We start from the raw sequence: 115343 nt of genomic DNA on the forward strand, positions 1-115343 counted from the left end.
AGTTTAGTAAATCCCAAGTTCACTACCAATGTTAGTTCTTCACGAGTTATCGCTGGGGTGCCAGGCTTGCTGCGCGAGCGGCCGGGCGTACGTTTAGCTGATGTGGTGGGATTGCAACGTGCTAAAGCCGAGTTACAACGGGTTTTAGGTTGGCTAAAACAACCCGAGTTGTTACAACGACGCCAGTTAGCTATGCCAGCAGGCATTGTGTTAACCGGCCCTCCAGGTACCGGAAAAACCATGTTAGCCAAGGCGGTAGCTGGCGAAACGGAATTACCATTTTTGAATATTAATACTCACGATTTAGTGAGTTCAGTACAACATGGTACCGCCACTAAAATTCAGCAGATTTTTGCTGCTGCGCGTGATATTGCGCCCTGCATTATCTTTATCGATGAGATAGATATGATTGCTGGCCGTCGTGACCGTGCTGGCGCAGACACCTCGGCGGTGAATACGTTACTGACCAATTTAGATGGCCTACAAGCTGCAGCAGAGCCGGTTTTTGTGATTGCTGCCACTAATTATCCCGAGCGTCTAGATCCAGCACTCCTGCGAGCTGGCAGATTAGATGAGCCAGTGCACTGTGATTTGCCAGATAGAGCTGCTCGGCAGGCTTTTTTTGAAATGTTTGCTCATCGTTATGGGGTGCAATTGAGCAGCGAGCAATTGGCCGATTTTGCTGAAATGACACAAGGTATGAGTGGAGCGCAGCTAGAAAAAGCAATGCGCTTATGTATGCTCACCGAACAGGTAGAACAACATGGCGCTGCTGGTCTTACTATTGCTCAACTGCGTAAGGCTGTAACTGCTGCACATTATGGGGCGCCGCTTACAAGCCTAGGTCAATCACCGCAAGAGAAAAAATTAGTCGCCTATCATGAGGCTGGTCATTTACTCGTATCCCGTCTATTGATGCCGCATTATGACGTGCCTTTTGCCACCATTGAACCGCGTAACAATGCGCTTGGTTTTGTTGTTACCCATAAAGATGCAACTTTAGCGGCAACTACCATGGCAGAGATCAAAGCGAAAATAGCCATGAGTATGGCTGGACGAGAAGCGGAAGCTTACGCTGATTTAGGTGGTGAAGCTAACACTGGAGCAGCGAGTGATATCAGTTATGCTACCCAATTAGCCGAAGCGGCAGTATGTCAATACGGTTTAGATGAGGTATTCGGACCGGTGACACCTGCGGCTTTGCAACAAGTGAAATTAACCGGAGCACAGGCTGACTTGGTAGCCGAACGGATTAAGTTTTGGGTGACCGAAGGGCAACAGCAAGCGGCTGCCCTATTAGCACAACAGCAAGAGTTGTTACATAAAATAGCCGCTGCGTTATATCGCAATGAGTCACTTTATGGCGATGAAATAGATGAGCTATTTGCTGATGCCTAGGTATAATAACCAACTACCCTTCATGGTATTTCAGCCCAGCATAGAGAGAACAGCATGAGCACAACTGAAGATAACATTGAGCAAAGTCCGTTAACGCAAACTTACTCAGCTAATGAGCAGACAGTTACTATTGATATTTATAAAGGTGAGAGTGGTTGGATTCTTGAAATTGTTGATGCCGGCAATAATTCAACCCTGTGGGAAGATGAATTTGCAACAGATCAAGAAGCCCTTGATGAAGCCTTAGCCGCTTTGTCTGAAGAAGGTATCGACTGTTTTATTGGCCCAGCGTAAGCAGGCTTAAGTGCAGTAGCGCAAGAGGATGTTGACATGACATTAGCTTGCGCATACGGCACAATACCCCCCTTGTTTTTGTTTCGCAGCGGAATATGCCACCAGATATGACAGCACCTAGCTTTATTCATTTACGAGTTCACAGTGATTTTTCAATGATTGATGGGTTGGCTAAGGTCAAACCTATCTGTGAAGCTACCGTGGCTAAAGGAATGCCAGCTTTGGCATTAACCGATCAAATGAATATGTGTGGGCTAGTTCGCTTTTATCGTGCAGCCCACGATAAGGGATTAAAACCTATCGTTGGTTGCGATTTGTGGGTATTGCCAGCCGGTTGGACTCCAGACAGCAAAGAACAGCCGTTCAGATTAACCGCTTTAGCAATGACGAATGAAGGGTATCAGCAACTGACTGTCTTAATTAGTCGTGGCTATTTGGCTGGGCATCGCTGCGGCAAGCCTTGTATCAATAAAGAATGGTTGGCTGATCATCAGCAGGGAATTTTGTTACTCTCGGGCGGCCGAGATGGCGATATTGGCCGAGCCTTGCTAGCCAACAAGCCGGCAGAGGCTGTCCAGCTGCTGGAGTTTTATTCGCAGCATTTTGCCGATCGTTTTTATCTAGAACTGGTACGAACTGGGCGTGCTGGCGAGAATGACTACATTCATGCCGCGGTTAATCTCGCAGCGCAGCACCAAGTGCCGGTGGTAGCCACCAACGAAGTCGTGTTTTTGCGAGCAGAAGATTTTAACGCACATGAAATCAGAGTTGCGGTATCTGACGGCTATGTACTGAACGATAAGCGTCGACCACGTAATTACAGTGCTGAGCAATACCTCAAGAGCCCAGCAGAAATGGCCGAACTATTTGCCGACATACCGGAAGCGTTAGCTAATACGGTGGAAATTGCAAAACGCTGTAATGTGACGGTAAAGCTTGATGAATATGTATTGCCTGAGTTTCCAACGGGTGGTATGACCCCAGAAGATTTTTTAGTAAAAAAATCGCAGGAAGGTTTAGAACAACGTCTTATCGATTTGTTTCCGGATGAGCAAGAACGTGCAGTTAAACGCGTGGAATATGACCAGCGCTTAGAAACTGAACTTAAAGTTATCAATGATATGGGCTTTCCTGGTTACTTCTTAATCGTGATGGAGTTTATCCAGTGGTCTAAAGACAACAATATTCCGGTTGGCCCCGGCCGAGGTTCAGGCGCAGGCTCGTTAGTTGCCTATGCCTTAAAAATCACTGATTTAGACCCACTTGAATTAGATTTGCTGTTCGAACGATTTTTGAATCCAGAACGGGTATCCATGCCCGATTTTGATATTGACTTCTGTATGGATCGGCGTGATGAAGTTATTGATCATGTTGCTGATCTTTACGGACGTGAAGCCGTTTCTCAGATCATTACTTTTGGCACTATGGCCGCTAAGGCATCGATTCGAGACGTCGGTCGGGTGTTAGGTCATCCCTATGGTTTTGTTGATAAAATCACCAAGTTAGTACCTGGCGACCCGGGGATGACCCTAGCTAAAGCATTTGAAATTGAGCCGCGTTTAGCTGAAATGTATCAGCAAGATAATGATGTTCGCGACATCATTGATATGGCTAGGATTTTAGAAGGGGTCACCCGTAATGCCGGTAAGCATGCTGGTGGGGTAGTGATAGCGCCCAATAAAATCACCGATTTTGCACCATTATATTGCGATGAAGAGGGTAAACAGCCGGTTACTCAGTTTGATAAGAATGACGTAGAAGCAGCAGGTCTGGTTAAGTTCGACTTTTTGGGCTTGCGCACGCTAACCATTATTCAATGGGCATTGGATATGGTGAATGCCAATCGTGCTAAAGCTGATCTTGAACCTATTGATATTGCTAAAATTCCGTTGGAAGATCCTGCTTGCTTCGCCTTGCTCAAGAAAGCCCAAACCACAGCGGTGTTTCAATTAGAATCAGCTGGCATGAAGCAACTGATCAAGAAGTTGTTGCCCGATAGCTTTGAAGACATTATTGCTTTGGTTGCGCTATTTCGGCCAGGCCCGTTACAGTCAGGCATGGTGGACAACTTTATTGACCGTAAGCATGGCCGAGAAGAACTGTCTTATCCTGACAAAGACTATCAGCACGAATCTCTGATTCCGATCTTGGAACCTACGTACGGGGTTATCCTTTATCAAGAGCAAGTGATGCAGATAGCGCAGGTGTTAGCCGGTTATTCACTAGGTGGTGCGGATTTACTACGCCGTGCTATGGGTAAGAAAAAACCAGAAGAAATGGCCAAACAACGTGCGGTGTTTGAAGAAGGCGCACGTAAAAATGGTATTGATGGTGAGCTAGCGATTAAGATCTTTGACTTGGTAGAAAAATTTGCCGGTTACGGTTTTAACAAATCGCACTCGGCCGCTTACGCCTTGGTTTCTTACCAAACGCTATGGATGAAAACCCATTATCCAGCAGAATTTATGGCCGCAGTGATGTCGGCCGATATGGATAATACCGACAAAATAGTAACGCTAGTAGATGAATGTGAAAATATGGGGCTCACTATTTTACCGCCCGATGTTAATGCTGGTCAGTACAAGTTTACGGTCGATCACGAGCAGCGTATTGTGTACGGCATTGGTGCCATAAAAGGGGTGGGTGAGGCTCCTATTGAAGCCATTTTGCAGGCGCGCAATGAAGGGGGCGCCTTTACAGATCTGTTTGATTTTTGCTGCCGGGTTGATTTAAAAAAGCTGAATCGCCGAGTGCTCGAAAAACTTATTAAAGCTGGTGCAATGGATTCGCTTGGGCCTCATCGTGCAGCGCTGATGGCAACCTTAGAAAAAGCGATGCGTCAGGCTGAACAACATGCGCGTGCCGAAGCCCAGGGGCAGGCCGATTTATTTGGGGTGCTAACCTCAGCTGTTGATGATGTGACCATTGAGCACGAGTTCGTGCAAGTACCGCCATGGCGTGAAGTGATTTGGTTGGAGGGCGAACGTGAGACTCTTGGACTATACTTAACTGGCCACCCGATTAATCGTTATCGGCGTGAGTTGCGTCATTACGTGCCCTGCGCATTGGCTGATGTGAAGCCAACTGGGCGAGATCAAACCACCACAGTAGCCGGGTTAGTGGTAGATGTGCGTACCATGTTAAATCGTCAGCAACAGCGTTGGGCTATTGTTACCTTACATGATAAAACCGCACGCTTTGATTTTCGGGTGTATGCGAAAGATTACGAAATTTATCAACACTTGCTCGAAAAAGATCAAATATTGGTGGTAAAAGGAGAGGTCAGCTTTGATGATTACTCGTCTGCCAATACAATGACAGCACGTGAAATTATGACCTTGGTAGGCATGCGCGAGCAGTATGCTAAGGCTTTGAAGCTAACGGTTCGGCAAGAACAGTTAGCTGGCGCTGGTTTGCAACGTCTAGTGGAATTGATTGAGCCTTATAAACAAGGTAGTTGCCCGCTATTGTTGCAATATCAGCAGCCTCAAGTGCAGGCGCAGTTTCATGCTGCCACTGAGTGGTATGTAACGCCCACGGACGAATTATTATACGAGTTGCAGCAGCAGCTTGGTAAGGATCATGTTGAACTCGAGTTTTAATGGCAAATAGGAGCCATAATGAGTCTTAAATTTTTAGATTTTGAACAGCCTATCGCTGAGCTACAAGCACAAATTGAAGAGCTGAAGGCGGTTGGCGCCAAGGGCGATTTTGATATTTCTATTGAAGAAGAAATTGCTAAATTACAAGAAAAGCGTGAACAGCTGGTAGCTAAAATCTTTGGCGATTTAGGCGCTTGGCAAGTAGCTCAATTAGCTCGGCATCCGTTGCGGCCCTACACGTTGGATTATATTCAGCATATTTTTGAAGACTTTGATGAGCTTGCTGGCGATCGTACTTTTGCTAACGATGAGGCCATTGTTGGTGGTACAGCGCGTCTTAATGGTCAACCAGTGATGGTTATTGGTCATCAAAAAGGTCGTGAAACCAAAGAAAAAATCCGCCGCAATTTTGGTATGCCTAAGCCTGAAGGTTATCGTAAAGCATTGCGCTTAATGGAGATGGCTGAACGCTTTAAGATGCCCATCATTACCTTCATTGATACCCCAGGTGCTTATCCTGGCATCGGTGCTGAAGAGCGTGGGCAGTCTGAAGCGATCGCTCGTAATCTAAAAGTCATGGCCAGATTAAATACTCCAATCATTTGTACCGTTATTGGTGAAGGTGGTTCTGGTGGCGCGTTAGCCATTGGTGTGGGTGATAAAGTAAATATGCTGCAATACTCTACTTATTCAGTGATTTCGCCAGAGGGGTGTGCTTCTATTTTGTGGAAGAGTGCAGAGAAAGCTCCACTAGCCGCTGAAGCTATGGGTGTCACAGCCCAACGGTCAAAAGAGTTAGGCTTAATCGACACTATTATTGAAGAACCTATCGGTGGCGCTCATCGTGACCATGTGCAAATGGCAGAGCGTTTAAAGCAACGCTTAGCAGACGATCTGCAAGCATTGCTAAATCTTGATAGTGCCGAGCGGTTAGAACAGCGTTATCAGAAGTTAATGTCATTTGGATACTGTTAAGCATAACCTATCGGATAGCTGGGCAGAGCAACTCTTCCAGCAGTTTAGCCACCAGTTAGTTGAATTGGCTTTAGAGCCAGGACAACAGCTGGTGGTTTGCCTTGGTGGCGGAGCTGATTCGCAAACCTTATTAGACCTCACCGATCGTTTTCGGCAAACGCATCCGGAATACACCTACCTAGCTATTCATTTAGATCATAGTTTTCATGAAAAATCAGCCGCTTGGGCCGCTGGTTTGGTGGCAGACTGCCAACAGCGGCAATTTCCGTTTATTTGCGAACCGCTTCAGGTTGATCTGGGGGCGCGTATTAGCAAAGAGGCAGCCGGCCGCAATGCACGTTATCAACGTCTGGTTGAATTAACTCAACCTGACGCAGTGCTGTTGTTGGGACAGCATCGCAACGACCAAATTGAAACCTTGTTCTTGCAGCTAAAGCGAGGTGCCGGACCGAAAGGGCTAGCGGCCATGGCTAAATTCATGCAACGGCATCAACGCTATTGGTGGCGGCCACTGTTGGACATCAGTAAAGCCGAAATCTACCAGTATGCGCACGCTCGGCAATTGTTCTGGATTGAAGATGATACCAACTACGATGTGAGTATTGAGCGCAATTTTTTACGTCATCAAGTAGTGCCATTATTAGAACAGCGTTGGCCCCATTTTGGCGATGCTGTGCTCCGCAGCACTCTACTTTGTGCAGAAAACCAGCAACTGTTAGAACTATTACTAGCAGATCGGGTGGCACCTCATATAGATGCTCAAGGACGTTTAGCTAGTCGTTGGATGGTAGGGCAGAGCGCTGAGTTACAACGTGGTATTCTGCGCTTTTGGTTGCAACAACAACAAGCACCACTACCTTCTTTTGCACAGCTAGAACAGTTGCGTGAACAGATGCTTAACACAGATAATAATGCACGCCCTAAGGTGGGTTGGGCCGATTGTTTGGTGAGTCGTCACACTGCCGATACCAAAGATCGTTTATTAACTCTTACGCGGGTTAGCAAAAAACGCTAAGCAATCCCCGCAGCACAAGGATAGAGATGAACCAGCGCAAGGCTATTTATCTTGCTTTGATGGCCGTACTGTTATGGTCAACTGTGGCGACTGCGTTTAAATTAGCACTACGGGACTTGTCGCCGTTGCAGCTACTGACCATAGCCAGTATCACTAGTGTGGTTACCTTTGCGGCTATTTTAAGCATGCAAGGGCGTTGGCGAGAAACCTTGCGTTTAGGCCGACAACGTTGGTTATTCTATTTGGGCCTAGGGCTGATAAACCCAACAGCCTATTACTGGGTGTTATTTGCTGCCTACGACCAACTTCCTGCACAACAAGCACAAGCAATTAATTATACTTGGGCTATTACCATGAGCCTGCTTGCGGTGCCTTTCTTGCAACAACGTCTCACTCGCAAAGAACTGATTGCCATGCTATTGGCTTACGCTGGAGTCTTTCTAATTGCCACGGGTGGCCATTGGGATTTGCGTCAAACCAACTGGCTTGGCATCGGTTTAGCGTTAGCCAGCACCTTGTTGTGGGCTAGTTACTGGTTAATTAATACCAAAAATACCGATAAACCAGTACCAGCTTTATTTTGGTGTTTTGTGTTCGGTAGTCTATGGTTAGCCTTATTACATGTGGGCCAATGGTGGTGGCAACCGGCTACCAATAGTGTTGTTTGGCCTTGGTTTAGCACGGGCTTTTGGGCCGGAATATATGTCGGCTTATTTGAAATGGGAATAACCTTCTTCTTGTGGTTAACGGCCATGCGGTTAGCTACAAAAACCGCACAAATCTCAACTTTAATTTTTCTCAGCCCATTTGTTTCGTTAATATTAATTTACTTTGTGTTACACGAGACCATTCAATTGACCACGCTTATCGGCTTGTCGTTAATTTGTGTGGGACTTTATCGCTTACGGGAGAGCTAATGAATAGCGCGTTCACTGATGTACTCTTGTTACTCGCCATTGCGGTTGTACTAGTGTGGGCATTTCGGCGGATAAAATTGCCGGCTATCTTAGCTTACTTAGTGGCAGGGATTATAGCGGGACCAGACATCACAGGCTGGATCCATGATCCTGATGAATACCATTTTATTGCAGAGCTTGGAGTGGTGTTATTACTGTTCTCGTTAGGGCTTGAATTCTCGCTTCCCAAAATGATTGCTATGCGCAAGTTAGTGTTTGGCTTGGGCGCAGGGCAAGTAGTTCTGTGTACGGCCTTGTTTGCCATCGCTGCTTATTTATGGTTAGGGGATTGGGCTGCAGGTTTCGTGATTGGGGGAACCTTAGCTTTGTCTAGTACGGCAGTGGTTATTAAACAATTAGGTGAATCAGCCCAGTTAACCAGCCGCAAAGGCCAAATGACCGTCGCAGTATTATTGTTTCAAGATATTGCTGTGGTACCAATGCTTATTATTATTCCATTGCTGGCAGCAAATTCTGATGTGGCTATTTGGCAAAGTCTGGCGATTGCGCTGCTCAAAGGAGCCCTGGTTGTGGCAGTGCTGATGGCAATCGGTAAATGGTTACTGCCGCATGTATTTCGTGAAATTGCTAAGTTAAGAACAGATGAATTATTTGTTTTGGCTACGCTATTGGTGGCGCTAGTTGCTGGTGGAATGACTCAATTGTTTGGGCTGTCGATGGCACTGGGTGCCTTCTTAGCAGGTATGATGCTGGGTGAGAGTAAGTACAAACACCAGTTAGAGGCCGATATTCGACCGTTTCGCGATATTTTAATGGGGTTGTTTTTTACTACGGTAGGGATGCAACTCGATCTCCAAGTATTTGTGAATAACCTCCATTGGATTGCCCTAGGGGTTGTTGCCATTGGTTTAGTTAAACTACTGATTGTGCGTGGTATAGCTGGAGTAATGGGGGAACGAGCAGAAGATGCTTGGGGCTCTGGATTAATGCTGTTTCAGATGGGTGAGTTTGGCTTTGTGCTGGTATCGTTGGCGCTGACGTACCAACTTCTGCCTGCTGAATTAGCTTCGATGATTGTCGGGGTCGGGGTGTTTGGTATGGCACTAACACCACTGGCGATTCAACGTTGCAACTCGATTATTGCGCCATTGCTACCTAAGGCTTCAGCAGCTAATGAGACGTTACCGCTACAACCTAACGGCGATAGTAGCCGGGTGTTGGTGCTTGGATTTGGACGGGTAGGACAAACAGTCGCTCGGTTTCTAGCTACTGAAGGTATTGATTACTTAGCTATTGATCACGACGCTAAGCGAGTTCAAGAAGCTATTGCTGGCGGGGCTAAAGTCTTTTTTGGCAGTGCTAGCCGCCGCGATATCCTAAAAGCAGTTCATGCCGATGAAGCAGAATTAATTATTATCACTTTTGCTGAAGATGAGCGTGCCTTGGAAGTATTAAAGGCTCTTCGTGGCATGAATGAGCACGCAGAAATTATTGTAAGAAGTAGAGACGACGTTCGTCTACAAGCCATGATGGAAGCTGGTGCAACTCAAGTAGTGCCGGATACGTTGGAAGCAAGCTTGATGTTGGTATCACAAATATTGAGCCGCTCCGGCGTTCCTATCCGTAGAATTTTAACCAGGTTAGATCATGCTCGACGCAGCCATTACGGCGATATGCATGGCTTTTATCCTGGCGAAACTACGGATATGGATCCGGAAAAACTAGATCGTTTACAGTTTCTTCATGCAGTGGCTTTACCCGAACATTCGTATGCATGTGGCCAGCAATTAGCACAATTGCAGCTAGATGATTTAAACATCAAAGTAAAATCCGTACGCCGGGCTGAACAAGAGTTTACCGAGGTACATGGCGACTTCACCTTGCAGCAGGATGATGTGGTACTGCTGGCTGGTAGCCCAAGAGCGATTGAAGCAGGAGAAAGTTATTTATTAAATGGGTAAGTGTTAACAACTGCTAACACATTGTTACTAACAGCTTAATAAATGATGCTTCATACTATATAGGTCGATAATTTTTTAATACGGAAGCAACATTCCATGGCATTTAAAAAACGAGCGCTGTTACCCCCGCTGATTATCATCATCGCTATTTTGTTGTTAGTGGCTTTAAGTATGCTGCGCCCGCAGCCGCCGCAACGCTCTATGGAGCGTCCTGCGATATTGGTGGAGGTACTTGAAGCAAAACCTGAAACCATTAACTTTCAAGTGGCTGGGCAGGGCAATGTGATGCCCAAGCATATGACTAATATTGTCAGCCAAGTAAGTGGCCAAGTGGTTGAGGTTTCACCTAAGTTTGTCAATGGCGGCTTTTTTACCGCTGGCGAAGTGTTGATCAAGATAGACCCTGCCGATTACCAAGTAGCCTTACAAACAGCCCAAGCTAATTTAGCTCAAGCAAAAGCAGCTTTGGCAGAAGAAAGTGCACGTGCAAAAGTGGCTAAAGAAGAATGGGAATCGCTGCAAATGGGTGAAATTCCGGCACTAGGTATTCGTGAGCCGCAAGTAGCCAGTGCAGTAGCTGCCGTGCAATCAGCTGAAGCTGCGGTGGCAAAAGCCAAACGCGATTTAGAGCGGACCCAGATTAAAGCGCCTTTTGCAGGTATTATGCAAAATAAAGGGGTGGATATGGGGCAGTTCGTTAGCATGAACAGTCAAGTAGCTACGCTTTATGGTTCTGAAGTTGCTGAAATACGTGTTCCTCTGAGCGATCGCGATCTTGCTTACTTAGATTTACCTGAAGCTAACCATAGTGGCGCTTATCCCGAAGTTTTACTTACTAGTAATGTAGCTGGTGAAGAATTCAATTGGCGCGGTTCCTTGGTGCGAAGCGAAGGTATCTTAGATAGCAACAGCCGAGTGATTTATGGTGTGGTAGAAGTGCCAGATCCATACAATCAAAGTGGCAATAGTCATGCAACGCCTTTACGTTTTGGCCGTTTCGTACAGTTGAAAATTCAAGGTTTGTCGGCTGAACAGGTATTTGTGATACCGCGCCATGCCATGACTGTGAATGGCAAGATTTGGGTGGTTGATGACGAGCGACGGTTACAGTCGCGAACCGTTAACGTGCTTCGTAGTGAAGAAAACTCGCTGATTATCAATGAAGGTTTAGAAACCGGCGACCGAGTCATGCTCACGCAGGTACCTAATGCTTTGCCAAGTATGAAAGTACGCTTAGCGGGTGACCCGTTACCGGCACAGCAAGAAGCCCCGGTGGCTGAAACTGCTCAGGTAAAGGAGTAACACCATGAGTAGTCATTATGATGTAGACCCCAAGAAGGGCTTTATTGCTTGGTGGGCGAATAATAGTGTCGCCGCCAACTTATTGATGGCGCTGATTATCATCACCGGCTTATTTATGGTGGGGCAAGTGCGCAAGCAAATGTTCCCCGAAATTGAACTCAATATAATTAGTGTACAAGTACCCTTTCCTGGTGCGGCTCCGCAAGAAGTAGAGCAAGGCGTATTGGTGCGTATTGAAGATGCCATCGAAGATGTTAACGGCATTGAGCGTGTCACCTCTACGGCCCGTGAAGGTAGTGGCTCGGTGTCGATTGAAGTTGAAAGTGGCTACGATGTGCAGGTGGTTATGGATGAGGTAAAAATGCTCATCGATGCCATTCCAAGCTTTCCTCAACAGATTGAAAAACCAAATATTTATCGTATTCGTCCGCAACGCCAAGTGATCTGGATGAGTATCTATGGTGCTATGGATGAATATTCTCAGAAAGAGTTAGCCAAATCGATTCGTGACGAGCTCAAAGATATTGGTGGTATCACCAAGGTTGAGGTAGTGGGTGCACGCGATTATGAAATATCGATTGAAATTTCTGAGGCTGATTTACAACGTTATAACTTAACCTTCCAGGATGTTGTACAGGCGGTTAGAGGCACCTCGATTGATGTGGCTGGGGGCTCAATTCGTACTCCCAATGGCGATATTCTATTACGTGCTAATAACCAAGCCTACGTCGGAGATGAGTTTGAACGAATTACCTTAATTAATCGCCCTGATGGAACTCGCTTAACGCTTGGCGACATAGCTACCGTAAACGATGCTTTTATTGAAAGCAGACGTTTTACTCAATTCGATGGTGGCCCCGCAACCTTTATCCGGGTCGATTCAGTAGGTAATCAAAACGATTTAAAAATAGCTGAGGTGGTGCGCAACTACGCCGAACGTAAACAGAAAGAGTTACCACCCGATGTCAATATTGCACATTGGGGAGATGCCTCTTATTACCTACAGGATCGTTTAGATCTGATGATTGGTAATATGATTTCTGGCGGCTTTTTGGTGTTCATTATGCTGTCACTGTTTTTGCAACTGCGTCTCGCTTTTTGGGTGATGATTGGCATTCCCTTGTGTTTCTTAGGTACCATCGCACTAATGCCGTTACCCATGTTCGATATTTCTATCAACATGATTTCGTTGTTCGGTTTTATCTTAGTGCTGGGGATAGTGGTGGATGACGCCATTGTCATAGGCGAAAGTGCCTATTCGGAAATAGAAGCCAATGGGAAATCGATTGATAACGTGGTGGTAGGAGCCAAGAAAGTAGCTATGCCTGCAACCTTCGGGGTGCTCACCACTATGGTCGCTTTTATTCCGATGTTGATGGTAGAAGGCGGGATGGGGGCTATTTGGGAATCCATCGCTTGGGTCGTTATTCTGTGTCTAGCGTTTTCGTTAGTCGAATCTAAGCTCATTTTGCCAGCTCACATTGCCCATATGAAGTTTTCTAAAACGGCGACAGACAAGCAAAATGGTTTTCAGCGGGTACGAAATAAGATCTCAAACGGCTTAAAAGTGTTTGTAGATAAATACTATCGCCCGTTTTTAGCCAAGTGCCTTCATTATCGCTACACCACCTTAGCTAGTTTTATTGCTATGTTTATTTTGGCGATTGGCCTGATCTCAGGTGGCGTGGTGCGCTGGGTATTCTTCCCGAATATTCCGGGCGATTTCATTCAAGCACAAGTGCAGATGCAACCTGGCTCGTCTGAAGAAGCTACCATCAGCGCTTTACAACAAGTTGAGCAGGCGCTGCGCGCAGTTGATGCTCGTGCCGAGGATGAAGGTGGCATGGCTCTTGTTAAACACGTCAATACTTGGATGTCGGGAACCACTGGTGGTACCGTCATGACCGAGTTGGTGAAGGGCGATGACATTAACATTGATGGCTTTAAGTTCATTAATGACTGGCGCCAACAGGTACCAGAAATTGCTGGAGTTAAATCACTCAACTTTCAAGGTAGCGTTGGCGGTGGCGGTGGTTTTGATGTGGAATTTCAGCTAACTGGCGAAAATCTACAAGACTTATCGGCGGCGGCAACCCTACTTAAGCAAGAGTTGGGGCAGTTTGACGGGGTGTTCGATATTGAAGACACCTTTGGTGAGGGCAACGACGAAATCATTCTCGAGTTAAAGCCACTTGCGACAGCTATGGGTATCAGTCTGCAAGAACTAGCAGGACAGGTGCGTTATGCTTTCTATGGTGCTGAAGCGCAACGGATTCAGCGTGGTGATGAAGAAGTTCGAGTCATGGTTCGTTATCCGTTAGATGAACGTCAGTCAGTGGGTAATTTAGAGGATATGAAACTGCGCACCGCTGATGGGTCGTTAATTCCGTTCACTGAATTAGCCAACGTACGTTTTGCTAAAGGCTACAACACTATTACACGTATCAACCGTGAGCGGTCTGTAAACGTTCGAGCTCGTGTCGATAAAGACCGTGTAGAGCCGTTTCAGATTGTACGCCAAGTGATGGCCGAAAAACTGCCTCCGATTTTAGATCAATACCCAAGTGTGGGGTATAAGCTAGAGGGGGCATCGCAAGATGAAGCCGAAGCAACTAATTCATTAGCAATTGGCTTTGCTCTAGCTCTATTTGCTATTTATGCCTTGATGGCAATTCCGTTGCGCTCATACAGTCAGCCGATGATCATCATGTCGGTGATTCCGTTTGGTATGGTCGGTGCGGTGGTGGGCCACTGGGTTATTGGCATGCCTATTTCGATTTTGAGCCTATTCGGTATCATTGCCTTGGCTGGGGTTGTGGTGAATGACTCCTTGGTTATGGTTGATTATGTGAACCGCGCGCGTGCGGATGGCGTGGCGTTGCGTAAGGCGGTTGCGGAAGCTGGCGCAGCGCGCTTCAGAGCGATTATCCTAACCTCGTTAACCACCTTCTTTGGTCTGTTACCTATTGTGTTAGAAACCAGTATGCAAGCTAAGCTGGTAATTCCAATGGCGATTTCATTGGCATTCGGTATTTTGTTCGCTACCGTGATCACGCTTTTGTTAATTCCATGCTTGTACCTGATTCTTGATGATACCAAGCGCAACATGAGGACTATGTTGAGCTGGTATGGCTTGGCCAAACCACCGGCCCCAAAATCAGCACAACACAATAGTGTCACATAATGTTAAACTATTGGCCGTAAACTGATTCTTGTGCTGGCAACCGTTGTTGCCAGCACTTCAGCACAGGAAAGCCGGTCATGAACCTAGCGATTATTGATCTCGTCGCATTGTTGTTTTTTGTGTCGGTATGGGTAGGCTACACCCAGTTTGCCCGTATTCGCGCACGCAGTACCTATAGTCTTTCGCATATTCTGCGTCAACTCCGAGTTGACTGGATGCGCACCTTAACCCGTAAAGAACACCAAATCGCTGATGCGGCGCTGTTAGGTAATGTGGAGCGTACGGTGACTTTCTTTGCGTCCTCGACCGTACTGGTGTTGGCCGGTGTGCTGACTTTATTAGCATCCGCGGACAAGGTGGTTGAGGTGATGCAATCCATTCCCTTTACGGCGCCAACTGCGCCTGACAAAGTTCAGTTTAAGCTGGCAACGCTGTCGTTAATTTTTGTCTGGGCATTTTTTAAGTTCACTTGGTCGATTAGACAATTTGGCTTTGTCTCAGTACTGCTTGGTGCCGCGCCACAATATCGCAGCACTGAGTTTACTGACGAGCAACGTGAAACCTTTGCCCGCCAGGCCGCTAAGGTTTTAGATCAAGCCGGACATGAATACAATAATGGGCTGCGTGCTTATTATTTTTCGTTAGCCTTTCTGTGTTGGTTTTTGCATCCCTACTTATTCATTGGGGCCACCACCGTGGTGATTTTTGTCTTGTACCGTCGCGAATATCGTTCACGCGTATTGCGGGCGTTATTAGCAACCAAAGGTTTAGAGCCAGGCCCCATTACGACAGATGGAGAATCATCGTGAGTTTTGACGTATTACGTTGGAGTGTGAGCGCCGCCTTAGCGGAGCGCCCAGATGCCCCGTTAGCGGCACTATTTCAGGGGCCTGCGCAGACAGATCCCATTCAGACCACACAAACCCTAAGCAATGGCACTGAAGTAGCCTTTTGGGATTATGGCGTGATTGCCGTGACCCCTCCAGCATCGGTAGCAGCAACTAAAGATGTGGTGATTTCTTGTGCGGTACATGGTGATGAAACTGCACCCATAGAAATGGTGCGGGATATGCTGCAGGATATCTTGTCTGAGCGTTTAGTGCCTAGCCAACGTGTCCTTTTTTTAATCGCCAACCCAGCGGCTATTTTGAATAATTCACGCTTTGTGGACGTTAATATGAACCGCTTATTCAGTGGTGCTCATAACCAAGGTGATACAGCCGAGCATCAACGTGCCAGCGATATTGAGCGTTACGTGAGTCAGTTTTTTAAACTAAAGCAACGTTATCACTACGATTTGCATACGGCTATCCGTGATTCAAAACATGAACAATTTGCGGTGTATCCCTTTACCCATGGTGGGCCCTATAGCAAACAGCAACTGACCTTCTTGGCAGAGTGTGGCGTGGATACCATTTTGCTTAATCGGGCACCAACCACTACTTTTAGTTACTACAGTGTGCAGGCCCACAAGGCCCATGCGTTTACCGTAGAGTTAGGTAAGGTGCGTCCGTTTGGGCAGAACGATATGAGTAGATTTGCACAAGCTGATAGCGGCTTGCGTAAACTAATAAGTACAGCGGCGTTAGAACTCCGTGAATTTAGCCCGAGCCGACATCATGTTTATGACGTATGTAGAACCATTAATCGGCAAGCAGAACAGTTTGCTTTAAATTTTCCAGATAACGTAGCTAACTTTACTGAGTTTGCGCAGGGTCACCTGTTGGCTACCGATGGCGAGATAGAATACCGAGTGGAGCAGCCTGGCGAACGGATTATTTTTCCAAATGCGAACGTGGCGATTGGGCAACGGGCCTTACTTACCGTCGTTCCTATCGCTTTAGAGCAATTGAAACTGGTCTGATTTTGCAGTTTTCTGACGTCTCTTGTTTGCATGTCAGTTAACGTAAAGGTAAAGTGAGCGCAATTTTTCTTACAACGAGAAAGTTATGGCTAAAGATAACCAACATCAGTTAGATATTGTCACCCAACCGAATTTTATTGACGGTTCGGCGTTAACAATTCCAATGCTACAGATCTTGAAAGAAGATGGTAGCGTGCAAGCTGGGGCCGACGTGCCAGACATGAGCCAGGAACTAGCACTGAAGATTTTTGACACCATGCAGTTTATCCGCATTCTGGATGAGCGCATGATTGCAGCGCAACGCCAAGGACGTATCAGCTTCTATTTGTCGTCGCTAGGCGAAGAAGCTGCCAGTATTGGCTCGGCTGCGGCGCTGAGCGATAGCGACATGATCATGGGGCAATACCGTGAGCAGGGCGCGCTAGCGTTTCGTGGCTTTACTGTAGAGCAGTTTATGAATCAGCTGTTCTCGAACGAGCGAGACCTAGGCAAAGGGCGTCAGATGCCAGTGCATTATGGTACTGCAGCATTAAACTTTATGACCATTGCGTCCCCATTAGCCACTCAAATTCCACAGGCAACGGGTTATGCCTATGGCCAGAAAATGGATAAGAGCGGTAACTGCACCATTTGTTACTTTGGTGAAGGTGCTGCCTCAGAAGGTGATTTTCACGCTGCATTAAACATGGCTGCCGTGTATAAAGTACCGGTTATCTTCTTCTGTCGTAACAATGGTTATGCGATTTCTACTCCGTCACAGGGCGAACAATATGCTGGCGATGGTATTGCACCGCGTGGTGTGGCCTATGGCATGAAGACCATCCGTGTGGATGGCAACGATTTGTTTGCGGTCTACCAAGCGACTAAGTTAGCGCGTGAGCTAGCAGTTGAACACAACGAACCTGTGTTAATTGAGGGGATGAGCTATCGTATGGCCGGCCACTCAACGTCAGATGACCCAACCGGCTATCGTACTCGCGAAGAAGAGAACGCTTGGCGGGCGAAAGACCCGGTCGTGCGTTTCCAAAAATGGTTAGAGCAGCAGGGTTGGATCACCACCGAGCAGGCGCAGTCGAACTACGACGAGAAAAAAGCCGCGGTGTTGGCTGCATTGAAGGCTGCTGAAACTGTGCCAGTGCCGCATATCGATGAAATCATCGAAGATGTCTACGACACTCCTCCGAAACATTTGCAAGAGCAGCTAGAAGCGTTAAAAGCGCACATTCGCAAATACCCAGAGGCCTACCCAAAAACCGCATCGCGTATGGATGGAGGAGATAAGTAATGGCAAAAATGAACTTATTACAGGCCATTAATAATGCGCTTGATATTGCGATGGCTAGCAGCGATAAGGTTTACAGTTTTGGTGAAGATACCGGGGCCTTTGGTGGGGTATTCCGAGCTACTTCTGGCTTGACCGAGAAGTATGGCCGTCATCGCAACTTTAATACGCCGCTGGTGGAGCAAGGTATTATTGGTTTTGCCAACGGTCTTGCCTCGCAAGGCAGCTATGCCGTTGCTGAAATTCAGTTTGGTGATTATATTTTTCCAGCCTTTGATCAAATTGTGAACGAAGCAGCTAAGTTCCGCTATCGTTCAGGTAACGAGTTTAACGTGGGCGGTTTAACCATTCGTACGCCATACGGCGGCGGTATTGCCGGTGGTCATTACCATTCACAGTCTCCAGAAGCTTACTTTGCGCATACGCCGGGCCTGAAAATTGTCATGCCGCGTAATCCATACATGGCCAAAGGCTTATTACTGAGCGCTATTTTTGATCCTAATCCCGTCTTGTTCATGGAACCCAAACGGGTTTATCGTGCCTCTGTTGGCGAGGTGCCAGAAGAAGATTACCGGCTAGAATTAGGTAAAGCGGACGTTGTCAAAGAGGGTAAAGACATCACCCTGTTAGCTTGGGGTGCGCAAGTTGAAATGGCCGAGAAAGCTGCGGAAATGGCAGCTCAAGACGGTATTGATTGCGAAGTTATCGATTTGGTTAGCTTATTACCATGGGATGTTGACACAGTGGCAGCATCAGTGCGCAAAACCGGCCGGTTAGTGATCACCCAAGAGGCGCCTTTGACGGGTGGTTTTGCGAGTGAGGTAGCGGCCACGATTCAAGATCAGTGCTTCTTGTATTTGGAATCACCTATTGCGCGTGTATGTGGATTGGATACTCCTTATCCACTAAGCCATGAAAAAGAATACTTTGTCGATCACCTAAAAGTTTACGAAGCGATCAAAGCTTCGATGACCTATTAAGAGGCCCATGCTATGAGTAAAGATTTTATCTTACCAGACATCGGCGAAGGGATTGTCGAGTGCGAAATCGTTGAATGGTTGGTACAAGAAGGCGACAGCATCAAAGAAGATCAGCCGGTGGTTGATGTGATGACCGATAAAGCCTTGGTACAAATTCCCGCCAAAGAAGATGGCGTGGTGGCTAAGTTGTATTACGCCAAAGGTGATATTGCTAAGGTTCATGAACCATTGTTTGCCATTGCAGGCCATGCTGATAGCGAGTCAGCTAGTGCCGCTGAACCAGCGGTAGCAACAGAAGCACCAGAAGCAGCAGCATCTGCGACAGATAGCAGCAGCGTGACGGACTTTATTTTACCGGATATTGGTGAAGGTATTGTTGAGTGCGAAATCGTTGAATGGCAAGTGCAAGAGGGCGATGTCATTGAAGAAGATCAACCTGTGGTTGATGTGATGACAGATAAAGCTTTGGTACAAATCCCAGCGAAAGAATCAGGAGTGGTTGAGAAGCTTTATTATCAACAAGGTGATATTGCTAAGGTACATCAGCCCTTGTTTGCTATTCGAGTAGCGGGCGGTGCAGCCGCACCATTAAGCGCAAAGGCAGTAACTGCAGCGACCGCTGAGCTTGGTACTTCAGAGCAAAGCACTTCAGAACGCAGCACGACTGACAATAACGCGCCGGCACAACGTCCAGGCAAGGCTATCGCCAGCCCTGCTGTGCGACGTCGGGCCCGTGAGTTAGATATTGATATTAGCCAAGTGAAGGGCTCTGGCGCTAAAGGCCGAGTACTTAAGCAAGATGTAGAGGCCTTTGCCCAAGGTACTGAAAATGCTGCTGCCAGTGCTACAGTAAATGCAACCGCACAGCCAACAGCAACCTCGAGTCAGGCTGTAGGTGGTAAGCGAGTAGAAGCTATTCGAGGCGTTAAAGCCGCAATGGCTAAACAAATGATGCGTTCAGTGAGTACTATTCCGCACTTTACTTATGCGGATGAGTTTGACCTAACTGCTGTCATGGCGCTGCAAAAACAGTTAAAAGAGCGCTACGCTGATCAGGGTGTTCGCATCACCATGATGCCGTTCTTCATTAAAGCTTTATCGCTGGCGTTAAAAGAGTTTCCGGTGATGAATGCCCAGGTCAACGATGACTGTACCGAAATCACTTATTTTGACGACCATAATATTGGTATGGCAGTAGATACTAAAATCGGTTTGCTAGTGCCTAATATTAAACAAGTGCAGAATAAGAGCATCATTGATATTGCTAACGAAGTAACTCGATTAACCCAAGCCGCTCGTGAGGGCCGCGTCGCCCAAGAAGATATGAAAGGTGGAACTATCTCTATCTCTAATATCGGGGTGATTGGGGGCACAGTTGCAACGCCTATTATCAACAAGCCAGAAGCAGCAATTGTGGCCTTAGGTAAGGTGCAAGAATTGCCACGCTTTGATGCGCAAGGGCAAGTGGTTGCACGTAAAATCATGACGGCAAGTTGGTCAGGTGATCACCGTATTATCGATGGTGGAACTATTGCACGCTTTAATAAGCGTTGGCAGGAGTTTTTGGAAGATCCAACCAGCATGTTAGTGCATATGATCTAGCTGGTAGCGCCAGCTTACTCTGAAGACCTTTCCTAAAGGATAAGAGCCGGCCTAAAAGCCGGCTTTTTTTTGGATGAAAATTAAACTAGTGTTAGCCAGGAAAGCTTGTGATAACTTATATTGGTTGTCAGCAATTAAAGATTTTGTCATCGTTGCCGATAACTCGCTATTAGATAATTAACCTTGTAACGGAATTCAAAAAAGGCGGACTATGGAATTTCCTCAGTCGATAAAGCAACAAACCTGCCGGGATTGTTTAAGTGGTCAAGCGCTTGGTTTTGACATCAAAATGGCTTTTCAGCCGATTGTAGACTGGCACAAGCAGGGTATTGTAGCTTATGAAGCTTTAGTGCGAGGTCCTGAAGGGCAAGGTGCTGGCTGGGTGTTTGAACGCGTTAACGATGATAACCGCTATTACTTTGACCAAGCCTGTCGGGTTAAAGCTATTGAAACAGCTGCACGCTTAGGGTGCCAAGCCTATCTTAATATTAATTTCTTACCTAATGCCGTTTATAGTCCCGAGACCTGTATTAAAGCGACGATAGAAGCCGCCGACTTGTATGGTTTTGATTTAACTAAGCTGGTGTTTGAAGTCACCGAAAGCGAACAGATCATCGATAAAAATCATTTGCAGCGAATTTTTAATAGCTATTCTAAACGAGGCTTTAAAACGGCCATAGATGATTACGGTTCAGGCTATGCACGGATGGACTGGCTAGTGGATTTGCGGCCTGATATTCTAAAACTGGATATGCAGCTTATACGCGATATTGAGCAGCATCCGGACAAACAAAAGATGGTCAAACAAGTGGTGCAACAATGCCTGCTACAAGGGACACAAGTGTTGGCGGAAGGTATTGAAACACGAGCGGAACTCGATTGTATTTTAGCTTTAGGGATTCATTTGGTGCAGGGGTATTATTTTGCGAAACCAGAGCTGGAACATTTAGCTAGCGTGCCTTTTTCTAGTCTTTAACTTGTCGAGTTATTCTTCATGAATCCAGTTCAGTTTTCTGGTTGGCGCCTAGGTATAAAGCTACTTAGCTTTGGCGTACTTGGCTTAGTTGCTATGGCCGGCGCGCATGCCGTCTCGCTCAGTTCTACATCAACCTCACCATCGACACCATCAGCAGCGTTATTAGAACAGCCCCTAACAGCTAGCGCCATTGCCGAAAAGGCACTGGGGCAGTATGCGGTGCGTACGTGGAACACCCGTAATGGGCTCCCCCATAACTCAGTCAATAAAATAGCCCAAGCTAAAGATGGCAGTATCTGGCTTGCCACGTGGGAAGGCCCGGTACGCTATAACGGCCAGACTTTTCAAATCTATGCTGACACCGCAGAAACTAAGATGCCCGAAGCAGGCGCTCTTGATGTATCTATGTCACCTAACCAGCAGCTGATTCAAGTAGCGGGAACTCGCGGTGCGGTCGTGCGATTTGATGGGCAACGTTGGGATTACGTCAAAGTTGGTGATGGTTATATTTTTGAAACCTTGATCGATCAGCAACAACACTTTTGGGCAGCCTCGACCGCAGGTGTTTATCAGGTAGATAGTAGTGGCCAAGGGCAACATAAATTGTATACCCAAACCGAAGGGCTACCAGCTGACTTTACCTTTCGTATTCACCAAGCCTCTCGTAGTTATCGCGAAAACGCCGGCGTATGGGCCGGAACGCGCTTAGGCCTCGCCTATTATCATGCTGCTACTGACAGCTTTGTCCAAGAGCCAAGTGTACCGGCTACTCAGGTGCGAGCCATGCTAACTTTGGCCAATGGGACGTTAGTGGTGGCAACCGATGAGGGCGTCTTTTTTCAACGTGCCTTAGGTGAGTCGTTTCAACCTTGGCCCGTGCCGATTAAAGATCGCGTCACCAGTTTAGTTGAAGGACCCAATGGTTGCCTTTGGGTAGGTACCTTTACGCAGGGTTTAGGCAGGTTTTGTCTTAATTCTGAGCAGTGGTTATCGGTAGAAGATGGCTTACCGAACTCACACATCAACGATCTTTTTAAAGATCGAGATAATAATCTATGGATTGCTAGCCATGGTGGCTTGGTGCAGTTGCGCAATACTTTGTTCAGCAGCTATACCCAAACTGATGGTATCAAGGGTAATAATGTTCGCGCTATTGCCGAAGATGCGCAGGGGGCGATTTGGATTGGTACCAATGACGGTATCAGTCGGCAGCAGGGCGACCGCTTTGTCGCTGTTGCGGGGCAATCAGATACCAACAAAGTTTCAGTGTTAAGCCTGGCGCGTGGTTCGGAACAGTTGATGTATGTTGGTTCTTATACCAGCGGTTTGTTGCAATTAAGCCAGCAAGGATTGAGTGCCAGCTTAACGGCAGCAAATGGGCTTGATAGCAACGAAGTTAGAATCGTTAAGGTGTTACCTAGTGGACATCTGTTGTTGGGCACCCCAGAAGGACTCAAGTTAGTTGCCGCAGAGTTCGGCAAGTTAACTGTCTTGGATAGTTTAAATTCGGCGAACGGTTTGCCAGGTGATTTTATCTCATCTATTACCATCGACCCTAACGGTGGAATTTGGCTGGGTTCAACGCTCACACTCATGTATTTACGCCCACAGGTGGCCGATCCACTGGCCCAGCTAACGACTACGCCATCGTTTAATTTGTGGCAGCCCGAGGCAGTAGACCTACCAGCCTTCACGGGTGCGCGTAACGTCTTTGCTGGCGTGGTCCACCAACAACGTTTATGGTTCGCGACAGATCATGGTTTAATCACGCGCCCCTTAGCGAGTGACGACTGGCGCTGGTTGTCGCGTCGTGATGGGCTGCCCTTTGATAAGGCTTTTTCGATTAACTTTGATAGTAACCATCATCTTTGGTTAGGGAGTTCTCAGGGGATCGCACGCTTAAGCCGCCAGACCCTTGATGGTTGGTTGAATAGACGTATCACCAACATAAGTTACCAGCGCTTTTCAGAAGCTGATGGCATGGTTACGCGGCAACTGACTACCGGTGGGCCTGCCTCTTTAGTGAGTGACAGCAATCAGTTGTGGTTTGCCTCTGCACTTGGTGTGATTGCTGTAAATCCAGCCCAGGCGCAAGCGAATGATGCTGAGGATAATAAGCCTGAGCCTGTATTGCTAGAAGCTATTAACGCAGATAAGCAACTGCTGCTAGCGCCGCAATACGATGCAGCGCAGTCTGTGGACGACCTACAATTAACCCCAACCACGAAGCGTATTACCTTTTCTTACGTCAGCATGACCTATGCTATGCCGGAGCAGTTAGAATATCAAACGCGCTTGGTTGGTTTTGATGATGACTGGATAAATCGTGGCAGCGCTACCGCAGTGGAATACACCTCGTTACCTCCGGGTAATTATCGCTTTGAGGTTCGTGCACGCTATCTAGGTGGGCAATGGAATGAACCCACGGGTATCAAGTTTAGCCAACAAGGGCGATTCTTTGATCAACGTAATGTGTGGTACGCATTGGTGGTACTGGCATTACTACTTGGTGGGTTATTAGGCTGGCGCTTGACCAGCAAGCGCTGAAGCTTGCTGGTTCATCAAGCTACTTATCGATTGGCAACCATACGACGCACTAGCCCGGGAGCAAAGCGTTGTAACCATGGCGCCAGTTTGGATACGCCTGAGCCCACCACCACCTCAGCTTGTTGCTTAGCGATGGCCGCTAACGAGCGTTTGGCACATTCTGCTGCTGAAATGCCCCCAGCATTATCAGGGTCAGCATGACCCAACGCTGAGCCGTCACCAGTAAGGGAATTGTGCGCCACTTGGGTGTTGATAAAACCAGGTAAAATAGAAGTGACCACCAAACCATGGCTGGTCATTTCAGCCCTTAACGAGTCCATAAAGCCAATCACCCCAAACTTAGCACCATTATAACCACTGCGGAGTTTGGTTCCGACTTTGCCGGCAACGCTAGATACCGTAACTATGTGTCCAGCGCGCCGTTCCACCATCCGCGGTAACACCAATTTGGTTAGCGCAATCACGGCAAAATAGTCAATTTCCATTAATTGCCGATAGACTTTTAAGTCGGTGTCTAGAATCAACGAACGTTGCGAAACACCGGCATTATTGATGAGGATATCGATAACTTGATCACCCAAGGCCGCCTGTGCTTGTGCCGCCGCATGCTCCGGCTGATTCAAATCAAGAGCCAAGATTTGGTGGCGCTCTGGATGAGCAAGTTGTTGCCGTACTTGCTCTAATACCTCAGCGCGACGCGAGGTAAGAATTAAATGAGCCCCGGCGCTGGCTAGCTGTTCAGCCATGGCTAAGCCGATGCCTGAGGAGGCACCGGTTAGCCACACGGTTTTACCTTGATAGTAACTCATACCTGTTAGCCTGCAGGGTAAATGTAGTTAGCTTGAATACCTAGTGGAAAACCAATCATCCAGTAAATGATTAAGAAGGCGGACCACAGGATCAACAAAGTAAAGGTAAAGGGTAGCATCATAGCTACTAACGAACCGATACCAGTACCCTTCACATAGCGCTGACAATACAACACCACTAACGGGAAGTAAGGCAATAACGGGGTAATAATATTACTAACCGAGTCACCTACACGATAGGCAGCCTGAGTTAAATCAGGTGAGTAACCTAATTGCATCAGCATAGGTACAAAAATCGGCGACAGCAGCGCCCACTTCGCAGATGATGAGCCCAAGAATAGATTGATAAATGCTACCAGCATGATCAAGCCAACCATGGTGACCCCGCCAGATAACTGCAGTGAACTTAAGAACTGAGCACCTTTGATGGAGAGTAGAGTTCCTAGGTTAGAATCGCCAAAGGCTTTAATGAATAACGCACAGAAGAATGCCATGACCATGTAGTAGGCCATGTCTTCCATCGATTTACTCATGGCTTTAATGACATCTTGTGAGTTTTTAAAGTTACCAGAGATATAGCCGTGCACTATGCCTGGTACGATAAAGAGCAAGAAAATCAACGGGACTATCATTTGCATCAGCGGTGCCGCAAAAGATTTTAACTCGCCAGTTGGATCTGCTAATGGAGTATTTTCTGCCGTGGCGGCAAAGAACAGGGCAACTAAACCCAAAACCATGGTCAAGGTAGCAGCATAAAAAGCTTTACGGTCACGAGGCGTAACATCGTCTAGCACTGGCATATCTTCTTGATCACCATCAATTGTGGCGGTCTTCTTTAACCGTGGTTCAATCACTTTATCGGTTAAAAACCAACCCACAGCAACCACCACCAGCGATGATGCAGCGGTAAAGAAGTAGTTATTGAGCGGATTTAACTGAATAGAAGGGTCGTAAATTTGCGCAGCCGCTAAGGTATATCCCTGCAAGAGCGGATCGATAGCGGAAGGTACAAAGTTTGCGCTAAAGCCACCGGAGACCCCGGCAAAAGCTGCTGCAATACCAGCAAGAGGATGGCGTCCTGCAGCGTAGAAAATCACCCCGCCTAACGGAATAACCAACACATAACCGGCATCTACGGCGGTATGGCTGACAATTGCAATAAGAATGAGGACCGGCGTGAGCAGCATTTTTGGCGTGACATTAAGCATCAGTTTAATGGCTACGTTAATAAAACCACTGCGCTCAGCTACACCCACCCCAAGCATCGCAACCAAAACGACGCCTAAGGGCGCAAAACCCATAAAGGTATTGACCATGTTGGCGAGGAAGTCAGCCATTTTGTCGCCCGCCAGCAAGTTTGTGATTTCCACATTATTGCCCGTAAGCGGGTGGATAGCATTAAAGTTAATGCCAGCGAGCAGGTAACTGAGTACCCACACAATCACCAATAAGCCAAAAAACATGACGGCAGGATCAGGTAGTTTATTACCTACCCGTTCAACTTTGTCGAGAATGCGATTAAGCAAGGTAGACGATTCTTGCGAACCAGACATGAGAAAACCCCTTGTTGTATTGTTATTATGATTAAGACGAAAGTATCATACCCCATGTTCCTTCAACAACAAGATGAAAGTTATGATTTGTGGTACTGATGAGGCAGGGCGCGGCCCTATTGCCGGGCCTGTGGTGGCAGCAGCGGTTATTTTAGACCCTGCCAAGCCGATTGTGGGCATTAATGATTCGAAAAAGCTCTCGGAGAAAAAACGTGCAGCTTTGAGTCTCGAGATCAAAGAAAAAGCTTTGTATTGGGCGATAGCGCAATGTAGTGCTAGTGAAATTGATGACCTTAACATTTTGCAGGCTTCGCTGTTGGCGATGCAACGAGCCGTGGCAGGGCTGCCAGTTGCGCCAAGTATGGTGTTAGTGGATGGCAACCATGTACCGCAGTTACAGGTGCCAGCCCAGGCAGTGATTGGTGGGGATGGCTTACATGAATGTATTGGCGCTGCTTCGATTTTGGCCAAAGTAGAGCGCGACCGACAAATGTTGGAGTGGCACCAGCAGTTTCCTCACTATGATTTTGCCAAACATAAGGGCTACCCAACCCCTGCACATCTGGCAATCTTGCGTGAACAGGGGGCCTGCGTCATCCACCGTCGCAGCTTTGCGCCAGTAAAGCGCGTTTTGGGTAGTGTTAGTTAGACAAAATCTTACATTAAAAGAAATGCTTATAAAAAATCTATCGGCTTTTATTTACACAATACTAACACTTGACTATGTTTAATTTAGCTTTAGTAGACCTAGCGGTAGTAGCAGCACCAGACGGGCAAGTTTGTACGATTGATCCTGAACAAGTGACTTTTGCCGGAGAGGACATCACCGATTTAGCCTTAACCTGTGAAGACGAGGTGGTGGCTCCAACCTTTGCCATGCAATGTACAGTTGCTGGTAATAGTCGTGAACTAACGCTCAACTACAGCATTAATGGAGAAGCCTACAGTCAAGCGCTTACTACCGGAGATGTGCAGTTAGAGCAGCCGGTCAGCCCAGGTGATCAGGTGCAATTAAGTGTGGATGAATTAGTTGGCCATACCTGTAGCGTTACGCCAGCTGAATTTACTGTAGGTGAAACAGCGCCTTCCATAGAGGTAACTTGTTCGACCTTTGGCTCTGTCTCCGTGTTGGTCACTGACTATCAAACAGCCATGCCAATTGCTGATGCCTCGGTAGAAGCTTATGTATTCAGCGGCGAGGCTGATGCTGGAATTGAGGACGATAGCTCTTATTCATTACTCGACAATGTGCAAACGAACAGCGAAGGGCGAGTAACTATAAGTGGTGTCGGCTACCAAGAGCGCCTCGTGTTACGCGCTATTGCTGATGGTTTTGCTAGCCGTTCAGATGTAGCGCGCACCAGTACTGAAAACCCTATTACCAGTACCTCGGTAGCGATGATAGCTGTGGATGCTCAAGTTAATTTTGACGCCGCCGCAGCTACCATGGTAACGGTTACTGATTCACCGATGGCGGTTGATTTGCCAGCTAATGCGTTTGTTAATGCTGCCGGTGAAGTGGTGACCGGCGAGGTGACGGCGAAGTTGACTAATATCGATGCATCATCGGATCCAGACATTATGCCCGGCGAGTATGAAGCCTATGATCCAGAGCAAGATGTGGTGCAACTGATTGAGTCGTTTGGTGCTATTGACGCTAGTTTTTCTGATAGCAGTGGCGGGGCCATTAACCTTGCTGAAGGTACCCAAGCAACTATCCGCATCCCACTAGCGCAACGGGCGACATCACCGCCGGCAACGATTCCGCTTATTCACTTCAATGAAGTGACTGGTATCTGGGAAGTTGAAGGCGAAGCAACCTTGCAAACGGATAGCAGCAGCGGCGCTCAGTATTATGAAGGTGTGGTTGGACATTTCTCCACCTGGAATGCAGATGTGCTGTTTGATTCGATTCGAGTGAATGGTTGTGTTTTTGAAGAAGATGGTGTGACACCGCGTCGCAACGTTCGGATCCGTGCGGAAGGGGTGAATTATATCGGTCGCTCTTCGGCTTATACCAATGGCGAAGGAGATTATTCGATTCGGGTACGGCCCAATAGTCAGATCCTTATCTCAGTGGATGACGCCAGTGGCATCAGTACCACCTTTCCGTTAGTTACTGGTAGTGAAGATATGACCTTGCCAGAGTGCGTGGTCGCAGTGCCAGGAGCCATGCGTGTTACTTTAACTTGGGGCGAAAATCCACGCGATTTAGACACCCATTTTATGGGACCTACCGTGCCGAATGGCGAGGCCAGCACTGAACGTTTCCGAATCTACTACAGCAATAGCAATCAAACCGTCAATGGTGTCACCATAGATTTAGATGTTGATGATACTTCGAGTTACGGGCCTGAAGTTACTACGGTACCAGCTTTCCCGTATCCTGGTATTTATCGCTATGCCGTGCATCATTACAGCGGCAGTGGCACTGTGTTCCAATCGCCTACGCGGGTAGAACTACAGGTGAACGGTGAGAACTACGTTTTCGCACCCAGCCAAGATGAAGATACCGATGGTACTAATGATACCTGGATCGCGTTTGATCTAGAGGTTGCTGAGGATGGCAGCGTTAGCGTGATTCGAGTGGATCAGTATGTACCTCGTGCTAACTCAGATATTGGCAATGATGGTGCTAATAGCATGATGTTGTTTCCTGAAAAGTCAGTAGACTAAGCGCTATTCTTTAGCACACAGAAAAGCCCGCATGCAGCCATAGTGGTGTATGCGGGCTTTGTTAATTGTGAGAACGGCTCTATAAACAGATGCGTTGAATTAACTCGCGCAATTGATTTTGTGCCGGAGCAATTTCATCAATGCGAATGTATTCATCAGGCTGATGGGCTTGGGCAATGCTGCCGGGGCCCATAATAATGGTCTGACAGCCTAACTCTTGCACAAATGGTGCCTCAGTGCAGTAATTAGCTGGCTCCGCTTGGTTGCCAGTAAGTTGTTGTGCGAGTTGCACAATCGTTGAATCAGGCTCACAGCGATAGCCAGGAATCGGCTCATGCATGTGTTCTAAACAAATAGCGCCAGGATACTTAGCTTTTACTTCGGCTAAACGTTGATCGATGATGCCGTATAAATCGCTGATATTCATGCCTGGTAGCGGGCGCATGTCGAGGTGTAATTCGCAACAAGCACAAATACGGTTAGCCGCATCACCGCCATGAATAGCGCCAAAATTTAGGGTCGGATAGGGCACCACAAAAGTACTATCATGATAGCGTTCGCGAAATTCATGCTGTACGACACGTAATTCCGTGATCACATCGTGCATCACTTCAATGGCATTGATGCCCGCGGCAGGATTGGAACTATGTCCGGATTTACCGGTAACCCTGATGGCCTCGGTTAGATGGCCTTTGTGGGCGGTGACCGGCACCATATTGGTCGGTTCACCAATCACCGCATAAGCGGGTTTTAAGTGGCCAAATGCATCGAGCTCACGAGCCCCAGCCATGGTGGTCTCTTCATCTGCCGTGGCGATAATATAGAGGGGCTGACGTAGCTTGGTTAAATCGATACCTCGTAGTGCTTCTAATACAAAAGCGAAAAAACCTTTCATATCAGCACTACCAAGCCCATATAAACGGCCGTCGGCTTCACGAAGTTTAAAAGGATCTTGAGTCCACCGACCTTCGTCCCAGGGCACTGTATCAGTATGACCAGCGAGCAGTAAGCCGCCGCTGTCGCAGCCGTCGGGTACGTAATGAGCCAACAAGTTAAATTTACCGGCCTGATGGTCGAGTTCATGCACATCGATTTGAAAACCAAGAGCTTCAAACCAACGGGCTAATTTTTCGATAACGGGCTTATTGCTGGTGTCCCAGCTGGTATCAAGACAGGAAACAGAAGGGATCGCAATAAGATCGCGATACATTTCTAAAAAACTAGGAAGCTGTGCCATAAATTGCTCCGTACGTCAGCATCATTCATGCACAGAGCATACCTCATATTCTTAAAAAGGGTAGGGGCTAGGCTTAGAAGTGGTAGCTTGCTCGCAAGCGTAAGCCATCACCAAATTCATCATCCTGATAGCCGACACCAACCGACAGATTATTTTGGAGATAATAGTTCACCCCAACTTGATACTGATTGTCGGTACCAGCATCGCTGTAATCTACCCAACCCGCGCCAGCATACACTTCAAATTGGTCAATACGTTGACGCAGAATGCCTTCAACGCCCCAAAAACTGCTATCAACAGGGCCCCAGTCTACGTTACCAGCACGTACTCCAAGATCAGCTGTTAAGCCTTGGCTTAACCAAAAATAACGGGCTAATTTGATGCCGAAGGCATCGTTGCTTCCGGCAGTATCGCTATCAAAATTACGGTAGTAACCACTCACGTAATAAGGACTGCTAAATTCATAACTACCTTGGGCAATGATGCTATCACCACCATCATGATTGGTGATACCAATGCTGCCATAGTTGTATGCCGAATAACGAGGACTCGTTTGGGCATCATTACTGCTCTGAGCAAAGCTAGCTGAGCTGGCCATAACAGCCCCCGTTGCGACCACAGAAAGCATGATTTTATTTAGCAATTTCATCGTGATTCTCCTCACTTTTTTACTGCATTTTTGCTACACTACGAGCCTAACATTAGCAAGCGTAAGGCAACTTACCTAGTGGGTTTACTGAACCTTTACCCAGCCAGCCCCTTGGTTTTAAGTACTTTATTCGTTTAAATCTTGATGACACACCGCTTTGGATAAACAACCGATGAATTCAATACCGCACATTGATATGAGCCTGTATGGGCAAGATTTTGATGCATTTGCACAGCATGTTGGCGCTGGCTACGAGCAACATGGTTTTGTGGCTTTAACTAAACATGGTATCGAGCAACAGTTGATTGATGATGCACTCGATATTTGCCGTGATTTATTCGCGTTACCTGAAGCGGTGAAAAAACAGTACCATATTCCTGGCGGTGGCGGCGCACGTGGTTACACGCCATTTGGAACTGAGATTGCAAAAGATGCTAAACATGTAGATTTAAAAGAGTTCTGGCATGTTGGCCGGGAAATCGAAGGGGTTGCACCGTACAAGCAATTAACGCCGAACGTATGGCCACAAGAGCTTCCTGCTTTTAAAACCAAGATTTTAAAGCTTTATGAAGCACTCGATGCGTTGGGTTTACAGGTACTTGAAGCTTTAGCCGTGTATCTAAAACAGCCTCGAGATTTCTTTCACGATAAAGTAAATTTCGGTAACTCCATTTTACGTCCGTTGCACTACCCACCCATCATCGATGAGGGCACACCGTCAGTGCGTGCAGGTGCCCATGAAGACATTAACGTGTTAACGCTACTGGTTGGCTCACGTGAACCTGGGTTAGAAGTCTTAGCCAAAGACGGTAGTTGGATTCCGGTGACCATCATCGAAGGCGCTATTATCTGTAACGTGGGTGATATGTTACAGCGTTTAACCAACGGGGTGTTGCCATCAACTACCCATCGCGTGGTGAATCCACCGGCACCATTCAGTGCAAAATCGCGTTACTCCATTCCATTCTTCTTGCACTTTAATCCGGATGTGATGATCACTCCGTTAGCAAGTTGTATTAGCGATGAAAACCCACAGCGATTTGAACCTATCAGCGCCGATGATTATTTGCTTGAGCGGCTGCGTGAAATTGGTTTAATTAAGTAAGCTAAATCTTAACGCTTGGGCATGAGTTGTGGTGTGAGTTTAATCTTAAATGGGAGTGGTAAGTTGATGTTGAAACGTATTGGAATAGGCTTAGTTGGGTTGCTCTTAGCAAGTTGTGCGCAGGTACAACAACCGCAGCCGTTTCAGTTGGCCGTAGCCCATATTAACGACCACCACTCGCACCTGGTGCCAAGACAGCGAACGGCTATCAGTTACAAAGGCGAAGATCACCGCTTGCAAAGTGGTGGTTTTGCCGCTGTGGCAGCTGCTATTGAAGACATTCGGAATAAACATCAGCATGTGTTAACCCTGCATGCGGGAGATGCTATTACCGGCACTTTGTTTTATACCCTGTTTAATGGTGAAGCAGATGCGGCACTCATGAACCATGTGTGCTTTGATGCTTTTGCCTTGGGTAACCACGAGTTTGATAGTGGTGACAAAGGCTTGAAAACCTTCTTGGATTTTTTAGCGATGAGCGACTGTAGCACGGTGGTGCTAGGTGCTAATGTTGAGCCAGAAGTAGGAGTCTCACCGCTTACGCCAAAAACGCGCTGGGACAGCTTTCAGCCCTATACGATTTTCAATGTTGGCGGCGAGAAAGTAGGCCTGATCGGGCTCGATATTGCTGTTAAAACGAAAAACTCATCGCAACCCGATGCAACCACTACGTTTGCTGATGAATACACTACAGCCGCTTACTATGTTGCTGAATTGCAGCGGCTGGGGGTTGAAAAGATTGGCTTGCTAACTCACATTCAATATCGCAACGATTTGACTTTAGCTGAGAAGTTACCTGCTATTGATTTTATTGTCGGTGGTGATTCACACACCTTGCTTGGCGATTACGCACGGTTTGGTTTACCTAGTGTTGGCCCCTACCCGATGCAAACAGTGAATCTTGATGGTGATCCTGTGTGTGTCGTTCATGCGTGGGAATATAGCCAAGTGGTGGGTGAGTTAGTGATAGACTTTAACGGTGATCAAGTAGCGAGCTGTGGCGGTCAATCACACCTTTTATTGAGCCCAGAGGCGCCCCATGCATTAGCCCAATTACCGCAATTTTGGGCAAAAGCGGGAGATAGCGACGTAACTGAGCTGCTAAGCGGCTATCAGGTTCAGTTAGAAGAATTAACCATGCAGGTTATCGCTGACGTACCTGAACGTTTGTGTCTTAAGCGGATGGGACCAGTACCAGCGCAATGCGGGCCAGGAACTTATTCAGATGCTCACCGCGTTGTCGCTGAAGCTTTTTTAGCAAGTGCGCCGCAAGCTGATTTCGCTCTACAAAATGGCGGTGGCGTGCGTAACGAAATTAAATCAGGCCGTTTTACCGTTGCCGATGCCTATGGTCTTTTACCCTTCTCCAACACCTTGGTAGAAGTGCAGATTAGCGGGGCAGAACTGCATCAGGTACTCGAGCAAGCATTAGCTTATGCCGTCTCCGCTGGCGGCTCTGATGGTGCTTATCCGCATGGTGCGGGGGTAAGATTTGCGGTTGATATGAAGCAACCCGAAGGGCAGCGTGTTAGTCAGCTCGCTGTGCAAAATCGCCGCAGCAAGGCTTGGCAGCCAGTACAGCCAGAGCAAACTTATATCATGATCACCAACAGCTTTTTAGCCGGTGGTAATGATGGTTGGAGTTTGCTGGCTGATTTGCAAGCGCAAGGCCGCGTTAACGATACTTACGTTAATTATGCGCAGTCGTTTGTAGACTGGGCGCGAGCACAACAAACCATTAAACGACCTAGCGAGCATAGTACTCTTAGCTATCAGCCGGTGCAGTAACATGCCGGTAACCGTATCTAATACAGCACGCTTTGATATTGTGGTGGTGGTGCTGGCGCTACTCACTGCTTTTGGTCCACTCTCTATTGATATGTATTTACCAGCTTTCGGTGCTATCGCCGAAAGCTACAATACACCTACGAATCGTGTTGAGTTATCGCTAACGTCATTTTTTCTCGGCCTCTTTATTGGCCAGTTACTGTACGGAACAGCATCGGATCGGTTTGGTCGAAAGCCGCCTCTTTATTTTGGCTTGGCGTTGTATATTGTTACCTCCCTTGCTTGTGCTTATGCGCCCAATCTTGAAAGCCTCATCGTGTTGCGATTTTTACAGGCGATAGGCTCTTGTGCAGGCATGGTTATTGCGCGAGCTATGGTGCGAGATTTGTATACGCCACAAGCTTCAGCCCAGGTGTTTTCGTTTTTGATTTTGGTGATGGGGATAGCACCGATCTTAGCGCCCTTGATGGGCGCTTATGTTACTGCTGCGTTTGGTTGGCAAGCTATTTTTATTATTGTGGCCGCGCTAGCGGTAGCGTGTTTGGCGATAGTTCATATTCGCTTGCCAGAAACACGTTTACCCAACCAAGCCGTACGAATTAGATCAAGTTTGCCCATTTATTGGGGCGTTCTGCGCGACCGCAGCTTTTTGCGTTATTCGTTAAGTGGTGGCATAGCCCAATCAGGCATGTTTGCCTACATCACCGCATCCCCCTTGGTGTTTATTGAACACTTTGGTTTGTCGCCCACCCATTACAGTTGGCTCTTTGGCTTAAATGCTGTAGGCATTATTGGGCTATCGCAATTGAATGCGTGGTTATTACGACGTCATGATTCTCGCAAAATTCTGAATAAATCACTGCCAGTATTGGGTTTGATTGCCTTAGTACTGTTTATCGCTGGGCATTATAACTGGGGCTTTTGGGGCGTTATTATCCCACTCTTTATGTACATCAGTACGCTCGGCATGGTGTTTCCAAATGCCATGGCAGGAGCGTTAGCAGAGCAGCAAGAGCGAGCCGGTTCGGCTTCTGCAGTAACCGGAAGTCTGCAATTCTTGATTGCTGGCATTATTTCTGCGTTGGTGAATGTGCTCGGACACTACGACCCGTTAGCTATGCTTTATATGATGGGAGCCTGCGGTCTTACTGCGGTGGTCATGTATCGAGTCTTACGCCGTCCAGCCTAAGGCTCTAGATAGGGATTGAAGCTATAGTTATCCAACAAAAAAGCCGCTCGAAAGTTCGCGCGGCTTTTTTATGGGTGGGTTGGTATTTTCCCGACAACTTAAGGTGTGTAATAAGTAGGTGTTCCCCACCAGCCCACCGGTAGCTCTAAGCCAAATACCCAGATAAAGAAGAAACTTGCCCAACCTAATAAGAAAACAATCGTGTAAGGCAGCATCATCGCAATCATGGTCCCAATCCCGGTATCCTTTTTGTAGCGTACCGCGACCGCTAAAATAAGTCCGAAATAGCTCATCATAGGGGTGATGATGTTGGTGACCGAGTCACCAATTCGATAAGCTGCTTGAATGACCTCTGGAGCGTAGCCAATCAACATCAGCATAGGGACAAAAATCGGTGCTGTAATGGCCCATTGCGCCGATGCCGAGCCTAGCATCAGGTTGACGAACGCACACATCAGAATAAACAGAATAAACACCGCTGGGCCGGTTAATCCCACATCCTGCAAGAAGGTGGCGCCTTTAATGGCAAGAATGCTACCAAAGTTAGTCCAGCCGAAGAAGGCTACAAACTGCGCCGCAAAAAACACCAGCACAATGTACATGCCCATGGTACTCATGCTATCAGACATCGCATCAATTACATCGCGGTCTGTGCGCATGACGTTGGTGATACGGCCGTAAACAAAGCCTGGAATAGCAAAAGTGATAAAAATAAAGGTCACTATGCCCTTTAAGAAAGGTGAGCCAGCTACTTCGCCCGTTTCAGGGTGACGTAAAATGCCCCACTCAGGCACTATGGTTAAGGCCAACAAGCCACCCAGTGCTAAAAAGCTTAAGCCGGCGCCTATCAAACCACGTTTTTCTAGCTTAGAGAGTGGCTCAATCGTTTGTTCTTTTAAGTTGATAGTCGCTTCTTTTGGATCGTATTTGCCTAGTTTAGGTTCGACGATTTTCTCAGTAACCAGCGTACCCATAATGGCAATTAAGAAGGTAGAAGCGAACATAAACATCCAGTTAGCTTCAGGGCCTACATAATAGTCAGGATCAATCAGGTTGGCAGCTTTGGTGGTGATACCAGCTAAGAGCGGGTCGACAGTACCAATCAGCAAGTTAGCGCTATAACCGGCAGATACGCCCGAGAAAGCTGCAGCCATACCAGCTAATGGATGGCGCCCGAGGGAATGGAAAATCATCGCGGCAAGCGGTACCAAGACCACGTAACCTAGCTCGGCTGCGGTATTAGAAATAACCCCAGAAAAGACCACAGCGACGGTAACGACGCGCGGATGAGCGTTCATGACGAGCCCTCGCATTGCTGCTGATAACAAGCCTGAACGTTCAGCAATACCTACCCCAAGTAATGCCACTAATACCGTACCTAATGGGGTAAAACCGGTAAAGTTGGTCACCAAACCAGTAACAATGCGTTGAATACCTTCGGCATTGAGTAAGCTCACCACCTCAATCTCGGCACCACCTGGACGGGGATCAAGAGCACTTAAGCCAAAATAACTGGCAATGCCGCTCAACAGCACAATACCAATGGCAAATAATGCAAAAAGGGTAATGGGGTGGGGCAGTAGGTTGCCCAAATATTCTACTGTATCGAGAAAACGCGTAAAGGCGCCTCTTTTAGTTGCTGTCGAGGATGCTTGCGGCATGCAATAAAAGCTCCTGTTGTTTGTACTTATAGTAGGTTTCGAATCGTTTCAAGCGCTGAATTGTACACATAAAAAAGGCCAATCGCGAGGATTGGCCTTTGATTGGTGCTATTTAAAGCACTCTGACCCTAATCAAGATTAGGCAGCGTCAGCGGCTTTATTCGCTTGAGCTAGGGCATAGTCACGTGCTGCTTTGCCGGCTAGTAGGTCTTCGTGAGCAAAATCGTCCACGTTGATCACTCGTAAGCGACCTGCTTCAGCACGTTGTAGCAAGGCTACTTCATCGTCGTTTAATACGCCAAGCTGCTTACCTTGTTCAGCCACTTTATCCAAGAACATGAATGGCAGGCGGCGGTTATCCGCAGCTTTACGTACTCGATCAAACAACTCTTCAGCAGCGATGATGTCACGCAAGGTTTGCTCTAAATAGCCAAACTGACCCTCTGGTGATAAGAATTGACCTGCGCCAAGACGTTCACGGCTTTCGTTTGGCTTCAGCAAGATTTTCGCCACTTTGCTATCCAGCTTATCCGATGGACGTTTCACCATGCGACCAAATGGATACATGACAGCTTTCATGACCGCACCAACACCACCAAAATTATCTAATAGCGCTAATTGGCTTTCTTGAAGCTTGTACAAGGTATCTTGCAGTGCCCAATGTAACAAAGGTAAATCAGCTTGCTGACGGCCTTCGTCTTCAAAACGCTTGAGTGTGGCAGACGCAATAAACAAGTAGCTCAACATATCGCCTAAGCGTGCAGAAATGCGTTGCTTACGCTTCAATGAACCACCTAAGACACCCATAGCTACGTCAGAAAGCAGCGCTAAGTTGGCACTGAAACGGTTCATTTGCTTGTAGTATTGAGCAGTACTGTCACCGTATGGTGCGTTACTGAAGCGCCAGAAACCTAAACCAAGTACCAAAGAACGAACAAAGTTACTCATGCCAAAGCCAATGTGACCCCAGATAGCTTTATCAAAGCGTTCTAGGCCAGCTTTGCCGGTCTCAGCTGAAGCTAGCATTTCTTCTAGTACATATGGATGGCAGCGAATTGCACCTTGACCATAAATCATCAGGTTACGGGTAAGGATGTTCGCACCTTCTACCGTAATAGCTACCGGTACGCCTTGGTAACCGCGGCCTAAGTAGTTATTCGGGCCCAAACAGATGCCTTTACCACCATGGATATCCATGGCATCGTCCATACAGGCACGCAGTTTTTCTGTCATGTGATATTTAGCGATGGCTGAGATCACCGACGGCTTCTCGCCTAAATCAATACCTTTGGTAGAAAAACTGGTGACTGCATCCATCAAGTAGGCGTTACCAGCTAAACGAGCTAGGGCTTCTTGTACACCTTCCATTTTACCAACAGGTAAGCGGAATTGACGGCGAATGTAAGAATAAGCACCGGTTGCTAACGCGATAGATTTAATCCCACCAGCACTATTAGAAGGTAGAGTAATAGCACGGCCGACCGAGAGACACTCAACCAACATGCGCCAGCCTTTACCGGCCATTTTTGGACCACCGATAATGTAATCTAAGGGTACGAACACGTCTTCACCACGAATCGGACCATTCATGAATGGTACGTTGAGTGGGAAGTGACGGCGACCGATATCAACGCCAGCGGTATCACGCGGAATCAGAGCGGCAGTGATACCTAGCTCTTCTTTATCACCTAATAAATGCTCAGGGTCATACAGTTTGAACGCTAAGCCTAACACGGTAGCTACAGGGGCTAACGTAATGTAACGCTTATTAAAGTTAAGCTTAATACCAACGATTTCTTCACCGTTCCACTGGCCTTTACAGATAACTCCAGTGTCTGGAATAGATCCAGCATCTGAACCAGCCTCTGGGCTTGTTAGCGCAAAACATGGAATTTCTTGGCCATTCGCCAAGCGCGGTAAGTAATGGTCTTTTTGCTCCTTGGTGCCGTAATGTTGCAACAACTCACCTGGGCCTAACGAGTTAGGAACACCTACGGTTGAAGCCAAGATAGTACTTACCCCAGCCAGCTTTTGTAACACTCGAGATTGCGCATAAGCTGAAAACTCTAAACCACCGTATTCTTTCTTGATGATCATCGCGAAGAATTTGTGATCTTTAAGATATTGCCACACATCTTCAGGCATGTCGGCTAGCTCATGAGTGGCTTCCCAGTCATTCAGCATTTTGCAAACTTCTTCACAAGGACCGTCAAGAAAAGCTTGTTCTTCTGCTGACAGTTCGGCTTTTTGAATGCTGTGCAGGTTCTTCCACTTTGGAGCACCACGGAATAATTCACCTTCCCACCAAGTAGTACCAGCATCGATAGCATCTTTCTCGGTTTCGGAGATTTCCGGCATGACTTTGCGGTACGCACCTAATAAGGCTTTTGACAAGACGCCACGACGAAACGCCGTAAAGTTAAGCGGAATTAAGATAATAGCTAGTAGCGTCCATAGCACTGGGCCGACAATGTCGAACCAACTACCAATGGCAAACATACCCACCAAGCCTAAGCTGGTGGCTAGCAATGAACTACGAAAATATAAAAAACCACCTAGTACCACTAGGGTGGCTATAACCCATAAGGCGACACTCATGTTTCGACTCCGTTATAATGTTAGAGGTCTGACCAGTAATGATACGACGAGGGTAGTCAATTTGATCACTATTTTCAAGTGAAATTAATGCCTGGCAGCGAACAAGCAGTTAAACTATTTAGTCAAGTATGGGTCTGATTGAGTGTTAACAGCAGCCACTAGTTAAGCTACAGTGGGTAAACTGCTAGCAAGCAACGATGGGGAACACAACGATGGCGATTTTGCGCAAGCTGGGCTTACCGATTCACAGCAGCACTTTGAGCTACCTCTCTGCAGTTACTGGTATCGCTCTGTTGTTGTCGCTCTCGATGAGCGAGGCAGTGGCGGCAGAGCCAGACCTGTTGCAGCCTTACGAGGCTAGGTACGAGGTACATCGTGGCGGTAGTCAATATGGTGAAGCAGTGCGCGAACTCAGTTACGATGCTACTAACAACACCTACAGTCTCTACACGGAAACTGAAATCAGTTTATTGTTTTTATCTGATCGGCGCCGGTTTTGGAGCAAATTTGTGCTGCACGAAGGCAAAGTGCAATCGCAATCCATGGAATACAAACGCACAGGTACCGGGCGCGATAAAGGCTTTGCTGGAACCTTTGATTGGTCGCAACAACAGATTATCGATCAGGCTACACAGCAGCCTCTCAGTCTGCCTTGGTTGGCGCAACGGATTGACGAAGCCTCACATATTGAACAATTACGGTTAGATGTGGCCGGGGCTGATAATGGGGCTGAATTAACTTACCACGTATTGGATGAAAAAGGCCAAGCAGATGAGCTTATCTATGCAGTGCAGGCGCGTGAAACCTTGCGTTTACCCTACGGTGATATCGAGGCCATAAAAGTGGTGCGCGTGCGCGAGAATTCGCGGCGCGAAACTGACTATTGGTTAGCGCCTGAGTTGGATTATATGCTAGTGAAGATGACACAGCGCAAAGATGGTGACGAAGTTGCCTCGCTATTACTGAGGCAACTACTGAGGCATTAAGAGAGACAGTAAGAAAGACAGTAAGAAAGACAGTAAGAGAGCCAATCAGCGCAGTAAGCCATAAGCAACAGGGCAGATTAGTCTTCGGCGTAACCAGCCGGGCCTAATAACTGCCCATCCAGCACCGCACCCGCAGCGCTCAGATGCAACCTGCCGCTACAAAACCAATGCACCACTAACGGATAAATCGCATGCTCTTGCGTATGCACACGAGCTTGCAAATCAGCGGCGGTATCATCAGCAAAAATAGGCACTTTTGCCTGCAAGATCACGGGGCCGCCATCTAACTCTTCAGTAACAAAGTGCACACTCACACCGTGTTCTTCATCACCAGCATCGAGCGCCCGTTGATGGGTGTTTACGCCCTTGTATTTAGGCAACAAAGAGGGGTGAATATTAAGCATACGACCATGGTAATGACGGGTAAAGTCAGCGGTAAGAATTCGCATAAAGCCAGCTAAAACCACTAAATCAGGCTGATAGCTATCTACCAACTGCTGTAACTGGGCATCGTAGAGTTCGCGCGTCGCAAACTCTCGATGAGATAGCACCGCCGTTGCAATGCCAGCAGCAGCGGCTTTTTCTAAGCCTGCCACTTCTGCTTTGTTGCTGATCACAGCGACCACTTGGCCAGCCACTTTGCCGGCCTGACAGGCCTCAACCAAGGCCTGCATGTTGGTGCCAGAACCACTGATTAAAACAACAATGCGCTTCATGAATTAATTTCTACTTGCGCTTCGTTGCCAACGCGAGCTGCAACTTCACCAATCTGCCAGGCATCTTCGCCATGCTCACGTAAGAGTTGAATCGCTAACTCTGCTTTATCAGCCGCCACAGCAATGATTAATCCCACGCCGCAGTTAAAGGTACGATACATTTCTTTGGTGGTCACGTTACCTTGCTCTTGTAACCAGTTAAATACCAACGGCCACTGCCAGCTGCTACCATCGATGACCGCCTTCGCAGCATCTGGTAAGACGCGTGGGATATTCTCCCAGAAACCACCGCCCGTAATATGCGAAATAGCGTGAGCGTCAACCTGCTCCAACATGGCTAGTACAGATTTGACGTAGATTTTGGTAGGGGCTAATAAATGCTCCGCTAATGGCTTGCCATCAAGCATGGTGGTGCTTGGATCAGTCTCGCTTACAGCTAGAATTTTACGTACTAACGAGTAGCCATTCGAGTGGGCGCCAGAAGAAGCCAAGGCGATTAATGCATCACCTGGTGCGACTTTAGTGCCGTCAATAATACGGTCTTTTTCGACAACACCTACACAAAAGCCTGCAATGTCATAATCCCCATGCTCGTACATGCCAGGCATTTCCGCGGTTTCACCGCCAATCAAGGCACAACCAGCTTGCACACAGCCTTCACCAATACCAGTCACCACATCGGCTGCTACGTCTACATCGAGTTTACCGGTGGCATAATAGTCGAGGAAGAAGAGGGGCTCAGCACCTTGCACAATCAAATCGTTTACACACATAGCGACCAAATCGATACCTACGGTGTCATGCTTTTTAAGGTCGATAGCTAACCGTAATTTAGTGCCTACGCCATCGGTACCAGAAACTAAAACCGGCTGTTTGTATTTGATGGGTAATTCGCACAAAGCCCCAAAACCACCAATGTTACCCATCACTTCTGGGCGCTTGGTACGTTTGGTGACGCCTTTAATGCGCTCAACTAAAGCATTACCTGCATCAATATCAACACCAGCATCTTTGTAACTTAAAGAAGGTTTTGTAGTACTCACGGGCGGTCCTCAGCGTAGCAGAATGAGCAACGGCTTGTTACTAGGCTCTGAGCATAGCGCTCTCGAGCAGCAACAAGCGTTGCTAAAAATTTGCGCGTTAGTTTATCACTTTCGCCCGGAGGGTGCGACAGGATTATTGCGCGGTGATGGGCACCAAACGCTGTTTTTCGGCTGGGGTTAGGTCTTCCATAAAACCAATTTTAACCACCTGACCCTTGTTGTTATTACTGGCATCAAGAGGTACATGAACATGTTCAGGCAGATTGAACATAGCCCCAGTAAGTGGATCAACAATCAACATGCCTGGTAAACCACCAAACAATAAATTACCAAAATACCAACCATCTAAACTTGCAGTGAACGTATAATCGCGACTGCTATAGCCTTGCATACTGACACTTAAGGTGTATTTTTCGCCTTGAAAATAACCGGCTGATGAAGGCAGAGTTACAGTTGCTGGCGTAACACCTGAGTCGACGCGGACACCCTTGCTGTTAGTTAACACATAGGCAGCGCCACTTGGGGTTGAGTCGAAACTAACGGGGTAATCTGATTTACTGACAATACTTGAACAACCGGAAGCCATTACAGCCGCCAACATTGCCACCATCCACTTACTTTGATTCATTGCAAATATCCTTATTTTACTTATTTTTTTTGTTTGTTTATTGAGTGATTGTATTAGCGCTAACTTAAAGCGGATAATAGCGTTAACCAGACACTTAGTCGTGCTTCATTAAAAGCGCCGAGAATTTATCAGGTCGGCGTGTTTAATACAATAAGCCATATGAGCTAAATTGATGAAAAATATACAGAAATACAGTGTCGTTTTACGCCAAGCGACACGCGCCGATGTCGCACAGCTGAGTCAGATAGAAACGTTGAGTTATACTACCGACCGAATCAGTGCGCGCAGTTTTAAGCGTTTTATCGACCAAGGTGTGGGCGATTTTCAGGTGCTTTGTGTCGATGACCAAGTGGTGGGTTATTTCATTGTGTTGTATCGCCAAGCTACCGAGCTTGCTCGCTTGTATTCCTTAGCGGTGCATCCAGAATTCCGCCGTCGTGGCTACGGTAGGCTGCTGTTGCAGGCAGCAGAAGATGCTGCCGATGAGCGCTTCTGCTTGTTTATGCGTCTGGAAGTAAAAGTAGACAACATGGCGGTTTTGCAGATGTATCACGCAGCCGGCTACTACGATATGGAAATCCGTGCTGAATATTACGAAGATGATAGCGATGCGGTGGTGCTACAAAAATTGTTACCGCAATTTAAGCGAAGTGATTTAGATCAAGATCAGGCCCGCTTAGTCCCTTATCGCACCCAAACCACCGATTTTACCTGTGGCCCTGCTAGTCTTTTGATGGCTATGGCTTACTTTGATATCGCGTGTGCAGATGCTCATCATGAAGAGTTAGAAATCTGGCGCGAAGCAACGACCATTTTTATGACATCTGGGCATGGCGGTTGCGGTCCACATGGGCTGGCGCGGGCAGCGTTAAAGCGCGGTTTACAAGTAGAACTGCATGTTAGCGAAGCTGGCCCTTTGCTGTTAGATTCGGTGCGTAGTAGCGATAAAAAGCAAATCATGGCACGTATTCAAGAAGCCGATATCGCTGCTTTAGAACGAGAGCAAGTACCTATTGTTATTGGTGAATACCCAGTCGCACAACTCATGGCAGATTTACAGCAGGGTAAGTTAGTCATTGCTCTGATAAGTACTTATGTGTTCGATGAAAGCAAGGCCCCACACTGGGTGCTTATATGTGCCGCCGACGAGCATTATGTTTACATTAATGACCCAGACCAAGATACCTTTGCTTGGCAATCGCCCGCAGAACGGCAATACATTCCCATTCCTATCGCTACCTTTAAACGAGCCTTTGGTTTTGGTAAGCGGAAGCAGCGCGCAGCCGTGGTGCTGAGCCGCGCGCCGGGTTAATTGGGAGAGTAGTGATAAAGCTTAAGATTTGCTGCTAGCTTTGGGCTTTTTAACCGTCGCGTTTTTCATGGTTAAACTGTCATCAAGTGGCAGCGATATTAAGCCAGCGCCAGAGCGCAAGGTGACACGGTCGCTATGGCGCTCAAGTACCTTACCGTTAACTTCAAGCTTAAACCGAGGTGATAAAAACGTTGACGAAATCACCACATGGTCAGACTCGATATAGTTACCCATGCGATCGTTAAGGTAGAGTGCTAGGATCTCTTCAAAGCTCTGTTCTAGCGCGCCATGAACGGTGGTATGTTCGGTGTCGTTCATACCATCGGCGATGTCGGCAAGAGGCAGGTGTAACGAGGTTTGATGAGTATAACGACCGCCCCAAACGCTGCCATCAGCTTGCGCAACCTCAACAATTAACGCCGTACCCATACGAAGCATTTCATCCTCATCGCGAACAACCAGAACAAAGGGATGAAAGCGAACCTCTGAGTTTGCATTGTGTTGCATGGCTTGCTTGGTCGCGGCTTGACTAAACATATCCGCCACTGGCAAGGGCAATTTGCCATAGAGCTGCTCAAGGTCAGCGTCGGTTTCAGCTTGGATCATGCCAATGTTAGCTAGCACACCCAGTGGCCCGAAGGCGACGCCAACCGCCACGCCGCCACCGCCAAAGCTCTGCACGTAGGCAATGTCTTTAGCTTCGTCGAGATGAACCTGCATATGGCTTGCAGTTTTTATGCTCTCATTGGTAAACAGCTGATAACTGATTTCTTGATTTGCATTGAGAGCAGGTGCCGGTGCTTGAAAGTAAGGAGCTGCAGTACAGCCAGCTAAAAATAACAGGCTGCTAAGCAATAAAAAGTGACGCACAAAGTTATCCTTTATTGTTGTTATTATCGACGGCGGCTAGAATACGAGGAAACAAATATCTAACGCAATATGGTGCCGATTTTTATTTACGTTGCTAGCACTTGAAATTACTGACAGCAGCACCATATCAATGATAGACTTTGACAAGTTAACCTTAGGGGCTGATCTGGATTCGACGGGATACACGAAACCCAAGGTGCATGCCGAGGTGAGGCTGGCCTCGTAAAAAGCCTCAACATAATAGTTGCAAACGACGACAACTACGCTTTAGCGGCTTAATAACCCGCTGAGTCCGACCCCTAGCGCTTTGTCTGTGAGACTAGGATCAGTCGGTTCACCCCAAAGCAGACTCGCGTGGAGGCTTCGCCCGTAGCCAAAGCGTTAAAACCAATCGGGATCGTCACCTTAAGTAGCCTGTTTGTCGGCGACTTGGTGATTAACTAAATGACAAACTAAGCATGTAGGACCGAGGATGTAGGTATTGCGGACGCGGGTTCAACTCCCGCCAGCTCCACCAATTCCAATAAAAAGCCGCTCATTCGAGCGGCTTTTTTATTTTCGAGCGGCGGCAGCGTTCTGAGCAATAGATAACTTCTTCCCAGCAGCGTTCCCATTTTTTGCGCCAATTAAATGGGCGTTGGCAAACGGGGCAGACTTTGCTGGGTAAATGTTGCTTCTTAGTCACGAGCCAGCTCTATCAGGTAATCGGCGATGGCGCCCATACCCGTAGCGCTAACGCCGGCGCGCTGTTCAGCGGCTTGGTTATAATTGGTGTTGGTGTTTACGTCGTAGACAAACAACTCACCGGTAGCATTTTCTATGAACTCAATACCAGCCACGTCTATTTGATTCGCTTCTAAGAAGCCTTCAAGCTTGGCAATAATGTCGTGGTTGTTGAAGCGCTCGGTAATCGAAAACTTATGGGCTTGCTCGCCGGTTGGGCAAAACTGATCTTCAATAGAGCAGTTATCCGCCGGGCAGAGTTCAAAGCCATCTTCGGTATTGACTTGAACTGTGTATAAAAACTTGCGGCCAATAAATTCGGCGCGGGTAATAAAGGGCTGTTGGGGCTGAATGTATTCTTGCAACAGCCAAATACCGTCAAGGGGTTCATCAAGATCGGTACGGGCCAAATAGTTTTTCAGCGTTTCAACAGACTCAAACCGCTGTACGCCCAAGCCTTTACCACCGCGGTTCGGTTTGATAATAAGCGGCCATTGGTTGAATGCTTGTGCTGCGGCAACAAGGTGCTGTTTGCCAACCACAGCATGTGTGCGTGGCACCTTGAGACCGGCGCGTTGCAAGGCGGCATACTGTGATAATTTGCACACTTCAAACGCTAATACTTGGCTATTGTTAACAACAGTGCGGCCAAAGCTTTCCAGTCGTGTCAGTACCGCACGCGTTAACTCAGGGGAAAAGCGGTGGCCACGGGTGTGTGAGGATGCACTCATACGATTGTAATAAACCGCATCAGCAGGGGCTTCATCAAAAGCGACCGTGCCGGTATCTAAAAACCATTCCATGGCCGTGACTTCGCGCTTGGCAAATTCAGCTCGCAGCGGTACTAACCACTCGTCGTTTTCGTGCAGTATAACTATGTTGCGCATTTGGCTCCCGGTTACTCAATCTGGTGATATTTTGATGTGCTTATTACAGCTTATCCTCAGGTAAACGATCAATTCGAAAAAGCTATAAGCCAGACCAAAGAGTTCTAGGTAAGCCAAGTTGCGCAATATAGCTGCAACAACTGGCCTGTTAGTAGGCTCTAGGCACAACAAGTCGCAGCATTATTCGGTCATAGCTTTCGTAGCGTTCCAATTCACGGCGCGCCATTGGCCGTGTTGCTTTTGCAAGACGCCGGTATTGTAGAATCGCTGGGTGGGTTCGGTGCTATTTACGGGAGTAAGAACCAAGGTGAAATTCACCAAGATGGCGTCGCCAAAGCGTTTAAATTCAAAGTTTTCACCGGTGTACCAAGCGGTGACCTCGCTTTCTGCAAGCGGCGGTGCTTCGCTGAAGCCTTGCGCGAGTTCAGGCCAGCCAAAACGTGTGCCGCTTGAGCTGGTGTAGGTTAATTGTTCTGACCAAAAGGCACGGTGCGCAGCGCTATCATTCACACTGGCGCCATACAAAAAGGTTTCAATGGCTTCTTGCACTTCCTGTTGCACTTGCTCAGTTGCATTCGCTTGCGCTGTTGTTTGAGCAACCAGGGGCTGACTATAAAAACAACCAAATACTAGGCTAATTATGAGCAGTTTTTTCATGATCTTGGTCCGATGATAGTGAATAAGGGTGGTTTTACTCTAATAGTTTTACGGAAGTAACACTATCTTTTGCTCTCGATTTCCTTTCTGCGCTTTCTTTTGATGCACAAGAAGCGCTATGATCAGGCTACTCTTATCTGCCTAATTAAAAGAAGTAAAATTATGAGTCTACCCAATTGCCCAAAATGTAATTCAAGTTATGTTTACGAAGACCAAGCATTGTTGATTTGCCCTGAGTGTGCCTATGAGTGGAACCCGAATGAAGTCGCTGAAGAGACTACCGTTCAAGTGAAAGACGCCAATGGCACGCCGTTGGCCGAAGGCGACAAAGTGACGTTAATTAAAGACTTAAAAGTTAAAGGTTCGTCGTTGGTGTTGAAAGTGGGTACCAAGGCGACAATTAAGCGCTTTGCCGATGGCGATCATGACATTGATTGCAAGGTAGATGGCGCCGGCGACATGATGTTGAAATCGCAGTTTGTAAAACGCCAAAGCAGCTAGTAATCAATGAAGAGAGAACCATGAAAGTAGGCGTGTTTGACAGTGGGGTTGGCGGTTTAACCGTGGCTAAGTCGTTGCAGCAAAGTGGCTTGTTCAGCGAAATCACTTATTTTGGTGATACCGCTCGTGTGCCCTATGGCAACAAAGATAAGGCGACTGTCACGCGCTACGCACTTGAGGCTGTTGAGTTTTTTAACGGGGCCGATGTGGATTGCGTGGTAGTGGCCTGTAATACTGTCAGTGTAACAGCGCTAGAAGCTATGCAGCAGTTTTCTAATAAGCCTGTGTATGGGGTGCTAGAACCTGGTGTGATGGCATTGCAGCAATTAGCGACGGTGACCAAGCAGACCCGGGTATTAATTATTGCGACTCGTTCAACCATAGCCTCGGGTGCCTATCAACATCGTATTCAGGCGCTTGGGGTGGAGCAGATGGATGCTATTGCGACCCCGTTGTTTGTGCCGATGGTAGAAGAAGCTTTATTTGATGGACCAATTTTACAGGAGACCATGCGTCATTACTTCAGCTCTTTGACGAAGCCTGATGTGGTGTTATTGGGTTGCACGCATTTTCCGTTAATTGCTGAGCAAATTGCTCAGTACTTTGGTGGCGTGACCACCATTCACTCGGGTGAAGCTATGGTGGCTTGGTTACAACAACACCTTGAATTGCCCAAACAGTACGCACAAACACCCATCCGCATTTTAGCGTCAGAAAACGTTGAAGCAGTGAAGCGTACGGCCAAACATTGGGGCTTAATACTCTAGCTGGAAGCTGACCATTGAAAAGGGCTGTTAACCAAAGCGATAAAGTCATGCTCGGCGAGGGGGCGAGCAATCACGTAGCCCTGGGCTTTTTCACAGCCTAGCTGTTTTAACAAAGTAATGGCAGCGAAATCCTCAACTCCTTCTGCGGTCACCTTTAGCCCTAACGCATGCGCTAAGTCGATACTAGATTTAACAATTTTTAAGTTGCGGTCGTTGTTATTGATATCGAACACATAGCTACGATCGAGTTTGAGTTCGGCCACCGGAAATTTACTTAAATAGGAAATGGAAGAGTTGCCGGTACCAAAATCATCCACCGCACATTTGATTCCCAACTCGCTTAGTTGTGTGAGTACCTCTAGGGCCCGTTCAGAGTCGTCAATCAAGCCGGTTTCAGTGATTTCAAATTGCAAGCAATGGGCATCAATACCTTGCACTGCCTGTTTTACAAAACTAACAAAGCCCGCTTCAGTTAAATCGCGGGTGGATACATTGACACTCACATGCAGGCCACGCTGACAAAGTTGATGACGTTGCATACTGGCCACCGTTTGTCGAATCACCCAGCGGGTCACTTGTTTAATTAATCCAGATTCTTCAAACAGCGGAATAAACTTGGTGGGCGCAATGAGGCCAAGGGTTGGATGATTCCAACGTAGTAAAACTTCAACCCCAGTGATTTGCTCACTACTTAAATCAAGTTTGGGTTGATAAACCAGATAAAAATCGCGCATGCCATGCTCATGAAATTCTTTGAGTAGGCGCAAATCATCGGCATTGGGCTCAATCTCTGGCTGATATTCTAGCCAAGTATGGCCGGCTTTTCGGGCGATCGAAACCGCAGTTAGCGCTTGTCGTAACAGTTCATCGGCAGTTGGCGGTTTGACTAACATTTGTGCGGCGAGGCTTTGGGTGAAGTTGCTTGGATAGCGCGTAATACCAAATGCTAAAACCGGCTCAAAATCTAATGATTTGAATTGTAGCGGTTGCATGGCTAATTCAACGAGCCGTTCGTTGGTCAGCTCAGCCTCTGCTACAGCCGCAAATAAGCCAACGCCAAAATGAGCCGCAAAAATAAATCCTTGTTTACGTAACCGTTCAGAAAACTCAATCAGGAGATCATTGGCTACGGGGTAACTAAACACGGTGGTGATAGATTCTAGATTTGCAATTTTTATGACTACCACAGCAAAGGCAGCCGGTGATTCTTGGTGCAACCGCTGCTGCACTTTTTTACTAAAAGCTAGGCGGTTATATAAGCCGGTTACGATATCGTGTTCTGCATGATATTGTAATTTTAGATTGAGTTTGCGCCTAGCGTTAAGCTCTTTCTGGATGCGTAAGGTTTTAAAGCGAACTTGGCTTTTCAGTGAATAGCTCCATGCCCAACCAGCCCCAGCCAGCAGCAGTAATGCTCCGAGCAACCAAGCGACAGCTTTCAAATTATCTGTAAAAGTGCGGGGTTGCCATTCTAGTTGCGGTTGCCAGCGCTGGTAAATCTCGCGGTAGCGCCCGTCAATTTGTAATACCCCTAGTTGCTGATTGATAAAAGTCAGCATCTGTTGGTTGCCTTTTTTCACCCCAAAACTATAGGCGAGTGGCCAGAAGGGCGGGCTAGTTTGCTGCACGGGGAGCTGGTGATTGGCAATCAAATGTTTTGAGGTGGTAGTGACTTCAACGCAGGCATCGGCGCGCTGTTTAACCACTAATTGCAAGCAGTGAAGCTCATCTTCAGCGCGCACAAGGGTGAATGAATAATTAGTATCACGCAATTGTTGTTCGGCATAGGCACCTGCGGCAACCGCGACTCGTTTTCCTTCAAGTTGGGCAAAGCTACCGTAGCTGGCTGTTTCAGCGCCTGTACTAGCGCCTGAAAAAATGGCGTGAGCGACGTAATAAAAAGGCTCAGAAAAATCAAAGGTACTAGCACGAGCTGCTGATGGAATGAGGGCAACCACGTCGGCATCGCCTTGTTGCACTGCCGCTAGAGCATCTTCCCATTGCATTAAGTGTTGCTCGGCAAGGATTCCTGTGTTTGCTACTAAGGCTTGCTCTAAATCAACAATAAAGCCTTGCGCCCCTTGTTCGGGGTGTTGCCATTGCAGCGGTGGGTAGTTTTCTGAGCCTACGAAGCGGATGGTATGTAAGGGCTGCTCAGCAGCTGCTTGGACATAACTTGCGTGGATACCCAGCAAGCTTAAGCAGAAGCAGTAAAAGCAACCTTTGTGCATCGCTGTAGCCCATGGCCGCCTGCGGCCGAAAGTTAAGTAAGTGTTTCATTTAGAATGGCAGAATTTTGATATTTTGCAATATCTTGTCAGGATGATTGCGGAATGAATGCGATGAGAGTTAAATTTGCTGGTCATGACAATCGCAAGGTGCTTGGCTAGTACTTGAAAGAAAGGTCTAACAGGGTTAAAACATGATCTATATCTTATGTATTAAACGTACTTTTGTTAATATGTGTACATACCGAGTATGTGTACTTCCGAGTATGTGCAATGAACAACATAGGCACCCAACAAAATATCCTGTATAAACGTTAAGCCGATAGCATTCGAAGTTGTAAAGCTATTCCTCTGTTTAGCTAAGGACCATGCATGCCACTTGATGACGATAAAGCCGCCCATATCTATGATTTGATAGCTGCCAAAGCAGCCCTGCCAGATATTTTGGAGGCTATCAGTGGCTATGTAGAGCAGCGCTTAGATCAGGCGATTGTGTCGATCATGCAATATGATGAAAGTGACGACAGTTTAAGTTTAATTGCAGGGGCGCAACTCACCACAGATTATTGGCAGGCGTTGCAGCATGTGAAAATTGGGCCTGAAGTTGGCACCTGTGGTAGTGCTGCATACTTACGTCGGCCGATAGTGACTGCAAATATCGCCGAAGATAAGCGTTGGATAGCTTTTGCTGGTTATGCGGCTGCTGAAGGGTTGCAGGCCTGCTGGTCGATTCCAGTGCTGAGTAATAGTGGTACTTTATTTGGTACTTTAGCAACCTATTATCGACAGCCGTGTGAACCTCAGCAAGCAGAGCTCGAGCTGATGCAGCGTGCCGCAGCCTTGGTGAGTTTGGCCTTTGAGCACCATTATCAAACACTGCAACACGAGTTAACCGATAAACGTTTCCGGTCGTTATTCACGCAGCATCCGGGAGCGGTATTTGAAATAGATACGGACGGTTTTATTCTGGCTGCAAATCATCCGGTCGGGGGCATTAATCAGCAATCGTCACAACAAGCTATTGGTAAGAATTTTTTAGATTTAATTGATGTGAGCCAGCATGAAGCCGCAAAGCAGTCGTTTGCGCAAACCTTGCAAGGCAAAGCCAATAGTTATGAGCTGATGAATCCAAGCGAAGGTCAGCCGCAGTGGTTTGATATCACCAATTTGCCCATCACTATTGCGGGTGCAGTGACTGGGGTGTTTTCGATTGTGCAAGATATCAGCCAACGTAAACACCAAGAGCAGCAGTTAAATGTGTTGCAACGAGGTATTGCAAGCAGCCCCAATGGAGTGGTGTTAGCAGACGCACAAGCGCCTGGTATGCCACTGATTTATGTTAATCCAGCGTTTTGTAAATTAACGGGTTACACCGAAGCTGAGGTGTTAGGGCGTAATTGCCGTTTTTTACAAGGTAAGGATACCGACCCAGACAGCGTTAGCGCTATTCGCGATGCGATCCAACAGCATCGGGAGATTCAGGTGACGTTGCGTAATTATCGTAAAGACGGCACTGCATTTTGGAACCAACTATTGATTGGTCCGGTGTTTGATGTGAATGATCAATGCACTCATTACATAGGTATTCAGCAAGATATTACCCTCATTCGCGAGCAAGAAGACCTCATAGCTAGTCAGCGCACCCATGACTTCTTAACCGGTAGCGCCAATCGACAAACCTTTGAGGGTCGTTTAATTCAGGCTTGTAGGCTTAGTCAGAACGGGCGGTTACCGTTAGTTGTGATGTCTGTAGATCTTGACGGGTTCAGGCCTATTAATGATGCGTTAGGGCATGTTGTGGGGGATCAATTGTTATGTGCCGTGGCTGATAGAATACGGGGGTTATTAACCAAGGAAGACGTGTTAGCCCGCTTAGCCAGTGACGAGTTTGCCATCTTACTCACCGATGACGGTGCGCTAGAACGTGGTATTGAGCTGGCCGAAAAGTTACTTGAATTGTTATCTCAGCCGTTTGAGTTAGGCCCTCACAATGTGCACGTGAGCGCCAGTATTGGTATCGCTGATAATCAGGGGGTGACTGGCAAAGCGATAGAAATGATGCATCATGCTGATATGGCGATGTACGAGGCTAAGCGCCAAGGGCGTAACACCTGGCATTGGTATGATGGTAGCGATGCGCAACATGGTGCTGATTATGCACAATTGCGCCATGATCTGATGGAAGCTATTACTCAACACCAGTTTGTTCTGCATTACCAACCGATTTTGGCAGCGCAAAGTCAGACCGTAAGCTCTTACGAAGCCTTAATCAGGTGGCAGCATCCACGCCGTGGTATGCTTTCTCCGGGTGATTTTATTCCGCTCGCTGAACAAACCGGACAAATTGTTGCGATTGGACAGTGGGTGTTAGAGCAGGCAGCCAAAGATATTGCCGCTTTTAATCAGCAGTCGGTAGCGCAGCAGCCGGTAACAGTGGCGGTGAATATTTCGCCATTGCAGTTCCGCCGTCAGGGGTTCTATGAAGAACTCAAACGGGTACTTCGAGTATCTGGGCTGGCTCCAGAGTTGCTCGAATTAGAAGTGACAGAAAGTGTGTTAATGATGGGGGCTGACCGAACACGCGGTATTTTGAATGAAATATGCGAGCTTGGAGTACAGGTGTCTATTGATGATTTTGGTACGGGTTATTCAAGTTTCAGTTATTTACGTGATTTACCGGTGCACACGTTGAAGATTGATCGCAGCTTTATTCGTGATATTCCAGCTAATCAGCGCGATAGCGCTTTGGTGCAAGGGATGATTCAGATGGCTCATCAACTCAGCTTAAAGGTGGTGGTAGAGGGTATTGAAACGCTTGAACAATATGAATTTATGCGCCAACATGGCGCCGATTATTTACAAGGGTTTTATTTTGCGCGGCCGGCCCCGTTAACTTGGTAGCCTTGAGTTGGTCGTGATGGCTAGGGATTAACGTGCAGCTCAATGACTTTTATCAGGTGCTACAAGAGTACCGTGAATTTTGGCAATTTAAACCTTTCGCCTATCAACAATGGCCCTGGCAACACACTGATTTGACCGCTAGTTTAGCCCAGCTGCAGTTGCCAGAGATCGAGCTGATTGACAGTGACAAAGAGCGGCAACGGCAGTTTTTCAGTCCTTATTTTCCAGCAGTCTTCAGTTTACCTGAGCTCAGTCAAATACCTGCTCCGGTGGAAACGCCACCGTTACCATTTTGGTTAACCAACGGCATTGGTGGGCGCAAATTAGCGCAAATTGAAGCCTTTATCAGCCATTTGCCGCAATCTCAGTTACCTTTGCTAGAGTGGTGTGCAGGCAAGGGCCATTTGGGACGACTGGCTAGTTTTGTACAACAACGCCAAGTTGTCAGTGCCGAGTGGCAACAGAATCTGTGTGAGCAGGGGCAGAAGTTAGCGCAGCAATGGCAGTTACCCCAGCAATTTGTGCCAATTGATGTGCTGTCGGCCGCAGCGGCAAAACTCTTGCAGCCGAAGCAACATGCGGTGGCACTGCATGCCTGCGGGCAACTCCATCTCAGCCTATTGCAACAGGCTGTTACTCGCGAAACCGAGTTCATTAGCCTAGCACCTTGTTGTTACCATCTTATTCATGATTCACACTATCAGCCGCTCTCGACGCAAGCCCAGCAGCAAAACCTGCACCTAGCTAAGTTTGATCTGCAACTCGCAGTGCAAGGGCAGGTTACCGCTGGGCGACGTATTACGCAGCTACGGCATACCGAAATGCAGTGGCGGATGGCTTACCATGCGCTCTACCAGGATCTGCAGCAGCAAGTTAACTATCGTCCGCTGGCCTCGGTGGGTAAGCATTGGTTTAGCGGCGAGTTTGCTGATTTTGCGCAGTGGGCTGCGGCTCAGCATCAGTGGCAGCTACCAGCTAAGGTGGATTGGCCATTCTATTTAGATCGTGGTCGGCAGTTAGCTTTACATGTAGCCCGGTTAGATTTAGTGCGGCACGTATTTCGACGTCCGTTAGAGTTATGGCTGTTGCTAGATAGACTGGAATTCTTGCGTGAGCATGGCTATCAGGCTGAATTAAGTGCCTTTTGTGACTATCAGACAACGCCGCGTAACGGTTTAATCACGGCGCAAAAAATAGCTGCGAGTTAACTCGGAAAAATACTTGATGTAGATCAATATTTACTCTGCCAATTACTTCTATCATGACCTTAATAAAACCCCACAAGGAGTATGGTCATGAACCTTCTAAAAGAATTTTTTACTGATCCCGTTATCTTTTTCAGCTTTACTGGCTTAGCGATTGTGATTGGTATGTGTATATTTTATGCCATCTTCTTTATTACCAAAGCTGCAGAAGCCGAGGCTGAGCAAAACAAAAATCTTAAGCCAAAAGTTTAAGGCCCCAAAGATTGTCTTGTTGCTTGAGCCAGTGGTAGCCGTGCGCTAACGGATACCGCTGGCTTTTTTTATCTAAATGACGTTGTTACTTGCATCGCTGCGACTCGTACTGTATAAATAAACAGTATTCTATATAACGAGGAATTTCTTCAATGGCTGTAGTCACTCAATTTGTGGTTGTACGCGATGGGGCTGAGAAAATGACGTTTACTTCAAAAGCTGAAGCCGATGCTTATGACAAAATGCTAGATATGGTGGATCGCCTGATGCCGTTATTGGCAGCAAGCGGTGTTGTTACCGAAGAACAGCAACAAGAAGATTTAGCACTTTATATTGCGCAGCAGCGCGAACACATGCTGGTGGCCTTAGGTGCTAAGAAACCGACCAAGCCTAAAGCTGTGAAAAAGTCCGAAGCAGCGTGATCTCCTGCTAGTCAAGTTACGTAGTGAGGTCTATAGTGCTCTTCTCATGCAATGTTAAAAGGCCGTTCTATGTTAACTCGAGTTTCTTTCATTGCTGCAGCTGTTGCTGCGGCTTTTGCTACCCTATCAGTGGGCGCCATAGCAGCCGATCAACCAGCTCAAGCTAATCCTTATGCAGCACCGCAAAGCGCCTCTGCCACAGACTTTATTGAAGTTTTTGCAAAACTAAATGGCAAAACACCAGGTTATCGCAAAGGACATGCGCGCGGAGTCTGTGCTGCTGGTGAGTTTGTCCCAAGTGCGGCGGCCCAACAACGTTTTGCTACCCCTCTATTTGCAGTGGATAAAGCACCACTCATCATGCGTTTTTCGATGGGCGGCGGTAATCCCAATGCTGATGAGCGTCGTGGCGCACGTGGATTAGGTATTCAATTTCAATTAGATGATAATCAATTTCATCACATCGCGGGATTAACGGTGCCACTCTTTGCGGGTAAGAACCCTCAGCAATTTTTAGGGCTATTGCAATGGAGTGCCAAGATTCAAGCGGGTGAAGCAACCCCAGCTGATCTTCAAAAATACTTTGCAGCCAATCCAGAAATGCAAGCACAACGCGAGTGGTCGCAAGGTCGCCAGGCTTCTGCTGAGTATACCTCGTCCAATTATTATGGCATTCATGCCTTTTTCGCCGATCAACCCAATGCCGCTGCGCAAGCGTTTCGCTGGCAACTAGAGCCGGTTGCGGGTGAGCAGCAATTAACGGCAGCAGAAGTTGAATCGCTCCCACCAAGCTTTCTTGATGAACGCTTAACCGAACGGCTGAATAAAGATGGCAAGGTAGTATTTAATTGGGTTTGGACCTTAGCCGAACCGGGTGATGCGACCAATAACCCAGCGCAGCTTTGGCCGGCCGATAGAGAGCAGGTCACGATAGGTACCATCACTGTAACTAGTAGTGGTTCTGATCAATGTGAACCGGTTAATTTTGATCCTATGCGGGTTGCTCTTGGCATCAGTCCTAGCGACGATCCTGTGCTACCGATCCGTTCAGTTGCTTACGCTATCTCGCAAGGGATGCGTTTAAATAATCAGTAACTTGGATTAGTCTTGGTTGCTTGAAGGTTGTTGCAAATCTTCAAGCAACTGCTTAAATACAGGATCATAGCGCAGTAATTCACTCCCGACATGAATCAGTGTATCAGCTTGTTCTTTGTTGAGTGATAAGCTGGTTGGGATTTGATTAATAAAGCCCCGCCGTTGCTCCTGTTGCACGCCATCAAAACTAATTTCGATAAAGTAAGGTTTAACCTGTTGGCCAGAGCTGGATAACTCATGACCCCAGCGATCTATCGTGCGGCGCATTAAACTGATAGTAGCAGCGTTGTAGCGGTGCAATTGGGTGTCGGTTACAGCACCTATGGTAGGCTCAATATCGGGAATCTTGTTGGATTGTTCAATGTCATATTGCGGCTTAGTGGATGCATTCACTGAGATCACGACCAGATGCTTGGAAGGCTGGGCACCAAGGCGAGTTAAGAACTTCTCGATACCACCACCAATTTCAACCATTTCATAGAATGCCATGAGCCCTAAATTATCAGTGATACCACCATCAACAAGATGAATATACTGACGTTCATCTTTGGCGGCATAACTGCGCATAGCTGTGATGGTGTCGTGCAGGTGGGGCGATAGTTTGGCCTCTGCAATATCTTCTTCATTAAGTTCGCGCAGGTAGTTCTGGATAGGGTTGAGGCAACCTTTGTGATTTTTCAAAACAACAGGGTTTAGCATCACAGGTACTGCAGATGAAGCAGTAACTGCTCGAGCAATAGGATAGTCAGCGATGTTAGAGCACAGCAGATCAAAATATTCTTGAATAAAAGAAAAGCGAATACCAGCGCCTAAATCACTCGCATTGATAACGATAAAAGGTGCATCTTGACGCTGTTGCAAATCAGCAAAGGTGGCACCGCGGAACAACCGTTGTTCATAGATGCCCGTGGCAATATCAGTGCGTCCTCTATTGGAAAACCATAGCAATGGGCTAAGCACGCCATACACCCACTCGGTGACATAATCGCGGCGCAGAAAATCGTCTTCAAAATCGCTAAAGATTCGTTCGCCATGCAAGCCATAATAGGCTGCGGTAAAGCTGCCGCCGGAGACGGAACTGATCATGTCGACTTCACTCAACAACGAATGCTGTTGACCTTCGAGTTCTAATGGGGTGTCGCGAAGGGCTTGTAACACCCCATAGGACAAAGCCGCGGCACGGCTACCACCGCCAGAGAAAGACATAATGACTGTGACATCATCACGGCCTTTGTGACCACTGTTGTAGTCCAACATCGAATAGTTCTGTTGTCCATCACTGCTGGTTTGTGAGCTATTGTCGATGATGCCGTACGTCGCACAGCCGGAAGTCACCAAGCTTATCCCTAAAGCTAAGGTGATTTTAAAGCGAGAAACAAACCTCAATCTGTGCACGTGATGTCCTTTGGCTAGATCCAATAATAAACAACTGTAAACTTAAGTTATAGCTAAATGTGAACAATATCTGTTCTATCTGGCAGCGACTGGTTATAATGCCACCTAAGACAAAGCTTGGTAAAGCACCCAAAGCCAAACTAACGGCATAAATAAGAACAAAGAGGCAGCTGTGTTAAGTACCCGTTTTCAGCGAGGAACCTTTATGGTAGCAGTGAGTTGTTCACTGTTATTAGCTTTCTTTGCGATTGAGCACTTTCATAGCTTGCATTATCAACAACTCCGCCAACAGCAATTAAGTCAGGCGCAAACTCAATTAGTGAAGTTCCGAGCTAATTTAGAGGCTGAACTTAATGCCGCCTTGTATGCGAGTTGGGGCTTAGTTAATTACCTTACCTTAAATCCGCACACTAGTCCGCAGCAATGGCAGCTGTTAGCCCAAGGTATAATAGAAAACCATCAGAATATCCGTAACCTAGCCATCGCTCCAGATAATATGGTCAACTTTGTCTATCCTCTAGCAGGCAACGAAGCTGTGCTTGGCGTTGATTACAGTAAAATTCCTGAGCAATTTGCGATGATTGACGCAGCTCGACAACAACGGCAAATGTTAATTGCGGGTCCCGTTGACTTGGTGCAAGGAGGACGTGGCGTTATTGCTCGAATTCCTGTTTTTTATCGCGCTGAGGATGGTACTGGCGAGCAATATTGGGGTAGTGTAGCCGTGGTTCTTGATTTAGATCAGTTGTTGCAGCGGCAGCAGCTGACGGAGTTAACCGCGCAGTATAAAATAGCTATGCGGGGTACCGATGGTAAAGGCGCTAGTGGCGATATTTTTATGGGTAGTGAAGCCATCTATGCGCAGGCAGACTTTTATGATGCGGTGCAATTTTTAAATGGCTCTTGGTCGATTGCTATCCAGCTTGACTCGCAGCAATTGGGTTCGGTGTGGCAACAGCAGCGGGTTCGCCTAATCGGCTATCCGTATGTAACAGCTTTGTTTTTAATGCTGATTGCATTATTTAGATGGTACCGGCGCACCTACCAAGAGGCTATGTTAGATCCACTCACCGGGGTCGCTAATCGTCGCGCTTTAGATGAGCGTATGCAGGTACTCATGCAAGTGTATGAGCGGCACCAAATTAAGTTTGCCGTGATTGTGGTTGATCTTAATGGCTTTAAGTACGTAAACGATAGCTTCGGCCATCATGCTGGTGATTTGGTGTTACAGCACACCGCACAACGCTTGTTAGTCAATACCCGTGCCACAGATACGGTAGCGCGATTAGGTGGTGATGAGTTTGTACTGGTGTTGATGGGGATTGATAACGAACGTGTTGTTAGTCGGCAAGTCGATAAATTACGTGCAGCATTGAATCAACCCGTGGTGGTTAAAGAACAACAGATTGCGGTTTCTGCTAGTTTGGGATGTGCGTTGTTTCCTATGCACGGACAAACAGTAGAGGCCTTGCTGCAACATGCTGATATTCAGATGTATAAAAATAAGCGGAAAGAATGACCTTAAGAACCCCATTGCGTACCGATAAAACCTTAGCCGAGCTTATTGAAGTTATCCCTGATGCGGCATTGATAGTCAATACCAAAGGGCACATAGTGCTGGTTAACAGAATGCTGGTGAACATGTTTGGTTACCAGCGTCGTAAGGATATGGTAGGGCAGTCAATGAATATTCTGCTGCCTGACCAAGTGCGCCAACATCATGATCAACACATGCGCTATTTTTTCGAACAGGGAAAAAATAGACCCATGGGGAAAGGCTTTAAATTTGCAGGCATCAAGGCAAATGGCGACACCATTTATGTTGATATTATGCTCAGCCATGTCGAGTTTGATGGTAAAAATTTTGCGATAGCTTTTATTCGCGATACCACCAGCAATAAAATCGTTGAAGATAGAATTAGACGAGAGCTTGAGCGCGAACGAAAGCTGGCTATGACTGACCATCTCACAGGGTTGGAAAATCGGCGCGCTTTTGTTGAAGAGCTCGAAGGCAACATTCAAAGCTTAGCAGAGCATGGTTGGCAATTTGCAGTCTGTTTTATTGACCTTGATGACTTTAAGTTGGTGAACGATAACTTAGGCCATCAGATTGGCGATGACGTTTTGCAAAAAGTTGCACATATTCTGAAAGCCAATTGTCGTGGCTCCGATTTAGTAGCACGCATTGGCGGTGATGAATTTGCCACGATTCATGCCGGTGCTAGTTTGCAAGATGCTATGCACGTGTTAGAGCGGGTTCGCAGTAGCATAGTGCAGGAGTTATCAGCCGATAAAATACCTGTAACCTTGTCTATGGGGCTTTGCCATTGCTATGAGCAACAGCGCCATTACAGTGTGTCTGGTATTCTTAGCGCGGCCGATCAAGCTATGTACGAAGCCAAACAACAAGGCAAGAATCAAATCAAGATTGCATGCGTTGACGCTGATTTAGATTCTCAATAAAAGTGACTAAGTTTTTTACTGGCATAGGTCGCGCATACAAATAGCCTTGAAACTCTTCGCAGCCCTCACGTTTTAAGTAAGTAGCCTGTGCATGAGTTTCAACCCCCTCTGCTACAACACGCAGATGCAGCGCTTTGGCCATAGCTAGAATGGTGCGTACCAGCTTGGCATCTTGGCTATTGTTGGTAATATCTTGCACAAAGCTTTGATCAATTTTTACTTCTTTAATCGGTAGTAAACGCAACGTATTCAGTGATGAGTAGCCGGTACCAAAGTCATCTAGGGATACTTGTACGCCTTTGTCATGCAACACTTCAATCACCCGTTTAACCCCTTCTAAATTTATCAGAGCTGCGCTTTCGGTCAGTTCTAACTCAATCACCGACCAATCTCCGGGTAATTCAGCGAGGTTTTTGATAAAACGGTCACAGCTGCCACTGCCATTAAAATCAGTGGCTGATACGTTAAAAGAAACCCTTGGGATGTGTTTGTAGAGGAGCTGATGCTCAAGTAACTCGCGGATGCCTGTTTGCATGACAAAATCGGTGATCTGACAAATTAAACCATGCTGCTCGGCCAGCGGGATGAATTGATCCGGCGGAACTAAGCCACGTTGTGGATGATGCCAGCGAACTAGCACTTCAACGCCGGTGATAGCTTGGGCATCGGTGCAAAATTGTGGTTGATAAACCAAACTTAATTGCCGCTGGCTAATGGCATGTCGTAGATCGTAGAGCAGGAGACTACGTTGATTAGCTAATTCGCCGTAGCTTGGGTCATACACCTTATATCGACCGGGGCCACGACTCTTGGCTTCATCCAGAGCTTTTCCTGCATGGTCGATTAACGCATCGCTATGCTCGCCATCGCGCGGAAACAAGGCTACACCGACACTGCAGCTAAGGCGCAAATCTGGCAGTGCGGCCAACTGAATGGTGGCAATCCGTTGTTGCAAATTATGGATGAGCGGCTCAACGGCATGGGGCCATAAGGCTTCAGGCAGGGCAATAGCAAATTCGTCACCATTAAAACGTGCAATAAAGACCTGTTGATGACAACTGTCACGCAAAATTGCAGCAACTTCTTGTAGGTACTTGTCGCCCGCAGCCAAACCGGCATGAACATTAATTTGTTTAAAGCCGTCAATATTCACCAACAGCACTGCTAGTACCAGTTCATGCTCACGAGCGTAGCTTAATTCGGTATTAAGTTCTTGGCCAAACATGTGGCGATTCAGTAACTTGGTGAGTTCATCGCGTTGGCTAATATTACGTTCGCGTTGTAAGGCTTTGTAGGCAAGAAAATAGAGCAATACAGCCGTGACGATAACGTAGCCAAACCCTTTAAAGGTTTGTAACTCGGTAATGTAATCGCTGGCACCGGCTAGCGAAAAAACGAACTGGTCAGAAAAGCGAATCCATACCAAACCTAACACCAAGTAGATGGCAGCAATAACCCCAGCGGTTTGGCGTGGTGACATAGACGTCTCCTTGCGATGACGTGAACACAGCTATAGTGTGTTCTTTCAACATAGCAAGGAGTACGTTATTTTGCCAGTTAGATGAGCGAATAATCGCTTGTTTTTTAAGCGGCTATCGGTTTAAGTACTGCCCATGAAAGCGAAGATGATCGGCAATAAAGCTGGCGATAAAATAATAGCTGTGATCGTAGCCGGCTTGATAACGCAACTCAGCTACGGCATCCTTTGGTAGCAGCTGTAAAGCTTGCGCCAAGGTTTCTGGTAATAACTGCTCAGCTAAAAAGTTATCGGCGCTGCCTTGATCCACCAAGAGCGGAGGGCAGTGTTTATATTGTTGCAATAGCTGCACAGCATCGTATTCGGCCCAGCTTTGGGCATCCTCACCTAAATACCCGCGCAGGGCTTTTTTACCCCATGGGCATTGGCTAGGATGACTAATAGGAGCAAATGCCGACACACTCTGATAACGTTCAGGGTTGCGCAGAGCAATCACCAAGGCGCCATGGCCGCCCATAGAGTGGCCACTAATACTGCGTTGGCTGGTAAGCGGTAGGTGCTGCTCAAGCAAAGCTGGCAGTTCATCCACAATGTAATCGTACATCTGATAGTGTTGCTGCCAAGGAGCTTGGGTGGCGTTCACATAAAATCCTGCGCCTTTACCGAAGTCGTAAGCACCGTCAGGATCATCGGGCACCTCATCACCACGTGGGCTGGTATCTGGAATAATCAGAGCTATGCCAAGTTCAGCCGCAACGCGTTGGGCACCGGCTTTACTGCTAAAGTTCTCATCGGTACAAGTGAGCCCAGATAGCCAATAGAGTGCAGGTACGGCTTGGTGTTCTGCTTGCGGTGGTAAAAATACACTGAACTGCATCGCGCAGTTGAGCACCTTAGATTGGTGCTCAAAGCGTAATTGACGGCCACCGAAGCTTTTAACTTCGTTGACTTTATTTATCATAGTGAATAACCGTCCGAATCGATTTACCTTCATGCATCAAGTCAAAAGCTTCGTTGATATCTTCTAAGCCCATGGTATGGGTGATGAAAGTACTAAGCTCAAACTCGCCTTTAAGGTATCTTTCTACGTAATCAGGTAATTGACTACGACCTTTTACGCCACCAAAGGCGCTACCACGCCAGACCCGACCGGTAACTAACTGGAACGGGCGGGTGGAAATTTCTTCACCAGCACCAGCCACCCCAATAATCACTGATTCGCCCCAGCCTTTATGGCAGCATTCTAGCGCTGAGCGCATGACTTTGACGTTACCAATACATTCAAACGAGAAATCCACGCCGCCGTCAGTCATTTCGACAATCACTTCTTGAATTGGACGGTCGTAGTCGCTTGGATTAATACAATCTGTGGCACCTAGCTTGCGCGCAATATCAAACTTAGATTCGTTAATATCAATGACAATAATACGGCTGGCTTTCGCCATCACTGCGCCAATGATCACTGACAAACCAATCCCACCTAGACCAAACACAGCAACGGTATCGCCAGCTTGTACTTTGGCTGTATTCATTACTGCACCCATACCTGTGGTGACGCCGCAACCTAACAAACAAACCTCTTCGAGTGGGGCCTCTTTGTTTACTTTGGCTAACGCGATTTCTGGAACAACGGTGTACTCAGAAAACGTTGAAGTGCCCATATAGTGATAAATGGGTTGACCATCTTTAGAAAAACGAGTGGTGCCATCAGGCATTAAGCCTTTACCTTGGGTAGTACGAATGGCTTGGCAAAGATTGGTTTTACCTGATTTACAGAACTTACACTCACCGCACTCGGGGGTGTAAAGTGGAATCACGTGGTCACCCACAGCAACTGAGGTCACGCCTTCACCCACGGCTTCAACAACACCGCCACCCTCATGGCCTAAAATAGCAGGGAAAACGCCTTCAGGATCGGCTCCCGACAGGGTATAGGCATCCGTATGACACACCCCAGTGGCAACAATGCGTACTAAAACTTCGCCTTTTTGTGGCGGCATTAAATCTACTTCTTCAATTTTTAATGGCTCGCCTGGTGCCCATGCAACCGCGGCGCGAGTTTTTATCATGTTCATACATCATCCTTTTGGGTAGAAAGTAAGTAACTGGTGTCACTATTGTAACGGCTACGCAGCAAAAAAGGAAAGGCTCAAAAAAAAGCCGCTCACAAGGAGCGGCTAAACACACTTACAACGCAGAACTTAATCAGCTAACGCCTTATAAAGGGTTGCCGTCAGCATCAAGTTTAGTTACTTCGCCTAAGTTAAGCGCACGTACATCGGCTTCGATTTTGCTTAAGTCACCCACGATGACCCAAGTTAAACCTTCTGGACGAATCACGTCTTTGGCTACTTGGCGAATGTTGTTCACCTCTAGGCTGTTAACACGCTCACCGTAGTTTTCCAACCACTGCATGTCTTTGCCTTTTTCTAGAGTGCTTACGATAGAGCCTAATAAAGCGCCTTTGGTTTCATAAGCTCCAGGCAATTTCGCCGTTTTGTTAGCTTTAACTTTAGCTAACTCTTCAGCCGTTGCTGGTTTGTCACCTTCGTATTGCTTCAGTTCTTTCACGATTTCTTGAATAGACTCTTTGGTCTTATCGGTCTGTACTGGAGCAATGGCTAGGAACATACCCGCCTCGTTATTGCCAATCCATGAGCTACGCGCACCGTACGACCAACCTTTGTCTTCACGAAGGTTCATGTTCAAACGGCTGGTGAAGCTACCACCGATGATGGTGTTCATCACGTCAATGGCTTCGGCATTATCAACTTTGTCTGATGGTGCTACATGACCAGCAAAGATGGTTGATTGTGGTGTGCCAGGTTGGTCAATCAAGAACACTCGATTCACTGATTGTGGCGCCACGTCGCTAAATTGCTTGGTTGGCTTAGCCGTAGCTGGAGCCTGCCATGCAGCTAAGTACTGCTCTAGCAAAGGTTTGATTTCGGCTTCAGTGGTAGCACCAACAATCACTAAACGAGCATTGTCAGGACGTAACCAAGTGCTGTGGTGAGCGACTAAATCATCTCGCGTGAGCGAGTTGATTGATTGCTCAGTACCAGAACCTGTAAGTGGTTGGCTGTAGGCATGGTTATCACCGAACAACAAGCTTGGCATGATACGTAGAGCTTGGCTGTTTGGTTGCGCTTTCTCACGTTTGATGGTTTCTAACCAGTTGCTGCGCTTACGATCGATTTCATCTTGGGCGAAGGTTGGGTTAAGTAGCATATCTGCGAACATATCTAAGCTTGGTGCTAAGTTCGAGGTTAATGCATCCATGCTGATGCGAGACGTATCTAAGCTAGCGCTTGCATAAAGGCTAGTACCTAGGCTTTCTAATTGACGCGAAAACTCTAACGCATCACGGTTGCTGGTGCCTTCACGCATCATGCTCATGGCGAAGCTAGCAGTACCTACTTTGTTACCAAAGTCGGAGGCATAGCCACTGTCAAAAATCAGGCTCATTTGTACGGTCGGGATGTCGTGACGTTCCGCCAGTGCAACTTCTAAGCCGTTAGACAAAGTGAAGGTGTTGAGTTCTGGCAAATCAAGCTCTGGCAATTCGCCAACTTCTGGTAATTTAGAACGATCAGCAATCTGTGCACCTGGGGTGTAACGAGGTTGTGGTACCACGTTTAACACAAAGGCGCCATCAGTTAGCCAGCGCTGCATTGCGCCTTGGATATCGGCTGCAGAAGCGGCTTGAATGGTTGCTAAGGACTTTTCAAACGACCCAGGGTTGCCGTGATAGACTTCACCAGCTGCCAAGATATCTGATTTACCGCCAAAGCCACCAATACGCTCAGCACCGCGAACAAAGCCAGCTACTTGGCTAAACTTAACCCGCGCTAATTCTTCGGCGGTTGGGCCTTCAGTCATTAATTTATTGAGTTCTTCATCGATGATAGCTTCGATTTTAGCTAATTCAACACCTGGCTTAGCATCGGCAATCAACATGATTTGACCGGCTAACAAGCGCTCGTAGTTAAAACCAGACGCCATGCTCGCGATCTGCTCATCATAGACAAGGCGTTGATACAAACGTGAGTTTTTGCCGCCGGCTAAAATATCTACCATCAGGCTCAGGTATTCTGAGTCATCAGTGCCCATTTCAGCGGTATTCCAAACTTTGTACAGGCGTGCAGCTGGCACGTTGTCTTCCATGGTGGCACGTTTGGTACCTTCACGCTTAGCGACCCAGCTTTCTAGTTTCTGTAGCGGTTTACCGGCTGGAATATGGCCGAAAAATTCTTCCATTTTTTCTTTTGCGGTCGCTACATCGATATCACCAGCTAACACAACCACGGCGTTAGCCGCACCGTAGTAATCATTAAACCACTGGTGTACATCATCTAGAGAGGCGGCATTCAAGTCATCCATCGAGCCAATCACTGACCACGAATAAGGGTGACCTTGTGGGAAAGTTTGTTCAGCTAGGAAACCAAAGGCTTTGCCATACGGCTGTGCTTCGCCTTGGCGTTTTTCGTTTTGTACCACACCGCGTTGCTCATCAAGCTTCTCTTGGGTTACTGCACCTAACAGGTGACCCATGCGATCTGATTCCATCCATAACGCCATATCTAAAGCAGGCGTAGGCACGTTTTGGAAATAGTTGGTACGATCGTTGTTGGTGGTACCGTTCATGTCGGTCGCACCAGCGCGTTCAAATGGACCGAAATACTCGTCGTCGTAGTTTTCGGTACCGTTAAACATTAAATGCTCAAATAAGTGTGCAAAACCAGTTTGGCCTTGTTTTTCGTCTTTTGAGCCAACTGCATACCAAACGTTAACAGCAACAATCGGTGCTTTACGGTCGGTGTGTACAACGACCCGCAAACCATTGTCTAAGGTAAATGATTCGTAGGCGATATCTAAGTCAGGCAGATTTTGTTGCGCAGCTGCAACAGCTTGCTGACGGTTATTCTGAGTTTCAGCAGTTGTTTGACAGCCAGCTAACAATACTGTGGCTACCGCAACTGCAGTGAGGGTTTTGGTAAAACGCATAAGTTAATGTTCCCTGTTTGAGTCTATTGACCAGCCTATCATAGTCAACTTAGCACACAGTTGTAATCCATAAGCGGTGGGAAAAATGTAACAAGATTGGTCAAATTCTCTTAGTTCAGTTACAACTTGCTAGGTTACAGCGCTTCCAATTAGCTGCCGAATCAAGGATAATTGCCGGCTGTGGTCGGGCAAAAAGAAAGAAAAACGCGTGGGAAAAACAACTATCATCGCCATCGCTGGCGCTTCTGCTTCAGGAAAAAGCCTCTTTGCATCAACGGTTTATCAAGAGTTGGTGGCAGAGTTAGGCGGTCAAGGTATTGCTATCTTAGCTGAAGATGCCTATTACCGTGACCAAAGCCATTTGAGCTTTGAGCAACGCCAACTAACCAACTATGATCATCCGTCGGCGTTTGAGCATGAGTTGCTAGTTAAGCACTTAGAGCAATTGCGTGATGGTGAAGCGGTTCAAATGCCGCAGTATAGTTACAAAACCCACACCCGGGTGCCCGACACCATTAAAGTTAATCCGGGTAAAGTCATTATGGTAGAAGGTATTTTACTCCTAAATGACCCGAACTTACGGAAGTTGTTCGATATTTCAGTGTTTATGGATACCCCCCTTGATGTATGCCTACTGCGGCGCATGATTCGTGACGTAGAAGAGCGTGGCCGGACTATCCAGTCTGTTGCTGACCAGTACCAAGAAACCGTACGACCAGCCTTTTTCGAGTTTATTTTACCGTCGAAGCAGTTTGCTGATTTAGTCGTGACTCGCGGCGGTCAAAATGAAATCGCAATCGACCTAATTAAATCTAAAATTCGCCAGCTTTTGGCTGAATAAAAAACCACGGTCCTGATATTTATGAATAGTTTTCTCGGCATCGCCATCATTCTTTTTATTGCCTACTTATTCTCGTCTAATCGTAAACAGATCCGCTGGCGCACCGTGGGTGGAGCCTTTGCGATTCAATTAGCCTTAGGTGCTTTTGTGCTTTACGTGCCCTTCGGTCAAGACGTGCTGTATGCGGTGGCATCTGGGGTTGCTAACATCATTGCCTTTACCGATGCCGGTATAGACTTTATGTTTGGCGGTTTAGCCTCAGCTGATTTTGGCTTTGTATTCGCCATTCGAGTGTTGAGCGTGATTGTTTTCTTCTCCTCACTGATTTCAGTGCTCTATTACGTGGGCATCATGAAATGGATTATCAAAATTCTCGGCGGTAGCTTGCAGAAGATCATCGGCAGCAGCCGTCCCGAATCTATGTCAGCGGCAGCAAACGTGTTTGTCGGACAAACCGAAGCGCCGATGATGGTGCGCCCATTTATTGCTAGCATGACCAAATCTGAATTATTTGCGGTGATGGTAGGCGGCATGGCCTCCGTATCAGGTTCGGTGCTAGCTGGTTATGCGGGGGTTGGGGTTGAGTTGAAATACTTGATTGCCGCAAGCTTCATGGCAGCGCCGGCGGGCTTGCTGATGGCGAAGATGATCATCCCAGAAACCGAAAAGCCCCGTGAAGATCTCGATAGCATCATTGAAGGCGCTGACATTGAATGTGCCGATGATGAGGTTGAACAGCGTTCGGTCAACGTGATTGATGCAGCTGCTGCAGGTGCTTCTAGCGGTGTTCAGCTAGCTATCAACGTGGGCGCTATGTTGATTGCCTTTGTAGCATTAATTGCTTTAATCAATGGCCTGTTTGGTTGGGTTGGTGGCTGGTTCGGCTACCCTGAACTGTCGTTACAGCTAATCTTTGGTTATGTGTTTCAACCGGTGGCTTATATTTTAGGAGTAAGCTGGGATGAAGCTCAGTTGGCTGGTAGTTTTATTGGGCAAAAGTTAGTCATTAATGAATTTGTGGCTTATCTTGATTTTGTGAATTACCAAGATCAGTTAAGTGAGCATAGCCAAGTGATCATCACCTTTGTGCTTTGTGGCTTTGCTAACTTTAGCTCGATTGCGATTTTATTAGGTGGCTTAGGCGGTATGGCGCCCAGTCGTCGTCATGATATTGCACGCTTAGGCATGAAAGCACTGCTAGCAGCTACACTAGCGAACATGATGAGTGCAGCCATTGCTGGTTTCTTCTTTACCTTAGGCGCAGCTTAAGCAATTGCTGCGCTAGAGACGATAAGCTAGTACCAAAAAAGACCGCGAATAGCGGTCTTTTTTTATGGTCGTAACCCAGGTTTAGCCTATTTTTGTGGGTACTTACGCATCACACCTTCTTGCATGGTAGATGCCACTAGCAACCCCTCACGCGTGAAAATCTGACCTCTTACTAACCCCCGAGCACCGCAGGCACGAGGGCTATCAATGGCGTACAACAACCAATCATCCATCCGAAAATCTTGGTGAAACCACATGGAGTGGTCAATCGTTGCCATCTGTATGTACGGCTGAGCAAAGCTATGGCCGTGTGGCTGCAATGCCGTAGGTAAGAAATTGAAATCAGAAGCATAAGCCAATAAGTATTTGTGCACCCGTGGGTCGTTTGGCATGTCGCCGTTAGCTTTCAGCCAAACATAGCGGCGCGGCTCGTCGACATGAGGTTTAAATGGATTATTGGCGGTGACAAAGCGCATTTCTATCGGCTTTTCACAAATAAATTTGTTGCGAATACTAGCTGGAATCAAGTCAGCGTGTTCGCGATAAATATCAATATCAGACACTAACCCTTCAGGACCTGGCACCTGCGGCATCGCATCTTGATGCTCAAAGCCCGGTTCGTCTATTTGAAATGACGCTGTCATATAAAAAATAGGTTTGCCAAACTGGATGGCTTGTACCCGCCGCGTGGAAAAACTCTTACCGTCACGAATGGCTTCGACATCATACACGATAGGTTTATGCGCATCGCCTGGACGTAAAAAGTAGCTATGTAAGGAATGGATTTTCCGATCTTCAGGTAAGGTTTCTTTTGCTGCGGACAAAGCCTGCCCAATCACCTGACCGCCAAACACAGCACCAAATCCTAAATCTTGGCTTTGCCCCCGATAAATGCCTTGTTCAATGGTTTCTAAACGTAAGAGGTTAAGCAAATCACTTAATACTTGGCTCATGGTTGGTTCTCTTCCTTAGCGAACTTGATTAGCGCTTGATCACGAGATAGCTACCGCAACAACATCGGCTTGGCTATCAATTAAAGCATGTGATTATAGCCCGCAGGGCAACAGGGTAAAAGTAGCTAATAAGCTAATTGAATGCTTTTGTCCGTGCGCTGTTTAGCTTGATACATGGCATTATCGGCATGCTGCAAGAGGTCTTCAAGAGTTTCGCCATGCTGGCCGTACAACGCAATCCCAATACTTGGAGTTACTAGAACTTGCTGTTGCGCTAGGACAAACGGCGAACCAAAGGCTTGATAAATATGCTCAGCGACACCTTGAGCCGCACTGGCATGTTGAATACGATCAGCTAACACTACAAATTCATCACCGCCCATCCGCGCAATTAAATCGTGACTGCGTAAACTCTGCTGAAGGCGTTGGGCAGCTTGCTGGATCAGTTTATCGCCACCAGCATGACCAAATCTATCGTTAATTTGTTTAAAATGGTTTAAATCGAGGTACATCACTGCCAGTTGCGCATTAGTACGCAGGCGCTGCTGGGCTTGTTCAAAAAATGCACGGCGATTGGCAATACCAGTAAGGGCATCGGTAGAGGCTAACAGCTCAAGCTGTTGCAGCAGTTGTTCGCGTTCGTCTTCCATCTGTCGCTGCGCAGTAATATCACGTGCCACTGCAACGCGCAGATCACGATCGACAAAATACCGAGCTGACCATTGAATCCATGCCACACTCTGGTCGGCGCGCAGGTAGCGATTAACAAAATGAGTTTGGGCTTCACCACCCATAATTTTCTGCGCCGCCGCGCGGGTGCGTTCATGGTCATCCGGATGAATAAAGTTAAATATGGATTGTCCCAACATGTGTTGGGGCGTTCGGCCAAACACGCGTTCAGCACCTTGGCTTAAGTAGACGAATTCACCGGCTCGATTGACCACACAAATGGCATCGAGTAACAAATCCATGTATTCACTGAGTGCTTGAAACGCTTTAATATCGGTAGCCATAAGTTCCTTTGTGAGGCAAACAGGGTTAGTGTGCACCAGTGTTCACACAAGTTACATGTTTATAGGGTATATTTTAGTCGAAGGCAACAGGGCGGTGGTTGATCTTTGTATGAGAAGGTTTCATAGTGAATATCAGTAGCTTAGTTTAAGTGATCGCGCACTGACGTCGACTAGCGTATTCAATCATTTCAAGCTAGGCTTTTAGGATGTTGCAAAAATAACCAGCGAAGCCAACTGAATCGGGGCTTAGCGGTTTTTACAGATAAGGAGTGCCTCATGTCGAGTAACGACAGTTTTAACACCTTAAGTACCTTAGAAGTTAACGGTAAAACCTATCATTATCACAGTCTACCAAAGGCGGCCGCGCAACTCAGCGAGCTCGCAGATATAGACAAGTTACCTAACTCCATGAAGGTTTTATTAGAGAACTTGCTACGCAATGAAGATGGCGAAACCGTAACTAAAACTGATATTGAAGCCATTGCTAAGTGGTTGCACGAACGCAGTTCAGATCGTGAGATTCAGTACCGGCCAGCACGGGTGCTCATGCAAGATTTTACTGGGGTACCAGCGGTGGTTGATTTGGCAGCAATGCGTGATGCTGTTGCTAAAGCGGGGCAGAACCCGAATCAGATCAATCCATTATCGGCGGTAGATTTGGTTATTGACCATTCGGTGATGGTAGATAAGTACGCCTCAGCAGAAGCCTTCAAACAGAACGTAAAAATAGAAATGGAGCGCAACTTTGAGCGCTATCAGTTTTTACGTTGGGGCCAGCATGCGTTTGAGAATTTCCGTGTGGTTCCACCTGGCACCGGTATTTGCCATCAGGTGAATTTAGAATATTTAGCTAAAGTAGCTTGGACCAAGCAACAAGGCGATAAGACCTATGTGATGCCTGATACCTTAGTCGGAACCGACTCTCACACGACCATGATTAATGGTTTGGGGGTACTCGGTTGGGGCGTCGGTGGTATTGAAGCTGAAGCAGCTATGCTAGGTCAGCCTGTATCTATGCTGATACCTGAGGTGGTTGGGTTTAAATTAACCGGACGCTTACCGGAAGGCGTTACCGCTACCGATTTAGTTCTTACCGTGACGCAAATGCTACGAAAACATGGCGTGGTCGGTAAGTTTGTTGAATTCTATGGCCCCGGTTTGGACCATTTGCCACTGGCTGACCGCGCCACTATTGGTAACATGGCGCCTGAATATGGTGCAACTTGTGGCTTTTTCCCGGTCGATCAAGAAACCTTGCGCTACTTGGAATTGTCAGGGCGTGATGCCGATACGATTGCTTTGGTTGAAGCTTATGCTAAAGCGCAAGGCATGTGGCGTGAAAGTGGTGATGAACCAAGTTTTACCGCCTCTTTGGAACTTGATTTAAGCACGGTAGCAGCGTCTTTAGCAGGGCCTAAACGGCCACAAGATAAAGTTGCTTTACCACAATTAGGTGCGGCTTTTGATTTGTTCTTAGAAAGCAATGGGCAAGCGAGCGAAACGGAAAAATCCCAACCTGTGGCAGGTACCGATTATGAACTTAGCCATGGCGATGTGGTGATTGCTGCTATTACCTCTTGTACGAACACCTCTAACCCAAGTGTGATGATGGCGGCCGGTTTAGTGGCTAAAAAAGCCAGAGAGAAAGGTTTGCAACGCAAACCTTGGGTCAAATCATCGTTAGCGCCAGGCTCTAAAGTGGTCACTGACTACATTGCTAAAGCGGGATTAACCCAATATCTAGATGAACTTGGATTTAATTTGGTAGGCTACGGCTGTACCACTTGCATCGGTAACTCAGGTCCGTTACCAGATAATATTACTGATGCCATCCGTGCTGGCAATTTAACCGTAAGTTCGGTGCTATCGGGTAACCGAAACTTTGAAGGTCGGATCCACCAAGATGTAAAAGCAAACTGGTTAGCGTCACCACCTTTGGTGGTTGCTTATGCGCTAGCAGGCACTACCCGCATCGATTTAAGCAGTGAGCCCTTAGGGACAGATAACGACGGAAAGCCGGTTTATCTGAAAGATATTTGGCCAACCAATCATGAAATTGCGCAGGCGGTGCAGTTAGTTGATGGTGATATGTTCCGCAGAGAATACGGTGAGGTGTTCAAAGGCGATGAAGAGTGGCGTGCCATTCCTATTGGTGAGGGCGAAACTTATCAATGGAGCGATGATTCAACTTACGTGAAAAATCCGCCGTACTTTACTGCGATTGACCAGCCGTTGGCGGCTATTACGGACATCAACAAAGCGCGAGTTCTCGCTTTGTTTGGTGACTCAATTACTACGGACCATATTTCACCCGCGGGTTCAATTAAAGCTGACTCGCCGGCAGGTAAGTATCTACAAGAGCATGGCGTAAAACCAGCAGACTTTAACTCGTACGGTTCACGTCGCGGTAACCATGAGGTGATGATGCGCGGTACTTTTGCAAATATCCGCATTAAAAACCGTATGCTAGATGGCGTGGAAGGCGGATATACCCGTCATATTCCATCGGGTGAGCAATTATCGATTTATGATGCCGCTATGCGTTATCAACAAGAACAAACACCTTTGGTGGTGCTAGCTGGCAAGGAATATGGAACCGGCTCTAGCCGTGACTGGGCAGCTAAAGGTACCACCTTGCTGGGCGTCAAAGCCGTTATTGCTGAGAGCTTTGAGCGTATTCATCGCTCTAACTTGGTGGGGATGGGCGTGTTACCACTACAGTTTGTGGATGGTGAAGGAGCGCAAGCTCACGGATTGGATGGTACTGAGCAAATCAGCATCTTGGGCCTGAGCGATGAGCTAAAAGCCGGACAAATGCTTACTGTGCAGGCAGCAAAAGAAGATGGCAGCACGGTTGAGTTTAAGGTGAAATGTCGCATCGATACCAGTAACGAGCTGCAATACTATCGCAGTGGCGGTATTTTGCATTATGTCCTACGGCAGATGCTAGCGGCATAATAGCTAGCACCTGCAGTTAAGAAAGACGGTGGTAAGCGGCTCAAATATTGAGCGCGCGACCGCCGTCTACTTTTATGGATTCGCCAGTAACATAGGGGTTATCGCGTAAAAAACGTACCGCCGCAAGCATGGGCTCAAGGCCTCCTTCAACTTTCAAAGGCGTTTGCGCTAATACTTTACGACGATGTTCTGAATCATGCTCGGGTAAAAATAAAATAGGCCCAGGCTGAATAGCATTGACTCGTATGTGCGGGGCTAAGTGCTTGGCGAATGCCTGCGTGAGGCTGGCTAAACCCGCTTTCGCCGCACAGTAAGCGATGTAGTCGGTGGCTGGGCTATCCACATAGATGTCGGTGATATTCAGCACCATAGCTTGCTGATTTTGGCTTTGTCGTAATAATGGTGCCAGTTCACGTATGAGCAAATAGGGCGCTGCCGTGTGTACATTTAACACAGCCGTTAAATGATCTAGCTGGTCATCCACAGTGGCGTTGTTGAAAAAGCACGACGCATTATTGACGAGCAAATCAAGTCGCTGGGTGTGTTGCTTAAGTTGCTCAGCTAACGCTAACACTTGGTTTAAGTCTGCTAAGTTGGCGGCCAAACCAACAGCTCCTAATTGTTCGAGCTCGGCAATACCGTCGCGCGAGGTATGATAGTGGGCGAACACTTGGTAGCCCTCGGCTAGTAGTGCTTTGGCTAAGGTAAAACCAAAGCGCCGGCCGGCCCCGGTAATCAAAGCAACGGGTGTTTGAGGAGGAGAGTTAGCTGGCATGGCGTTTTCCTTCATATAATTGCTGCCATTGGCGTTGTAAGTCTGGCACCACATCGGCTAGATAAGCCGGCACTTGTTGCCATACTTGCTGATGCGTTGCTGTGGTTGGTGCTTGCAGTTCACCTAATATATCTAAATCCATCGGCCGATCTTTATGGCTACAGTTTGGGTCGGTGCGGTCTCGACCTAAACTGGTTTCAATCGCATTAAACTGCTGCTTAAGTTGTTCGGGGTTATAACTGGTGCGTAATAGCAGCAACGCATTTAAGAATTCATGGTCGGTTTCAATCGCCACCGGCTGGGTATACAAGGCTGCCGAATACCAAGCCTCGCCTAGGGTGGTTAGCTGCTGCTTGGCTAATTTAAAATTCTGCTCAGGAGCTAAATTGGCCCCCATACTACAAAGATAGATTCGATTCATGCTAATCCTTACGTCACGATTGCTGTGAGCATACCCCAAGTTGCAATGATTTTCTGCACTTGCTAGCCTGTAACAAAGAGCTACGGGAAGGACGAGTGCCGCAACCAACAACCAAGCGCTTTATTATTGAGTTATTTTTCTCTATCACGCTGCTAGCGCTACTATTGTCGCTGATGCAGGCGGGACCCGCCAGTGCTAACTCCAAAGCTAGCCTGCTCGCTGAACCTAACGCCCTTGAGCTCACCAGTGTAGAGATGAGCAAAGAAGGTTATTTTGTGTTGCGTAGTAATACCGCTCCTGCAGCCACAACCTGGCAGTTAGAGCGGTGGTCCGCAGCACCTACCGCTACCCAGTTAAACAACCAGCAACCGCTAGCACTTTACCCTTGGCCGGTTAACACCCAACAACTGACCTTGTCTGGCTTTGCCAACGGCACTTACTATTTTCGCTTGCGAGCTAGCAATAACAACTACAGTAACGTGGTGAAGGTACAAGTAGATCACTATCCGTTATGGCAAGCCCTGAGCTTATTCAGCTTGGGATTAGGTCTGTTTGTGATAGTGGTGGTGGTGATTGCAAAGGGAGCCTATCGCTCCGCTAACGCTACCGAGGAGCCTTTATGAGCAGTGCCTATGCACTAACTCCGCAACTCGGCTTAACGCTGGTGGTGCTATTTGGTGCAGGTTGGATAGCTTTCGGCTATTGGTTGGGGCGCAGCAACCGTAGCCATGAAGATTTTGCCTTGGCTGGGCGACAAGTAGGGCTGGCCTTGGCTGCTGCTACCGCCATGGCTACTTGGGTGACCAGTAACACTACTCTGGTAGCACCGCAGTTAACCTATCAGTTTGGGGTGTGGGGCATGGTTGGCTATTCTTTTGCAGCGCTCGGCCTGTTGCTGTTTGCGCCCTTAGCAAAACGGATAAAGCAACTCATGCCCGGTGGTTATACCGCTGGTGATTTTGTTCGCAGCCGCTACGGCAAACCGGCCTGGTATCTATTCTTAGTCATTTCTGCAGTTTATGCTCTTGCCTGGTTGGTCAGTTTGGGCATGGCCGGAGGCATCCTCCTGCAGGCCCTCAGCGGTCTAGATTACCATCTGGGAATGACAGCTATTTTGGTGATCTGCGTCGGTTACACCCTGTTTGGCGGTTTTAAAGCGGTGATAGCTACAGATTTTGTGCAAGCAGTCATCATTATTATCGGTGTGGTGGTGGTAGCAGGGCTATTGCTAACCCAAGTGAGCGTTACGAGCGTGCACGAACAGTTAACGCAGCAGCACCCGCAATTATTAGATCTGCTGTTCCCCGCAGCAATCATGTTTTTGTTTAATAATATTTTTTTCGGTTTGGGCGAGATTTTTCACTCAAACGTTTGGTGGACACGGGCACTGTCATTCAAGAGTCAGGTTGGCGCTAAGGCGTTCGTATTGGGTGGCTTGTTGTGGCTACCGATCCCCATAGTCACCGGCTTTATTGCCTTAGCGGCGCCACAGCTCGGCATTTTCCCGCCATCGGCAGACATGGTTGGCCCAATGGTAGCAGCGGCAGTATTGGGCAAAGTAGGGGCCGTGGTGGTATTTGTGGTGGTCTTTTCAGCCCTGGCCTCGAGCTTAGACTCCTTGCTTGCCGCTAGCGCAGATTTACTTACTCGTGATATCTATCAACAGCAGCTGCGCCCACAAGCCAATGATCAGCAATTATTAAAGGTTAATCGCTACAGTATTGTGGCCTTGGGTATTTTAACTTGGCTGCTTTGCTTACCTCAGCTAGCTACGTTGGGAGCACTGCTTAATTTTGCTGGCGCTTTTGTTGCCAGCACCATCATGCCGATTATTCTAGGGCTATATCAACCCAAATTAACGGGCAGCTACGCTACTGCGGCCATGCTACTTGGCACCTGTGCTGGTTTAGTAGGTTACCTGCTGATTGGTTTCTATGTAGCGGCGTTACTATCCTGTTTGATATCTAGCAGTATTTGTATGATTGGCGTGATACGCAGCCGCAGCCGATTTGATTGGCAGTTATTACAACAACGATAGGACTAAAGCATCATGTTGATAAGCGCAGAATGGTTACAAGGACTCATTTTAAGTTGCTTGGTGTTAGCCGCCGTAGCGCCCCTAGTACTCTTGTTGCTGTGGGTGCGCGATTGGCGTCAGCAAGGCTTGTGGTAGCCCCAGATTATCTTAAGTTAGGAAGCTAAATTTATGAATACAAATGATATTTCGTTTGAGCGTAAGCGGCCGGATGTGTACGGAGACGCTCATCCCAAGGCCTTGCTGAGGGCGATTCAAGAAGATGGCGATTATCTCTTGCAACTGGCCAACCAACACATAGTGACGGGTGATCAGCTCGATCAGAACACCATGAAGCAACTGTTTCGGCTAGCGGCTAAAATAGAAAGTAATCCGAAGCGGTTTAGCTCTCCTTTGCAAAATAAGATCCTGATTAGTGCCTTTTATGAGCCTAGTACTCGTACGCGGTTAAGCTTTGAAAGCGCTTGGCACCGATTAGGTGGCGATATCATGTCGATTACCGATCGTTCTACAACGGGTATTGCCAAAGGTGAGGCTTTAGCAGACGTGGCCGAGATGTTTAATAACTACGGGGATTGTGTGGTGCTTAGAGATAACCAGCAATCGTCCTTGTATGAAATGATGGATGCGCTGCGCATCCCCATTATTAACGCTGGCAATGGCTTAGATGAACATCCCACCCAAGCGCTGGCTGATTTGTATGCCATCTTCAAGTGGCGCCCCGAGCTGTTGGATGCCCGTTCGGGGGCCCAAATTAAGATCGGTGTGATTGGGGTTCCTAATAAAATGCGCACGGTGCGCAGTTTGCTTAAAGGCCTCTCAGTATTTGCTCATGCGGTGAGTGAGTTGGTGATTATTCATGATACCGCCAGCAGCGCTGAGCTTTTTGCGCCGGGGCAACGAGAGCAATTATCGCAACGTGGCATCAAGGTGACCACGAGTACCGAGCTCAACGATTGTTTACCTAGTCTCGATGTGGTTTACATCAATGCTATCTCGTGGGAGGGCGATACCTTTCATACCTACGGTGATGCTTTTCATTTACATGCTAAGTCGCCACTTAAAGCAGATGCGATTATTTTACATCCGTTAGCCCGCGGCGAAGAGCTTTCAACGGAGTTAGATCATACCCCGCACAATTGGTACTTTAGCCAAGCTCGAGGGGCAGTATTTTTACGTATGGCGTTGCTGACCTGTATGGTAGAGCGTGCTGAGCGAGTGATTGATGTTGTCTAACGCAAGGAGAGTTGTATGTGTGGAATAGCCGGAATTTTTAATCAGCATGGCCAAGCACCACAGCCACAAACCTTGGTCAATATGGCAGCCATCATGCACCATCGTGGTCCTGATGGCTTTGGTTACCAAATTTTGAAAGACACGGGCGTCGGTTTTAGCCATGCGCGGTTGTCTATTATCGACCTCAATGAACAGCGTGGGCGCCAGCCATTTGTCTCTACAGACGGTAACTTGCTATTAGCTCATAATGGTGAATTCTATGATTTTAAACGAATTCGAGCGGAATTAACTGCAGCAGGGGCTCGTTTTCAGAGTAAAAGTGATTCAGAAATTGTACTGCATCTCTACCAAGCCTATGGTTTAGCTGAAACGCTGACGCACTTGCGGGGCGAGTTTGCTTTTAGTTTGTACGATCAAACCGAAGATTGTCTCTATCTTGTGCGCGACCGCTTTGGCATCAAACCCTTGTATTACACCATGACAGAGACCGGCGTGGTGTTTGGATCTGAGTTAAAAGTGCTGTTTGCCCACCCAGAAGTCACTCGAGAGTTTTCCGACGAAGGCCTGTATCACCAGTTAATCCAAGTGATGGTGCCAGGCACTACGGCCTTTCAAGGGGTCTATCAAGTGCCTCCGGGGCATGTGGTAAAAATCAAACGACGCCATGGGCAACTGGATATTTCTTCGCACTGCTATTGGGATGTGAATTTTCCGCTAGAGAGTGATTATCCGGGCGCTGAGGTGAACGAACAAGAATACATTGATGGGGTTCGCAAGCACTTGCTCGAGGCGGTTCAGCATCGTTTAACGGCAGATGTGCCGGTGGGATGCTATTTGTCAGGCGGGATTGATAGCTGTGCTATTTTGGGCTTATCAGCAGCCGCCAGTCAGCACCCGATTAAAGCTTTTACCATTGGGTTTGATGCCGACGCTTACGATGAAACGCCTATTGCTGAAGAAATGGCCGCCGCCACCGGTGCCGAACATCATATTATGCGGCTAAATAGCGATGATTTGTATGACCATTTTGTCGCCACCATCTGGCATACCGAACGTACCATTTATAATACCCTTGGGGTGGCTAAGTATCTTATGAGCCAGCAAGTTAATCAGGTAGGCTATAAGGTGGTGTTAACAGGTGAGGGCTCTGATGAGTTGTTTGCCGGATATCCGGCGTTTCGTAAGGATATGTTCTTGCACGGACTCGACCATCTCCCTGAGTCGGAGCGGCAAGCCTGGCAGCAGTTGTTAGAGAAAAATAATCAACTCTTTAAGGGTGCTATGTTAGCGCGTGAAGAATTCATTAGCCCTGCTTTCAACGCTAAAATGGGATTTACTCCGAGTTGTGTGCAGCCTTGGCTGAGTTGTGGTGAACAAGCTTTGCCATTAATCGCGGCTAAGAGAAGGCAGTACTTAGAAGATTATGACGCTGGTAAAGCTATTGCTGAGACCTTAGATGAAACCATGTTACAAGGTCGTCATCCACTGGATAGAGCACAATATGTGTGGATCAAGACCATGTTAGAAGGGCAGATTTTAACTTGGGGCGGAGACCGAGTTGATATGGCTCACTCGATGGAAGCACGGCCAGCGTTCTTAGATCATCATTTGGCGGAGTATGCATTTAAGGTACCGCCGCACTTGCGTATCAAAGGCAATAAAGAAAAGTATGTGTTGCGTGAAGCAATGAGGGGACTCCTGCCCGAGGTATTGTATAAGCGCGAGAAATTTGCCTTTATGGCGCCGCCGGCCCACACAGATCCAGCTAAATGGCAGGCGGTATTAAAGTTGGCGCAGCATTATTTATCAGCTGAGGCTATTGCGGAAGCAGGGTTACTGGATTATCAACAGGTACAAGAAGTGTTTCAGCGACACGAGTCAGAGCAGGTGCCTATCGATGAAAAAGTACAGTTAGATGCACTTATTAATCATCTGCTCGGGGTGCAGATCATGCATCATCACTTTATAAAAACTGATGTGCCAGCCCTAGCTCAGCAACGGGCAGATGAGCTAGGCTGGCATGCTTAAGCAGTTAGATTAGCGTACCAGTTGCAGCAATGCTTGAGCTAACTCGGTGTTGTCTAAATAGCCACGGAAGGCCTCCGCACCAGGGCCGGTTGCCATCACCGGAACATCAACCGCGGTGTGACCGGTGGTGGTCCAGCCGGTACGAGTGTGTTCGCTAATGATCTGCACCAATACCTTACCTAGCGGATATTGCCGATCGCGGCCACGCAATGAGTCGTCAATCTGCACTTGCTCTAGCTGCTGCCATTGTTGTTCCGTTACCGGTAAGTTCAGGATTGGGGCTAGATAATCACGCCATTGCTCACGCGGTAGTTGCAATAATTGTTTGGTCATTTGCTCTAACGAAGCAGTAATGCCCATAACCTGTTCTGAATGCCATGCGTATTCACCGCCTTGGCCTAGGGTTAAACCACCGGTTGAATGGTCGGCAGTAATCACTAATAGGGTATTTGGGTGCTGCGCTAGGTACTCACGCACAACCTGCACTGCGGCAGCAAAATCGGCCATCTCATGCACCGCACAAGCGATATCGTTGGCATGCCCACACCAGTCAATCATGCTGCCTTCTACCATCAAGGCAAACGGCTTGTTGGTTTGCTGGCTTTGCTCGGTGAGTAAGCGTAATGCTTGGCTGGTCATGTGAGCAAGGCGGCCTGGCTTATCATCGATGGCGAAAGGTAAGGCTTTGTCAGCAAACAAGCCTAATACCGGCAGTTGCTGTTGTTGATCCAATTCAGTGGCATCGGTAAGGATGCTCAAACCTTGCTGCTGCAACTGCGGCAGCCAGTTTTTATCATCCCGATGAAAATACTGATAGCCGCCACCTAATAACACATCAAAGCTCAAGCCACCGTTAGTGACTTGGCTAGCATAGCTATCGGCAATCTCGTTATATTGATTTCGTGAAGGGTGATGGGTAAAAAAGCTTGCTGGAGTGGCATGGTTGACTTGAACGGTAGCTACAGCACCGGTGCCCCAGCCATGTTCACGAGCTTTTTCCATCAGCGTTTGTTGTGGATTTTTTTGCGCATCAATTCCTATCGCGCCGTTGTAGCTTTTCACACCTGTAGCAAGGGCAGTTGCGCTGGCAGCTGAGTCGGTTACCCAAGTATCGTCATCAGGATAGGTAGTTGCCGCGCCAGTTAACAGGTCATCAAAAGGAGTTGCTGCTAGCTCACCGGCGCCAAGTTCACTCATGGCATAGCGATAGGCTGAAATGTATTCAAACCCCATACCGTCACCAATCATGAAAATAATATTAGGTGCACCGGAGCTTGTAGCCGTTGCATTAGCTGCTGCGCTATTGCCGTCAGCTGCTGGCTGGTTAGCACATGCGCTGAGTACCAGGGCAGCGGCAATACTACTGGCAAGGCAACCAAATTTAACCGCGGGGGCCGAAAACTTCATAACAACTCCTAAAAATAAAGCAGGTTTAATAACAAAGCTTAAAACTTAGCTATGACAGCTTAATGACAAGCTAAGGTTCAGTTACTGGGCGATGCATTGGCGCTGCGTTCGCTTCCACACTTTGGGTAGCCAATCGTGGCTGTTATCATCGATCGCAGCTAACGGATACTGCGCACCGAGATGGTACGTGGTATTGGCAGCCACCTCTAAACTAAAGGTCTGCGTGCGTGGTTGTTGCCGATAACGACGAAAGTCTTTGCTGGCAATCAATTCCATCAGCTCGATTTGATAGGTACCAGGACTTAATTGCACCACTGCCGTTTGTGCATCAATGCTACGGTTATTAATACGAGTAATTAGCACAGCATACAAATCGTGTGCGGCTGGTGGTTGTTGAAATACGCTAATGCGTCCACACACCTTGCTTTGGTTAGTGGTAAGGTTGAGCTCATTAAACTGATGATCAACAATCAACCGCCAGCCGGGGATCAAGGTAGCTTGGGCTGGACCCGAGAGGGTGATGCTTTGTTGTTGGCGCAGCACTTGTAGGGTGACCTGCTGCTGATGCTCCAAACTTTCGAGATAACCTAACACCGCGTCTAAACCAACCTCCGTCAACACTAAATCATCGACCTGTTGTACGACATCGCCTTGTTGCAAACCTAATTGAGCGGCCGTGCTGTTGCTGCGTACGACCAAAACGGTACCGTTGGTGCGCAACACCGCACCCCAATCAATATAGCTACGCGGCGGCTCCTGCAATAATACGGCTGGCTGTGAACCATAGAGTTTACTAGCGGCAATAGCGGTATCACGTGCCTGCTGGCGGATCTGTTCTTCGCTTTGCTGGGCCGCTGCCACGGTACCAGCTACAGCGCTAAAGCAAACTGCAAGTAACAAAGTGAGGGTAACTACAACCCAGCGATAATAAGCAGTCATCTTACCAAGCGTCCCTAGTCAACATGCTGTTACGAGCGGCTAAAAGTTGCTCAATGGTGGCGCTGTCGGCCTCTGCCAACACCGCTTGTTGAATTTGCCGATCCATGGTTTCTAGTTGATAGTCGGCAGCCAGCAGCATCGGTTGTTGTGAGCTTGCTGGAGCGGTCGCTGGGATCATTTGTTGATGGTAGGGTCCGGCTAACCAAAACCAGGCCAGTGTAGCCGCAGTCGGCAACAATAACCAGGGCCAGCGAGCTAAGGTAAGTTGGCGCCGGCGTGGCTTAGGCCAAGTCAGGTGCAAATCTGCGGTTTGCTGGGCCGACCATTGGCTCAGTTGTTGTTTCAGCTGTTGCTCTTCACGAGACGTCATCGGGGCCTCCTGTGGGTGCATCGGATTGTTGTGCTTGCCGCAATTTGTCTAGGGCGCGTTGATACCTTTTACGCACAGTAGCAGCAGTGGTATCAAACATGGCAGCTAATTCATTATGATTATAGTCTTCTACTAAGTATAACCATACTAAGCTGCGTTCGGCAGCAGTTAATACTGGCAGAATGTTTTCTAACTCACCAAAACTGTGCCAGTCGGCGGTTTGGCTCGGGTCTGAGTTAGTATCAAGCAGTTGCTGATAGTCGCTGTCGAGGTCTAGATCAAGATGCTGCTTTCTGAGTTGTGCGAGGGCATAGTTTATTGCAGACTTTTTCAACCAGCCGCCAAAAGCTTGTGGCTCACGTAGTTGGGGTAGCTTTGCAAAGGCTTGCAGAAAGACTTCTTGGGCCCAATCTTTGGCTTGCTCACGGTCATGACACAAGCCAAACAGGGTTTGCAGTACGGGCCGTTGAAATTGCTCAAATAACTGCCGCTGGGCGGTGTTTTGGCCACGCTGAGCAGCTTGCACCAGCGTGACACTAACCGGTTGACCAAACCCTGTTGCGCTCATGGTTGTTACTTAAAATTGAATATCAGCATACACAGGGTCATGGTCAGAAGCTCGATACGCAGATGGCGCATACCAATGGGCTTGGGTATCAGCGTAACTGTACTGCAGCGCAGTTGGCTCATCAGCGTTGATCGACCAGATACCTTGCTTAACGACCCGCGGGTTCAGTGCTGCTGATACCAGCAAATGATCAAGACTGCCTGCTTGAGCGTCATACACATAGCTGTATGCCGCTGCGTCAAAGCTATTCAAACGATTGTAGTAACCTTTGCTAAGCAGGGTGGTGATAGGGTCTTCTTTGGCGTATGCGTTAAAGTCACCGAGCAGCACTCGTAAGCTATGCCGGTTCAGCTCGGGGTGCTGGTCTAACGTATCAGCTAAGAGTTCAGCCGATTGGGTGCGCGTGGCATTCCAACAGGCTTGGCCATCGTCTTGATTCGCATCCGGGTGGCTACTATCTTTCGGGCAACTGCCCTTAGATTTAAAGTGATTAACGGCAACTACTAGATTTTCGACCGTATTAAGTGGTGCAAAACGTTGAATCAGTGGTAACCGGCTACGGCTATCAAACGGAGCCTGATTGATACTGACAACGGCTCCTTGAGGCTCTACTTTGTCGCTGCGGTAAAGCAAGCCATTGGTGATAGTATCGCTACCAAAACGCTCGTCACCTGCCTGAATAAAACGCCAAGGCTGACCTGTTTTAACTGCTAGCGCCTGGGTTAACTCAACTATAGCGCTGTGCTCAGCGTAGCCATCGTTCTCAATTTCCATCAAACCTATGATGTCAGCATTCATCGCTGCCAAGGCGGCCACAATTTTATCGTGTTGGCGTTTAAATTGTGCGGCAGTTTTAGCACCCCGTTGGGTAGGGAAAGTTTTTGCGTCGCCTTCGCCGTTAAAATAATTAAGGACGTTAAAAGCCGCCACTCGAATGGTGTTTTGGGCTGGTTGTGGCAGTGCTGCTGGGCGTGGATTACTGGCCTCAAACGTTAATTGCGTGGTTGGTTGCAAGCGGTACTGACGCTGATATTGGCTCATAATACCTACGGCGCCCTGCAGGGTATCGCCACTGCGCAAGGTGTTATCCGCACTTAACTCAGGCGCAGGGAAAGGTACTTGAGTAGGGTTCGGTGCCTGATTGTCATCAATCAGTAATTTAGCCAGTTGGTTTTGCTGTGCAAGTTGTTGGGCATCGGCTCCAGGAGCAACCACTTGGGTTGGGGTATAGAGGCGTTCATGGGCAACTTCAAATTGGCCATGGCGCGCTAACTGATAGTGTCCGTTAACTACTAAATCTTGGGCAAAGGCAACTAACATGCCCTCGTATTGCTCAAAACTATTCGCCTCAGCCTGAGGCAGCTGCAGAGCGATCGGTTCAGGTAACGTTTGTGGCGTACTACAGATGCTGACGCTGCTAACTTGCTGCAGTTGCGTTAATTGTTGCGCTTCAGCAACCACCCCGGTCACATAAACGAAACTACCTGCTGCAGCCGTTGCCGGTAACTCTTCAGTGGCAATAAAAAGTCCTTCAGCAGTAGCTGGGTCTTGATCTTGGTCGGCACTGGTACTTTGGATAAAAAAACCGCCCAGTTGCTCTGTTGCAGTCCAATCAGCGGTAATAATGCCCCGCGTGGTAACCATTTGACCAACCAGCGTAGATCTGTCGCTGGCCCCCTGAATGGTCGCAATGGCGGTGGTGTCAGCAAGACAGGCAGGATTGGTTTCAGTATTAGCACAACTCGCCAGCATCAAGGCTAGTGGCGCAAGTGCAACCGCACGGATTAACTTCTTGGTTGGAATGTTAGCGCGAATTGAATTTTTGTTGTTCATAGCTTCCTACTTCAAGTATCTCGGCTGCATCTAGTTTTTCTGCATCCATCATGGTGGCAATTCGTTGCATCGCTGCCACCAATTGGGATTGTTCCCAATCAGCGAGCGCTTGAAACTTACCGATAAAGTTTTCTTGCAAAGGTCGCGGGGCATCAGCTAAACGGGCCTGACCTGCCGCTGTTAATGTTAATACCACGCGACGTTTATCTAACGTACTGCGTTCGCGGTGAATCAACTGCCGGTGTTCAAGACGGTCAATTACGTTACTTACGGTGGCTGGGCTTAAGGTAATATTCTGTGCAACTGAGCTGGCAGTTATCCCGGCGGGGCAGGCTGCTATCTCACGTAAAATCAGCAGTTGTGGAGCGGTCAGCCCGGTTGTTTTATTCAACTGCTTTGAATACAAATCAGTCGCGCGAATCACCTTGCGCAAAGCTAATAATAATTCTTCGTATTTTTCCATAGATATCTCTCCCTGACTAGCGTCTAGCGGAGCGATCGGTCCGTCTAATTTGTACCACTAAGCCTAATTTAGGATGATCAAAGTAATGGGTTTCGTGACTAATCACTCGGCGTAACTGTTCTAAGCGGTAACTTCGTAAGAACCAATCACTAGTACTTTCAGTTGCTGTTAGCTGTTGCAGTGCCTGCTCAACTTGCGCACTCAATTGACGTTGATTGAAGCGCACTGCTTGCGGTTCGCGCAGCTCTAACTGGCTGTCGATATGCAAATAGTTGCCTACCAAATAAATATGAAGCAAGCCATCAAGTTCCCACACCGCCTCAGTGCGTTGGTTATCTGGCCGGGGCTGGCGCAATGGTGGTGGATTCGGCGTACCCGTATCGCTGTAATTTAATTGTAATTGTTGCTGGTTGGCTTGTTCTAGTAACCAGTTAAGTTCGGTGAATAATTGCTCGCTCGCCGGCGCAGTTGCTTCGCTGCCAGTCAGCGCAGCTTCAGGTTGCGATGGTAGGTCAGTAGCACTGACTATCGGTGGTAGTTGATAGCCCGAAGGTGCATACTCATGTCCGTAATTTTTGCCACCAAACAGGCGTAGGCTGTAATTCTGATTACGAGTAAAGACCGGGGTGCGGTAGGTAACATGGAGTAAAGGTGTTCCCACCCGCCGACGTTCTAGTTGCTCACGCATCTCAGTTAACTGGTGTTGGCCTGCATCGAGCAAAAAGGGTCGCGTTGCCGTATTGATATCGCCGTTATAACCGCTGACCACCTTGGTTGGTGCTTGCGCTAAGCTCCGGAGCATCAGCTCGGGCTGATACCAGGGCCGGCGCTGCTCTAAATCTAATTCAGCTTGCTGCGCACACCAGAGGCTTGGAGTGCGAATCGCAGGGCTTTCAGCTTCAGTTTCAGCTTCAGGGCAAACGGGTAAATCGAACAAGAGCGCCCAAAAATTAGGTGCGTAGTAGCTGCTCAACAAGTCATGCTTGGGGCGCAATTGGCGTGGTGCTAGCCACGGGAAGTTTTCACTGGTGTCAGCATCGAGGTGTTTAAAAACTAAAACTTCGACTTCAAACCAGCGCCAGCTTTCGGGGTCACTCAGTTTACTTTGGGCAACCGCAGTGGGAGCCAACATGCTACTGGTGATCATGACCGCCAACGGCACCAACCATACTGCTAGTGAGCCTAAGGGTTTTGCTAGGGGACGAAGTGAATGGCTGTTACTTAGCCTAGTTAAAAGCCTCATTCTGTGCCTCGTAATAATTGCTCCAACAGAGACTCTACCAGTTTCAACCGTGCTTGAGTATCTTCAGTTTTCATAAGAATGCGTAAACGATTAGGACCGTCTAGTTTATAGACATTCGGTTGGCTTTGGATAAGCTCAATCAGTTGTGCTGGTTGTACCTTATTATCTGGGCCAAACTCCAAGCTAATTCCCTGTTGACTACCTTCTACTTTGCGCAGCCCCAACAACGCAGCTTGGTTACGAATAGCCGTTACTCGTACTAAGTTTTTAACGGGTTCTGGCAGCAAACCAAAGCGGTCAATTAACTCAACTTGAATCTCATCTAACTCGCGTGGGCCGTTGGCGCTAGCAATACGCTTGTAAAGGCTTAATCGAATATTCACATCGCCAATATAATCTTCCGGCAGCAACGCAGGAACACGTAACTCAACCTCTGCTTGGGCTTTTAACAATTGCTCAAGTGCTGGTTCTTTACCATCACGCATGGCTTGCACGGCCTGCTCGAGCATCTCCATGTATAAGGTAAAGCCGATGCTTTCAATTTGGCCACTTTGCTCGTCACCTAATAGTTCACCAGCGCCACGAATTTCCAAATCATGAGTAGCTAGCATAAAGCCAGCACCAAGATCTTCAAGCTGCGAAATAGCCTCTAAGCGTTTCAAGGCATCTTTGGTCATGCGCTTCGGATGCGGCGTTAACAGATAGGCATAAGCTTGATGATGGGAACGCCCAACGCGGCCTCGTAATTGATGCATCTGCGCCAAGCCTAAATGATCAGCGCGGTCCATAATGATGGTATTTGCAGTAGGTACATCAATGCCTGTTTCAACAATGGTGGTACAAACCAAGACATTGAAACGCTGATGATAAAAATCAGACATGATACGTTCAAGTTCACGTTCTCGCATCTGTCCATGCGCCACAGTGATGCGTGCTTCGGGCACTAATTCTGCCAATTCGCGTGCAGTTTTTTCAATAGTTTCAACATTGTTGTGGAGGAAATATACTTGGCCTCCGCGCAAAATTTCACGTAACACAGCTTCGCGAATAGTGGGTTCATCATATTCGCGCACGAAGGTCTTAACAGCCAAACGTTTGGCGGGTGGGGTGGCAATAATGGATAAATCTCGCACCCCATGCATGGCCATATTTAAAGTTCTTGGGATGGGCGTTGCGGTTAAGGTCAGAATATCAACATCAGCGCGTAAACGCTTAATCGCTTCTTTTTGGCGAACGCCGAAGCGATGTTCTTCATCGACAATCAGCAAACCAAGATCGTGAAAGGCCACATCGGCGCTCAGTAATTTGTGGGTGCCAATCACCAAATCAATCTTACCAGCGGCGAGGTCTGCTAGTATTTGTTTGGTTTGTTTGCTGGTTTTAAAACGTGACAGTACTTCTACGCGGATGGGCCAATCGGCAAAGCGGTCTTTAAAGTTCTCAAAATGTTGTTGTGCCAATAGGGTCGTAGGCACTAATACTGCCACTTGTTTGCCATCGTTTACCGCAACAAAAGCAGCGCGCATGGCTACTTCTGTTTTACCGAAACCTACATCGCCACACACCAGCCTATCCATAGCTCGGTTACTTTGCATGTCATCGAGCACGCCAGCGATGGCTTGTTGTTGATCGTCCGTTTCTTCAAATGGAAAGCTCGCCGCAAACCGGCGGTATTCTTCTTGGTTTAGCTGAAAAGCATAGCCTGGCTTGGCTTCGCGTCTAGCATAGACATCCAGTAACTCTGCGGCCACATCACGAATTTTTTCTGCCGCTTTGCGTTTGGCTTTTTCCCACTGGTCGTTGCCTAATTTGTGCAGTGGAGCTGACGCTTCTTCACCGCCGCTGTACCGGCTCAGAACATGGAGTGAGGCTACCGGAACATATAAAATGCTTTGTTGGGCATACTCAATAGTCACAAACTCGGTTGTGATACCACCAGCCTCGAGGGTTTTCAGCCCCTGATAACGACCTACACCATGATCAATGTGCACCACCGGTTGGCCGATACGTAACTCAGCTAAGTTACGCACCATATTCTCGGCGTTGATGCCAGTTTGTGACTCTTTGCGGCGACGCTGGCTAATGCGGTGCCCTAGCAACTCAGTTTCAGTAATAATGGCAAGTTGTTGGGCTGGGAGGAGAAACGAGTGCACGACCGGAGCAATGCTAATGGCTGTATGCGCGCTGCCATCGACAAATTGTTGCAGATCATCTACTTCGGCGAGCGCCAACTTAAGTGGTGCCAATAGTTCTCGTAAGCTTTCACGGCGACCTGCAGATTCAACTAAAAATAGCACGCGGTACTGTTGCTGTTGTAGCTGGGTGAGCTTGTTGCGTAAGTTTTGCAGCGGATCTTTGAGCTGGTGATTAACTGCGATATCGGCAAGGGCTTCGGTAGCAAAGTGCTGTGGCCCCGGCTGAGCTTTATCGCTGGGTACCATGGCACGCACCCGCGGCAATTGCTTAAAGCCGGCATGTAGTTGATCGACCGTCATGAACACCTGATGCGGAGCCAACAGTGGACGCAAAGGATCATAGCGGCGTTGTTCATAACGTTGCTGAATGTCATGCCAGAGGCTGTCTAAACTGCCTTGGATATCACCAAAAGTGACCAGCAGGGCATTGTCCGGTAGATAATCAAATAAGGTCGCCATCTGCTCAAAAAACAGCGGCTGGTAATACTCGATACCGCCCGGAAAATGTTTATTAGAGACCTGGTAATACACTGAATCGCGCTCATTTGAGGCATTAAACAAGTCGCGGTAGCGAGCCCGAAACCCCTCAATTGCGGTCTCGTTGGTAGGAAACTCGTGAGCCGGCAGTAAATTGATTGCGTCTATTTCGGTTGCCGACAGTTGGGTATCTGGATCAAACAGTCGAATAGAATCTAATTCGTCGTCAAAAAAATCAAGCCGGTAGGGCTCATCGCAGCCCATCGGGAATAAATCAAGGAGCGAGCCGCGCACGCAAAATTCACCATGCTCCATGACTTGCGCCACGTGGCGGTATCCAGCCCGCTCTAGGCGTTGTCGTAGTTGGTGAATATCTAGCTGTTGCCCTTTGTTCAACTGCAATGCTTGACCGCTGACAAAATCTTTCGGTGCCACCCGGTGCAGCAAGGTATTGAGTGATACAATCAAAGCTCCGCGTTTGAGATCTGGCAATTGCGCGAGCACTTTGAGACGCTCAGAAATAATATCTTGGTGCGGTGAAAAGCTATCGTAAGGTAGGGTTTCCCAATCAGGAAACACCCACAGGTGTTCTCGCCAAGTTGGCGTAAAGTAGGCAATTTCTTGCTCGAGACGGTGCGCTTGTGGCGCATCTGGTGTCACTATTAAGACTGGACCGGGATGATTTTCAATGGTTTGGCCTAGGGCCATAGCAACGCTACTGCCATGTAACTCTTGCCAGGTAAGATCAATACTTGCTGAAGTTGGAGTAGGAGGGCTGAAAATTGATACCTGAGTCATGAATAAAATACGTCCGGATAGCCAACAATATAGGTTGTGATGAAGTATACCTGAACTTGCCGCTTGGATCAGTGGCGAGTTTTCTTTATGCTTGCAGCGCGTTAATTTTTAGGAACATGCATGGGCCAGTCAGCAGCAATATACCTTGGGCTTCGATATAGTCGTGCCAAGCACGGCAGTAAGTTCACTCGTTTTATTAATCGGTTTGCGTTTGCCGGAATTGTCGTGGGCGTCGCGGCACTCATCGTGGTGAGCTCGGTCATGAATGGTTTTGAACAGCAACTGAAACAACGTATTTTAGGTGTGGTGCCGCAACTCACAGTGAGCAGTGCTAATACTGCCGGCATCAGCGCAACCGACACTTTTATTCAGCAATTGCCAGCATTACCGGGCGAGCGCGCGAAAGTGCCCCAGGTAAGTAGTGCCGGGGTGGTGCAAAGTGGCGGTCAGCTGCGTCCGGTACTTATTCAAGGGTTATTTCCTGAGGTGGCTGGCGCCGCCGTGCAATGGCAACCGCTGCAACAGCACCTACAGTTTGGCGAGATAGAACGCCTGCAAGCAGGCGGTTATGGCGTTCTGATTGGTCAAGCCTTAGCGCAACAATTGGATGTCTGGCCCGGTGATAGTATCCGCGTGATTGCAGCCGCCGGCGGGGTTTACACACCCCTAGGCTTAATGCCAGCGCAACGGCAATTTACCATTGTTGGCATTGTAGCCATGCAATCAGAAGCCGATGGTCAGCTACTGGTGATGCACGGTAGCGATGCCGCACGGCTACTGCGTTTACCTGATTCACAGGTATCTGATGTGCGTTATTATTTCACCGATCCGTTTCAGGCGATTAGCGCTGCCGAATACTTGCAGCAGCAGTTGGGGCCTGACTTTAATGTGCGAAGCTGGCGCTCTCAATACGGTGAACTGTTTGATGCCGTAAACATGGAAAAACGCATGGTCGGCTTGATGCTTGGGCTGATTATCGCCGTCGCTGCGTTTAACATAGTGTCAGCGCTGATGATGCTCATTCAAGATAAGCAGACCGATATCGCTATTCTGCAAACCATGGGCATGCGCAAAAGTGGTATCTATCAGATGTTCCTCATGCAGGGCCTTACCAATGGCGTGATTGGCAGCCTGCTGGGGCTTACAGCGGGGGTATTGCTGGCTGGTAATTTAAACCAAGTGTTGAGTTTATTACAGGTAGATTTGAGTTTTACCGGGCAAGCCGGCTTACCTGTGCTAATGCAACCGGAGCAAATTGTCACGATAGTGCTGGCTGCGTTGTTATTGACCTTGTTAGCAACGTTATATCCAGCTTGGCGCGCTAGCCAAACTCAACCAGCACGGGCGTTAACCTATGAATAACCAAGCAGATACCGCAGCTGCGGCGCTTAGAGAGGAAGTACAGATGTTAATGGAATGCCGTCAAGTAAGTCGCCATTATCAAGATGGAGACCGGCAATTACAGGTGTTGCAAGAGGTAGACTTAAAGATAGCTGCCGGTGATATGCTGGCCATTGTGGGTAGCTCAGGGTCTGGTAAATCTACCTTATTGCATTGTATGGGCGGCCTCGATCAAGTGAGTTCGGGCGAGATCCTCTATAAAAACCAAGCCATTCAGCAGTGGTCGAGCGCGCAACTAGCCGATTGGCGCAATCAGCAATTGGGCTTTATTTACCAATTTCATCATTTGTTGCCAGAGTTTAATGCCCAAGAAAATGTGGCGATGCCACTGTTTATTGCTGGGGTGAAACGCGCAGAGGCACTCAAACAGGCTGCAGAATTGCTCGAACGAGTAGGGCTGCAGGCCCGTGCACGCCATCGTCCTAGCGAGCTATCGGGCGGTGAACGCCAGCGGGTGGCCATCGCACGGGCGTTGGTGAATCGACCCCAATTAGTCCTCGCCGATGAGCCCACAGGTAATTTGGATGATGCTACTGCAGCGAGTGTTTTTGCTTTGCTGCAACAGCTTAATCAAGAGCTAGCAACGGCTTTTGTGTTGGTTACACATGATCAAAGTTTGGCGGCACAACTGCCGCGCACTCTCCATTTGCAGCATGGTAAATTGGTCACGGCTAGCGCTTATGCTGCAGCGCAGCGAGAGACAAACTGATGCGAGCTTGGCAGTTAGCTTGGTTATTGGCGCGACGTTTTCGTGGTAAGCGTGAGCGCAGTGGCTTCGTTAGTTTTATCTCGGCGTCTTCGACGTTAGGGATAGCCCTTGGCTGTATGGTGTTTATCACTGGTCTAAGCGTGATGAACGGCTTTGAAGAGGTGTTACAGAAGCGTTTTTTGAGCTTGGTACCGCAAGTTGAATTTAGTGCGGTTAAGGGACAGCTTAAAGACCCTCAAGGGATTATTGAGTTGGCGCTAGCTCACCCTCAGGTAGCAAGTGCGCGAGCCGTTATTCGTAGCCAAGCATTGATCCAGCAAGGCACCGAATTTGTCGGCGTGCAACTAGAAGGTATCGCTACGGAACAGCCCCATGCCATTGCGGATTACATGCCAGCTGCAACTTGGCAACAATTACAACAACAACCTCGTGGCGTCGTATTAGGTAGTCAACTAGCAGCTCGCTTAGGCGTCCAAACGGGCGATAAATTAGCCTTGATGGTGGCTCAGCAGGGCAGTTTCAAACAGCCTAAACGCCAAGCTTTAACCGTGGTGGGTACTTTTACCTTCGGTGGCCAAGTGGATCACCAATACGCCTATGTTGATTTAACCACTGCGCAAGCCCTGATGGGCTTCAGTGAGGGTGCGCAAGCGGTTGAATTAGCGGTGACGGATATTTTTGCGGTGCAGCAAATCGCCACGCAGTTAGGCTATCAGATTGATGATTATGTGTATCTTGACCACTGGATGCGCTCGCAAGGGCATTTGTATCGCGATATTCAATTGGTGCGCTTGGTGATGTATTTGGTGTTGGTGTTAGTGTTAGCGGTGGCCTGCTTTAATATCGTCTCAACTCTGGTGATGACGGTGCAAGAAAAACAGCGCCACATAGGTATTTTAAGGACCATGGGATTGCGCCGCGTACGCATCATGCAGGTATTCATTTGGCAAGGCCTACAAAATGGGGTGTTGGGGATTAGTCTGGGCGTGCTGGCAGGAATTGTTCTGACGAGTTCGTTGCCCTACGTGCTGCAGTGGTTTCAGCAGCTAACGGGGGATACCTTGCTGGCAAGTGACGTTTATTTTGTCACTAGTATTCCCGTGCAACTGCAAGGGTTAGATATTGTCCTCGTGGCCTTGGTTGCTTTGCTGATGAGTGGTTTAGCAACGCTTTATCCGGCTTGGCAAGCATCGCGCACAGACATCGTTAAAGCTATTAGCGCAACTTAGTCTTCGCGCTAAGGCAAACAAGTTAATCAGGATCGTTGGAATGATTCCGTTTGTCTTGTTTGTGCGTGCGCTCATGGGGACGCTGTGCGTGCGGTAAATGCTCAATTGCCCGCTCTTTGGCTGCCGCTAACATGCGTGCAGCTCTGGCGCGCCAAGCATTTACCACAGACTGTCGCCAGAGCAAACTGATACTGATATAACCGATAATACTGACCAACACAGCCACAATAAAGCAGCCCAACAAAAAGGCCGGACCAATTGTTCCTATGCTTTGCGCCAGCCAACCCCAGGATAATTCAAACGCAAACGGCTGATTGCCTTGATCCAAAACCCAAGCCCCAAGCAAGTAGCAAAAGTAAAACAGCACCGGCATGGTGATTGGATTCGACACCCACACCAAAGCTACTGAAAGTGGTAAATTAACTCGCAATGGAATGGCCGCAGCAGCAGCTAGCAGCATTTGAAACGGCACCGGGATAAAGGCAAAGAATAAGCCCACTGCAAAAGCCCCGGCGGCGGAGCGTCGGTTTAAGTGCCAGAGGTTGGCATCATGCAGCAGACTTCCAAATATCTTCAAGCTACGACTATTACGAATAGACTCATGGCTTGGCATGATGCGTTGAATAAATTTCTTCGGCATTTTTTCTCGTTCAGACCTGTTGGGTCACCAACTAAGGTACAACATCCATGGATAGGTGGTTGTGCGCCGGGCTGTTTGGGTTTGCGTTAAGCTTTACTCTAGGCAAACCGATAGCATTCTGGCAATGGCTATTAGCCTCAACTTTAGTCGTAGTGGCTACATTCTATTGGCCTGCACAGCGCCGGCATAGCATCTTGTTAGGGTGCCTATTGTGCGGTATTGGGTGGGGCTCTGGCAATGCCTATTTCAGTCAAAACTGGCAAATACCCCCAAAGTGGCAGGGGCAACATGTAACCATAAACTTAGTGATTGAAGAGCTCCCACAACATGCTGAGGATTATTGGCGTTTGGCTGGAACGCTGACCGCGATTGATGGTGAAGCAGTACCATCAGCATGGCTACAACCGAGTGTAAAAGTGCGTTTGAATTGGTATGAACCTACTGCAGAGCGTCTGCCTCAAGCTGGAGAAACTTGGCAATTGCAAGTCAAGCTGAGGGCCCCGCAAGGAGTTCGCAATGAAGGTGGTTTTCTTTACCATCGTTATTTACTGAGCCAAGGTATTGTGGCGCTTGGCAGCATCAAGCAAGGCCACTATGTAGCTGGTAGAGCAAATTTACGACAACGCCTCTTTAATCGAATCGCACAGTTAGAGTTAAGCCAAGGGGGCATTTTAGCTGCATTGTTGGTAGGCGAGCGGCAACTTATTCCTACCGAGCAGTGGCAGGCTTATCAGCGCACCGGGTTAGCGCACTTGATTGCTATCTCAGGATTACATCTAAGTTTAGTTGCCGGTTTTGTGCTGCTTAGTGCCAAGCAACTGGGGCGGCGGCTGGGGCAGCAGCGCAGTAGGCGTGAACGCTTGAGCTTGGTGCTACCGAGTGCTTGGTTGGCCTTGTTAGTGGCGTTAGGCTATGCCTATTTGGCGGGGTTTGCTACCGCTACTACGCGCGCCTTTGCGATGTTGCTGGTGGTGTTATTGCACAAACAAGCTGGCCTTTACACGCCGCCCTCGCGAGTGCTGCTGCGCGCTGTGGCGCTGGTATGTTTGGTGGAGCCATTAGCACCGTTGCAGCCTGGCTTTTGGTTATCGGTGCTGGCCGTTGCGAGTATTTTGTTCATGCAGTGGCGCTGGCTGCCGGCTCAAGGTAAAGGTCGGGCAATCAGAATGCTCTGGCGGTTAGAGTGGGTGTTAACCTTGTTACTCTGGCCGCTTACTTTGGTCTGGTTTGGTGGTTTGCCGCTATTAGCTCCAGTAACAAACTTACTTTTGGTGCCTGTGTTCTCCTTGTGGGTGTTACCGTTAGCTTTACTGGCTCTGTTGGCGATGTTGCTACAACTTAGTTGGCTGAGCGAGTTGCTGTTGCGAATTGCGCAGTGGCCGATAGAGCTGGTTGAACCTGTACTCCTGTGGCTAGCACAGCAACCATGGCAATGGTTAGCAGCCGAACATTCCGCACCCCTGGAACTCTTGTTAGTGGGGTTAGTCTGTTGGTTTTTACCGTTAGCTTGGTATTGGCGTTTAACCAGTCTAGCCGCACTGCTATTGGTGTTAGCTATCCAACAGCAGTTGGTGCAGAACCAACAGCATTTGTGGGTGCATGTATTGGATGTAGAGCAAGGCAGCGCTGTGGTTATCGAACGCCAAGGTTTTGCGCTCTTGGTGGACGTGGGCGCGCGCTGGCCTAGTGGTGGTGATATGGCAGAGCGGGTGCTACTGCCTTTTTTACAGCAGCGTAGATTAACCCCCGAACTGGCTTTTATCAGTCACACGGACAGTGATCATCGCGGCGGCAGCGCTACGGTCAAAGCTCGTTATCCGCAGGTGCGTTGGTTCGGCAGCAATGAAGGCAGTGCTTGTGTGGCTGGCCAACAGGGCGATTGGCGCGGTGTGCATTGGCAAGTACTGCACCCGCGCCAACTGTCGGATAATCAACACAACGATCAGTCCTGCGTGTTGAAAATATCCTACGGCGCATTACAGATGTTACTCCCTGGGGATATCTCCACCCGTGCCGAACGCCAATTGCTAGCCCAGCTAGCACCGGTAGAAGCCGAGGTACTGGTGTTGGCCCATCATGGCAGCAATAGCTCCAGTGAGAGCTACTTTTTGCAGGCGGTTAAACCAAGTATCAGTATCGCCAGTAGAGGCCGAAATAACGCCTATGGGATGGTTAGCCCAGCGGTAAAAGAGCGGTTACAGCAGTTACAGATCCCGTTGCTAGATACGGCCATGGGTGGGCAGATAAGCATCTATGCAGATAGTCAGCAGTGGTATGTACAACAGCCCTATGCCGCAGCTGTCAGGCCATGGTTTGACGCAGACAACTAGCCAGTTACTAGGTAAAACGGTTAGAATGGCGCTAATCTATGGCTAAATGATGGCTAAACTGCATATTACATGAGCACAGAAACTATCCCAGACGCTGTTAAACAGCGCACTTTTAAGCGCTTGTTAGCGTACATAAAACCTTATCGTGCAGCCTTTTCACTGTCAATTTTTGGCATGTTAGGTTACGCGGCAGTTGATACTTTTTTCTTCTCCCAGATAGAAACCCTGATTGATGATGGTTTAACCGAACATAACCCTAAAATTTTGCTTTACGGTGCAATTTTTGTACCTTTGGTTTTTATAGGTCGTGGCTTATTTAACTTTATTTCGACCTACTTCTTGAATTGGGTAGGTTTTCGGGTTGTGACAACCATGCGGCAACAGCTGTTTGACCACATGGTGAAGTTACCCGTTAGCTTTCACGACAACCACTCAACCGGCGAACTGCTGTCAAAAATTACTTACACCTCACAACAAGTCGCTGAGGCTAGTAGCCGTGCGGTGCTTGTCTTGATCCGTGAAGGTGCCTTTGTGATCGGCTTGTTGAGCTTGATGTTCTATCATAGCTGGCAGCTTAGTTTAGTATTTTTGGTGGTGGGACCGCTTATTGCTAAAGTGGTGTCCGTGGTTTCTAAACGTTTTCGGCAAGTATCGCGCCGTATTCAAACGGCGATGGGCAATGTCACCACCACGGCAGAACAGATGCTAAATGGGCATAAAGTGGTGGTGATGTACGAAGGCCAAAAACGCGAATCTAAACGCTTCAGTGATATTAATAATGTCACTCGTAATCAAAATATGAAGCTGGTCACCTCGCAATCTCTAAGCACCTCGGTGATTCAGCTGATCGCCTCTTTTAGTTTGTCGATGGTGTTGGTGTTGGCCAGCTTTCCAGAGATGCTCACAGAGCTCTCGGCAGGTGCCTTTACTACTTTGTTAACGTCGATGATCATGCTACTGCGTCCGCTCAAACAATTAACCACTGTCAATAGTGATTTTCAACGAGGCATTGCTGCGGCGCAGAGTATCTTTGAAGTATTAGATGAGCGTCCAGAGCAAGATACCGGCAAGTTGGTGATAGAGCGAGCGCAAGGCAATATTCGTTTTGACGATGTACAGTTTGCTTATGGCGATAGTGATGCGCCGGCTTTGGATCACGTTAGCTTTGAAGTAACGGCGGGTAAAACCTTGGCCCTGGTAGGGCGTTCGGGCAGTGGTAAATCGACCATCTCGAACTTGCTGACACGTTTCTATACCCCGCAAGGGGGTAGGATCTTGCTTGATGGCGTGGATATTTACGACTACAAACTCAAATGTTTGCGGCGTCAGTTTGCGTTGGTATCTCAGCATGTGACTTTGTTTAACGATACCATCGCCAATAACATTGCCTATGGTGCGCGTAGTGAAGTAACCCCAGAACGTATCCGCGAAGTAGCAGAACAAGCCTTTATCACCGAATTTACGGATAACTTGCCACTTGGGTTAGATACCATGGTTGGTGAGAATGGGGTGATGTTATCTGGTGGTCAGCGTCAACGGATCGCTATAGCCCGCGCTTTGTTGCGTGATGCTCCGATTTTAATTTTAGATGAGGCGACATCGGCGTTGGATACTGAATCAGAACGACACATCCAAAAAGCACTGAGCCGGTTACAGCAGAATCGTACCTCGATCGTGATTGCACATCGGCTATCAACCATCGAAAATGCCGATGAGATTTTAGTGATGGAAGACGGCAAAGTTCTAGAGCGTGGCAGCCATGCCGAGCTTATTGAACGTCAAGGCGCTTATTATCAATTGCACAGCCTGCAGTTTAATGGAGGCGAGTTGTAATGGCGTTGCAGCGGGCCTGGTACCGGCCCCGCTTAACTTGGTGGCTCGTTTTGCTGCTGCCGTTACAGGCCTTATTTGTGCTTCTGAGTAACCTGCGCCGGTGGAGTTATAAAATTGGCTTAAAGCGCGCTTATCGAGCGCCAGTTCCAGTCATTGTGGTAGGTAATATTAGTGTCGGTGGCACGGGTAAAACGCCCGTCACCCAAGCGCTAATTGCCTGGCTAAAAGCCCAAGGCTGGCAGCCCGCTATCATTTCACGCGGGTACGGCGGGCAGGGGCCGTTTCCCTTATTGCTCGATAGCACTATCGACCCCGCCATTAACGCGCGTCATAGTGGTGATGAGCCTTGGTTATTAGCGCAGCGCTGCCAGGTACCGGTAGCCGTTGGCAGCAACCGTGAGCAGAGTATCAAGCTGTTACTTCAACAGCATCCCCAGATTAATCTTATTGTCAGCGATGATGGCTTGCAGCATTACGCCTTAGCTCGTGATCTTGAGCTGGCTGTGATTGATGCTGAGCGCGGCCTTGGCAATGGTTGGCGCTTACCCATGGGGCCGTTACGGGAGCCGCAGCACCGCTTACAACAGGTAGATTTAGTGGTGCAGAATGGCACGGGTGAACGCAGTTGGGGCTGGCAGTTTAGCTTGCAAGCTGGCAGGTGGCATCAAGTAGCAAGTCAGCAGCCGATGCCATTACCTCCGCCGCCTTATGTGGCTGTGGCTGGTATTGGTCATCCGCAACGCTTTTTTACCACCTTAAGGCAGCTTCGTATCGAGCCGGCAGCTTGCTATCCTTTTGCCGACCATTATGCTTATCAAGCCAGCGACTTTGCGTCCATGCCAGCTGACCATACGGTTTTAATGACGGAAAAAGATGCCGCTAAATGCCGCTCTTTCGCCCCTGAGAACTGGTATTATTTGCCGGTGCAAGCGCACTTTGAACAAGATTTTTGGCTGCAATTGCAACAGCTGCTAGCGCCTGTAGCAGCCCAACAGCAAGTCGCCCTATCAACGGAAGCGAATGGATAGTTTGCAGGTTTTTGAGGAGTAGAGAATGGCTGTAGATAATAAAACATTAGCAATCTTGGCTTGCCCCTTATGTAAGGGGCGCTTGGTTTGGCATGCGCCAAGCCGAGAATTGATTTGCCGTGGTGATAAATTAGCATTTCCTATTCGTAACGATATTCCCATGCTGTTGACGACCGCAGCACGTGAATTAACAGCGACTGATTTGGAGCAACTTCCCTCATGAGCTTTACAGTGATTATTCCGGCGCGGTATGCCTCCACTAGGTTACCGGGTAAGCCGTTGGCGATGATTGGTAATAAATCGATGATTCAGCGGGTGTATGAGCGCGCTGCAGCAGCCGGTGCTGCGGAAGTGATTGTTGCCACCGATGATCAGCGTATCGTGGATGCGGTTGAGGCATTTGGTGGGCGCGCTATGTTAACCTCAAGTGCCCACAATTCGGGCACTGAGCGCATTGCTGAAGTGATCGAATATTTAGCGATTGCGGATGATCATGTGGTGGTTAATGTGCAAGGTGATGAGCCTTTTATACCGCCTGAGATAATCCGCCAAGTAGCAGACAATCTAGCCAATCAAAAGCAAGCACAGATGGCGACGTTAGCCGTGCCTATTTATAATTTAGAAGAAGTCACCAGCTCTCATGCAGTAAAGGTGGTCACTGATGTGAACGGCTATGCCTTGTACTTTAGTCGGGCGCCAATTCCTTACGAGCGCGATGGTTTATGCCGCGCACGCTTAGGTGAGCTTGCCGACTATCGTCGCCATATTGGCATTTATGCCTACCGGGCAGGTTTTGTTTGGCGTTATGTTGAGTGGGAGCCAAGCCCGCTTGAGCAAATCGAGTCGTTAGAGCAATTACGAGTGCTTTGGTACGGTGAACGCATTCATGTTGCGGAAGCCATTGCGTCGCCGCCGGCTGGTATTGATACACCAGCCGACCTAGCACGAGCTAATCAGGAAGTAACTGACTAACTTTTATCTGCGCGTGCTGGCACAAACGTTGCCAGCGCGCTCGCATACCTATCAAACGGGCATAGGCGTAAGGTACCAAGAACAAACTGGTGAGAGTCGAGAAGACCAAACCACCTATTATGGCAATCGCCATAGGTGCATAAGGAGGACCATCGCCACCAATTTGAGTGGTGCCGAAGGCTAACGGCAACAAACCTAATACCGTGGTTGAAACCGTCATTAATATGGGCCGCAAGCGGCTGACACTTCCCTCAATGATGGCTTCTTGCAGGCTTGCTCCGCTAGCCAGTAATTGGTTGATGCGGTCGACTAAGACAATGCCATTATTCACCACAATTCCCATCAGGATCAAAATCCCGATCATGGCCATCACGGAAATCGACTGTCCGGTGATGAGTAGCGCCCAAAACACCCCAACAATAGAGAATAAGAGCGAGGTTATGACCGCTGTCGGGAGCAGGATTGACTCGAACAACGCAGCCATAACAATGTAGATCAGAGCCACGGCAAGTAGGGTATTCACCAGCATAACGCTTTCGTTTTCACGTTGCCGTTCAAAGCTACCATCTAAACTCCACAAATACCCCTGCGGTAACTGCAACTGACTCAGAGCCGCGGTGATTTCATCACGTGCTTCGTTGGTGGTAAGGTCGGTTAGGTTAGCATCAATCGTTAATGACGTACTAGGTTGCCGGGTTTAACGTAACGAAAAGCAATGTAGCCACTGATAGGTGCTCGAATCTCGGTTTCTGCGAGATTTAATGCTGCCATGTCGTATTTCGCTTGTAATATCTCGGCTTGAAAGCGCAGTTTGTCATACGCATCGGCGCTGATCATGTCGCGCTCAGCCATATCCTTTACGCGTTTTAATTCTTGTTTGATGGAGTTTAGCTCGGCGCGAGCTTGGGCTACCTGAATTCGATATTCATCGTCACGCATGTGAGCGAGTAATTGTCCAGCTTCAACATAATCACCTTCCTCAACCAAAATCGTTTCAATAATGCCCGTGGCTTTACTGGTGACATCAGCTTCATCGCGCGCTTCAAGAGTTGCTGTCGATTTAAAACTTGAGGTTATTTCACCCGCCATAACCGTCTGAGTGGCAACTGGAATACGTGCCACCTGAGTTTGTTGTATGTCTACAGCGCTTTCGTTATTAGCGCCGGCATCGCTACAGGCACTGATAGGTAGTGCTAGCATTGAGAGCAAGGCTACTGCGGCAAATCGATTAGTATTTCTGTAGGTGTTCATCATCTTGTCCCGATTGAATGCGTTAATCACTCGTTATTATTAGATATTGGTTTTCGGTCAGTAGGTGTTGGTGTAACGACCAGGTACGAAGACAGATGCATAGAACGTGCCAATTTTTTCGCTAGTGTCTAAAAAAGTGGCTTAACCCTTTGTTTTAACGGTTTTATACAGGTGCCTTGATGTTTTAGATGGAGACGAAACAGAAAAGGTTTATTGAGGAGAAAACAAAAAAAAGCACTCCGAAGAGTGCTTTTCACTAAAAAATGGCGAGTTCCACTGCGATGTTAGCGTTTCAGTGGTTTAAAATCGCGTTGTGCTGAACCTGTGTATAATTGACGTGGACGTCCAATCTTCTGATTCGCTTCACCCATCATTTCGTGCCAGTGTGAAATCCAACCGACAGTTCGCGATAAGGCAAAAATAACCGTAAACATATTAGTAGGAATACCAATAGCTTTCAGGATGATACCTGAGTAAAAGTCTACGTTCGGGTACAGTTTCTTCTCAACAAAGTACGGGTCTTCAAGAGCAATACGCTCAAGTTCCATAGCGACATCTAACAATGGATCTTGGATGTTTAACTCTTTGAGTACTTCGTGGGCACTTTCACGCATGACGGTAGCACGTGGGTCAAAGTTCTTGTAAACGCGGTGACCAAAGCCCATCAGACGGAACGGATCGTTCTTATCTTTGGCCTTTTCAACGTACTTAGGAATGTTTTCAACAGAACCAATCTCACTCAACATACGCAAGCAAGCTTCGTTGGCACCACCATGAGCTGGTCCCCACAAAGATGCGACACCCGCGGCAATACAAGCGTACGGGTTAGCGCCTGAAGAGCCGGCTAAACGTACGGTTGAGGTTGAAGCGTTTTGCTCATGATCCGCATGCAAAGTGAAAATGCGATCCATAGCTTTGGCGATGGTCGGGCTGATTTTGTAATCTTCAGCCGGTACTGAGAACATCATATTCAAGAAGTTTTCAGCATAGCTCAGGTCGTTACGAGGGTACACGAACGGTTGGCCGATGCTAAATTTATAGGCCATCGCAGCAATCGTCGGCATTTTAGCGACCAAGCGATAGCCACTACGTAAGCGCGCTTGCTCGTCGTGAATATCGAGATCAGCATGATAAAACGAAGATAAAGCTCCGGTAACGGCACATAGCATAGCCATAGGGTGCGCATCACGACGGAAGCCGTTAAAGAAATTATGCAAACCTTGGTGAACCATGGTGTGCTTGGTGATGGTTTGCTTAAACGCATCATATTCTTCACGCGTTGGTGCTTCACCGTGCAGCAACATGTAACACACTTCGAGATAGTCCGCTTGAGTCGCTAGCTGATCAATAGGATATCCGCGATGCAGAAGAATGCCTTGCTCACCATCAATGTAGGTGATCTTTGATTCACAAGATCCTGTTGCTAGGAAGCCCGGGTCGAAGGTGAAAAAACCATGCTTGCCTAAAGTACGCACGTCAATTACATCATAGCCGGCTGTACCAGATAAAACTGGCAATTCAATGGATTGGCCGTCAATCTGCAGGGTGGCTTTACGATCAGCCATAAGGAAATCTCCTTGTTTAAGTCTGCTTCATCACTAAAAAGGGCGATAGAATTTACTAGATCTTAACCCTCCGTGTCAATTCAAACAGTTGTTTGAACCACATCTTTGTATTGATTTAGGTCAACACTGAGTGTCTTGCTAGGCAACACAACCGAGTATGATTACGCAACTGTGTGACAGTTAGATTATCGCCCATTAACTTTTTCGGTGCTAGCGGTGATCGATGCACCGGGTTTGTTCGTTTGCTTGCAGTTGGCAAGAGCGTCAACTGGGATCAGCCAAACGATGACAAAAAAATCCAACTGCTGTTATACGCTCATCCCTGTGCGAGCGGTATACTACTAAGGTCGGATTGTCATTTAGTGCTGGATTTTATTGTCTTGATCTAATCTGAATTAATTTGCGTTTTTAAGCAGAAAGCCGCTGTTTGATAATTGTAATTAAGTGTTATGGCTTATATACTTTGGCGGCGATCTCACAGGGTCCTCTAGTCAATGCTCGATTATGAGGATGTTTGAAGTTCCGAGCATGTTATCAATGCTTTTCTGTAAGGCACAACAATCGTGAAAAAACAAAGACCTGTAAATTTAGAACTAAGTACTATTAGATTTCCTGCTGCGGCAATCAGTTCCATTCTCCATCGCGTGTCTGGTGTTATCATGCTAGGCGGTGTTGGCTTTTTGGTCTGGGCGCTAGCTACATCATTGCAATCAGCTGAAGGCTTTGCGCTCGTGCAAGACCTGCTTACCGGCTTCGTTGCTAAGTTTATTGCTTGGGGTATTTTAACCGCCTTGGGGTATCACTTGTTAGCAGGTGTACGTCACATGGTTATGGACCTTGGTCACTGGGAAGAGCTTGATTCAGGCCGCATCAGTGCACAAGCCGTATTCGTTTTAGCAATCCTTGTTTCAATACTGGTAGGGGTGTGGTTATGGTAAAAGCAGCTTCAACCTTCGGCCGTTCAGGCAGCCACGATTTTATTTTAATTCGTGCATCCGCCATCATCATGGCGTTATACACCATCTTTATGGTGAGCTTCCTGGTGTCAGCCGACACGTTAACGTATGCAACTTGGACTAACTTATTCGCTAACCTAGGTATGAAGATCTTTACCATGTTGGCCTTAACCGCGGTGTTAATTCACGGCTGGATTGGGATATTCCAAGTTTTAACTGACTACGTTAAAAACACCGGCTTACGAGCTTTTCTTCAATATGTGGTATGTGTTGCACTTATCGTTTACTGGTTAGCCGGTTTATTGGTAGTGTGGCCAGTGGAGGGTGTCTAAGTGAGCGTACAAACACTCGAATTTGATGCCGTAGTAATCGGCGCTGGCGGCGCAGGTATGCGCGCTGCTTTACAAATTTCTCAAGCGGGCATGACCTGTGCCTTGATGTCTAAAGTATTCCCAACTCGTTCGCACACAGTTTCAGCGCAAGGTGGTATCACCGTAGCGTTAGGAAATGCGCACGAAGATAACTGGGAATGGCACATGTTTGATACCGTGAAAGGCTCAGACTATATTGGTGACCAAGACGCGATCGAATACATGTGTAAAACAGGTCCGGAAGCCATTTTGGAACTAGAAAACATGGGCTTGCCTTTCTCACGTTTCGAGAATGGTAAAGTTTATCAGCGTCCATTCGGTGGTCAATCAAAAGCCTTTGGTGGCGAGCAGGCAGCGCGTACTGCAGCTGCTGCCGACCGTACCGGTCACGCCTTATTGCATTTGCTTTATCAGCAAAACGTCAAAAATAAAACCACCGTTTTTTCTGAGTGGTATGCACTAGATTTAGTTAAAAACGAAGACGGTGCCATTGTTGGGGTGACCACCCTGAACATCGAAACTGGCGAAATCTTCTACGTTAAAGCGAAAGCTGTCGTGTTAGCAACGGGTGGTGCGGGTCGTATTTACGCATCAACCACCAATGCTCACATCAATACCGGTGACGGTGTAGGTATGGCATTACGCGCTGGCGTACCAGTGCAAGATATGGAAATGTGGCAGTTCCACCCAACTGGTATTGCCGGTGCCGGTACCTTAGTAACTGAAGGTTGCCGCGGCGAAGGTGGTTACTTGTTGAACAAAGATGGCGAGCGCTTTATGGAGCGTTATGCTCCGAATGCTAAAGATTTAGCATCGCGTGACGTGGTAGCTCGTTCAATGATGACGGAAATTCGTGAAGGCCGTGGTTGCGATGGTCCATTAGGGCCACACTTGAAACTGAAACTAGACCACTTAGGTCGTGATGTTTTAGAAAGCCGCTTACCAGGCGTGTGCGATTTGGCTAAAACCTTTGCTCACGTTGATCCAGCCGAAGAGCCGATTCCAGTTATCCCAACCTGTCATTACATGATGGGCGGTATTCCTACCGATGTTAACGGTCAAGCATTGCAGATCGACGACCAAGGCAACCCTACGCCAATTCACGGCTTATTTGCCTGTGGTGAGATTGCGTGCGTATCGGTGCACGGTGCTAACCGTCTTGGTGGTAACTCGTTGTTAGACTTGGTGGTATTTGGTCGTGCAACAGGCTTACATTTGGCCGAGGCAATGGCATCATTGGGCGATGCGAAAGAAGCTCGTCAGGATGATATCGATGCTGCGTTGGCACGTGTTCGTCGTTGGGAAAATAACAAAGATGGCGAAGATCCGGTTCAAATTAAGAAAGATTTGCAGCGTTGCATGCAGTTAAACTTCTCGGTATTCCGTGAAGGGAAAGCGATGGCTGAAGGCTTAGAAGAGTTGAAACAGATTCGTGAGCGGCTGAAAAATGCACGTCTTGACGATACCAGTAAAGAATTCAACACCCAGCGCATTGAGTGCTTAGAGTTGGATAACTTAATGGAAACTGCCTATTCAACCGCAGTAGCAGCTAACTTCCGTACGGAAAGCCGTGGTGCGCATAGCCGTGCTGACTTCCCAGATCGCGATGATGACAACTGGTTGGTACATACCGTGTATCGCCCACAAGATGAATCTATTGTGAAGCGCGAAGTTAACATGCAGCCTAAGCTGCGCGAAGCATTCCCGCCGAAAGCGCGGACTTACTAAGGTTAGGTGAAACGATGAAGACGTTGAATATTTCAGTGTATCGTTACAACCCGGACGTTGATAACGCCCCGTACATGAAGGATTACTCCATTGAAGTGGAAGCTAATCGCGACATGATGGTGTTGGATTTATTATTGTTGCTGAAAGAGCAAGATCCAACGTTGGCGTTCCGTCGTTCATGCCGTGAAGGTGTATGTGGTTCTGACGGCCTCAACATGAATGGTAAAAACGGATTGGCTTGTATCACGCCATTGTCAGCTCTTAAAGGTGGCAACAAGAAAATCGTGATTCGTCCATTACCGGGCTTGCCAGTGATTCGTGACTTGATTGTAGATATGAGCCAGTTCTACGCTCAATATGAGAAGATTAAGCCCTATCTGATCAATGATGACAAAACTCCACCGGCGCGTGAGCGTCTGCAAACGATTGAAGAACGTGCGAAATTAGACGGTCTGTACGAGTGCATCTTGTGTGCATGTTGCTCAACCTCTTGTCCGTCGTTCTGGTGGAATCCCGATAAGTTTATCGGTCCTGCTGGCTTGTTACATGCCTATCGGTTCTTGATTGATAGTCGTGATACTGCCACCGAGCAGCGTCTTGATGACTTAGATGATGCCTTCAGCGTATTCCGCTGCCATGGCATTATGAACTGTGTCAATGTATGCCCGAAAGGGTTGAACCCAACCAAGGCTATTGGACACATCAAATCCATGCTATTGAATCGTGCGATTTAACCATTTCGCATAGATTTGCTATAGTTGTGGCCGAGCTGTATCGAAATAGCCATCCAGCTTGGGTGGCTATTTTTTTGTAAAACGAGTGTGAAGGAACAGCGATGCAAGATGGCGTAATGCAAGCCTGGCTAGAATCCTCCCACCTAGCCGGTGGTAACATGGCGTATGTCGAAGAGTTGTTTGAGTTATATCTCGACGACCCGACGTCGGTGGGTGACGAGTGGCGCACTTTCTTTGATCAGCTGCCGCGTGAAGGCAGTGCTCAAGATACTAAGCACAGTACCATTCGTGACCAATTTCGTACCCTTGCCAAGAATAAATTGAAGCAAGCAGGCACTGCTGCCGCAGGGGCTCCTGATCAGAAGCAAGTGAAGGTCTTGCAGCTGATTAATGCGTATCGTTTTCGTGGCCATCAGCACGCCAACCTAGACCCGCTTGATTTGTGGAAACAAGAGCCGGTTGCGGACTTGTCGTTAGAGCACCACGAGCTTAGCAAAGACGATTTTGACAAAGAATTTAATGTAGGTTCGCTAGCCGTTGGTCAAGAGACCATGAAGTTGGGCGAAATCTACCAAGTGTTGAACGATATTTATTGTGGCTCAGTGGGTGCTGAGTACATGCATATCGTGTCAACCGAAGAAAAACGTTGGATTCAGCAACGTCTAGAAGGCGTGCGTGGCCGTCCTAAATTTGAGCAACAGCAGCAACGTAAACTGTTACAAGAGTTAACTGCGGCTGATGGCCTGGAAAAATACTTAGGCTCAAAATTCCCAGGCGCAAAACGCTTCTCGTTAGAGGGTGGCGATGCTCTGGTACCTATGCTTAAAGAGTTGATTCATCGCAGTGGCGAGCACGGTGGCAAAGAAGTTGTTATCGGTATGGCGCACCGCGGTCGTTTAAACGTGCTGGTGAACGTCTTAGGTAAAAAGCCCCAAGATCTATTTGATGAATTTGCTGGCAAGCATGCCATCAGCAAAGGCTCTGGTGACGTGAAATACCATTCAGGCTTTTCGTCAGACTTTGCTACTAAAGGCGGTGATGTGCACTTAGCCTTAGCATTTAACCCATCGCATTTAGAAATCGTTAACCCGGTGGTGATGGGCTCAGTGCGGGCACGGATGGATCGGTTAGGCGATAAAGATGGTGCCAAAGTGCTACCTATTACCATCCATGGTGACTCTGCCATCGCTGGCCAAGGTATCGTGCAAGAAACCTTCAATATGTCTCAAACCCGCGCCTACCAGGTGGGTGGTTCGATTCGTATTGTGGTGAACAACCAAGTAGGTTTCACCACTTCTAAGCGTGAAGACACTCGTTCAACTCAGTATTGTACTGATATTGCGAAAATGGTGCAGGCGCCAATCTTCCACGTTAATTCAGATGATCCTGAAGCCGTAATTTTTGTATCTCAGCTAGCGCTTGATTTCCGTAATACGTTCAAACGCGATGTGATGATCGATTTAGTTTGTTATCGCCGCCATGGCCACAATGAGGCCGATGAACCTAGTGCAACGCAACCGCTAATGTATAGCAAGGTGAAGAAGCACCCAGTGCCTCGTGCCATCTATGCTGAGCGTTTGGTCAATGCAGGTATTGTGGCAGCGGATGAAGCAGAAAGTTTGATCAATAACTACCGTGACTTACTTGATAAAGGTGAGATCGTCGTAGACGAATGGCGTGACATGAAGAGTCACTCGTCAGATTGGAAGCCATATATTGGTAACGAGTGGGATGTTGATTACGACGCAAAAATTAGTCGCGAACAGCTAACTAAGCTTGGCGAGGCGATGAGTACTGTGCCAACAGCTCACAAGCTGCATTCACGAGTTCAAAAGGTTTACGAAGAACGCGCTAAAATGGCTGCCGGTGAAAAACCAGCAGATTGGGGTTTTGCTGAAACCTTAGCTTATGCCAGCTTGGTGGACCAAGGGGTGCATATCCGTCTTACTGGGCAAGACTCAGGCCGCGGAACCTTCTTCCATCGGCATGCCGTATTGCATAACCAAAAAGACGCAAGCACCTTTATGCCGCTAAATAATATTCGTGAAGGCCAAGGCCAAATCGAAATTTATGACTCGGTATTATCAGAAGCAGCGGTGGTGGCGTTTGAATACGGTTATGCTACCGCAGAGCCCAAATCGTTGGTAATGTGGGAAGCTCAGTTTGGTGATTTCGCTAACGGCGCACAAGTAGTTATCGACCAGTTCTTAAGCTCAGGTGAACAAAAGTGGGGCCGCTTGTGTGGTTTGACTCTATTGTTACCTCATGGCTATGAAGGACAAGGGCCAGAGCATAGTTCGGCGCGGTTAGAACGTTTCTTGCAACTGTCAGCAGATCATAACTGGTCGGTGTGTGTTCCTACCACACCTGCTCAGGTGTTCCATATGATTCGTCGACAGCAGTTACGTCCCGTGCGTCGTCCATTGATCGTGATGACGCCGAAGTCGCTGTTACGGCATCCGCTAGCGGTATCTGATCTTGAGGATATGACCAGTGGCGTGTTCCAAAATGCGATTGCTGAAATCGATTCTTTAGATCCGAAAAAAGTGAAACGCGTGGTACTCTGTTCCGGTAAGGTTTACTACGACTTGTTACAAGAGCGTCGTAAACGCGAGCAAACCGATGTAGCAATTATTCGGGTTGAGCAATTGTATCCGTTCCCAGCGGAAGAAATGGCTGAAATCATGAAAGATTATCAGCATGTAAAAGATTTTGTCTGGTGTCAGGAAGAGCCTCAGAACCAAGGTGCATGGTACAGTAGCCAGCACCATTTCTGGGCCGCAATTCCGAAGGGCGCTCAGTTAACGTATGCCGGTCGTGCTGCATCTGCTGCACCTGCGGTAGGCTATTTGTCTGAGCACAATAAACAGCAGCAACAATTAGTCGATGACGCGCTAACCATTAAATAGGTGATAATTGACCATGGCTATAGATATTAAAGTTCCACAATTACCAGAATCAGTTGCTGATGCAACTGTTGCTACTTGGCATGTTAAGCCAGGTGACAAAGTTTCACGTGACCAAAACCTTGTCGACATCGAAACCGACAAAGTGGTGTTAGAAGTCGTAGCAACGGATGACGGCGTGATGGGTGACATCATTGCTGAAGAAGGCACCACTGTAGGTGCTGACGAGGTTATCGGTAAGCTAGAGAAAGCTGATGGCAGCGCTGCTAAAGCAGAAAGTAAAGACGACAGCAAAGCTGATAAAGCTGAAACTAAGGCCGACCAGCCAGCTGCTAAACAAGCATCAGGTTCTGGTGAAAAGCTAGAAGTTAAAGTGCCTCAGTTGCCAGAGTCAGTTGCTGATGCGACCATCGCTACTTGGCACGTTAAGGCTGGTGATGCAGTAACTCGTGACCAAAACTTAGTGGATATCGAGACCGACAAAGTGGTGCTAGAAGTAGTAGCTCCTGCTGACGGGGTTTTGGCTGAAATTAAGTTTGACGAAGGTGCCACTGTAGGCGCTGATGACGTGATCGGTATTGTTGAAGCAGGCGCAAGCGCAGCTGCAGATTCAAGCAAAGCAGACACCGCTAAAGAAGAAGCTAGTGATGAAGGCGATAGCGAAGTTGCCGGGCCAGCAGTACGTCGTATGCTAGCTGAAAATGGCCTGCAAGTAGCTGATGTTAAAGGCACTGGTAAAGGCGGTCGTGTTACTAAAGAAGATGTTGAAAAACATCTGAAAGAAGGCAGCAAAAAAGCAGAGCCAGCGAAAGCAGCAAGTGCCCCAGCTGCGGTAGCAACCGGTGAGCGCGAACAAAAACGTGTGCCTATGACGCGTTTACGTAAAACCATAGCTAAGCGTTTGCTAGAAGCCAAAAATGCAACTGCCATGTTAACCACTTTTAATGAAGTTAACATGAAGCCAATCATGGACTTACGTTCAAAGTACAAAGATGAATTTGAGAAGCGCCATGATACCCGTTTAGGCTTTATGGGTTTCTATGTCAAAGCTGTTACTGAAGCGTTGAAGCGTTTCCCTGAAGTGAATGCATCGATTGATGGTGATGACATTGTTTATCACAATTATTTTGATATTAGCATCGCTGTATCTACACCGCGTGGCCTGGTAACTCCAGTTTTACGTGATACTGATAAGATGAGCATTGCTGATATTGAAAATGGCATTCGTGATCTGGCACTTAAGGGTCGTGATGGCAAACTAACTATGGAAGATATGCAAGGCGGTAATTTCACCATCACTAACGGTGGCGTATTCGGCTCATTGCTTTCAACTCCAATCTTGAACCCGCCGCAAAGCGCTATCTTGGGTATGCACAAAATCCAAGATCGTCCGATGGCGGTTGATGGTAAGGTAGAAATTCTACCTATGATGTACTTGGCGTTATCTTACGACCACCGCATCATTGATGGTAAAGAATCCGTTGGCTTCTTAGTAACCATCAAAGAATTGTTAGAAGATCCACAGCGTTTATTGTTGGATATTTAACAAATAACACAGCCGCTTGATGTCAGTTACATGACAATGACACAAGCGGCTATTATTTTTCCGCACAAAACGTTAAAATGTGCGCGAAATTTTCGGGTAAGCAGCATGACGCTGCTTTTGTTGTTCAAACGAATCGGAAGATCATCATGAACTTGCATGAGTATCAGGCTAAACAACTCTTTAGAGAGTTCGGATTGCCAGTATCTGAAGGCTTTGCAGTAGACACTGCTGATGAAGCCGTAGAAGCTGCTAAAAAAATTGGTGGCGAGCGTTGGGTTGTTAAGGCGCAAGTACACGCAGGCGGCCGCGGTAAAGCGGGCGGCGTAAAATTGGTTTCTAGCTTAGACGAAGTACACGCATTTGCGAGTAACTGGTTAGGTAAAAACTTGGTGACTTATCAGACTGACGCAAACGGTCAGCCGGTCGCTAAAATTTTAGTAGAAAGCTTAACTGACATCGCCTCAGAACTTTACTTAGGTGCAGTTGTTGACCGTGCAACACGTAAAATTGTGTTCATGGCATCAACCGAAGGTGGCGTAGAAATCGAGAAAGTTGCAGAAGAAACTCCAGAGAAGATTCTTAAAGCAATCATCGACCCAACGGTTGGCGCACAGCCATACCAAGGTCGTGAACTTGGTTTCAAACTAGGCCTAAATCCAGAGCAAGTGAAGCAATTCACTAAAATCTTCTTGGGCTTAGCGAAGATGTTTGAACAGTACGATTTCGCATTGTTAGAAATCAACCCGTTAGTGATTACCGACCAAGGCAACTTGCATTGCTTAGACGGCAAAATCAACATCGATAGTAACGCCCTGTATCGTCAACCAAAAATCCGTGAAATGCACGATCCTTCCCAAGAAGACGAGCGTGAAGCCCAAGCAGCTAAGTGGGAATTAAACTACGTAGCTCTAGATGGCAACATCGGCTGTATGGTGAACGGTGCTGGTTTGGCGATGGGTACGATGGACATCGTTAAACTTGCCGGCGGTCAGCCAGCAAACTTCTTGGATGTTGGTGGCGGCGCAACCAAAGAGCGCGTTACTGAAGCATTCAAAATCATCTTGTCTGACAACGCTGTTAAAGCTGTTTTAGTTAACATCTTCGGCGGTATCGTTCGTTGTGACATGATTGCTGAAGGCATCATGGGCGCAGTTGAAGAAGTTGGCGTGAAAGTACCTGTAGTAGTGCGTTTAGAAGGTAACAACGCAGAACTAGGTCGGCAGAAATTAGCAGAAAGTGGCCTCAACATCATTGCAGCAGAAAGTTTATCTGATGCAGCTGATAAAGTGGTTGCAGCGGCAGGAGGTCAATAATGTCTATCTTGATCGATAAAAACACCAAAGTCATCTGCCAGGGTTTTACTGGCGGTCAGGGTACATTCCACTCTGAGCAAGCGATTGCCTATGGTACGCAAATGGTTGGCGGTGTAACTCCAGGTAAAGGCGGTCAAACGCACTTGGGTTTACCGGTATTCAACACGGTACGCGAAGCTGTAGAAGCAACTGGCGCAACTGCTTCAGTTATCTACGTACCAGCTCCTTTCTGTAAAGATTCAATTGTTGAAGCTGCAGATGCTGGTATCGAGCTGATTGTATGTATCACCGAAGGTATTCCAACCATCGATATGCTGTACGTTAAAGAATATTTGACGCACAAAGGCGTTCGTATGATTGGTCCAAACTGCCCAGGCGTGATCACTCCAGGCGAATGTAAGATCGGTATTATGCCAGGTCACATTCACAAGCCAGGTAAAGTAGGTATCGTATCTCGTTCAGGTACCTTAACCTATGAAGCTGTTAAGCAAACAACTGACGAAGGTTTCGGCCAATCTACTTGCGTAGGTATTGGTGGTGACCCAATCCCAGGCTCAAACTTTATCGATATCTTAGCGATGTTCGAAAAAGATCCAGCAACTGAAGCTATCGTTATGATCGGTGAGATCGGCGGTACTGCTGAAGAAGAAGCTGCAGAGTACATCAAGCATAACGTAACCAAGCCAGTAGTATCTTACATTGCTGGTGTGACTGCTCCTCCAGGTAAGCGCATGGGCCATGCTGGTGCGATTATTTCTGGTGGTAAAGGTACTGCAGACGAGAAATTCGCAGCCTTAGAAGCAGCTGGTGTTAAAACCGTGCGTAGTCTTGCCGATATCGGTAAAGCTTTGCGTGAAAAAACGGGCTGGTAAGCTCTGCTTCGGCATCCTTGCTAACTTAAATAAAAGCCGCTCCATGGAGCGGCTTTTTTGTGCGTGCAAGATCATGGCTTTATCTACAAGGTCCATAAGGGTCGTGGTAAGGTGGGGGACAAGCTTACATCTCAATCTTTTCTCAACCGTCAAACCGCAGAGTTGCTGGAGCAGACTATGGTAAACCGTCTCAAATTAGTTGTTCTTTTTGCAATAGCACTAGTAGCGTTTGCCGGAAATTCCATTCTTAATCGCTATGCATTACTTGAGCCTGCCATAGATCCTGCTTCATTTCTTGTGATCAGAATAGTGAGTGGGGCTGTGATGTTGGTGCTGTTGGTGTGGTTACGTAGCTTCTTTCATCGGCCGCAAAAACAACCCTATAGTAAGGGCAGTTGGTGGGGTGCACTTACTCTAAGTTGGTATGCTATTGCTTTTTCTTATGCCTATGTGGAGTTGCAAACAGGATTTGGTGCGTTAGTGTTATTTACCGCAGTGCAGTTAAGTATGTTAGCTATAACCCTCTATCAAGGTACGCGGCTAAGCCGCCGAGAATGGTTGGGGGTGATCATTGCCTTTGGCGGCTTTGTGTATTTGCTGGTGCCTAGCATGCAGCTGCCGTCGTCACTCTTAGCTGCTATGTTGATGGCTAGTGCCGGTGTGGCTTGGGGATTCTATTCAGTACATGGACGCGGGCGTGGTTTTCCGCTCGCCAATACTGCCTTTAATTTTGTCCGAGCTATTCCTTTTGTGTTGCTCGCCTTCTGGTGGCAAGCCCCAGATCTCATCGTATCCACCGATGGAGTGATGCTGGCCATGGTTTCTGGAGCTATTACTTCAGGTGTCGGTTACGCTATCTGGTATTTAGTGCTGCCACAAATAACTGTGACGACCGCCGCTATTGGACAATTGTTAGTGCCATTAATTGCTGCCCTAGGTGGGGTTTTGATTGCTCATGAAGTACTTACCATGCATTTGCTGATTGCAGCAGTTACAATTCTAGGTGGCATCTTAGTGGTGGTGCTTAAACGTACTTAGATGTACTGCGACACACACAGCAACCCATAGGCAAAAAAAAGCGACTCGCTAGAGTCGCTCAAGGGCTTAACACACAACAAATAGATACTAGAGTGAGGCTACTGTGGTTGCCGCTGCTGCCAAGGCAGTTGCTCGCGGTTCTTCACCTAGGTTGACGCCTTCCGCACGAATGATGTGAACATCAGTAATACCGACAAAAGCTAACGCTTGTTTTAAATAGCTTTCTTGATGATCCATGGCTGCTGCCTCACCTTGGCTGTAGATACCACCGCGACCTGATGCTATGTACACGGTTTTATTGCTAAGCAAGCCAACCGGACCCTGTTCGGTATACTTAAAGGTCACGCCAGCTTTTAAAATACGATCTAACCAAGCTTTCAGCTGAGTTGGGATAGTAAAG

General features: G+C 47.8%; 91 protein-coding genes, 1 other RNA gene and 2 pseudogenes (2 of these 94 cut by a window edge). 58 read left to right on the forward strand and 36 right to left on the reverse strand.

The genetic code is table 11. The annotated features are described in order from the left end of the window. From NOG12_RS00590 to NOG12_RS00665, 16 genes are all read left to right on the forward strand, one after another. Window positions 1–1398, forward strand: the final stretch of a protein-coding gene (locus tag NOG12_RS00590) for an AAA family ATPase (protein ID WP_313932122.1). Its footprint begins 1914 nt before the window's first position; the window shows 1398 of its 3312 coding nt (coding positions 1915–3312); its start codon lies off the left edge, out of view; its stop codon occupies window positions 1396–1398. A gap of 54 nt (window positions 1399–1452) precedes the next feature. Then, complete coding sequence (locus NOG12_RS00595) at window positions 1453–1692, forward strand: hypothetical protein (RefSeq protein ID WP_153826968.1); 240 nt, start codon at window positions 1453–1455, stop codon at window positions 1690–1692. 107 nt (window positions 1693–1799) lie between these two features. Further along, window positions 1800–5294, forward strand: coding sequence for a DNA polymerase III subunit alpha (gene dnaE / locus NOG12_RS00600; RefSeq protein ID WP_313932123.1), 3495 nt, complete (start codon window positions 1800–1802; stop codon window positions 5292–5294). An 18-nt stretch (window positions 5295–5312) separates the two neighbouring features. After that, window positions 5313–6269, forward strand: coding sequence for an acetyl-CoA carboxylase carboxyl transferase subunit alpha (gene accA, locus NOG12_RS00605; RefSeq protein WP_110075427.1), 957 nt, complete (start codon window positions 5313–5315; stop codon window positions 6267–6269). Continuing rightward, window positions 6256–7284, forward strand: a complete 1029-nt coding sequence (gene tilS / locus NOG12_RS00610; RefSeq protein ID WP_313932124.1) for a tRNA lysidine(34) synthetase TilS — start codon at window positions 6256–6258, stop codon at window positions 7282–7284. Before accA ends, tilS begins: the two co-directional genes overlap by 14 nt. Window positions 7285–7310: 26 nt before the next feature. Continuing rightward, window positions 7311–8201: a DMT family transporter gene (locus NOG12_RS00615; protein WP_313932125.1), complete on the forward strand. Its 891-nt coding sequence runs from the start codon at window positions 7311–7313 to the stop codon at window positions 8199–8201. Then, window positions 8201–10162, forward strand: a complete 1962-nt coding sequence (locus tag NOG12_RS00620) for a monovalent cation:proton antiporter-2 (CPA2) family protein (RefSeq protein WP_313932126.1) — start codon at window positions 8201–8203, stop codon at window positions 10160–10162. Before NOG12_RS00615 ends, NOG12_RS00620 begins: the two co-directional genes overlap by 1 nt. Window positions 10163–10258: 96 nt before the next feature. After that, complete coding sequence (locus tag NOG12_RS00625; protein ID WP_313932127.1) at window positions 10259–11464, forward strand: efflux RND transporter periplasmic adaptor subunit; 1206 nt, start codon at window positions 10259–10261, stop codon at window positions 11462–11464. Between the two features lie 4 nt (window positions 11465–11468). Next, window positions 11469–14648 carry an efflux RND transporter permease subunit gene (locus tag NOG12_RS00630; RefSeq protein WP_313932128.1) on the forward strand — a complete coding sequence of 1060 codons (3180 nt, stop codon included), beginning with the start codon at window positions 11469–11471 and terminating at the stop codon, window positions 14646–14648. Window positions 14649–14725: 77 nt separating this feature from the next. Further along, a complete protein-coding gene (locus tag NOG12_RS00635) occupies window positions 14726–15457 on the forward strand; it encodes a DUF599 domain-containing protein (RefSeq protein WP_110075421.1) in 732 nt (243 codons plus the stop codon). After that, window positions 15454–16512 carry a succinylglutamate desuccinylase gene (gene astE, locus NOG12_RS00640; RefSeq protein ID WP_313932129.1) on the forward strand — a complete coding sequence of 353 codons (1059 nt, stop codon included), beginning with the start codon at window positions 15454–15456 and terminating at the stop codon, window positions 16510–16512. The genes NOG12_RS00635 and astE overlap by 4 nt, the downstream gene beginning before the upstream one ends. Before the next feature lie 85 nt (window positions 16513–16597). Then, entirely contained in the window at window positions 16598–17797 is a 1200-nt protein-coding gene (locus NOG12_RS00645; protein WP_313932130.1) for a thiamine pyrophosphate-dependent dehydrogenase E1 component subunit alpha, read from the forward strand. Beyond that, the gene (locus tag NOG12_RS00650; RefSeq protein WP_110075419.1) at window positions 17797–18774 is read left to right on the forward strand and encodes an alpha-ketoacid dehydrogenase subunit beta; all 978 of its coding nucleotides are present in this window, start codon (window positions 17797–17799) and stop codon (window positions 18772–18774) included. Before NOG12_RS00645 ends, NOG12_RS00650 begins: the two co-directional genes overlap by 1 nt. A gap of 12 nt (window positions 18775–18786) precedes the next feature. Then, complete coding sequence (locus tag NOG12_RS00655; RefSeq protein ID WP_313932131.1) at window positions 18787–20376, forward strand: dihydrolipoyllysine-residue acetyltransferase; 1590 nt, start codon at window positions 18787–18789, stop codon at window positions 20374–20376. Window positions 20377–20587: 211 nt separating this feature from the next. Continuing rightward, on the forward strand, window positions 20588–21352 hold the full coding sequence (locus tag NOG12_RS00660) for an EAL domain-containing protein (RefSeq protein WP_313932132.1): 765 nt from the start codon (window positions 20588–20590) through the stop codon (window positions 21350–21352). An 18-nt stretch (window positions 21353–21370) separates the two neighbouring features. After that, window positions 21371–23899, forward strand: coding sequence for a ligand-binding sensor domain-containing protein (locus NOG12_RS00665; protein WP_313932133.1), 2529 nt, complete (start codon window positions 21371–21373; stop codon window positions 23897–23899). Between the two features lie 23 nt (window positions 23900–23922). Here NOG12_RS00665 and NOG12_RS00670 read toward each other — a convergent pair whose 3' ends face one another. Both NOG12_RS00670 and NOG12_RS00675 read right to left on the reverse strand, forming a co-directional pair. Then, on the reverse strand, window positions 23923–24708 hold the full coding sequence (locus NOG12_RS00670; RefSeq protein WP_313932134.1) for an SDR family oxidoreductase: 786 nt from the start codon (window positions 24706–24708) through the stop codon (window positions 23923–23925). Between the two features lie 5 nt (window positions 24709–24713). After that, window positions 24714–26261, reverse strand: a complete 1548-nt coding sequence (locus tag NOG12_RS00675) for an AbgT family transporter (protein WP_110075414.1) — start codon at window positions 26259–26261, stop codon at window positions 24714–24716. Window positions 26262–26334: 73 nt separating this feature from the next. Between NOG12_RS00675 and rnhB the strand changes: the two genes are divergently transcribed. Both rnhB and NOG12_RS00685 read left to right on the forward strand, forming a co-directional pair. After that, window positions 26335–26910: a ribonuclease HII gene (gene rnhB, locus NOG12_RS00680; protein WP_257119957.1), complete on the forward strand. Its 576-nt coding sequence runs from the start codon at window positions 26335–26337 to the stop codon at window positions 26908–26910. A 74-nt stretch (window positions 26911–26984) separates the two neighbouring features. Further along, window positions 26985–28937, forward strand: coding sequence for a YfaP family protein (locus tag NOG12_RS00685; protein WP_313932135.1), 1953 nt, complete (start codon window positions 26985–26987; stop codon window positions 28935–28937). A 79-nt stretch (window positions 28938–29016) separates the two neighbouring features. On the opposite strand, the gene argE is transcribed toward NOG12_RS00685, so the two are convergent. Together argE and NOG12_RS00695 are read right to left on the reverse strand one after the other, a co-directional pair. Next, window positions 29017–30174, reverse strand: coding sequence for an acetylornithine deacetylase (gene argE, locus NOG12_RS00690; RefSeq protein ID WP_110075411.1), 1158 nt, complete (start codon window positions 30172–30174; stop codon window positions 29017–29019). A 73-nt stretch (window positions 30175–30247) separates the two neighbouring features. Further along, entirely contained in the window at window positions 30248–30823 is a 576-nt protein-coding gene (locus NOG12_RS00695; RefSeq protein WP_153826980.1) for a hypothetical protein, read from the reverse strand. A 172-nt stretch (window positions 30824–30995) separates the two neighbouring features. Here NOG12_RS00695 and NOG12_RS00700 point away from each other — a divergent pair, with 172 nt between their 5' ends. The 3 genes from NOG12_RS00700 (at window position 30996) to NOG12_RS00710 (ending at window position 34905) form a co-directional block, all read left to right on the forward strand. Further along, window positions 30996–31928: an isopenicillin N synthase family dioxygenase gene (locus tag NOG12_RS00700; protein WP_110075409.1), complete on the forward strand. Its 933-nt coding sequence runs from the start codon at window positions 30996–30998 to the stop codon at window positions 31926–31928. A 66-nt stretch (window positions 31929–31994) separates the two neighbouring features. Further along, window positions 31995–33716, forward strand: coding sequence for a 5'-nucleotidase C-terminal domain-containing protein (locus tag NOG12_RS00705; RefSeq protein WP_313932136.1), 1722 nt, complete (start codon window positions 31995–31997; stop codon window positions 33714–33716). Window position 33717: 1 nt separating this feature from the next. After that, window positions 33718–34905: a multidrug effflux MFS transporter gene (locus NOG12_RS00710; RefSeq protein WP_110075407.1), complete on the forward strand. Its 1188-nt coding sequence runs from the start codon at window positions 33718–33720 to the stop codon at window positions 34903–34905. A gap of 98 nt (window positions 34906–35003) precedes the next feature. Here the strand turns inward: NOG12_RS00710 and NOG12_RS00715 are convergent, their stop codons facing one another. Both NOG12_RS00715 and fadE read right to left on the reverse strand, forming a co-directional pair. Next, window positions 35004–36566, reverse strand: coding sequence for an AbgT family transporter (locus tag NOG12_RS00715; protein WP_313932137.1), 1563 nt, complete (start codon window positions 36564–36566; stop codon window positions 35004–35006). Window positions 36567–36704: 138 nt separating this feature from the next. Next, entirely contained in the window at window positions 36705–39164 is a 2460-nt protein-coding gene (gene fadE / locus NOG12_RS00720) for an acyl-CoA dehydrogenase FadE (protein ID WP_313932138.1), read from the reverse strand. Between the two features lie 197 nt (window positions 39165–39361). Here fadE and NOG12_RS00725 point away from each other — a divergent pair, with 197 nt between their 5' ends. Beyond that, on the forward strand, window positions 39362–40150 hold the full coding sequence (locus NOG12_RS00725) for a DUF3108 domain-containing protein (protein ID WP_313932139.1): 789 nt from the start codon (window positions 39362–39364) through the stop codon (window positions 40148–40150). 77 nt (window positions 40151–40227) lie between these two features. Here NOG12_RS00725 and purN read toward each other — a convergent pair whose 3' ends face one another. From purN to NOG12_RS00740, 3 genes are all read right to left on the reverse strand, one after another. Then, complete coding sequence (gene purN / locus NOG12_RS00730) at window positions 40228–40866, reverse strand: phosphoribosylglycinamide formyltransferase (RefSeq protein ID WP_110075403.1); 639 nt, start codon at window positions 40864–40866, stop codon at window positions 40228–40230. Then, the gene (gene purM / locus NOG12_RS00735; protein ID WP_110075402.1) at window positions 40863–41909 is read right to left on the reverse strand and encodes a phosphoribosylformylglycinamidine cyclo-ligase; all 1047 of its coding nucleotides are present in this window, start codon (window positions 41907–41909) and stop codon (window positions 40863–40865) included. Before purM ends, purN begins: the two co-directional genes overlap by 4 nt. Window positions 41910–42042: 133 nt before the next feature. After that, a complete protein-coding gene (locus tag NOG12_RS00740; protein WP_110075401.1) occupies window positions 42043–42537 on the reverse strand; it encodes a hypothetical protein in 495 nt (164 codons plus the stop codon). 172 nt (window positions 42538–42709) lie between these two features. On the opposite strand from NOG12_RS00740, the gene NOG12_RS00745 reads away from it, so the two are divergent. Further along, window positions 42710–43849, forward strand: coding sequence for a peptidase C39 family protein (locus NOG12_RS00745; RefSeq protein ID WP_313932140.1), 1140 nt, complete (start codon window positions 42710–42712; stop codon window positions 43847–43849). A 21-nt stretch (window positions 43850–43870) separates the two neighbouring features. On the opposite strand, the gene NOG12_RS00750 is transcribed toward NOG12_RS00745, so the two are convergent. After that, complete coding sequence (locus tag NOG12_RS00750) at window positions 43871–44719, reverse strand: hypothetical protein (protein WP_110075399.1); 849 nt, start codon at window positions 44717–44719, stop codon at window positions 43871–43873. A 157-nt stretch (window positions 44720–44876) separates the two neighbouring features. Here NOG12_RS00750 and ssrA point away from each other — a divergent pair. Next, window positions 44877–45236, forward strand: a transfer-messenger RNA (tmRNA) gene (gene ssrA, locus NOG12_RS00755). 18 nt (window positions 45237–45254) lie between these two features. Here ssrA and NOG12_RS00760 read toward each other — a convergent pair. The 3 genes from NOG12_RS00760 to NOG12_RS00770 all read right to left on the reverse strand — a co-directional run bounded on the left by NOG12_RS00760 (window position 45255) and on the right by NOG12_RS00770 (window position 46986). Then, window positions 45255–45404: a DUF2256 domain-containing protein gene (locus NOG12_RS00760; protein WP_110075398.1), complete on the reverse strand. Its 150-nt coding sequence runs from the start codon at window positions 45402–45404 to the stop codon at window positions 45255–45257. Further along, entirely contained in the window at window positions 45397–46329 is a 933-nt protein-coding gene (locus NOG12_RS00765; RefSeq protein WP_110075397.1) for an ATP-grasp domain-containing protein, read from the reverse strand. Before NOG12_RS00765 ends, NOG12_RS00760 begins: the two co-directional genes overlap by 8 nt. 180 nt (window positions 46330–46509) lie before the next feature. Continuing rightward, on the reverse strand, window positions 46510–46986 hold the full coding sequence (locus NOG12_RS00770; RefSeq protein WP_110075396.1) for a nuclear transport factor 2 family protein: 477 nt from the start codon (window positions 46984–46986) through the stop codon (window positions 46510–46512). Window positions 46987–47148: 162 nt separating this feature from the next. Here NOG12_RS00770 and NOG12_RS00775 point away from each other — a divergent pair, with 162 nt between their 5' ends. Beyond that, entirely contained in the window at window positions 47149–47487 is a 339-nt protein-coding gene (locus tag NOG12_RS00775) for a zinc ribbon domain-containing protein YjdM (protein WP_110075395.1), read from the forward strand. Window positions 47488–47507: 20 nt separating this feature from the next. After that, window positions 47508–48254, forward strand: coding sequence for a glutamate racemase (murI, locus tag NOG12_RS00780; RefSeq protein ID WP_313932141.1), 747 nt, complete (start codon window positions 47508–47510; stop codon window positions 48252–48254). Here the strand turns inward: murI and NOG12_RS00785 are convergent. After that, window positions 48251–50485, reverse strand: coding sequence for a putative bifunctional diguanylate cyclase/phosphodiesterase (locus NOG12_RS00785; protein WP_313932142.1), 2235 nt, complete (start codon window positions 50483–50485; stop codon window positions 48251–48253). The genes murI and NOG12_RS00785 overlap by 4 nt on opposite strands. Window positions 50486–50854: 369 nt before the next feature. On the opposite strand from NOG12_RS00785, the gene NOG12_RS00790 reads away from it, so the two are divergent. From NOG12_RS00790 to NOG12_RS00810, 5 genes are all read left to right on the forward strand, one after another. Then, window positions 50855–53383 carry a bifunctional diguanylate cyclase/phosphodiesterase gene (locus NOG12_RS00790; protein WP_313932143.1) on the forward strand — a complete coding sequence of 843 codons (2529 nt, stop codon included), beginning with the start codon at window positions 50855–50857 and terminating at the stop codon, window positions 53381–53383. A gap of 32 nt (window positions 53384–53415) precedes the next feature. Next, window positions 53416–54591 carry a methyltransferase gene (locus tag NOG12_RS00795; protein WP_313932144.1) on the forward strand — a complete coding sequence of 392 codons (1176 nt, stop codon included), beginning with the start codon at window positions 53416–53418 and terminating at the stop codon, window positions 54589–54591. Window positions 54592–54678: 87 nt separating this feature from the next. Continuing rightward, window positions 54679–54840 carry a DUF3149 domain-containing protein gene (locus NOG12_RS00800; RefSeq protein ID WP_153826006.1) on the forward strand — a complete coding sequence of 54 codons (162 nt, stop codon included), beginning with the start codon at window positions 54679–54681 and terminating at the stop codon, window positions 54838–54840. A gap of 152 nt (window positions 54841–54992) precedes the next feature. Further along, window positions 54993–55262 carry a YebG family protein gene (locus NOG12_RS00805; protein WP_110075389.1) on the forward strand — a complete coding sequence of 90 codons (270 nt, stop codon included), beginning with the start codon at window positions 54993–54995 and terminating at the stop codon, window positions 55260–55262. 69 nt (window positions 55263–55331) lie between these two features. Then, window positions 55332–56357 (forward strand): catalase family peroxidase, encoded by a 1026-nt coding sequence (locus NOG12_RS00810; protein WP_313932145.1) that lies wholly within the window; start codon window positions 55332–55334, stop codon window positions 56355–56357. A 6-nt stretch (window positions 56358–56363) separates the two neighbouring features. Here the strand turns inward: NOG12_RS00810 and NOG12_RS00815 are convergent, their stop codons facing one another. Beyond that, window positions 56364–57752 carry a patatin-like phospholipase family protein gene (locus NOG12_RS00815; RefSeq protein WP_153826008.1) on the reverse strand — a complete coding sequence of 463 codons (1389 nt, stop codon included), beginning with the start codon at window positions 57750–57752 and terminating at the stop codon, window positions 56364–56366. 205 nt (window positions 57753–57957) lie between these two features. Here NOG12_RS00815 and NOG12_RS00820 point away from each other — a divergent pair, with 205 nt between their 5' ends. Then, window positions 57958–59271 carry a diguanylate cyclase domain-containing protein gene (locus NOG12_RS00820; RefSeq protein ID WP_313932146.1) on the forward strand — a complete coding sequence of 438 codons (1314 nt, stop codon included), beginning with the start codon at window positions 57958–57960 and terminating at the stop codon, window positions 59269–59271. After that, complete coding sequence (locus tag NOG12_RS00825) at window positions 59268–60215, forward strand: sensor domain-containing diguanylate cyclase (RefSeq protein ID WP_110075385.1); 948 nt, start codon at window positions 59268–59270, stop codon at window positions 60213–60215. Before NOG12_RS00820 ends, NOG12_RS00825 begins: the two co-directional genes overlap by 4 nt. Here NOG12_RS00825 and NOG12_RS00830 read toward each other — a convergent pair. The 4 genes from NOG12_RS00830 to NOG12_RS00845 all read right to left on the reverse strand — a co-directional run bounded on the left by NOG12_RS00830 (window position 60175) and on the right by NOG12_RS00845 (window position 66699). Continuing rightward, window positions 60175–61695, reverse strand: a complete 1521-nt coding sequence (locus tag NOG12_RS00830) for a putative bifunctional diguanylate cyclase/phosphodiesterase (RefSeq protein ID WP_153826010.1) — start codon at window positions 61693–61695, stop codon at window positions 60175–60177. The genes NOG12_RS00825 and NOG12_RS00830 overlap by 41 nt on opposite strands. A gap of 112 nt (window positions 61696–61807) precedes the next feature. Further along, on the reverse strand, window positions 61808–62653 hold the full coding sequence (gene fghA / locus NOG12_RS00835) for an S-formylglutathione hydrolase (RefSeq protein ID WP_313932147.1): 846 nt from the start codon (window positions 62651–62653) through the stop codon (window positions 61808–61810). Then, complete coding sequence (locus NOG12_RS00840; RefSeq protein WP_110075382.1) at window positions 62643–63767, reverse strand: S-(hydroxymethyl)glutathione dehydrogenase/class III alcohol dehydrogenase; 1125 nt, start codon at window positions 63765–63767, stop codon at window positions 62643–62645. The genes fghA and NOG12_RS00840 overlap by 11 nt, the downstream gene beginning before the upstream one ends. 142 nt (window positions 63768–63909) lie before the next feature. After that, the gene (locus NOG12_RS00845) at window positions 63910–66699 is read right to left on the reverse strand and encodes a M16 family metallopeptidase (RefSeq protein WP_313932148.1); all 2790 of its coding nucleotides are present in this window, start codon (window positions 66697–66699) and stop codon (window positions 63910–63912) included. Window positions 66700–66907: 208 nt separating this feature from the next. Between NOG12_RS00845 and udk the strand changes: the two genes are divergently transcribed. Beyond that, on the forward strand, window positions 66908–67540 hold the full coding sequence (udk, locus tag NOG12_RS00850; protein WP_162014488.1) for a uridine kinase: 633 nt from the start codon (window positions 66908–66910) through the stop codon (window positions 67538–67540). A 21-nt stretch (window positions 67541–67561) separates the two neighbouring features. Further along, entirely contained in the window at window positions 67562–68809 is a 1248-nt protein-coding gene (locus NOG12_RS00855) for a NupC/NupG family nucleoside CNT transporter (protein WP_153826015.1), read from the forward strand. An 86-nt stretch (window positions 68810–68895) separates the two neighbouring features. Here NOG12_RS00855 and tesB read toward each other — a convergent pair whose 3' ends face one another. Together tesB and NOG12_RS00865 are read right to left on the reverse strand one after the other, a co-directional pair. Continuing rightward, window positions 68896–69762, reverse strand: coding sequence for an acyl-CoA thioesterase II (gene tesB / locus NOG12_RS00860; protein ID WP_153826016.1), 867 nt, complete (start codon window positions 69760–69762; stop codon window positions 68896–68898). A 125-nt stretch (window positions 69763–69887) separates the two neighbouring features. Next, the gene (locus NOG12_RS00865) at window positions 69888–70775 is read right to left on the reverse strand and encodes a diguanylate cyclase domain-containing protein (RefSeq protein WP_313932149.1); all 888 of its coding nucleotides are present in this window, start codon (window positions 70773–70775) and stop codon (window positions 69888–69890) included. Between the two features lie 276 nt (window positions 70776–71051). Between NOG12_RS00865 and acnA the strand changes: the two genes are divergently transcribed. Next, window positions 71052–73733, forward strand: a complete 2682-nt coding sequence (gene acnA / locus NOG12_RS00870) for an aconitate hydratase AcnA (RefSeq protein ID WP_313932150.1) — start codon at window positions 71052–71054, stop codon at window positions 73731–73733. A gap of 40 nt (window positions 73734–73773) precedes the next feature. On the opposite strand, the gene NOG12_RS00875 is transcribed toward acnA, so the two are convergent. After that, window positions 73774–74508: an SDR family oxidoreductase gene (locus NOG12_RS00875; RefSeq protein ID WP_313932151.1), complete on the reverse strand. Its 735-nt coding sequence runs from the start codon at window positions 74506–74508 to the stop codon at window positions 73774–73776. Continuing rightward, window positions 74498–74929: a 2-amino-4-hydroxy-6-hydroxymethyldihydropteridine diphosphokinase gene (locus NOG12_RS00880; protein WP_110075374.1), complete on the reverse strand. Its 432-nt coding sequence runs from the start codon at window positions 74927–74929 to the stop codon at window positions 74498–74500. The genes NOG12_RS00875 and NOG12_RS00880 overlap by 11 nt, the downstream gene beginning before the upstream one ends. 95 nt (window positions 74930–75024) lie before the next feature. On the opposite strand from NOG12_RS00880, the gene NOG12_RS00885 reads away from it, so the two are divergent. The 5 genes from NOG12_RS00885 to asnB are packed head-to-tail and all read left to right on the forward strand — an operon-like array spanning window position 75025 to window position 80228. Further along, window positions 75025–75552, forward strand: a complete 528-nt coding sequence (locus NOG12_RS00885) for a hypothetical protein (RefSeq protein WP_313932152.1) — start codon at window positions 75025–75027, stop codon at window positions 75550–75552. After that, a complete protein-coding gene (locus NOG12_RS00890; RefSeq protein WP_313932153.1) occupies window positions 75549–76967 on the forward strand; it encodes a sodium:solute symporter family transporter in 1419 nt (472 codons plus the stop codon). The genes NOG12_RS00885 and NOG12_RS00890 overlap by 4 nt, the downstream gene beginning before the upstream one ends. A 12-nt stretch (window positions 76968–76979) precedes the next feature. After that, complete coding sequence (locus NOG12_RS00895) at window positions 76980–77102, forward strand: hypothetical protein (RefSeq protein ID WP_257119960.1); 123 nt, start codon at window positions 76980–76982, stop codon at window positions 77100–77102. A gap of 33 nt (window positions 77103–77135) precedes the next feature. Further along, window positions 77136–78200 (forward strand): aspartate/ornithine carbamoyltransferase family protein, encoded by a 1065-nt coding sequence (locus NOG12_RS00900; protein WP_313932154.1) that lies wholly within the window; start codon window positions 77136–77138, stop codon window positions 78198–78200. Between the two features lie 15 nt (window positions 78201–78215). Further along, window positions 78216–80228 (forward strand): asparagine synthase (glutamine-hydrolyzing), encoded by a 2013-nt coding sequence (asnB, locus tag NOG12_RS00905; protein ID WP_313932155.1) that lies wholly within the window; start codon window positions 78216–78218, stop codon window positions 80226–80228. Window positions 80229–80237: 9 nt separating this feature from the next. Here asnB and NOG12_RS00910 read toward each other — a convergent pair whose 3' ends face one another. The 8 genes from NOG12_RS00910 to mfd form a co-directional block, all read right to left on the reverse strand. Continuing rightward, entirely contained in the window at window positions 80238–81635 is a 1398-nt protein-coding gene (locus NOG12_RS00910; protein WP_313932156.1) for an alkaline phosphatase, read from the reverse strand. Window positions 81636–81716: 81 nt separating this feature from the next. Then, the gene (locus NOG12_RS00915) at window positions 81717–82574 is read right to left on the reverse strand and encodes a hypothetical protein (RefSeq protein ID WP_313932157.1); all 858 of its coding nucleotides are present in this window, start codon (window positions 82572–82574) and stop codon (window positions 81717–81719) included. A 1-nt stretch (window position 82575) separates the two neighbouring features. Beyond that, complete coding sequence (locus tag NOG12_RS00920; protein ID WP_313932158.1) at window positions 82576–82944, reverse strand: hypothetical protein; 369 nt, start codon at window positions 82942–82944, stop codon at window positions 82576–82578. After that, window positions 82931–83512: an RNA polymerase sigma factor gene (locus NOG12_RS00925; protein WP_313932159.1), complete on the reverse strand. Its 582-nt coding sequence runs from the start codon at window positions 83510–83512 to the stop codon at window positions 82931–82933. Before NOG12_RS00925 ends, NOG12_RS00920 begins: the two co-directional genes overlap by 14 nt. 9 nt (window positions 83513–83521) lie before the next feature. Continuing rightward, window positions 83522–85345 (reverse strand): ExeM/NucH family extracellular endonuclease, encoded by a 1824-nt coding sequence (locus NOG12_RS00930; protein ID WP_313932160.1) that lies wholly within the window; start codon window positions 85343–85345, stop codon window positions 83522–83524. Continuing rightward, window positions 85317–85808, reverse strand: a complete 492-nt coding sequence (locus NOG12_RS00935) for a MarR family winged helix-turn-helix transcriptional regulator (RefSeq protein ID WP_110075364.1) — start codon at window positions 85806–85808, stop codon at window positions 85317–85319. Before NOG12_RS00935 ends, NOG12_RS00930 begins: the two co-directional genes overlap by 29 nt. A 16-nt stretch (window positions 85809–85824) precedes the next feature. Next, complete coding sequence (locus NOG12_RS00940) at window positions 85825–87051, reverse strand: CsiV family protein (RefSeq protein ID WP_313932161.1); 1227 nt, start codon at window positions 87049–87051, stop codon at window positions 85825–85827. Continuing rightward, entirely contained in the window at window positions 87048–90521 is a 3474-nt protein-coding gene (mfd, locus tag NOG12_RS00945) for a transcription-repair coupling factor (protein ID WP_313932162.1), read from the reverse strand. Before mfd ends, NOG12_RS00940 begins: the two co-directional genes overlap by 4 nt. A 120-nt stretch (window positions 90522–90641) precedes the next feature. Here mfd and NOG12_RS00950 point away from each other — a divergent pair, with 120 nt between their 5' ends. From NOG12_RS00950 to NOG12_RS00960, 3 genes are read left to right on the forward strand one after another with little or no spacing between them, the layout of a single operon-like run. Beyond that, window positions 90642–91883 carry a lipoprotein-releasing ABC transporter permease subunit gene (locus NOG12_RS00950; RefSeq protein ID WP_313932163.1) on the forward strand — a complete coding sequence of 414 codons (1242 nt, stop codon included), beginning with the start codon at window positions 90642–90644 and terminating at the stop codon, window positions 91881–91883. Further along, window positions 91876–92631: a lipoprotein-releasing ABC transporter ATP-binding protein LolD gene (gene lolD / locus NOG12_RS00955; protein WP_313932164.1), complete on the forward strand. Its 756-nt coding sequence runs from the start codon at window positions 91876–91878 to the stop codon at window positions 92629–92631. Before NOG12_RS00950 ends, lolD begins: the two co-directional genes overlap by 8 nt. Next, window positions 92631–93860, forward strand: coding sequence for a lipoprotein-releasing ABC transporter permease subunit (locus NOG12_RS00960; protein WP_313932165.1), 1230 nt, complete (start codon window positions 92631–92633; stop codon window positions 93858–93860). The genes lolD and NOG12_RS00960 overlap by 1 nt, the downstream gene beginning before the upstream one ends. A gap of 142 nt (window positions 93861–94002) precedes the next feature. Here the strand turns inward: NOG12_RS00960 and NOG12_RS00965 are convergent. Continuing rightward, window positions 94003–94500: pseudogene (locus NOG12_RS00965) on the reverse strand (DUF2062 domain-containing protein); the annotation flags it as partial. Window positions 94501–94547: 47 nt separating this feature from the next. Between NOG12_RS00965 and NOG12_RS00970 the strand changes: the two are divergent. The 5 genes from NOG12_RS00970 to kdsB all read left to right on the forward strand — a co-directional run bounded on the left by NOG12_RS00970 (window position 94548) and on the right by kdsB (window position 100663). Then, the gene (locus NOG12_RS00970) at window positions 94548–96830 is read left to right on the forward strand and encodes a DNA internalization-related competence protein ComEC/Rec2 (protein ID WP_313932166.1); all 2283 of its coding nucleotides are present in this window, start codon (window positions 94548–94550) and stop codon (window positions 96828–96830) included. Between the two features lie 69 nt (window positions 96831–96899). Continuing rightward, window positions 96900–98663: a lipid A export permease/ATP-binding protein MsbA gene (gene msbA, locus NOG12_RS00975; protein WP_313932167.1), complete on the forward strand. Its 1764-nt coding sequence runs from the start codon at window positions 96900–96902 to the stop codon at window positions 98661–98663. Beyond that, complete coding sequence (gene lpxK / locus NOG12_RS00980; RefSeq protein ID WP_313932168.1) at window positions 98663–99691, forward strand: tetraacyldisaccharide 4'-kinase; 1029 nt, start codon at window positions 98663–98665, stop codon at window positions 99689–99691. Before msbA ends, lpxK begins: the two co-directional genes overlap by 1 nt. Window positions 99692–99716: 25 nt before the next feature. Then, the gene (locus NOG12_RS00985) at window positions 99717–99914 is read left to right on the forward strand and encodes a Trm112 family protein (RefSeq protein WP_153826033.1); all 198 of its coding nucleotides are present in this window, start codon (window positions 99717–99719) and stop codon (window positions 99912–99914) included. Then, complete coding sequence (kdsB, locus tag NOG12_RS00990; protein ID WP_313932169.1) at window positions 99911–100663, forward strand: 3-deoxy-manno-octulosonate cytidylyltransferase; 753 nt, start codon at window positions 99911–99913, stop codon at window positions 100661–100663. The genes NOG12_RS00985 and kdsB overlap by 4 nt, the downstream gene beginning before the upstream one ends. Here the strand turns inward: kdsB and NOG12_RS00995 are convergent. The 3 genes and pseudogenes from NOG12_RS00995 to NOG12_RS01005 form a co-directional block, all read right to left on the reverse strand. Then, a pseudogene (locus NOG12_RS00995) lies at window positions 100641–101345 on the reverse strand (efflux RND transporter permease subunit); the annotation flags it as partial. The gene kdsB and the pseudogene NOG12_RS00995 sit on opposite strands and share 23 nt — an antisense overlap. Next, window positions 101336–101917, reverse strand: coding sequence for an efflux RND transporter periplasmic adaptor subunit (locus tag NOG12_RS01000; protein WP_153826035.1), 582 nt, complete (start codon window positions 101915–101917; stop codon window positions 101336–101338). The gene NOG12_RS01000 and the pseudogene NOG12_RS00995, both read right to left, overlap by 10 nt. Before the next feature lie 281 nt (window positions 101918–102198). Next, window positions 102199–103479 carry a citrate synthase gene (locus NOG12_RS01005; protein WP_110075343.1) on the reverse strand — a complete coding sequence of 427 codons (1281 nt, stop codon included), beginning with the start codon at window positions 103477–103479 and terminating at the stop codon, window positions 102199–102201. Window positions 103480–104042: 563 nt separating this feature from the next. On the opposite strand from NOG12_RS01005, the gene sdhC reads away from it, so the two are divergent. From sdhC to NOG12_RS01050, 9 genes are all read left to right on the forward strand, one after another. Further along, window positions 104043–104417: a succinate dehydrogenase, cytochrome b556 subunit gene (gene sdhC / locus NOG12_RS01010; protein WP_162014490.1), complete on the forward strand. Its 375-nt coding sequence runs from the start codon at window positions 104043–104045 to the stop codon at window positions 104415–104417. Next, window positions 104411–104767: a succinate dehydrogenase, hydrophobic membrane anchor protein gene (sdhD, locus tag NOG12_RS01015; RefSeq protein ID WP_110075341.1), complete on the forward strand. Its 357-nt coding sequence runs from the start codon at window positions 104411–104413 to the stop codon at window positions 104765–104767. The genes sdhC and sdhD overlap by 7 nt, the downstream gene beginning before the upstream one ends. Continuing rightward, window positions 104768–106534, forward strand: coding sequence for a succinate dehydrogenase flavoprotein subunit (sdhA, locus tag NOG12_RS01020; protein ID WP_162014491.1), 1767 nt, complete (start codon window positions 104768–104770; stop codon window positions 106532–106534). A gap of 14 nt (window positions 106535–106548) precedes the next feature. Beyond that, the gene (locus tag NOG12_RS01025; RefSeq protein ID WP_110075339.1) at window positions 106549–107268 is read left to right on the forward strand and encodes a succinate dehydrogenase iron-sulfur subunit; all 720 of its coding nucleotides are present in this window, start codon (window positions 106549–106551) and stop codon (window positions 107266–107268) included. Between the two features lie 101 nt (window positions 107269–107369). Next, the gene (gene sucA / locus NOG12_RS01030; protein ID WP_313932170.1) at window positions 107370–110177 is read left to right on the forward strand and encodes a 2-oxoglutarate dehydrogenase E1 component; all 2808 of its coding nucleotides are present in this window, start codon (window positions 107370–107372) and stop codon (window positions 110175–110177) included. 13 nt (window positions 110178–110190) lie between these two features. After that, complete coding sequence (gene odhB, locus NOG12_RS01035; RefSeq protein WP_313932171.1) at window positions 110191–111720, forward strand: 2-oxoglutarate dehydrogenase complex dihydrolipoyllysine-residue succinyltransferase; 1530 nt, start codon at window positions 110191–110193, stop codon at window positions 111718–111720. Between the two features lie 146 nt (window positions 111721–111866). Then, a complete protein-coding gene (gene sucC, locus NOG12_RS01040; RefSeq protein WP_110075446.1) occupies window positions 111867–113033 on the forward strand; it encodes an ADP-forming succinate--CoA ligase subunit beta in 1167 nt (388 codons plus the stop codon). After that, window positions 113033–113905, forward strand: a complete 873-nt coding sequence (sucD, locus tag NOG12_RS01045) for a succinate--CoA ligase subunit alpha (RefSeq protein WP_110075336.1) — start codon at window positions 113033–113035, stop codon at window positions 113903–113905. Before sucC ends, sucD begins: the two co-directional genes overlap by 1 nt. Before the next feature lie 177 nt (window positions 113906–114082). Further along, the gene (locus NOG12_RS01050; protein WP_313932172.1) at window positions 114083–114943 is read left to right on the forward strand and encodes a DMT family transporter; all 861 of its coding nucleotides are present in this window, start codon (window positions 114083–114085) and stop codon (window positions 114941–114943) included. An 87-nt stretch (window positions 114944–115030) separates the two neighbouring features. Here NOG12_RS01050 and NOG12_RS01055 read toward each other — a convergent pair whose 3' ends face one another. Next, window positions 115031–115343, reverse strand: partial view of an FMN-dependent NADH-azoreductase gene (locus NOG12_RS01055; protein WP_313932173.1) — the 3' portion only. Its footprint extends 251 nt past the window's final position; only the last 313 of its 564 coding nucleotides appear in the window; its start codon lies beyond the right edge, outside the window — the gene reads right to left on this strand; the stop codon is at window positions 115031–115033.

The organism is Pseudidiomarina fusca (genome assembly GCF_032227045.1).
GTDB classification, from domain to species: domain Bacteria; phylum Pseudomonadota; class Gammaproteobacteria; order Enterobacterales; family Alteromonadaceae; genus Pseudidiomarina; species Pseudidiomarina fusca.

What these genes read in the sequence shown, in the direction of transcription:
- NOG12_RS00595 (WP_153826968.1), top strand. Translation starts at nt 1,453, where the DNA reads ATGAGCACAACTGAAGATAACATTGAGCAAAGTCCGTTAACGCAAACT.
- dnaE (WP_313932123.1), top strand. Translation starts at nt 1,800, where the DNA reads ATGACAGCACCTAGCTTTATTCATTTACGAGTTCACAGTGATTTTTCA.
- accA (WP_110075427.1), top strand. Translation starts at nt 5,313, where the DNA reads ATGAGTCTTAAATTTTTAGATTTTGAACAGCCTATCGCTGAGCTACAA.
- NOG12_RS00615 (WP_313932125.1), top strand. Translation starts at nt 7,311, where the DNA reads ATGAACCAGCGCAAGGCTATTTATCTTGCTTTGATGGCCGTACTGTTA.
- NOG12_RS00620 (WP_313932126.1), top strand. Translation starts at nt 8,201, where the DNA reads ATGAATAGCGCGTTCACTGATGTACTCTTGTTACTCGCCATTGCGGTT.
- NOG12_RS00625 (WP_313932127.1), top strand. Translation starts at nt 10,259, where the DNA reads ATGGCATTTAAAAAACGAGCGCTGTTACCCCCGCTGATTATCATCATC.
- NOG12_RS00630 (WP_313932128.1), top strand. Translation starts at nt 11,469, where the DNA reads ATGAGTAGTCATTATGATGTAGACCCCAAGAAGGGCTTTATTGCTTGG.
- NOG12_RS00635 (WP_110075421.1), top strand. Translation starts at nt 14,726, where the DNA reads ATGAACCTAGCGATTATTGATCTCGTCGCATTGTTGTTTTTTGTGTCG.
- NOG12_RS00645 (WP_313932130.1), top strand. Translation starts at nt 16,598, where the DNA reads ATGGCTAAAGATAACCAACATCAGTTAGATATTGTCACCCAACCGAAT.
- NOG12_RS00650 (WP_110075419.1), top strand. Translation starts at nt 17,797, where the DNA reads ATGGCAAAAATGAACTTATTACAGGCCATTAATAATGCGCTTGATATT.
- NOG12_RS00655 (WP_313932131.1), top strand. Translation starts at nt 18,787, where the DNA reads ATGAGTAAAGATTTTATCTTACCAGACATCGGCGAAGGGATTGTCGAG.
- NOG12_RS00660 (WP_313932132.1), top strand. Translation starts at nt 20,588, where the DNA reads ATGGAATTTCCTCAGTCGATAAAGCAACAAACCTGCCGGGATTGTTTA.
- NOG12_RS00665 (WP_313932133.1), top strand. Translation starts at nt 21,371, where the DNA reads ATGAATCCAGTTCAGTTTTCTGGTTGGCGCCTAGGTATAAAGCTACTT.
- NOG12_RS00670 (WP_313932134.1), bottom strand. Translation starts at nt 24,708, where the DNA reads ATGAGTTACTATCAAGGTAAAACCGTGTGGCTAACCGGTGCCTCCTCA.
- NOG12_RS00675 (WP_110075414.1), bottom strand. Translation starts at nt 26,261, where the DNA reads ATGTCTGGTTCGCAAGAATCGTCTACCTTGCTTAATCGCATTCTCGAC.
- rnhB (WP_257119957.1), top strand. Translation starts at nt 26,335, where the DNA reads ATGAAAGTTATGATTTGTGGTACTGATGAGGCAGGGCGCGGCCCTATT.
- NOG12_RS00685 (WP_313932135.1), top strand. Translation starts at nt 26,985, where the DNA reads ATGTTTAATTTAGCTTTAGTAGACCTAGCGGTAGTAGCAGCACCAGAC.
- argE (WP_110075411.1), bottom strand. Translation starts at nt 30,174, where the DNA reads ATGGCACAGCTTCCTAGTTTTTTAGAAATGTATCGCGATCTTATTGCG.
- NOG12_RS00695 (WP_153826980.1), bottom strand. Translation starts at nt 30,823, where the DNA reads ATGAAATTGCTAAATAAAATCATGCTTTCTGTGGTCGCAACGGGGGCT.
- NOG12_RS00700 (WP_110075409.1), top strand. Translation starts at nt 30,996, where the DNA reads ATGAATTCAATACCGCACATTGATATGAGCCTGTATGGGCAAGATTTT.
- NOG12_RS00705 (WP_313932136.1), top strand. Translation starts at nt 31,995, where the DNA reads ATGTTGAAACGTATTGGAATAGGCTTAGTTGGGTTGCTCTTAGCAAGT.
- NOG12_RS00710 (WP_110075407.1), top strand. Translation starts at nt 33,718, where the DNA reads ATGCCGGTAACCGTATCTAATACAGCACGCTTTGATATTGTGGTGGTG.
- NOG12_RS00715 (WP_313932137.1), bottom strand. Translation starts at nt 36,566, where the DNA reads ATGCCGCAAGCATCCTCGACAGCAACTAAAAGAGGCGCCTTTACGCGT.
- fadE (WP_313932138.1), bottom strand. Translation starts at nt 39,164, where the DNA reads ATGAGTGTCGCCTTATGGGTTATAGCCACCCTAGTGGTACTAGGTGGT.
- NOG12_RS00725 (WP_313932139.1), top strand. Translation starts at nt 39,362, where the DNA reads ATGGGGAACACAACGATGGCGATTTTGCGCAAGCTGGGCTTACCGATT.
- purN (WP_110075403.1), bottom strand. Translation starts at nt 40,866, where the DNA reads ATGAAGCGCATTGTTGTTTTAATCAGTGGTTCTGGCACCAACATGCAG.
- NOG12_RS00740 (WP_110075401.1), bottom strand. Translation starts at nt 42,537, where the DNA reads ATGAATCAAAGTAAGTGGATGGTGGCAATGTTGGCGGCTGTAATGGCT.
- NOG12_RS00745 (WP_313932140.1), top strand. Translation starts at nt 42,710, where the DNA reads ATGAAAAATATACAGAAATACAGTGTCGTTTTACGCCAAGCGACACGC.
- NOG12_RS00765 (WP_110075397.1), bottom strand. Translation starts at nt 46,329, where the DNA reads ATGCGCAACATAGTTATACTGCACGAAAACGACGAGTGGTTAGTACCG.
- NOG12_RS00770 (WP_110075396.1), bottom strand. Translation starts at nt 46,986, where the DNA reads ATGAAAAAACTGCTCATAATTAGCCTAGTATTTGGTTGTTTTTATAGT.
- NOG12_RS00775 (WP_110075395.1), top strand. Translation starts at nt 47,149, where the DNA reads ATGAGTCTACCCAATTGCCCAAAATGTAATTCAAGTTATGTTTACGAA.
- murI (WP_313932141.1), top strand. Translation starts at nt 47,508, where the DNA reads ATGAAAGTAGGCGTGTTTGACAGTGGGGTTGGCGGTTTAACCGTGGCT.
- NOG12_RS00785 (WP_313932142.1), bottom strand. Translation starts at nt 50,485, where the DNA reads ATGCACAAAGGTTGCTTTTACTGCTTCTGCTTAAGCTTGCTGGGTATC.
- NOG12_RS00790 (WP_313932143.1), top strand. Translation starts at nt 50,855, where the DNA reads ATGCCACTTGATGACGATAAAGCCGCCCATATCTATGATTTGATAGCT.
- NOG12_RS00800 (WP_153826006.1), top strand. Translation starts at nt 54,679, where the DNA reads ATGAACCTTCTAAAAGAATTTTTTACTGATCCCGTTATCTTTTTCAGC.
- NOG12_RS00805 (WP_110075389.1), top strand. Translation starts at nt 54,993, where the DNA reads ATGGCTGTAGTCACTCAATTTGTGGTTGTACGCGATGGGGCTGAGAAA.
- NOG12_RS00810 (WP_313932145.1), top strand. Translation starts at nt 55,332, where the DNA reads ATGTTAACTCGAGTTTCTTTCATTGCTGCAGCTGTTGCTGCGGCTTTT.
- NOG12_RS00820 (WP_313932146.1), top strand. Translation starts at nt 57,958, where the DNA reads ATGGTAGCAGTGAGTTGTTCACTGTTATTAGCTTTCTTTGCGATTGAG.
- NOG12_RS00825 (WP_110075385.1), top strand. Translation starts at nt 59,268, where the DNA reads ATGACCTTAAGAACCCCATTGCGTACCGATAAAACCTTAGCCGAGCTT.
- NOG12_RS00830 (WP_153826010.1), bottom strand. Translation starts at nt 61,695, where the DNA reads ATGTCACCACGCCAAACCGCTGGGGTTATTGCTGCCATCTACTTGGTG.
- fghA (WP_313932147.1), bottom strand. Translation starts at nt 62,653, where the DNA reads ATGATAAATAAAGTCAACGAAGTTAAAAGCTTCGGTGGCCGTCAATTA.
- NOG12_RS00840 (WP_110075382.1), bottom strand. Translation starts at nt 63,767, where the DNA reads ATGAACATGATAAAAACTCGCGCCGCGGTTGCATGGGCACCAGGCGAG.
- NOG12_RS00845 (WP_313932148.1), bottom strand. Translation starts at nt 66,699, where the DNA reads ATGCGTTTTACCAAAACCCTCACTGCAGTTGCGGTAGCCACAGTATTG.
- NOG12_RS00855 (WP_153826015.1), top strand. Translation starts at nt 67,562, where the DNA reads ATGAATAGTTTTCTCGGCATCGCCATCATTCTTTTTATTGCCTACTTA.
- tesB (WP_153826016.1), bottom strand. Translation starts at nt 69,762, where the DNA reads ATGAGCCAAGTATTAAGTGATTTGCTTAACCTCTTACGTTTAGAAACC.
- NOG12_RS00865 (WP_313932149.1), bottom strand. Translation starts at nt 70,775, where the DNA reads ATGGCTACCGATATTAAAGCGTTTCAAGCACTCAGTGAATACATGGAT.
- acnA (WP_313932150.1), top strand. Translation starts at nt 71,052, where the DNA reads ATGTCGAGTAACGACAGTTTTAACACCTTAAGTACCTTAGAAGTTAAC.
- NOG12_RS00875 (WP_313932151.1), bottom strand. Translation starts at nt 74,508, where the DNA reads ATGCCAGCTAACTCTCCTCCTCAAACACCCGTTGCTTTGATTACCGGG.
- NOG12_RS00880 (WP_110075374.1), bottom strand. Translation starts at nt 74,929, where the DNA reads ATGAATCGAATCTATCTTTGTAGTATGGGGGCCAATTTAGCTCCTGAG.
- NOG12_RS00890 (WP_313932153.1), top strand. Translation starts at nt 75,549, where the DNA reads ATGAGCAGTGCCTATGCACTAACTCCGCAACTCGGCTTAACGCTGGTG.
- NOG12_RS00895 (WP_257119960.1), top strand. Translation starts at nt 76,980, where the DNA reads ATGTTGATAAGCGCAGAATGGTTACAAGGACTCATTTTAAGTTGCTTG.
- NOG12_RS00900 (WP_313932154.1), top strand. Translation starts at nt 77,136, where the DNA reads ATGAATACAAATGATATTTCGTTTGAGCGTAAGCGGCCGGATGTGTAC.
- asnB (WP_313932155.1), top strand. Translation starts at nt 78,216, where the DNA reads ATGTGTGGAATAGCCGGAATTTTTAATCAGCATGGCCAAGCACCACAG.
- NOG12_RS00910 (WP_313932156.1), bottom strand. Translation starts at nt 81,635, where the DNA reads ATGAAGTTTTCGGCCCCCGCGGTTAAATTTGGTTGCCTTGCCAGTAGT.
- NOG12_RS00915 (WP_313932157.1), bottom strand. Translation starts at nt 82,574, where the DNA reads ATGACTGCTTATTATCGCTGGGTTGTAGTTACCCTCACTTTGTTACTT.
- NOG12_RS00920 (WP_313932158.1), bottom strand. Translation starts at nt 82,944, where the DNA reads ATGACGTCTCGTGAAGAGCAACAGCTGAAACAACAACTGAGCCAATGG.
- NOG12_RS00925 (WP_313932159.1), bottom strand. Translation starts at nt 83,512, where the DNA reads ATGAGCGCAACAGGGTTTGGTCAACCGGTTAGTGTCACGCTGGTGCAA.
- NOG12_RS00930 (WP_313932160.1), bottom strand. Translation starts at nt 85,345, where the DNA reads ATGAACAACAAAAATTCAATTCGCGCTAACATTCCAACCAAGAAGTTA.
- NOG12_RS00935 (WP_110075364.1), bottom strand. Translation starts at nt 85,808, where the DNA reads ATGGAAAAATACGAAGAATTATTATTAGCTTTGCGCAAGGTGATTCGC.
- NOG12_RS00940 (WP_313932161.1), bottom strand. Translation starts at nt 87,051, where the DNA reads ATGAGGCTTTTAACTAGGCTAAGTAACAGCCATTCACTTCGTCCCCTA.
- mfd (WP_313932162.1), bottom strand. Translation starts at nt 90,521, where the DNA reads ATGACTCAGGTATCAATTTTCAGCCCTCCTACTCCAACTTCAGCAAGT.
- NOG12_RS00950 (WP_313932163.1), top strand. Translation starts at nt 90,642, where the DNA reads ATGGGCCAGTCAGCAGCAATATACCTTGGGCTTCGATATAGTCGTGCC.
- lolD (WP_313932164.1), top strand. Translation starts at nt 91,876, where the DNA reads ATGAATAACCAAGCAGATACCGCAGCTGCGGCGCTTAGAGAGGAAGTA.
- NOG12_RS00960 (WP_313932165.1), top strand. Translation starts at nt 92,631, where the DNA reads ATGCGAGCTTGGCAGTTAGCTTGGTTATTGGCGCGACGTTTTCGTGGT.
- NOG12_RS00970 (WP_313932166.1), top strand. Translation starts at nt 94,548, where the DNA reads ATGGATAGGTGGTTGTGCGCCGGGCTGTTTGGGTTTGCGTTAAGCTTT.
- msbA (WP_313932167.1), top strand. Translation starts at nt 96,900, where the DNA reads ATGAGCACAGAAACTATCCCAGACGCTGTTAAACAGCGCACTTTTAAG.
- lpxK (WP_313932168.1), top strand. Translation starts at nt 98,663, where the DNA reads ATGGCGTTGCAGCGGGCCTGGTACCGGCCCCGCTTAACTTGGTGGCTC.
- NOG12_RS00985 (WP_153826033.1), top strand. Translation starts at nt 99,717, where the DNA reads ATGGCTGTAGATAATAAAACATTAGCAATCTTGGCTTGCCCCTTATGT.
- kdsB (WP_313932169.1), top strand. Translation starts at nt 99,911, where the DNA reads ATGAGCTTTACAGTGATTATTCCGGCGCGGTATGCCTCCACTAGGTTA.
- NOG12_RS01000 (WP_153826035.1), bottom strand. Translation starts at nt 101,917, where the DNA reads ATGATGAACACCTACAGAAATACTAATCGATTTGCCGCAGTAGCCTTG.
- NOG12_RS01005 (WP_110075343.1), bottom strand. Translation starts at nt 103,479, where the DNA reads ATGGCTGATCGTAAAGCCACCCTGCAGATTGACGGCCAATCCATTGAA.
- sdhD (WP_110075341.1), top strand. Translation starts at nt 104,411, where the DNA reads ATGGTAAAAGCAGCTTCAACCTTCGGCCGTTCAGGCAGCCACGATTTT.
- NOG12_RS01025 (WP_110075339.1), top strand. Translation starts at nt 106,549, where the DNA reads ATGAAGACGTTGAATATTTCAGTGTATCGTTACAACCCGGACGTTGAT.
- sucA (WP_313932170.1), top strand. Translation starts at nt 107,370, where the DNA reads ATGCAAGATGGCGTAATGCAAGCCTGGCTAGAATCCTCCCACCTAGCC.
- odhB (WP_313932171.1), top strand. Translation starts at nt 110,191, where the DNA reads ATGGCTATAGATATTAAAGTTCCACAATTACCAGAATCAGTTGCTGAT.
- sucC (WP_110075446.1), top strand. Translation starts at nt 111,867, where the DNA reads ATGAACTTGCATGAGTATCAGGCTAAACAACTCTTTAGAGAGTTCGGA.
- sucD (WP_110075336.1), top strand. Translation starts at nt 113,033, where the DNA reads ATGTCTATCTTGATCGATAAAAACACCAAAGTCATCTGCCAGGGTTTT.
- NOG12_RS01050 (WP_313932172.1), top strand. Translation starts at nt 114,083, where the DNA reads ATGGTAAACCGTCTCAAATTAGTTGTTCTTTTTGCAATAGCACTAGTA.